Source organism: Pseudomonas sp. AC247 (assembly GCF_979258015.1).
This window is the reverse complement of record NZ_OZ409829.1, coordinates 5,086,637-5,201,979: the sequence shown is the minus strand read 5'-3', so window position 1 is coordinate 5,201,979 and position 115,343 is coordinate 5,086,637. Positions and strand designations below refer to the sequence as shown.

General features: G+C 60.0%; 101 protein-coding genes, 2 tRNA genes and 1 riboswitch (2 of these 104 running past the window's edge). Of the genes, 60 read left to right on the top strand and 43 right to left on the bottom strand.

The features are described from left to right. On the bottom strand, positions 1–608 hold the 5' end (the start) of the coding sequence (locus ACZZ0B_RS23625) for a TolC family outer membrane protein (RefSeq protein ID WP_463546359.1). 826 nt of this gene lie to the left of the window's left edge; the window shows 608 of its 1,434 coding nt (coding positions 1–608); its start codon is at positions 606–608; the stop codon falls past the left edge of the window. 206 nt (positions 609–814) lie between these two features. Next, positions 815–920, top strand: a riboswitch (TPP riboswitch). Positions 921–1,066: 146 nt separating this feature from the next. On the opposite strand from ACZZ0B_RS23625, the gene thiC reads away from it, so the two are divergent. Together thiC and cytX are read left to right on the top strand one after the other, a co-directional pair. Continuing rightward, on the top strand, positions 1,067–2,956 hold the full coding sequence (gene thiC / locus ACZZ0B_RS23620; RefSeq protein ID WP_158829981.1) for a phosphomethylpyrimidine synthase ThiC: 1,890 nt from the start codon (positions 1,067–1,069) through the stop codon (positions 2,954–2,956). A 145-nt stretch (positions 2,957–3,101) separates the two neighbouring features. Continuing rightward, entirely contained in the window at positions 3,102–4,394 is a 1,293-nt protein-coding gene (gene cytX / locus ACZZ0B_RS23615) for a putative hydroxymethylpyrimidine transporter CytX (RefSeq protein ID WP_064117169.1), read from the top strand. Here the strand turns inward: cytX and ACZZ0B_RS23610 are convergent. Beyond that, a complete protein-coding gene (locus ACZZ0B_RS23610; RefSeq protein ID WP_440094893.1) occupies positions 4,363–5,109 on the bottom strand; it encodes an RsiV family protein in 747 nt (248 codons plus the stop codon). The genes cytX and ACZZ0B_RS23610 overlap by 32 nt on opposite strands. A gap of 226 nt (positions 5,110–5,335) precedes the next feature. Here ACZZ0B_RS23610 and ACZZ0B_RS23605 point away from each other — a divergent pair, with 226 nt between their 5' ends. From ACZZ0B_RS23605 to ACZZ0B_RS23560, 10 genes are all read left to right on the top strand, one after another. Beyond that, on the top strand, positions 5,336–5,953 hold the full coding sequence (locus ACZZ0B_RS23605) for an NUDIX domain-containing protein (RefSeq protein ID WP_463546358.1): 618 nt from the start codon (positions 5,336–5,338) through the stop codon (positions 5,951–5,953). Then, positions 5,944–6,396, top strand: coding sequence for a DUF1249 domain-containing protein (locus tag ACZZ0B_RS23600; protein WP_440094895.1), 453 nt, complete (start codon positions 5,944–5,946; stop codon positions 6,394–6,396). The genes ACZZ0B_RS23605 and ACZZ0B_RS23600 overlap by 10 nt, the downstream gene beginning before the upstream one ends. Positions 6,397–6,495: 99 nt before the next feature. After that, entirely contained in the window at positions 6,496–7,311 is an 816-nt protein-coding gene (gene cpdA / locus ACZZ0B_RS23595) for a 3',5'-cyclic-AMP phosphodiesterase (protein WP_008079244.1), read from the top strand. A 172-nt stretch (positions 7,312–7,483) separates the two neighbouring features. Further along, positions 7,484–8,092: a YqiA/YcfP family alpha/beta fold hydrolase gene (locus ACZZ0B_RS23590; RefSeq protein ID WP_463546357.1), complete on the top strand. Its 609-nt coding sequence runs from the start codon at positions 7,484–7,486 to the stop codon at positions 8,090–8,092. 41 nt (positions 8,093–8,133) lie between these two features. Continuing rightward, positions 8,134–10,041: a DNA topoisomerase IV subunit B gene (gene parE, locus ACZZ0B_RS23585; RefSeq protein WP_463546356.1), complete on the top strand. Its 1,908-nt coding sequence runs from the start codon at positions 8,134–8,136 to the stop codon at positions 10,039–10,041. After that, on the top strand, positions 10,041–11,030 hold the full coding sequence (locus ACZZ0B_RS23580; RefSeq protein WP_463546355.1) for an esterase-like activity of phytase family protein: 990 nt from the start codon (positions 10,041–10,043) through the stop codon (positions 11,028–11,030). Before parE ends, ACZZ0B_RS23580 begins: the two co-directional genes overlap by 1 nt. Before the next feature lie 96 nt (positions 11,031–11,126). Continuing rightward, positions 11,127–12,101 (top strand): esterase-like activity of phytase family protein, encoded by a 975-nt coding sequence (locus tag ACZZ0B_RS23575; RefSeq protein ID WP_463546960.1) that lies wholly within the window; start codon positions 11,127–11,129, stop codon positions 12,099–12,101. Between the two features lie 2 nt (positions 12,102–12,103). Further along, positions 12,104–12,628 carry a retropepsin-like aspartic protease family protein gene (locus tag ACZZ0B_RS23570; protein WP_008079235.1) on the top strand — a complete coding sequence of 175 codons (525 nt, stop codon included), beginning with the start codon at positions 12,104–12,106 and terminating at the stop codon, positions 12,626–12,628. 7 nt (positions 12,629–12,635) lie between these two features. Beyond that, on the top strand, positions 12,636–14,900 hold the full coding sequence (gene parC / locus ACZZ0B_RS23565) for a DNA topoisomerase IV subunit A (protein ID WP_463546354.1): 2,265 nt from the start codon (positions 12,636–12,638) through the stop codon (positions 14,898–14,900). 177 nt (positions 14,901–15,077) lie between these two features. After that, on the top strand, positions 15,078–15,791 hold the full coding sequence (locus ACZZ0B_RS23560) for a PqiC family protein (RefSeq protein WP_008079231.1): 714 nt from the start codon (positions 15,078–15,080) through the stop codon (positions 15,789–15,791). 229 nt (positions 15,792–16,020) lie between these two features. On the opposite strand, the gene ACZZ0B_RS23555 is transcribed toward ACZZ0B_RS23560, so the two are convergent. Then, positions 16,021–17,535, bottom strand: coding sequence for an AhpA/YtjB family protein (locus tag ACZZ0B_RS23555; RefSeq protein WP_463546353.1), 1,515 nt, complete (start codon positions 17,533–17,535; stop codon positions 16,021–16,023). A 134-nt stretch (positions 17,536–17,669) separates the two neighbouring features. Here ACZZ0B_RS23555 and serB point away from each other — a divergent pair, with 134 nt between their 5' ends. Then, entirely contained in the window at positions 17,670–18,884 is a 1,215-nt protein-coding gene (gene serB / locus ACZZ0B_RS23550) for a phosphoserine phosphatase SerB (protein WP_008079219.1), read from the top strand. 81 nt (positions 18,885–18,965) lie between these two features. Here the strand turns inward: serB and ACZZ0B_RS23545 are convergent, their stop codons facing one another. From ACZZ0B_RS23545 to ACZZ0B_RS23530, 4 genes are all read right to left on the bottom strand, one after another. Further along, the gene (locus ACZZ0B_RS23545; RefSeq protein WP_463546352.1) at positions 18,966–20,717 is read right to left on the bottom strand and encodes a molecular chaperone; all 1,752 of its coding nucleotides are present in this window, start codon (positions 20,715–20,717) and stop codon (positions 18,966–18,968) included. 245 nt (positions 20,718–20,962) lie between these two features. Continuing rightward, complete coding sequence (gene asd / locus ACZZ0B_RS23540) at positions 20,963–21,823, bottom strand: archaetidylserine decarboxylase (protein ID WP_122661074.1); 861 nt, start codon at positions 21,821–21,823, stop codon at positions 20,963–20,965. Positions 21,824–21,841: 18 nt separating this feature from the next. Continuing rightward, positions 21,842–22,657 (bottom strand): thiosulfate sulfurtransferase, encoded by an 816-nt coding sequence (gene rhdA / locus ACZZ0B_RS23535; protein ID WP_463546351.1) that lies wholly within the window; start codon positions 22,655–22,657, stop codon positions 21,842–21,844. 42 nt (positions 22,658–22,699) lie between these two features. Beyond that, a complete protein-coding gene (locus tag ACZZ0B_RS23530) occupies positions 22,700–24,238 on the bottom strand; it encodes an HDOD domain-containing protein (protein ID WP_463546350.1) in 1,539 nt (512 codons plus the stop codon). 166 nt (positions 24,239–24,404) lie between these two features. Here ACZZ0B_RS23530 and motA point away from each other — a divergent pair, with 166 nt between their 5' ends. Together motA and motB are read left to right on the top strand one after the other, a co-directional pair. Beyond that, positions 24,405–25,256, top strand: coding sequence for a flagellar motor stator protein MotA (gene motA, locus ACZZ0B_RS23525; RefSeq protein WP_007952169.1), 852 nt, complete (start codon positions 24,405–24,407; stop codon positions 25,254–25,256). Between the two features lie 3 nt (positions 25,257–25,259). After that, the gene (motB, locus tag ACZZ0B_RS23520) at positions 25,260–26,336 is read left to right on the top strand and encodes a flagellar motor protein MotB (RefSeq protein ID WP_463546349.1); all 1,077 of its coding nucleotides are present in this window, start codon (positions 25,260–25,262) and stop codon (positions 26,334–26,336) included. Between the two features lie 108 nt (positions 26,337–26,444). Here the strand turns inward: motB and ACZZ0B_RS23515 are convergent, their stop codons facing one another. The 4 genes from ACZZ0B_RS23515 to rsgA all read right to left on the bottom strand — a co-directional run bounded on the left by ACZZ0B_RS23515 (position 26,445) and on the right by rsgA (position 29,542). Next, on the bottom strand, positions 26,445–26,930 hold the full coding sequence (locus ACZZ0B_RS23515) for a toll/interleukin-1 receptor domain-containing protein (protein WP_463546348.1): 486 nt from the start codon (positions 26,928–26,930) through the stop codon (positions 26,445–26,447). Beyond that, complete coding sequence (locus ACZZ0B_RS23510; protein WP_463546347.1) at positions 26,930–27,889, bottom strand: caspase family protein; 960 nt, start codon at positions 27,887–27,889, stop codon at positions 26,930–26,932. Before ACZZ0B_RS23510 ends, ACZZ0B_RS23515 begins: the two co-directional genes overlap by 1 nt. 2 nt (positions 27,890–27,891) lie before the next feature. After that, positions 27,892–28,299, bottom strand: a complete 408-nt coding sequence (locus tag ACZZ0B_RS23505) for a TIR domain-containing protein (RefSeq protein WP_008078343.1) — start codon at positions 28,297–28,299, stop codon at positions 27,892–27,894. Between the two features lie 211 nt (positions 28,300–28,510). Beyond that, entirely contained in the window at positions 28,511–29,542 is a 1,032-nt protein-coding gene (rsgA, locus tag ACZZ0B_RS23500) for a small ribosomal subunit biogenesis GTPase RsgA (RefSeq protein ID WP_008078342.1), read from the bottom strand. Positions 29,543–29,649: 107 nt separating this feature from the next. Between rsgA and orn the strand changes: the two genes are divergently transcribed. Beyond that, a complete protein-coding gene (gene orn, locus ACZZ0B_RS23495; protein WP_122593819.1) occupies positions 29,650–30,192 on the top strand; it encodes an oligoribonuclease in 543 nt (180 codons plus the stop codon). Between the two features lie 183 nt (positions 30,193–30,375). Further along, positions 30,376–30,987: a trimeric intracellular cation channel family protein gene (locus ACZZ0B_RS23490; protein ID WP_158833131.1), complete on the top strand. Its 612-nt coding sequence runs from the start codon at positions 30,376–30,378 to the stop codon at positions 30,985–30,987. 90 nt (positions 30,988–31,077) lie between these two features. Here ACZZ0B_RS23490 and queG read toward each other — a convergent pair whose 3' ends face one another. Then, entirely contained in the window at positions 31,078–32,142 is a 1,065-nt protein-coding gene (gene queG / locus ACZZ0B_RS23485; RefSeq protein ID WP_008078338.1) for a tRNA epoxyqueuosine(34) reductase QueG, read from the bottom strand. 63 nt (positions 32,143–32,205) lie between these two features. Between queG and ACZZ0B_RS23480 the strand changes: the two genes are divergently transcribed. From ACZZ0B_RS23480 to ACZZ0B_RS23425, 12 genes are all read left to right on the top strand, one after another. Next, entirely contained in the window at positions 32,206–33,705 is a 1,500-nt protein-coding gene (locus ACZZ0B_RS23480) for an NAD(P)H-hydrate dehydratase (RefSeq protein ID WP_463546346.1), read from the top strand. Next, entirely contained in the window at positions 33,693–34,163 is a 471-nt protein-coding gene (gene tsaE, locus ACZZ0B_RS23475) for a tRNA (adenosine(37)-N6)-threonylcarbamoyltransferase complex ATPase subunit type 1 TsaE (protein ID WP_007967425.1), read from the top strand. Before ACZZ0B_RS23480 ends, tsaE begins: the two co-directional genes overlap by 13 nt. 3 nt (positions 34,164–34,166) lie before the next feature. After that, positions 34,167–35,594, top strand: a complete 1,428-nt coding sequence (locus ACZZ0B_RS23470) for an N-acetylmuramoyl-L-alanine amidase (RefSeq protein ID WP_202949183.1) — start codon at positions 34,167–34,169, stop codon at positions 35,592–35,594. Positions 35,595–35,602: 8 nt separating this feature from the next. After that, positions 35,603–37,504: a DNA mismatch repair endonuclease MutL gene (gene mutL / locus ACZZ0B_RS23465; RefSeq protein WP_463546959.1), complete on the top strand. Its 1,902-nt coding sequence runs from the start codon at positions 35,603–35,605 to the stop codon at positions 37,502–37,504. Continuing rightward, entirely contained in the window at positions 37,504–38,475 is a 972-nt protein-coding gene (miaA, locus tag ACZZ0B_RS23460; RefSeq protein ID WP_158836100.1) for a tRNA (adenosine(37)-N6)-dimethylallyltransferase MiaA, read from the top strand. Before mutL ends, miaA begins: the two co-directional genes overlap by 1 nt. 95 nt (positions 38,476–38,570) lie before the next feature. Beyond that, the gene (hfq, locus tag ACZZ0B_RS23455) at positions 38,571–38,831 is read left to right on the top strand and encodes an RNA chaperone Hfq (RefSeq protein ID WP_007902656.1); all 261 of its coding nucleotides are present in this window, start codon (positions 38,571–38,573) and stop codon (positions 38,829–38,831) included. 12 nt (positions 38,832–38,843) lie between these two features. Continuing rightward, positions 38,844–40,145 carry a ribosome rescue GTPase HflX gene (hflX, locus tag ACZZ0B_RS23450; protein WP_008078331.1) on the top strand — a complete coding sequence of 434 codons (1,302 nt, stop codon included), beginning with the start codon at positions 38,844–38,846 and terminating at the stop codon, positions 40,143–40,145. Between the two features lie 96 nt (positions 40,146–40,241). After that, a complete protein-coding gene (gene hflK / locus ACZZ0B_RS23445; RefSeq protein ID WP_008078330.1) occupies positions 40,242–41,411 on the top strand; it encodes an FtsH protease activity modulator HflK in 1,170 nt (389 codons plus the stop codon). Then, a complete protein-coding gene (gene hflC / locus ACZZ0B_RS23440; protein WP_008078329.1) occupies positions 41,411–42,280 on the top strand; it encodes a protease modulator HflC in 870 nt (289 codons plus the stop codon). The genes hflK and hflC overlap by 1 nt, the downstream gene beginning before the upstream one ends. Before the next feature lie 313 nt (positions 42,281–42,593). Continuing rightward, positions 42,594–43,781 (top strand): ATP phosphoribosyltransferase regulatory subunit, encoded by a 1,188-nt coding sequence (locus ACZZ0B_RS23435; RefSeq protein ID WP_007915833.1) that lies wholly within the window; start codon positions 42,594–42,596, stop codon positions 43,779–43,781. A 54-nt stretch (positions 43,782–43,835) separates the two neighbouring features. Further along, positions 43,836–45,125, top strand: coding sequence for an adenylosuccinate synthase (locus ACZZ0B_RS23430; protein WP_027921980.1), 1,290 nt, complete (start codon positions 43,836–43,838; stop codon positions 45,123–45,125). A 139-nt stretch (positions 45,126–45,264) separates the two neighbouring features. Then, positions 45,265–47,199 carry a methyl-accepting chemotaxis protein gene (locus ACZZ0B_RS23425; RefSeq protein WP_008078326.1) on the top strand — a complete coding sequence of 645 codons (1,935 nt, stop codon included), beginning with the start codon at positions 45,265–45,267 and terminating at the stop codon, positions 47,197–47,199. Positions 47,200–47,270: 71 nt separating this feature from the next. Here ACZZ0B_RS23425 and ACZZ0B_RS23420 read toward each other — a convergent pair whose 3' ends face one another. The 5 genes from ACZZ0B_RS23420 to ACZZ0B_RS23400 all read right to left on the bottom strand — a co-directional run bounded on the left by ACZZ0B_RS23420 (position 47,271) and on the right by ACZZ0B_RS23400 (position 50,476). Further along, entirely contained in the window at positions 47,271–48,836 is a 1,566-nt protein-coding gene (locus ACZZ0B_RS23420; protein ID WP_463546345.1) for an ABC transporter permease, read from the bottom strand. After that, on the bottom strand, positions 48,836–49,846 hold the full coding sequence (locus ACZZ0B_RS23415; protein ID WP_134175845.1) for an extracellular solute-binding protein: 1,011 nt from the start codon (positions 49,844–49,846) through the stop codon (positions 48,836–48,838). The genes ACZZ0B_RS23420 and ACZZ0B_RS23415 overlap by 1 nt, the downstream gene beginning before the upstream one ends. A gap of 61 nt (positions 49,847–49,907) precedes the next feature. Then, on the bottom strand, positions 49,908–50,099 hold the full coding sequence (locus ACZZ0B_RS23410; RefSeq protein ID WP_008078319.1) for a hypothetical protein: 192 nt from the start codon (positions 50,097–50,099) through the stop codon (positions 49,908–49,910). Positions 50,100–50,121: 22 nt separating this feature from the next. Continuing rightward, positions 50,122–50,208 (bottom strand) — tRNA-Leu (locus ACZZ0B_RS23405). 181 nt (positions 50,209–50,389) lie between these two features. Next, a tRNA-Leu gene (locus ACZZ0B_RS23400) sits at positions 50,390–50,476 on the bottom strand. A gap of 226 nt (positions 50,477–50,702) precedes the next feature. Between ACZZ0B_RS23400 and rnr the strand changes: the two genes are divergently transcribed. The 11 genes from rnr to ACZZ0B_RS23345 all read left to right on the top strand — a co-directional run bounded on the left by rnr (position 50,703) and on the right by ACZZ0B_RS23345 (position 67,500). Next, positions 50,703–53,333: a ribonuclease R gene (rnr, locus tag ACZZ0B_RS23395; RefSeq protein WP_401244615.1), complete on the top strand. Its 2,631-nt coding sequence runs from the start codon at positions 50,703–50,705 to the stop codon at positions 53,331–53,333. Further along, positions 53,330–54,094, top strand: coding sequence for a 23S rRNA (guanosine(2251)-2'-O)-methyltransferase RlmB (gene rlmB / locus ACZZ0B_RS23390; RefSeq protein ID WP_440094909.1), 765 nt, complete (start codon positions 53,330–53,332; stop codon positions 54,092–54,094). Before rnr ends, rlmB begins: the two co-directional genes overlap by 4 nt. 276 nt (positions 54,095–54,370) lie before the next feature. After that, positions 54,371–54,793, top strand: a complete 423-nt coding sequence (gene rpsF, locus ACZZ0B_RS23385) for a 30S ribosomal protein S6 (RefSeq protein ID WP_003236224.1) — start codon at positions 54,371–54,373, stop codon at positions 54,791–54,793. A 28-nt stretch (positions 54,794–54,821) separates the two neighbouring features. After that, a complete protein-coding gene (gene rpsR / locus ACZZ0B_RS23380) occupies positions 54,822–55,052 on the top strand; it encodes a 30S ribosomal protein S18 (protein ID WP_002551829.1) in 231 nt (76 codons plus the stop codon). Positions 55,053–55,088: 36 nt separating this feature from the next. Next, positions 55,089–55,982: a hypothetical protein gene (locus tag ACZZ0B_RS23375; protein ID WP_008078309.1), complete on the top strand. Its 894-nt coding sequence runs from the start codon at positions 55,089–55,091 to the stop codon at positions 55,980–55,982. Positions 55,983–56,000: 18 nt separating this feature from the next. After that, positions 56,001–56,447, top strand: coding sequence for a 50S ribosomal protein L9 (gene rplI / locus ACZZ0B_RS23370; RefSeq protein WP_008078307.1), 447 nt, complete (start codon positions 56,001–56,003; stop codon positions 56,445–56,447). Positions 56,448–56,567: 120 nt separating this feature from the next. After that, positions 56,568–57,965 carry a replicative DNA helicase gene (dnaB, locus tag ACZZ0B_RS23365; RefSeq protein ID WP_008078305.1) on the top strand — a complete coding sequence of 466 codons (1,398 nt, stop codon included), beginning with the start codon at positions 56,568–56,570 and terminating at the stop codon, positions 57,963–57,965. 187 nt (positions 57,966–58,152) lie between these two features. Continuing rightward, positions 58,153–60,465 (top strand): YgiQ family radical SAM protein, encoded by a 2,313-nt coding sequence (locus tag ACZZ0B_RS23360; RefSeq protein ID WP_045122956.1) that lies wholly within the window; start codon positions 58,153–58,155, stop codon positions 60,463–60,465. Between the two features lie 294 nt (positions 60,466–60,759). After that, complete coding sequence (locus ACZZ0B_RS23355; protein ID WP_463546344.1) at positions 60,760–64,035, top strand: transglutaminase family protein; 3,276 nt, start codon at positions 60,760–60,762, stop codon at positions 64,033–64,035. Positions 64,036–64,123: 88 nt separating this feature from the next. Beyond that, positions 64,124–66,610, top strand: a complete 2,487-nt coding sequence (locus ACZZ0B_RS23350; RefSeq protein WP_463546343.1) for a circularly permuted type 2 ATP-grasp protein — start codon at positions 64,124–64,126, stop codon at positions 66,608–66,610. After that, a complete protein-coding gene (locus ACZZ0B_RS23345) occupies positions 66,610–67,500 on the top strand; it encodes a transglutaminase family protein (protein WP_463546342.1) in 891 nt (296 codons plus the stop codon). The genes ACZZ0B_RS23350 and ACZZ0B_RS23345 overlap by 1 nt, the downstream gene beginning before the upstream one ends. A gap of 206 nt (positions 67,501–67,706) precedes the next feature. Here ACZZ0B_RS23345 and ACZZ0B_RS23340 read toward each other — a convergent pair whose 3' ends face one another. Continuing rightward, entirely contained in the window at positions 67,707–67,895 is a 189-nt protein-coding gene (locus ACZZ0B_RS23340; RefSeq protein WP_463546341.1) for a hypothetical protein, read from the bottom strand. A 67-nt stretch (positions 67,896–67,962) separates the two neighbouring features. Continuing rightward, positions 67,963–68,550: an LOG family protein gene (locus ACZZ0B_RS23335; protein ID WP_463546340.1), complete on the bottom strand. Its 588-nt coding sequence runs from the start codon at positions 68,548–68,550 to the stop codon at positions 67,963–67,965. Between the two features lie 340 nt (positions 68,551–68,890). Here ACZZ0B_RS23335 and azu point away from each other — a divergent pair, with 340 nt between their 5' ends. Then, a complete protein-coding gene (gene azu, locus ACZZ0B_RS23330) occupies positions 68,891–69,334 on the top strand; it encodes an azurin (RefSeq protein WP_008078296.1) in 444 nt (147 codons plus the stop codon). Between the two features lie 154 nt (positions 69,335–69,488). Here azu and nadE read toward each other — a convergent pair whose 3' ends face one another. From nadE to ACZZ0B_RS23315, 3 genes are all read right to left on the bottom strand, one after another. After that, complete coding sequence (nadE, locus tag ACZZ0B_RS23325; RefSeq protein ID WP_008078295.1) at positions 69,489–70,316, bottom strand: ammonia-dependent NAD(+) synthetase; 828 nt, start codon at positions 70,314–70,316, stop codon at positions 69,489–69,491. Positions 70,317–70,320: 4 nt separating this feature from the next. After that, positions 70,321–71,544, bottom strand: a complete 1,224-nt coding sequence (gene pncB / locus ACZZ0B_RS23320) for a nicotinate phosphoribosyltransferase (RefSeq protein WP_008078294.1) — start codon at positions 71,542–71,544, stop codon at positions 70,321–70,323. A gap of 198 nt (positions 71,545–71,742) precedes the next feature. Next, positions 71,743–72,639: a LysR family transcriptional regulator gene (locus ACZZ0B_RS23315; RefSeq protein WP_463546339.1), complete on the bottom strand. Its 897-nt coding sequence runs from the start codon at positions 72,637–72,639 to the stop codon at positions 71,743–71,745. A 164-nt stretch (positions 72,640–72,803) separates the two neighbouring features. Between ACZZ0B_RS23315 and amaB the strand changes: the two genes are divergently transcribed. The 9 genes from amaB to ACZZ0B_RS23270 all read left to right on the top strand — a co-directional run bounded on the left by amaB (position 72,804) and on the right by ACZZ0B_RS23270 (position 84,082). Then, positions 72,804–74,294, top strand: a complete 1,491-nt coding sequence (gene amaB, locus ACZZ0B_RS23310) for an L-piperidine-6-carboxylate dehydrogenase (RefSeq protein ID WP_008078287.1) — start codon at positions 72,804–72,806, stop codon at positions 74,292–74,294. A 211-nt stretch (positions 74,295–74,505) separates the two neighbouring features. Continuing rightward, complete coding sequence (amaA, locus tag ACZZ0B_RS23305; RefSeq protein WP_463546338.1) at positions 74,506–75,789, top strand: L-pipecolate oxidase; 1,284 nt, start codon at positions 74,506–74,508, stop codon at positions 75,787–75,789. Positions 75,790–76,157: 368 nt separating this feature from the next. Next, on the top strand, positions 76,158–77,291 hold the full coding sequence (locus ACZZ0B_RS23300; RefSeq protein WP_008078283.1) for an ABC transporter substrate-binding protein: 1,134 nt from the start codon (positions 76,158–76,160) through the stop codon (positions 77,289–77,291). Between the two features lie 241 nt (positions 77,292–77,532). After that, positions 77,533–78,447, top strand: a complete 915-nt coding sequence (locus ACZZ0B_RS23295) for an ABC transporter permease subunit (protein ID WP_008078282.1) — start codon at positions 77,533–77,535, stop codon at positions 78,445–78,447. A gap of 3 nt (positions 78,448–78,450) precedes the next feature. Next, positions 78,451–79,752: a high-affinity branched-chain amino acid ABC transporter permease LivM gene (gene livM, locus ACZZ0B_RS23290; protein ID WP_008078279.1), complete on the top strand. Its 1,302-nt coding sequence runs from the start codon at positions 78,451–78,453 to the stop codon at positions 79,750–79,752. Then, positions 79,749–80,621 carry an ABC transporter ATP-binding protein gene (locus tag ACZZ0B_RS23285; protein ID WP_008078277.1) on the top strand — a complete coding sequence of 291 codons (873 nt, stop codon included), beginning with the start codon at positions 79,749–79,751 and terminating at the stop codon, positions 80,619–80,621. Before livM ends, ACZZ0B_RS23285 begins: the two co-directional genes overlap by 4 nt. Continuing rightward, positions 80,618–81,334: an ABC transporter ATP-binding protein gene (locus ACZZ0B_RS23280; RefSeq protein WP_008078275.1), complete on the top strand. Its 717-nt coding sequence runs from the start codon at positions 80,618–80,620 to the stop codon at positions 81,332–81,334. The genes ACZZ0B_RS23285 and ACZZ0B_RS23280 overlap by 4 nt, the downstream gene beginning before the upstream one ends. Positions 81,335–82,236: 902 nt before the next feature. Beyond that, the gene (locus ACZZ0B_RS23275; protein WP_463546337.1) at positions 82,237–83,001 is read left to right on the top strand and encodes an SDR family oxidoreductase; all 765 of its coding nucleotides are present in this window, start codon (positions 82,237–82,239) and stop codon (positions 82,999–83,001) included. Between the two features lie 175 nt (positions 83,002–83,176). Continuing rightward, on the top strand, positions 83,177–84,082 hold the full coding sequence (locus ACZZ0B_RS23270) for a cation diffusion facilitator family transporter (RefSeq protein WP_463546336.1): 906 nt from the start codon (positions 83,177–83,179) through the stop codon (positions 84,080–84,082). A 183-nt stretch (positions 84,083–84,265) separates the two neighbouring features. Here the strand turns inward: ACZZ0B_RS23270 and ACZZ0B_RS23265 are convergent, their stop codons facing one another. The 7 genes from ACZZ0B_RS23265 to ACZZ0B_RS23235 all read right to left on the bottom strand — a co-directional run bounded on the left by ACZZ0B_RS23265 (position 84,266) and on the right by ACZZ0B_RS23235 (position 89,477). Beyond that, positions 84,266–85,399 (bottom strand): AGE family epimerase/isomerase, encoded by a 1,134-nt coding sequence (locus tag ACZZ0B_RS23265; protein WP_463546335.1) that lies wholly within the window; start codon positions 85,397–85,399, stop codon positions 84,266–84,268. A gap of 164 nt (positions 85,400–85,563) precedes the next feature. Next, a complete protein-coding gene (locus tag ACZZ0B_RS23260) occupies positions 85,564–86,136 on the bottom strand; it encodes a HupE/UreJ family protein (protein ID WP_463546334.1) in 573 nt (190 codons plus the stop codon). 27 nt (positions 86,137–86,163) lie between these two features. Further along, on the bottom strand, positions 86,164–86,778 hold the full coding sequence (gene ureG, locus ACZZ0B_RS23255; RefSeq protein WP_007939066.1) for an urease accessory protein UreG: 615 nt from the start codon (positions 86,776–86,778) through the stop codon (positions 86,164–86,166). An 11-nt stretch (positions 86,779–86,789) separates the two neighbouring features. Further along, complete coding sequence (locus tag ACZZ0B_RS23250; RefSeq protein WP_008087161.1) at positions 86,790–87,464, bottom strand: urease accessory protein UreF; 675 nt, start codon at positions 87,462–87,464, stop codon at positions 86,790–86,792. After that, positions 87,461–87,961, bottom strand: coding sequence for an urease accessory protein UreE (ureE, locus tag ACZZ0B_RS23245; protein ID WP_463546333.1), 501 nt, complete (start codon positions 87,959–87,961; stop codon positions 87,461–87,463). Before ureE ends, ACZZ0B_RS23250 begins: the two co-directional genes overlap by 4 nt. A gap of 298 nt (positions 87,962–88,259) precedes the next feature. After that, the gene (locus tag ACZZ0B_RS23240; RefSeq protein WP_008086186.1) at positions 88,260–88,892 is read right to left on the bottom strand and encodes a TetR family transcriptional regulator; all 633 of its coding nucleotides are present in this window, start codon (positions 88,890–88,892) and stop codon (positions 88,260–88,262) included. A gap of 168 nt (positions 88,893–89,060) precedes the next feature. After that, entirely contained in the window at positions 89,061–89,477 is a 417-nt protein-coding gene (locus ACZZ0B_RS23235) for a hypothetical protein (RefSeq protein ID WP_008086187.1), read from the bottom strand. Positions 89,478–89,866: 389 nt separating this feature from the next. Between ACZZ0B_RS23235 and ACZZ0B_RS23230 the strand changes: the two genes are divergently transcribed. Further along, complete coding sequence (locus ACZZ0B_RS23230; protein ID WP_463546332.1) at positions 89,867–91,942, top strand: AsmA family protein; 2,076 nt, start codon at positions 89,867–89,869, stop codon at positions 91,940–91,942. Positions 91,943–92,108: 166 nt separating this feature from the next. Here ACZZ0B_RS23230 and ACZZ0B_RS23225 read toward each other — a convergent pair whose 3' ends face one another. Together ACZZ0B_RS23225 and ACZZ0B_RS23220 are read right to left on the bottom strand one after the other, a co-directional pair. Continuing rightward, positions 92,109–92,642: a ferritin-like domain-containing protein gene (locus ACZZ0B_RS23225; RefSeq protein WP_008086191.1), complete on the bottom strand. Its 534-nt coding sequence runs from the start codon at positions 92,640–92,642 to the stop codon at positions 92,109–92,111. A 99-nt stretch (positions 92,643–92,741) separates the two neighbouring features. Continuing rightward, the gene (locus tag ACZZ0B_RS23220; protein ID WP_463546331.1) at positions 92,742–93,677 is read right to left on the bottom strand and encodes a LysR substrate-binding domain-containing protein; all 936 of its coding nucleotides are present in this window, start codon (positions 93,675–93,677) and stop codon (positions 92,742–92,744) included. Between the two features lie 121 nt (positions 93,678–93,798). Here ACZZ0B_RS23220 and ACZZ0B_RS23215 point away from each other — a divergent pair, with 121 nt between their 5' ends. The 3 genes from ACZZ0B_RS23215 to ACZZ0B_RS23205 all read left to right on the top strand — a co-directional run bounded on the left by ACZZ0B_RS23215 (position 93,799) and on the right by ACZZ0B_RS23205 (position 95,713). After that, complete coding sequence (locus tag ACZZ0B_RS23215) at positions 93,799–94,437, top strand: FMN-dependent NADH-azoreductase (protein ID WP_463546330.1); 639 nt, start codon at positions 93,799–93,801, stop codon at positions 94,435–94,437. Continuing rightward, a complete protein-coding gene (locus ACZZ0B_RS23210) occupies positions 94,438–94,743 on the top strand; it encodes a DMT family transporter (RefSeq protein ID WP_008086196.1) in 306 nt (101 codons plus the stop codon). Between the two features lie 91 nt (positions 94,744–94,834). Beyond that, entirely contained in the window at positions 94,835–95,713 is an 879-nt protein-coding gene (locus ACZZ0B_RS23205) for an alpha/beta fold hydrolase (protein ID WP_463546329.1), read from the top strand. Positions 95,714–95,847: 134 nt separating this feature from the next. On the opposite strand, the gene ACZZ0B_RS23200 is transcribed toward ACZZ0B_RS23205, so the two are convergent. Continuing rightward, positions 95,848–96,735, bottom strand: coding sequence for a DMT family transporter (locus tag ACZZ0B_RS23200; RefSeq protein ID WP_463546328.1), 888 nt, complete (start codon positions 96,733–96,735; stop codon positions 95,848–95,850). A 96-nt stretch (positions 96,736–96,831) separates the two neighbouring features. On the opposite strand from ACZZ0B_RS23200, the gene ACZZ0B_RS23195 reads away from it, so the two are divergent. The 3 genes from ACZZ0B_RS23195 to ACZZ0B_RS23185 all read left to right on the top strand — a co-directional run bounded on the left by ACZZ0B_RS23195 (position 96,832) and on the right by ACZZ0B_RS23185 (position 99,173). Further along, positions 96,832–97,626 (top strand): AraC family transcriptional regulator, encoded by a 795-nt coding sequence (locus ACZZ0B_RS23195; protein WP_440094935.1) that lies wholly within the window; start codon positions 96,832–96,834, stop codon positions 97,624–97,626. 63 nt (positions 97,627–97,689) lie between these two features. Then, on the top strand, positions 97,690–97,995 hold the full coding sequence (locus ACZZ0B_RS23190; protein WP_008086206.1) for a PsiF family protein: 306 nt from the start codon (positions 97,690–97,692) through the stop codon (positions 97,993–97,995). A gap of 164 nt (positions 97,996–98,159) precedes the next feature. Continuing rightward, on the top strand, positions 98,160–99,173 hold the full coding sequence (locus ACZZ0B_RS23185) for an AI-2E family transporter (RefSeq protein ID WP_008084262.1): 1,014 nt from the start codon (positions 98,160–98,162) through the stop codon (positions 99,171–99,173). A gap of 123 nt (positions 99,174–99,296) precedes the next feature. On the opposite strand, the gene ACZZ0B_RS23180 is transcribed toward ACZZ0B_RS23185, so the two are convergent. Then, on the bottom strand, positions 99,297–100,571 hold the full coding sequence (locus tag ACZZ0B_RS23180; RefSeq protein WP_463546327.1) for an Hsp70 family protein: 1,275 nt from the start codon (positions 100,569–100,571) through the stop codon (positions 99,297–99,299). Between the two features lie 291 nt (positions 100,572–100,862). On the opposite strand from ACZZ0B_RS23180, the gene ACZZ0B_RS23175 reads away from it, so the two are divergent. Both ACZZ0B_RS23175 and ACZZ0B_RS23170 read left to right on the top strand, forming a co-directional pair. Then, a complete protein-coding gene (locus ACZZ0B_RS23175) occupies positions 100,863–101,813 on the top strand; it encodes a DnaJ C-terminal domain-containing protein (RefSeq protein ID WP_463546326.1) in 951 nt (316 codons plus the stop codon). A 23-nt stretch (positions 101,814–101,836) separates the two neighbouring features. Then, positions 101,837–102,142 carry a chaperone modulator CbpM gene (locus ACZZ0B_RS23170; protein WP_008085443.1) on the top strand — a complete coding sequence of 102 codons (306 nt, stop codon included), beginning with the start codon at positions 101,837–101,839 and terminating at the stop codon, positions 102,140–102,142. An 83-nt stretch (positions 102,143–102,225) separates the two neighbouring features. On the opposite strand, the gene ACZZ0B_RS23165 is transcribed toward ACZZ0B_RS23170, so the two are convergent. Beyond that, entirely contained in the window at positions 102,226–103,353 is a 1,128-nt protein-coding gene (locus ACZZ0B_RS23165; RefSeq protein ID WP_158830428.1) for a sensor histidine kinase, read from the bottom strand. Positions 103,354–103,768: 415 nt separating this feature from the next. Here ACZZ0B_RS23165 and ACZZ0B_RS23160 point away from each other — a divergent pair, with 415 nt between their 5' ends. After that, on the top strand, positions 103,769–108,670 hold the full coding sequence (locus ACZZ0B_RS23160; protein WP_463546325.1) for an NEL-type E3 ubiquitin ligase domain-containing protein: 4,902 nt from the start codon (positions 103,769–103,771) through the stop codon (positions 108,668–108,670). A 48-nt stretch (positions 108,671–108,718) separates the two neighbouring features. Here ACZZ0B_RS23160 and ureC read toward each other — a convergent pair whose 3' ends face one another. The 9 genes from ureC to urtC all read right to left on the bottom strand — a co-directional run. After that, positions 108,719–110,419 (bottom strand): urease subunit alpha, encoded by a 1,701-nt coding sequence (gene ureC / locus ACZZ0B_RS23155; RefSeq protein ID WP_008085435.1) that lies wholly within the window; start codon positions 110,417–110,419, stop codon positions 108,719–108,721. Positions 110,420–110,551: 132 nt separating this feature from the next. Beyond that, positions 110,552–110,860 (bottom strand): urease subunit beta, encoded by a 309-nt coding sequence (locus ACZZ0B_RS23150; RefSeq protein ID WP_008085434.1) that lies wholly within the window; start codon positions 110,858–110,860, stop codon positions 110,552–110,554. After that, positions 110,857–111,393, bottom strand: coding sequence for a GNAT family N-acetyltransferase (locus ACZZ0B_RS23145; protein WP_008085433.1), 537 nt, complete (start codon positions 111,391–111,393; stop codon positions 110,857–110,859). The genes ACZZ0B_RS23150 and ACZZ0B_RS23145 overlap by 4 nt, the downstream gene beginning before the upstream one ends. A 5-nt stretch (positions 111,394–111,398) precedes the next feature. Further along, entirely contained in the window at positions 111,399–111,932 is a 534-nt protein-coding gene (locus ACZZ0B_RS23140; protein WP_463546324.1) for an N-acetyltransferase family protein, read from the bottom strand. Positions 111,933–111,941: 9 nt separating this feature from the next. Further along, entirely contained in the window at positions 111,942–112,244 is a 303-nt protein-coding gene (gene ureA / locus ACZZ0B_RS23135) for an urease subunit gamma (RefSeq protein ID WP_008085431.1), read from the bottom strand. Positions 112,245–112,387: 143 nt separating this feature from the next. Next, positions 112,388–113,227 (bottom strand): urease accessory protein UreD, encoded by an 840-nt coding sequence (locus ACZZ0B_RS23130; RefSeq protein WP_463546323.1) that lies wholly within the window; start codon positions 113,225–113,227, stop codon positions 112,388–112,390. 43 nt (positions 113,228–113,270) lie between these two features. Then, entirely contained in the window at positions 113,271–113,969 is a 699-nt protein-coding gene (gene urtE / locus ACZZ0B_RS23125) for an urea ABC transporter ATP-binding subunit UrtE (RefSeq protein WP_463546322.1), read from the bottom strand. Between the two features lie 135 nt (positions 113,970–114,104). Beyond that, positions 114,105–114,974 (bottom strand): urea ABC transporter ATP-binding protein UrtD, encoded by an 870-nt coding sequence (gene urtD / locus ACZZ0B_RS23120; RefSeq protein ID WP_008078129.1) that lies wholly within the window; start codon positions 114,972–114,974, stop codon positions 114,105–114,107. After that, a protein-coding gene (gene urtC / locus ACZZ0B_RS23115) for an urea ABC transporter permease subunit UrtC (RefSeq protein ID WP_008078130.1) crosses the window boundary here: on the bottom strand, positions 114,971–115,343 show its final stretch. Its footprint extends 707 nt past the window's final position; the window shows 373 of its 1,080 coding nt (coding positions 708–1,080); its start codon lies off the right edge, out of view — the gene reads right to left on this strand; its stop codon occupies positions 114,971–114,973. The genes urtD and urtC overlap by 4 nt, the downstream gene beginning before the upstream one ends.

Sequence of the window (115,343 nt, the reverse complement as noted above, 5' to 3'; positions counted from 1 at the left end):
TGCGCCACAATGCGGTTGGCCCGTGCGGTGTCGTAGCTGGCTTGCGATTGCAGGACGTCGGTCTTGTCCGACAGGCCGACATCGAAGCGTTCGTTGGACTGGTCGAGCTGGCGCTTGAACGCGGCTTCTTCAGCCTTGGTCGAGGCCAGATTGTCCTGACTGCGCAGCACGTTGAAATAGCTTTCTGCCGATTGCAGGATCAGGTTCTGCTCGGTTGCCGACAGTTGCAGCGCGGCTTGCTCGTTGACGTCCTTGGCGGCCTGGTACTGGAACCAGCGATCGGCGCGGAACAGCGGCTGGGCGAGGGTCGCCTGATACGAGTGAGCGCTGCGGTTGGCGATGGCCGAAGGCTGATCGATCGAGGTGCGCACATTGGCGGTTTCGGCGCCGCCGGACAGGTTCGGCAGCAAGCCGGCGCGGGCCTGTGGCAGCACTTCTTTCTGTGCGCCGTACTGGGCGCGGGCGGCGGCCAGATCGGCGTTGTTGTCGACCGCTTCCTGATAGACGCTGACCAGATCGGTTTTGGTCGACAAGGGCGCTTCTGCTGCCCAGGCCATTGCGTTGGACGCACAAGACACGGCAACAGCCAGTGAGAGTTTGCGCAGCATGAGGCGATCCCTAGCATTAATATTATGGAAGTAATCCGGGCGCCAAAGGTAAGGCGCAGGCCCCACAGCGTCAAGGCGTGGCGGGGCAAAGCGAGTGTAGTTGCGCAAACCGATCACAACAATCGGCCCAACCTGTGTATTTGCGCCATTCATCATGGTGTTTGCTGCGGTGTTGGCGTTCTTTGCCGGTTGTGTCTAGACTGGCCGGGTTCTTGTCGGGGTGCCTTGCTATGAGGCTGAGATCGAATAATTTCGGATCCCGTTGAACCTGATCAGGTTAGCGCCTGCGTAGGGAACAAGATTTCTCGTCACCCGGCGAGTCCTCTTGTGCTTCGTCCGGGAAATTGTTCGACAATCGAACGCTCGACGACGATGCACAGCACCAGTCCTGGTGCGTCCGTGCCTTTCAGGTTCTGCTCCGACAATCCACTGCCTGGATGCTGTCTGGAGAGCCCGTGATGACTACAAAATCAAAAAACGCGATCAACCTGAGTGACTCGGCCAAGGTCGACGAGCAATCGGTCAAGCCGTTCACCCGTTCGCAAAAAGTCTACGTTCAGGGCTCCCGCCCGGACATCCGCGTGCCGATGCGCGAAATCAGCCTCGACGTGACGCCGACCGACTTCGGCGGTGAAATCAACGCGCCGGTCACCGTTTACGACACCTCAGGCCCGTACACCGATCCGAACGTGGTGATCGATGTGCGCAAAGGTCTGGGCGATGTGCGTTCGGCGTGGATCGATGACCGTGGCGACACCGAGCGCCTGCCAGGCCTGAGCTCGAACTTCGGCCAACAACGTCTCGCCGATGCCGAGTTGACCAAGCTGCGTTTCGCCCACGTCAACAACCCGCGCCGCGCGAAGGCCGGGGCCAACGTCAGCCAGATGCACTACGCCCGTAAAGGCATCATCACCGCCGAGATGGAATACGTCGCCATCCGCGAAAACATGAAGCTGCAAGAGGCCCGCGCTGCCGGCCTGTTGACGCAACAACACGCCGGGCACAGCTTCGGCGCGAGCATCCCGAAAGAAATCACTGCCGAATTCGTCCGCGAAGAAATCGCCCGTGGCCGCGCAATCATTCCGGCCAACATCAACCACGTCGAACTGGAACCGATGATCATCGGCCGTAACTTCCTGGTGAAGATCAACGGCAACATCGGCAACAGCGCGCTGGGTTCTTCGATCGAAGAAGAAGTGGCGAAACTGACTTGGGGCATTCGCTGGGGTTCGGACACCGTGATGGACTTGTCCACCGGTAAACACATTCACGAAACCCGCGAGTGGATCATCCGCAACTCGCCAGTGCCGATCGGCACCGTGCCGATTTATCAGGCGCTGGAAAAAGTCAATGGCGTCGCCGAAGACCTGACCTGGGAGCTGTTCCGCGACACGCTGATCGAGCAGGCCGAGCAGGGCGTCGACTATTTCACCATCCACGCCGGCGTACTGCTGCGCTACGTGCCGCTGACCGCCAAGCGCGTGACCGGCATCGTCTCCCGTGGCGGTTCGATCATGGCCAAGTGGTGCCTGGCGCACCATAAAGAGAACTTCCTCTACACCCACTTCGACGAAATCTGCGAAATCATGAAGGCCTACGACGTCAGCTTCTCGCTGGGCGACGGCCTGCGTCCGGGCTCGATTGCCGACGCCAACGACGAAGCGCAATTCGGTGAACTGGAGACCTTGGGCGAGCTGACCAAGATCGCCTGGAAGCATGACGTGCAATGCATGATCGAAGGCCCGGGCCACGTGCCGATGCAGTTGATCAAAGAGAACATGGACAAGCAGCTGGAGTGCTGCGACGAGGCGCCGTTCTACACCCTCGGCCCGCTGACCACCGACATCGCGCCGGGCTATGACCACATCACCTCGGGTATCGGTGCGGCGATGATCGGCTGGTTCGGTTGCGCGATGCTTTGCTACGTGACGCCGAAGGAACACTTGGGCCTGCCGAACAAGGATGACGTGAAGACCGGGATCATCACTTACAAGATTGCGGCGCATGCGGCGGACTTGGCCAAAGGGCATCCGGGCGCACAGATTCGCGACAACGCCTTGAGCAAGGCGCGTTTCGAATTCCGTTGGGAAGACCAGTTCAACCTCGGTCTGGATCCGGACACCGCGCGTTCGTATCACGATGAAACCCTGCCGAAGGACTCGGCCAAGGTCGCGCACTTTTGTTCGATGTGCGGGCCGAAATTCTGCTCGATGAAGATCACTCAGGAAGTCCGCGAATACGCGGCCAACCAGCGGATCGACGCGGTTGACGTGGACGTCGCCCAAGGCCTGGCGGAACAGGCCGAGCGGTTCAAGAAGGAAGGCAGTCAGCTGTACAAAAAGGTTTGACCCCGTACTGATCGTTCCCACGCTCCGCGTGGGAATGCAGCCCGTGACGCTCCGCGTCACTGGACGCGGAGCGTCCCTAGAGGCATTCCCACGCAGAGCGTGGGAACGATCACACAACAACAAATGTCCCTCTGAGATAACACCCTTGAGCATTCAACCCAGCACTTATTCCCCCGACCTCGCCGTGCCCGCCGACAAGCGTGTATTCGGCGGTCGCGATCTGTTTTCCCTGTGGTTCTCCCTCGGCATCGGCCTGATGGTCTTGCAGACCGGCGCCTTGCTCGCGCCAGGGCTGGGCCTGTCCGGATCGCTGCTGGCGATTTTCCTTGGCACGCTGGTCGGCGTTCTGCTGCTGGCCGCTGTCGGCGTGATCGGCAGCGACACCGGCCTGTCGTCGATGGCTGCCCTCAAACTCAGCCTAGGCAGCAAAGGCGCAAGCCTGCCGGCGCTGCTCAATTTGCTGCAACTGATCGGTTGGGGCTCGTTCGAAATCATCGTCATGCGTGACGCCGCCAGCCTGCTCGGCACTCGGGCGTTCAGCGAAGGTTCGCTGTGGTCGAACCCGGTGTTGTGGACGCTGTTTTTCGGCGCATTGGCGACCTTGCTAGCGGTCAGCGGCCCGCTGACCTTCGTGCGGCAGATCCTGCGCAAGTGGGGCATCTGGCTGCTGCTGGCAGCGTGCATCTGGCTGACCTGGAACCTGTTCGCCAAAGCCGATCTGGCGGATCTCTGGTCGCGTGCCGGTGACGGTTCGATGCCATTCGCCGTGGGTTTCGACATTGCCATCGCGATGCCGCTGTCGTGGCTGCCGCTGATCGCCGATTACTCGCGTTTCGGCAAGCGTGCGAAAAATGTCTTCGGTGGCACTGCGGTCGGTTTCTTCATCGGCAACTTCTGGCTGATGAGCCTTGGCGTCGCCTACACCCTGGCCTTCGCACCGAGCGGTGAGGTCAATGCGTTGCTGTTGGCCTTGGCTGGCGCCGGTCTGGGCATTCCGCTGTTGTTGATTCTGTTGGATGAGTCGGAAAACGCCTTCGCCGACATTCACTCGGCAGCGGTTTCGAGCGGGATTCTGTTGCGCCTGAAAGTCGAGCATCTGGCCTTGGCCATCGGCGTGATCTGCACGCTGATCGCCCTGCTGGCGCCGTTGGCGCAGTACCAGAATTTCCTGCTGTTGATCGGTTCGGTGTTTGCGCCGCTGTTCGGCGTGGTGCTGGTGGATCACTTCATTCTGCGCAAGCGCAGTGCTCAGGTCGCGTCAGCCGCATTGCGCTGGCCGGCATTGTTGGCGTGGCTGGGTGGCGTGAGCACCTACCACTTGCTGGCGAATCTGTATCCGGATGTCGGCGCAACCCTGCCGGCGCTGGTGCTGGCAGGGCTGTTGCAGCTAGTGCTCGGTCGGGCCTTCAGTTACGGCCGGGAAACAGCTCAGGCTTGAGAATGCCGTTCAGACGCGGATAAGGAATCTTCAGTTCGACGTGGCCCAGCGCATAAGGCGCAATAGTGGTCACGTCGTACTTGAGGATCACGCCGCCATAGGTCAGCGCCACGTTCGGGGTTTTCACGAACGGCCAGTTCTTCACGAACTCCGCTTCCTGATCGAGCTTGGTGCTGATCAACCAGCTGTTGTGCGCGACCTGCGCCGCCTTCCAGAACGCCTCTTCCTGACCCGGCATCAGCATGTCGGACAGGTTCAGTACCTTGTGCTGCTGGCGCGAATAGTTGATGAAACCACGGCCCGGTGTGCCATGCGCGCCGCCGGTGTCGAGGTAGCTCGACAACTCGATGATCACCAAGCCGTCATGCTGCTCGCGTACTTTCGCTTGCAGGTAGCTGCTGTTGCGCGGGCCGGCACTGGCCAGAAACTGCTCGCGATAGGCCGCCAGGGTTGGCGCTACCGGTGCATTTTTCTCGGTGCGGGTCATTTGCAGCAGACGTTTTTCGATGATGCCGTCCAGCGCAGGTTCTGCCGGGAAGCGCAGGGTGTCGATGTTCACCAGCGGGCAATCAGGGTTGGAACAGCCGGGTTTCAGTTGTTCCGAGGCGTCGCGGGTGGTCTCCAGCGGCGTGCGGTAGTTGGGCTGGAACAGGCTGGCGCAGGCGCCCAGAGTCAGGGCGATGGCGGCCACGGAGGCAATTTTGAAAAGCGACATGGGCGTCCTTTCGAAAGCAAGGGAAGGCAAAAAGATATCCGCTTCGACTCTCGCAGAAGCAGTCAGTTCGCCACTAAGCTAATTAGAGTGGGTTTCGCCTCCACCGTCCATCCCGCTGACGGTAAAGGGGCTGCATCAAACGGTGCGGGCGCGTTAGGATGGCGCGAAGTCGAGGTTGCCAATCACACAGCAACCTCGTAATGGATCTGCAGTAAAGAGGATGCTCATGACTGATTTTGCCAACGCCATTCCGACCGCCGTCGATATCGTGCGGCGCGAAAAATGCTACGAGGGCTTTTACAAGCTCGACCGTGTGCACCTGCGCCATGAATTGTTTGCCGGTGGCATGAGCCGCGAGATCAACCGTGAAGTGTTCGTGCGCCACGATGCCGTGTGCGTGCTGCCCTACGATCCGCAGCGCGACGAAGTGGTGCTGATCGAGCAGTTTCGCATCGGCGCCATGGGCAAGACCGACAACCCGTGGCTGGTCGAACTGGTCGCTGGTCTGATCGACAAGGATGAACAACCGGAAGAAGTTGCTCACCGCGAGGCGCAGGAGGAAGCTGGGCTGGACATCAAGGCCCTGTGGCCGATGACCAAATATTTCCCGTCGCCGGGCGGCAGCAACGAGTTCGTGCATTTGTACTTGGGGCGTTGCAGCACCGAAGGCGCAGGCGGCCTGCATGGCCTGGAAGAAGAGGCAGAAGATATCCGCGTCACGGTCTGGGCCTTTGAAGATGCCTTGCAGGCCGTCCGTGATGGACGCATTGCCAATGCGGCGAGCATCATCGCCTTGCAGTGGCTGGCGCTGAACCGCGCCGAAGTGAGGGGGCTATGGTTGTAAACAAGTTGCGCGATCGTTATCGAGTCGACCTCGCGGGGCTGCAAGCCGCCTGCGAGGCCAACTACGCGCGCCTGATGCGACTGCTGCCGGACATGCGCAACGAACCCGAGGCGCGGCGCATCGCCGTGACCCAGGGCGAGCAGATGCTCGGCGTGCTGGCCCTCGAAGTGTTGCAGGCCTGTCCTTACACCACCACGTTGCAGGTACGTCAGGAACACAGCCTGCCGTGGCTGCCGGTGCCGCAACTGGAAGTTCAGGTCTATCACGACGCGCGCATGGCCGAAGTGGTCAGCGCCGAACATGCACGGCGCTTTCGCGGCATCTATCCTTACCCTAACGCGGCGATGCACCAGCCGGATGAAAAGGCTCAGCTCAATCTGTTCCTGGGGGAATGGCTGAGCCATTGCCTGGCATTGGGGCATGAGTACGAAGTCGTACGCTAGTTGTGAACTGTGTCCGGTTAGGCGGTTTCCTCTTTCACTGATCCCCCAGCATAATTGCGGCACTTGATCGATTCCGTGCTCTTGCCTTGGGAGAACGCCTTGCCGAGCGTATCCACGTTGACCCCCGCCGATTCGGCGCTGCTGGTGCAGTTGTCCGACAGCCATCTGTTCGCGGAAGCGGACGGTACGCTGCTGGGCATGAACACCCGCGAGAGCCTGCAAAAGGTCATCGAGCTGGTGTTGGGCCAGCAGCCGCAGATCGACCTGATTCTGGCCACCGGGGATATTTCCCAGGACGGCACGCTGGAGTCGTACCAGCAGTTTCGCCAGATCAGCGCGCAGATCGATGCGCCCGCGCGCTGGATTCCCGGTAATCACGATGAACCGCTTATCATGGCGCAGGCCGCCGTGCAGAGCTCGCTGCTGGAACCGGTGGTGGATATCGGCAACTGGCGCGTGACGATGCTTGATTCGGCTGTACCCGGCTCAGTGCCAGGGTATTTGCAGGATGATCAGCTGCAACTGCTGGCCCGCTCGCTGAGCGAAGCGCCGCAGCGGCATCATCTGGTGTGCTTCCACCATCATCCGGTGTCGATCGGTTGCGCGTGGATGGAGCCGATCGGTTTACGCAATCCTGAAGCGTTTTTCGAGGTGCTGGATCGTTTTCCACAAGCGCGCGCGGTGCTGTGGGGGCACGTGCATCAGGAGATTGATCGCGAGCGTAACGGCGTGCGCTTGATGGCTTCACCTTCGACGTGCATTCAGTTCGAGCCGGGCAGTGAAGACTTCAAGGTCGGTGAGCAGGCGCCGGGGTATCGCTGGTTGCGGTTGTTACCGGATGGTCGCCTGGAAACCGGCGTCGAACGCGTCATCAATTTCGCCTTCACCGTCGACTACGGCTCCAACGGATATTGATAATCCCTGTAGGAGCTGCCGCAGGCTGCGATCTTTTGATCTTCAAAAACAATCAAAAGATCGCAGCCTGCGGCAGCTCCTACAGGATGCAGGCAGGGGGCATTTGTATGGCCCATCCTGCCCTGACTCCCTGTAAACTCCGCTATCTTTTGCCGACACTCAGGGAGCTCAAATGTCCGGTTCGATCCTCTATATCCACGGTTTCAACAGCGCTCCGGCCTCGAAAAAGGCCTGTCAGCTGGTGACGGTGATGGAGCAACTGGGTTTGAGCGATCAACTGCGTGTGCCGGCCCTGCATCATCATCCGCGCGAAGCCATCGGTCAGTTGGAGCAGGCAATCGCCGAGCTGGGCAGCCCATTGCTGGTGGGAAGCTCCCTCGGCGGCTACTATGCGACTCACCTGGCCGAGCGCCATGGCCTGAAAGCCCTGCTGGTCAACCCGGCGGTCAGCCCGCACCGGATGTTCGACGGCTATCTGGGCACGCAGAAAAACCTGTATACCGATGAAACCTGGGAATTGACCCTCGACCATGTAACGGCCCTGGCCGAGCTGGAAGTGCCAGCACCTGTGGACGCCCAGCGCTATCAGGTATGGTTGCAGACCGGCGATGAAACACTGGATTATTGCCTCGCCCAGCAGTATTACCGCGCCTGTGCCTTGCGCATTCAGGCCGGCGGCGACCACAGTTTCCAAGGCTTTGCCGGTCAATTGCCGGCGTTGCTGAGTTTTGCCGGCATTGGTGCCGATGTGTATCAGGCAATCGATTTCACCGCACTGTGAAGTCTTGCCCCTATTTCATGAATGACTGACGACGAGACCCTATGGCCACTCCCAGCGCTAGCTCTTATAACGCCGACGCCATCGAAGTCCTCTCGGGCCTCGACCCGGTGCGCAAACGCCCCGGCATGTACACCGACACCAGTCGGCCGAACCACCTCGCCCAGGAAGTCATCGACAACAGCGTCGACGAAGCCCTGGCCGGCCACGCCAAATCGGTGCAGGTCATCCTGCACGCCGACCACTCGCTGGAAGTCAGTGACGACGGCCGTGGCATGCCGGTCGACATCCACCCGGAAGAGGGCGTGTCGGGCGTCGAACTGATCCTCACCAAACTCCACGCGGGCGGCAAGTTTTCCAACAAGAACTACCAGTTCTCCGGCGGTCTGCACGGCGTGGGTATTTCCGTGGTCAACGCCTTGTCGACCGAAGTCCGGGTGCGCGTGAAGCGTGATGGCAACGAATACCAGATGACGTTCGCCGATGGCTACAAGGCCACCGAGCTGGAAACCGTCGGCGCCGTCGGCAAGCGCAACACCGGCACTAGCGTGTACTTCGCGCCGGACCCGAAATACTTCGACTCACCGAAATTCTCCATCAGCCGCCTCAAGCACGTGCTCAAGGCCAAGGCTGTGTTGTGCCCTGGCCTGTTGGTCAGCTTCGAAGACAAAGGCACTGGCGAGAAAGTCGAGTGGCATTACGAAGACGGTTTGCGCTCCTATCTGGTCGACGCCGTCAGCGAATTCGAACGCCTGCCGAACGAGCCGTTCTGCGGCGCTTTCGCCGGTAATAAAGAAGCCGTCGACTGGGCGCTGCTGTGGCTGCCGGAAGGTGGCGACGCGGTGCAGGAAAGCTACGTCAACCTGATCCCGACGGCGCAGGGCGGCACCCACGTCAACGGTTTGCGTCAGGGCCTGCTCGATGCGATGCGCGAATTCTGCGAATTCCGCAGTCTGCTGCCACGCGGCGTGAAGCTGGCGCCGGAAGACGTCTGGGAGCGCATCGCTTTCGTCCTGTCGATGAAAATGCAGGAGCCGCAATTCTCCGGCCAGACCAAAGAGCGTCTGTCGTCCCGTGAAGCGGCGGCGTTCGTTTCCGGTGTGGTCAAGGATGCGTTCAGCCTGTGGCTCAACGCCAACCCGGAAACCGGTCTGGCCCTGGCTGAACTGGCGATCAACAACGCCGGCCGTCGTCTCAAGGCAAGCAAGAAAGTCGAGCGCAAACGCGTCACCGCAGGTCCAGCATTGCCGGGCAAACTGGCGGATTGCGCCGGGCAGGATCCGATGCGTTCCGAGCTGTTCCTCGTCGAAGGTGATTCCGCCGGTGGTTCCGCCAAGCAAGCGCGGGACAAGGAGTTCCAGGCGATCCTGCCGTTGCGCGGCAAGATCCTCAACACTTGGGAAGTCGACGGCAGCGAAGTTCTGGCCAGTCAGGAAGTGCACAACATCGCCGTGGCCATCGGTGTCGATCCGGGCGCGGCGGACATGAGTCAGCTGCGCTACGGCAAGATCTGCATCCTCGCCGACGCCGACTCCGACGGTCTGCACATTGCGACCTTGCTGTGCGCGTTGTTCGTCCAGCATTTCCGCCCGCTGGTGGATGCCGGTCACGTCTACGTCGCCATGCCGCCGCTGTACCGCATCGACTTGGGCAAAGAAATTTACTACGCCCTCGACGAAGCCGAGCGCGACGGTATTCTCGACCGTCTGGTTGCCGAGAAGAAACGCGGCAAACCGCAGGTCACCCGATTCAAAGGTCTGGGTGAAATGAACCCGCCACAGCTGCGCGAAACCACCATGGACCCGAACACTCGGCGTCTGGTGCAACTGACGCTGGGCGAAGACTACGCCGAGACCTCGGAAATGATGGACATGCTGCTGGCGAAGAAACGCGCCGGCGACCGCAAAACCTGGCTCGAATCCAAAGGCAACCTCGCCGAGGTGCTGACCTGATGCAGTTTGGCTGGGCCTTGGCGGGTGCGTTGCTGCTGAGTTCAATGACCGTGTCGGCCGAGCCGATACAAGAACTGCGCCTGCTCGCCGAGCATCCGGTCGACGGCATGCGCGGCGGCAACCTCTCTGGGCTGGCGCTGTGCGGCAACGAACTGTGGACAGTGTCCGATCGCGATGACGATCAGATCTACCGTCTGAAGACGGCCGATCAGGTCTGGCAAGCCGAAACGGTGCGCATCGATGTCCCGCCCGTGCCGGACAGTGGTCTGCCGTGGGGTATCAGCTCGCGCACCTGGGCCGCCTCGTTCATCCGTGGCGGTGATCTGGATTTCGAAGGCATCACCTGCGACAACGCTGGCAATCGTTTCATCGTCAGCGAGGCCCATGCCGCCGTGCTGCAAGTGCCGCCACAAGGCCCGGCGTCATGGTTGAAAATCTCGCCGATGCTGGTGAAAGAAGCCCGCGCCAGTGGCATGTTGTTGCACTTCAATGCGCTGTTCGAAGGCTTGGCGATCAACCCTGCAGGCGATCAGTTATGGCTCGCTGCCGAGCGCGAGCGCCGGGGGCTGCTGAAGATCAAGCGTCAGCAAACGGTCTGGGATTGTGACGGTGCTTGTGTGTTGCTCAGCGAAGCCGGCGTCGAAATGCAGCCACCGCAGTTCCCCAAGGCCCGCGCCGTCACCCGCGACTTCGCTGATCTGTCACTGTTCAACGGCAGGCTGTTCACCCTTGAGCGCAATGCGTTTCAGATTTGCCGCCGTGATGCGGTGACCGCCAAAGTCGAACAATGCTGGTCGTACGCTGAAGATGCCCTGCAGCCACAGCGCCTGTATTCACAAGCCTATGGCCTGGCGGAAGCGCTGGTGGTGGATGCGCAGGGTGCGTGGATCGGTATCGACAACAATGACGGCGCGCGCGCCGACGGCGAAAAGCGCCCGATCATCTGGCGCTTCGCCGCACCTGACGGTGGCTGGAGCGCCAAGCCGTGAAGGGGCGCTGCGGCAAAGTAATCCGGTGCCAAGGGCAATCCCTGCAATACTTCCGTGAGGAACATCACGAAAGACATTGGAGTGTCAGGGATGAACATCAGGCAAGGTATTGCTGCTACTTGTGTAATTTGGTCGTCGTTCGCGTTGGCCGGGGATCCTGAATTGCATCTGCTTTCAGAACACCCTGTCGACGGCATGCGCGGCGGTAATCTGTCGGGGCTGGCCCTGTGCGGCGAGCATCTGTGGACAATATCGGACCGCGACGACGATCGGATCTATCGGCTCGATTCCCGGGCAGATGTCTGGAAGGCTGAAGCGGTGGCGATCAATGTCCCGCCGGTACCGGCCGATGCCGGGCGTACGCTGGCGATGAAGATTCATACGCTGTACCGCTCGCTGGTGCGCAACGCCGCCCTCGACTTTGAAGGCATCAGTTGCGATGACGCGGGAAATCGTTACATTCTCAGCGAAACCTATTCAGCGTTGCTGCAAGTCACCCCGCAGGGCCAGACGTCGTGGCTCAACATTGCGCCGCAGATGGTAGAAGAGGCGCGCAAGGCGGGCATGTTGCTGCATGCCAATGCCCTGTTTGAGGGGCTGGCGATATCAGGTGCCGGCAACGACATCTGGCTGGCTGGCGAGCGGCAGAAAAGGGGCTTGGTGCACATTGCAAAACCCAAGGGCAAATGGGCCTGCGCGCCAGTCTGCGTGACCCTGAGTGAAGGGGGGCTCGCGCCGCAGCCGCCACAGTTTCCTGGCTCGACGCCGGTAGAGATGGATTTTTCCGATATTTCACTGTTCAACGGCAAACTGTTTTTGCTTGATCGCAATGCCTTCAAGGTCTGTCGGCATGCGTTGAGTGGTGCTCAGGAGCGGTGCTGGTCATTTGCTGCCGATGCACTGGTTGCACATCGGCAATACCCCGGCCGGCATGGATTGACCGAAGCGCTGATTGTCGACGACAAGGGCGCCTGGATCGGCACCGACAACAATGGCGTTGTGCGCAACGATGGCGAGGCACGCCCGACTGTCTGGCGGTTTGCCGTCCCTGCAGGTGGCTGGAATGGCTGAACATGAGTGAGCAACCCCCGGGCAAGCGCGCCGGTCGGGTGCTGATGATTATGGCCTGGTGCGCGGCGCTGTTTCTGGCGACGCGCTTTTTTGGCCAGTGGGAGCAACGCCAGCAGAACCCGAACGTGGTAGTCAGTTCGGAACAGGGCGAAGGTTTTATCGAAGTGAAGCTGGCCGGCAACGCCCAAGGGCACTTTGTCGCCAGCGGCCAGATCAACGGCGAGCCGGTGGAGTTCATGCTCGACACCGGCGCAACCGATGTGGCGATCCCGGCGGATCTGGCCAAACGCTTGAAGCTGGAAGAAGGTTTCGGTGTGACCCTGAGCACGGCCAACGGCCTGAGCCAGGGCTATCGGACCAAAATTGCCCGTCTGCAACTGGGCGACATCGTGCTGCGGGACGTCCGCGCACTGGTGGCGCCTGGGCTGCATGGCGATCAGGTGCTGCTCGGCATGAGCGCCTTGAACAAACTTGAATTTACTCAGCGCGGTGGCACCATGTTGCTGCGCCAGACAACGAACCGATGAGGCCTGCATGAGCAATCCCCTTGATCTCAGCCTGGACGGTGTAGAACGCCGGTCGCTGGCTGACTTCACCGAAAGTGCCTACCTCAATTACTCCATGTACGTGATCATGGACCGTGCCCTGCCGCATATCGGCGATGGTCTGAAACCGGTACAGCGTCGCATCATTTATGCGATGAGCGAGTTGGGGCTGGACGCCGATTCCAAGCACAAGAAATCCGCGCGTACCGTCGGTGACGTGCTCGGTAAATTCCACCCGCACGGCGACTCGGCGTGCTACGAAGCGATGGTGCTGATGGCCCAGCCGTTCAGCTATCGCTACACGCTGGTCGACGGCCAGGGTAACTGGGGGGCGCCGGACGATCCGAAGTCCTTCGCCGCCATGCGTTACACCGAAGCGCGTTTGTCGCGTTATTCCGAAGTCTTGCTCAGCGAGCTGGGCCAAGGCACTGCCGACTGGGGCCCGAACTTCGACGGCACCCTGCAGGAACCGCTGGTGCTGCCGGCGCGTCTGCCGAACATCCTGCTCAACGGCACCACTGGTATTGCCGTGGGCATGGCCACCGACGTGCCGCCGCACAACCTGCGCGAAGTCGCCACTGCGTGCGTGCGTCTGCTCGATGAGCCGAAAGCCACGGTCGAGCAGCTGTGCGAGCATATTCAGGGGCCGGACTACCCGACCGAAGCGGAAATCATCACGCAGCGCGCCGACCTGCTGAAAATGTACGAAACCGGCAAGGGCTCGGTACGCATGCGCGCCGTGTACCACGTCGAGGACGGCGACATCATCGTCACCGCGCTGCCGCACCAGGTCTCCGGCGCGAAAGTGCTGGAGCAGATCGCCGCGTTGATGCAGGCGAAACCGTCGAAAGCCCCGCAGATCGCTGACCTGCGTGACGAATCGGACCACGAAAATCCGTGCCGCATCGTCATCATTCCGGTCAACAGCCGCGTCGATCACGAAGCGCTGATGCAGCACCTGTTCGCCAGCACCGAGCTGGAGTCGACCTATCGGGTCAACGTCAACATCATCGGTCTGGACGGTAAGCCGCAGCTGAAAAACCTCCGCGCCTTGCTGGTCGAGTGGCTGGAATTCCGCGTGCTGACCGTGCGTCGCCGCCTGCAATTCCGCCTCGACAAGGTCGAGCGTCGTCTGCACCTGTTGGACGGTTTGTTGATTGCCTACCTCAACCTGGATGAAGTGATCCACATCATCCGTACCGAGGAACACCCGAAAGCCAAGCTGATCGAGCGTTTCGCTCTCAGCGAGATTCAGGCTGACTACATCCTCGATACCCGTCTGCGTCAGTTGGCGCGACTGGAAGAGATGAAGCTGCGCGACGAGCAGGACGAACTGCTCAAGGAACAAGCCAAACTGCAAGCGCTGCTGGGCAGCGAAGCCAAGTTGAAAAAACTGGTGCGCACCGAGCTGATCAAGGACGCCGAAACCTATGGCGACGACCGCCGTTCGCCAATCGTCGAGCGTACCGAAGCCAAAGCGTTGACCGAGCACGACCTGCTGCCGAACGAGAAAGTCACCGTGGTGTTGTCGGAAAAGGGCTGGATCCGTTCGGCCAAGGGCCACGAGATCGACGCCACCGGCCTGTCGTACAAGGCTGGCGACGGCTTCAAGACCTCGGCGGCGGGGCGTTCCAACCAGTCAGCCGTGGTGATTGACTCCACCGGCCGTAGCTATTCGGTCGCCGCGCATACGCTGCCGTCGGCGCGTGGCCAGGGCGAGCCGTTGACCGGTCGTCTGACGCCGCCACCGGGTGCGACTTTCGAATGCGTGTTGATGCCGGAAGACGATGCGTTGTACGTGATCGCTTCCGACGCCGGTTATGGTTTCGTCGTCAAAGGCGAAGACCTGCAAGCCAAGAACAAGGCCGGTAAAGCCCTGTTGAGCCTGCCGAACAACGCCAAGGTGATCGCGCCGCGCCCGGTGGCCGATCGTGAGCACAACTGGCTGGCTTCGGTCACGACCGAAGGTCGCCTGCTGATCTTCAAAATCAGCGATCTGCCACAATTAGGCAAGGGCAAAGGCAACAAGATCATCGGTATTTCCGGTGAACGTGTGGCCAGTCGCGAAGAATATGTCACGGACATCGCCGTTATTCCGGAAGGCGCCACGTTGGTGTTGCAGGCCGGAAAACGAACCTTGTCGCTGAAGGCCGATGACCTCGAACACTACAAAGGTGAGCGTGGACGTCGCGGCAACAAGCTTCCAAGGGGCTTCCAGAGAGTGGATGCGCTGCTCGTCGAAAACCTCAATTAGGCGCCCTAGAGCGTTCGATCTACGATTTAACGCGTAGATCGACGCTTTGGCGCTGGAGTCGGAACGCATATTCACGGATGATATGGCCTTTCCAAGCGCCGGCGTGGCCGAGCGTTCTTCATATTTATTGAGTATTTTCACTGTGGTCAGCCTTGTGGCGGCCACCTGGACGGGATGATGACTGCTCTGCGCCTTCCACTTATTTTGTTACTCGCCGGCGTTCTTGGCCTGGCGGGTTGCAGCGTTCACCAGCCGGTGTCGCTGTATCAACTGGACAGCGGAAGTCCGGTTCAGCCTGCGCAAAGCGCAGGCATGGCGGTTTTGTTGGGCCCGGTGGTCGTCGCTGACTACTTGCAACGTGAAACACTGCTGCAACGTCAACCGGATGGCAGCCTGCAAGCGGCGACCGATGGTCGTTGGGCTGGCAGCCTTTCGTCGGATATCGATCAATTGCTGATGCGTCAGGTCGCCGGTCATCTGGACAGCCAACGTGTGGTGCTGGCACCGGCCACCAGCGGGTTTACCCCGGATGTGCAGGTGTTGTTGACCATCACGCGTCTGGATTCCGGCGTGAAACAGCCGGCGATTCTTGATGCGCAGTGGCGCTTGATCGACCGCCGTGGTCAGGTGCGTGATAACCGCATTGTTCATCTGCAAGAGTTGCACGCTGGCAGCACGGCTTCGCAGGTTCAGGCGCAGGGGATTTTGTTGCAGCGTCTGGCCGAGCAATTGTCGGTAGCGCTGAAACCATTGGCCAACCAGCCTCCGGTCGCTGAAGCACCGCGTAAATCGGCACCGAAGCCAGCAGCACCGGCGGCGGAAGCCGAGAAGCAGCCCAAGATCCCGATGGCATCGCCGATTCGTACGGACATGGAAGTGTTTCGCTTCTAAGCCTGGATCGAGTCAGAACAGAGCCCGCCTTGTGCGGGCTTTGTTGTGTCTGGAGGGCGGAGATCTTTTTCGTCAGTGCTGGCCCTATCGCGAGCAGGCTCACTCCTACAGGGGATTGTGAGCGAAACATTACCCCTGTAGGAGCTGCCGCAGGCTGCGATCTTTTCGGCCACAAAAAAGCCCGCAGACAATCGATTGTCTGCGGGCTTCTGTGTTTCAGGCCTGTGGCTTACGCCCGGCGTTCATGCATCCGCGCCAATTGCCGCTCCAGCATCGACGGATAAGGCTCCATCAACCGCTCCACGCAGCACGCGCCTTCAGGGCTGGCGATCGGGCGGATCCGCGCACGCTGGCGGATCAGCGCGTCGTCACCGATCTTGCGTTCAACCAGCAACAGGTTGCGGCTGTGTTGCGACAGGGCCAGAGCATCCTGCGCCGAATCGGTCAGCAGCAGATCGATCTGGCTCAAACCGAACAACTCATCGCCCAACGTCAGGCCCAACTGCAATTGCAGGGTGATGCCGCTGTCCGCGACTTCAATCTGCAACTGATGACCCAGCGCCCGCAGCAGCTCGCCGCAGCAGATTGCATTGGTCAGGTAATCGTCGCCGCTGTCTTCGGTGTGGAACAGCATCAGCGTGCTGCCGTCGTTCAAGGTTTCGATTTCGCCCTGATACAGCGAAGCGGCCTGATCGAGGCAGTCGCGATAACGCTCCAGCAGCTCTTCCAGGCGTGCGCGCGGCAGGCGTCGCAGTTGCTCTTGCGAACCCAGTTGCACAGCGAGCACGGCGCTGTGTTGCGGCACGCTCGGGGTGGCTTTGCGCAGAGTCGGGTGCGGGGCCTGATCGAGCGATTCGTCGCGCAGGTCGGCAAACGCGTCGTCGTCATCGTCGTCTTCAACGGTGCTGACTACATGACGAGGCGTCGGTTTTTGCGCGGCCATCGGACGGCTTTCATCGAAGCTCGGATCGCGCAGGTTGCGCACTTCGAACTCAGGCTCGTCGTCCTCCTCTTCTTCGAATTCGGGTTCCGGCTCAGGTATTGGCGCAGGCTCCGGCGCAAAGTCGGCGTGCAGCTGACGGGCAAGATCGCCGATCTCGTCCTGACGGTCGGTGCCCGGCGTATGTTCGTCGATGCGGCGCAGCCAGACGCGCAATTGCAGCAGCGGTGTCGTCAGGTAGCGGCCCATGCGCAGGCTCAAGGCCAGCGACAGTGCCAACAGAATCGCACTGAGGATGCCCATGCTTTGCAGGCTGATGGTCATCGGCTGCTGGAACTGATCCATGTCCAGGCTGATGCGCAGTTGCCCGGCGGTCACGTCCTGGAAAGTGATCTTGCTCTCGTACATGCCTTCGGCTTCGCCCAGCAGGCTGTGCTTGGGCCGCTGACCGGATTCGGCGAGGATGCGGTTATCCACGCTATAGATTGCCGCGTGGGCCACCAGTTTGTTTTTGGTCAGGTTGTTGAGCAGCACGTTGAGGCTGAGGATGTCGTTGGACACCAACAGCTCGGTGGCGGAGGTGGCGGTCTGCGTGGTCAGGCTTTCGCCCAGCGCATCGGCCTGCTCGTGCATGGCCTGCTTGAATTGCAAACCCATCACGCCGGCATAGATCACCAGGGCCAGAGCGACCAGGATCACGTTATGGCTGGCAATGCGCAATGCAATCGGTACACGGCGGTGGCGCAGTGCACGGAAGATCAGCAGGAAGAAGTTATCGGTTTTAACTGGCGTGGGCCGGTTCACTGAGCTCGGCTCTTTTGTCCGTGAAGTTGACGCGCAGTATAGCGACAGGCCCTAGACCGGCAAAGCGCTCGCGGTGCCCGATGGTCACTGAAAGTGGGTAGAATGCGGTTTTTTTCCAGTTGCGGGGGTGCGCGTTGCGCGAAATCGTCCTGATTAACATCACGGGAGTCGACCGTCCGGGTCTGACGGCAGCCATAACCGGTGTTCTGGCACAGGGTGGTGTGAACATTCTCGACATCGGTCAGGCGGTGATCCACGACACGCTGTCGTTCGGCATCCTCGTGGAAATTCCCGATTCCGAGCAGGGCAAGTCCGTGCTCAAGGACATCCTGTTCAAGGGCTACGAGCTCGACCAGCAGGTGCGCTTCACCCCGGTGTCCGAAGAGGATTACCAGCAATGGGTGGGCAATCAGGGCAAAAAGCGCCACATCGTCACCCTGTTGACCCGCAAAGTGACCGCCGGCCAATTGCAGGCCGTAAGCTCGATCACCGCCAAATACGGTTTGAACATCGACCATATCGACCGTCTGTCGGGTCGCATGCCGCTGGACACTCCAGCCGACAAGGGCAAGGGCTGTATCGAGTTTTCCGTGCGTGGCGAAGCGGCTGATCCGCAGGCCTTGCGCGCCGAATTCCTCAGCGTCGCCCAAGAGCTGAATGTCGACATCGCCTTCCAGGAAGATTCGCTGTTTCGCCGCAACCGGCGTCTGGCGGTGTTCGACATGGACTCGACGCTGATCGAAGCGGAAGTCATCGACGAACTGGCCAAGGCTGCCGGCGTGGGTGAGCAAGTGTCGGAAATCACCGAACGGGCGATGGCTGGCGAGCTGGATTTCCGTGCCAGTTTCAAAGAGCGTCTGGCCTTGCTCAAGGGCCTGGATGTCAGCGTGCTGGATTCGATCGGCGCATCGTTGCGCCTGACCGAGGGCGCCGAAACGCTGTTCGCCGAGCTCAAGCGTCTGGGCTACAAGACCGCGATTCTGTCCGGCGGCTTCACCTATTTCGCCAAGCAATTGCAGGCCAAGCTTGGCATCGACTACGTGTTCGCCAACGAACTGGAAGTGGTGGATGGCAAGTGCACGGGCGTGGCGATCGAGCCGATTGTCGATGCGCAGCGTAAGGCTGATTTGCTCAAAGAGTTGGCGCACAAGGAAGGTTTGCGTCTGGAGCAGACCATTGCCGTGGGCGATGGCGCGAACGATCTGCCGATGCTGGCGATTGCCGGGTTGGGCGTGGCATTCCGCGCCAAGCCGTTGGTGAAGCAGTCGGCGAAGCAGGCGATCTCGACGTTGGGTCTGGATGGTGTGCTGTATCTGCTGGGCTTTCGCGATCGTGACGGGCAGTTGTAAATAAAGAGCAAAAGATCGCAGCCTTCGGCAGCTCCTACATAGTTTTCCTGTAGGAGCTGCCGCAGGCTGCGATCTTTTGCTTTAGAGTGATTTCCACAACGAATCAAAATCCTCCTCGCTCGCGCCATTCTGCGCGGCCTCCAGCGAGCGATAAGCAAACTGATTGAAACTGTGCGTACTCGCCACCCGCCGATCCAGGCCGGCGCGGTGTTCTTCGCCCTGGGTGTTGATCAGTACTTTATTGCCTTCCTGAAACGGCAATCGCGGTGCCAGCAAGGTTGCCGGTAAGTCGATCGCGCTGATTTCCGGCAGTAACAACCCGCGCAAATACTGGCTGTGATCGTCGCGCGAGCGCACCAACTGCAAGCCGCACGGCTGCGCATGCGGTGCCACCAACTCGATGCCCATGTGCGTGCCGCCACCGCGCACCTGACGAATCCAGCGAATCACCGCAATGCTCCAGCCCAGACTGACGCTGTCCTGAATGCCGAGCATTTCCCCGGCCTGCAATTCGGCGGGCACCTCTTTTGGCCACGCCAGGCAATAGCCGCCCGGGCTGTGATTGATCACGGGCAAGGCATAAGTCGGATAGTGCGGTGCAGCGTCGGCGCTGCTTTCGTCTTCGACGAGGTGGTCGTACTGGATTTCTTCGTAGGGCAGAAACTGCTCATTGTTTTGCGGTGCCGCGTCGAACGCCTGACTCCAGCTGTCCTTTTCACCCTTGGCCACGGCGTTGCTGAAATTCGCTGCGCGGGCGGCGGGATGTTTGAGCATGTCGCTGAAACTGCGCTCGCCGCCGAGGTGGAAGTGCAGGGCGCTCATGCCCACGCACACGGTCAGGCTGCCCTGGCCAACGGTGCGCTGGAAACTGCGTTCGGCGGTCTGGCCCCACGCGGCATGCAGGTGTTGCAGAGTGTCGAAGCTGAGCCCGGTCGGGATCGGCAAGGGTGTCGACGTGTCCTGATGCAGCAAATGCGCTTCGAGGGTGCTCACCAGCGGCTGGGGATCGAAACCGAGCAATCCAGCCTTTTGTTCGCTGCGGAACATGTTGCGGTAACGCGGCCCGGCGTCGATTTGCGCGCTGATTGCAAACAAGCCATCGTCCGCGCGGCCGGGATGCAGTTTGAGCAGGGCGCTCCATGGTTCGAGCACTTCCGCCAGGCGGGCGATCTGGTTCTGCCGCAACTGATTGCAGCGTGCGCTACCCAGCAGCAGGGCGGCGATGTAGGTCTGTTCGAGGCTCAGCTCGGCGGTGAGGCTGGCCAGAGCATCCGGTACGCGCCGATGTTGCAGCTGTAAATCACAGGCGCAACGATACAGCTGATGCAGCTCGAACCACAGCTGTTCCGGCGCCGGGCTGTACAGTTGCGTCGCGCGCACCAGTTGGCCTTTCAGCGCATGAGCCGCCCGTTGCAGGGCAGTGCTGAGCAACGTCGCACGATCCTTGCTGTACTTGGGCGCGATACGCAGGACGATCTGTTTGTAACCCGTCGCCAGATGACTTTGCAGCGCCTGGCACAGGTTGCTGACCTTGCGCGAGCGTTCGTCGAGCATGATCGCCTGATGCAGAAAGTGCCGCTCCAGATGCTGGCAGACGTAATACACCTCGGGACGCAGCAGCTCGAGCAGTTGCAGGCGATTGTCGCTGGGGGTGAGCAACTGGTTGAGTTCGCCCAGGCCTTGATACAACTGGCGGGCGGTTTCGCCGATATTGGCCTTGGGCAGGCCGGCAATCCAGCGCTTGAGGTCGCGCGGGGTGGCTTCGCAAAACGACAGGCGCGGCTGACTCGGGGTCGGCGCACGTAGCTGTGGGGAGGATATGGTTTGGCTCATGCCAAAAACCATAGCAGCAAATAAGCGAACTGGTGTTCTGCCTCAACGCTTCGTCATTGACGATGCACACATAACAACGTGTAGGAGCTGCCGCAGGCTGCGATCTTTTGATCTTGATCGTTCCCACGCTCTGCGTAGGAATGCAGCCGTGGACGCTCCGCGTCCAAAGATCAAAAGATCGCAGCCTTCGGCAGCTCCTACAGAGGTATCGAACGTCAGGGGAATCCATGACGGTCGAAGCGTACTCAGGCTTTTGGCAGTGCCAGACCTTGGCCCATCTGTACTGGCGAACCGGCAACCAGTTCTTCAGCCCATTTCACTTGATCCGGGCCGAACAGCACGATCGCGGTCGAACCCAGTTTGAAGCGGCCCAGTTCAGCACCTTTCTCCAAGTGGATCGGAGCACGGGCGGCTTCGTCGTAGCGGAAGGTTTTCAGTTCACGCTTCGGGGGGGTGACCAGACCGGCCCACACGGTTTCGATCGAAGCGACGATCATCGCGCCCACCAGCACCACGGCCATCGGCCCGCGCTCGGTGTCGAAGATGCACGCCACGCGCTCGTTGCGGGCGAACAGTTCTGGCACGTTTTCAGCGGTGGTCTGGTTGACCGAGAAGATCCGGCCCGGGATGTAGACCATTTCGCGCAGTGTGCCGGCCAGCGGCATGTGCACGCGGTGGTAGTCCTTTGGCGACAGGTAAATGGTGGCAAAGTCGCCGCCCATGAACGGTGCCGCGTTGGCCGCATCACCGCCGAGCAGTTCCAGCACGCTGAAGCTGTGGCCCTTGGCCTGGAACACGCGACCGTGTTCGATCGGGCCGAGCTGGCTCACCGCACCGTCGGCCGGGCTGAGGATCGCGCCCGGAGTCTGGTCCAGAGGACGTGCGCCGTCTTTCAGGGCGCGGGTGAAGAAGGCGTTGAAGTGTTCGTAAGCGGTCAGGTCTTCAACCAGCGCTTGCGACATGTCCACCTGATAACGCTTGGCGAACCACTGGGTGAACGCATTCTTGAACCAGCGCACGCGGCACTCGGCAACGCAGCCGGCCAGGCGCGACAGCAGGTGATGAGGCAGCAGGTACTGGCTGAGGATAAACAGACGCTCTTTCATTAGTTGTCCTTAAAAACCTTAAATCTCGACTGGCGTGTCAGGGTGGTTGCCCCATTCGCCCCAGGAACCGGCGTAGCCTTTGACCCGCGGATAACCGAGGGATTTGGCCACCAGATAAGTGAAGCCCGACCGGTGATGGGTCTGGCAATGGGTAATGATTTCTTTGTCCTTGGTGATCCCGAGGTCTTCGAGGATCTGCGGCATGTCCGTGCGAATGCGCAGCTGGCGCGCCTTGTCCATGCCGGCCGTCCATTCGAAGTTGACCGCGCCGGGGATGTGTCCGGCCTTGGCGGCCAGGACTTTCTCGCCGGAGTATTCCAGCGGCCCGCGCGCGTCCCAGATCGCCAGATCGGCGGCGCCGAGACGGCTTTGCAGGTATTCACGGGTCGCGGTCGGCTCGTCGTGCAGGGTCAACGGCAGTGGGCCGCCGGCTGCCGGTGGAATCTGAATCGACATCGGCATGCCATCCGCCAGCCATGCCGGCAGACCACCGTCTATATAGTGGTACTTGTCGTGACCGATCACGTCGAGCAGCCAGATGAAGCGTCCGGCCCAGCCGCCGCCCTCATCGTCGTAAACCACGTAGACCGCGTCCTTGCGATGGCCCAGCTCACCGAACAACGCTTCCAGATCGGCTTTGGCCGGCAGCAGCCCCGGCGCCGGCGGCTGGCCGAGCTGGGTGCGCTTGGGGTCGACAAAGCGCGCGCCGGGGAGATGTCCCTCGCTGTAGCGCGCGGCACTGGTCAGATCCACCAGAATCAGCTCTTCAGACTCAAGCCGAGGCAGCAGGTCGCTCGGTTCGATGACGAGCGGCAAGCCAGAGAAGTCAGACATGCGAGGTCTCCAGAGCACAAAGGGGGGAATTGTAGCGCAGCCTCATCGGCCGCGGCTGCTAAAGCTGTGCAGGGCTTTTTCGATGCACTGCGCGGTTTTGCCAAAGGCTTGCACGGTGATGTCGGCGAACGGCCCGCCGCCCTGATCGGCGACGACGATCATGATCACCCGGCCATTGTTGACCAATGAACGCAGGAACAGATGCTCACCGCGAAACAACGTGCGCAGGCCAGGCGGCAGCAACGCGGAAAACTGTGCGTTGTTGTCCGGGTTGATCCGCACCTGCGCTTGTTGCGCGAGCAGCCGTTGCAGGACGCTGCTCTGGCTGACGACAAAATTCAGCGCCGCCGCTTCTTTCGGCAGGCCAGCGGTTTGATTCACGCGCAGATTGGACTGCGTGCGGTCGGCCATCAGGATCATCACTCGACGCATGCCGCTGGCAATCAGCGCATCGCGGGCGGCGACGGTCAGGCTCATGGCATTGGTGAAGCGGCTCGGTTCGGCGAGCAGTTCGGCGCATTGGCGGCGCCATTGGCCGAGGTCTTCAGCGCTCGGCGCCGCTGCGGGCAACATGCCCGCCGGCAAACGGTGCGTGCCCCACGGCCACAGCAGCGAAACCGCCGGGTGCCAGAGATCCGGCATCGTATGCTGACGCGCACTGTTGGCCGCCTGCTGGTGCAGTTGTTGCTGCACGTCATCCATCGAGATTTGCAGATAAAGGCTGGTCAGGTACTGCCAGCGTTCACTGTGCGGACTGTCCCAGGCCTGTTGCGCCGAGAGCGCCAGACCGTTGGCCAGCAGCACAGTGTTGGCCGGCTGGTTGAGCCAGCGGCGCAAGGTCGGATCGTCATCCAGGCGATTCTGCTGGCGCAGCGGATGTTCGCTGTCGCGGGCGATGCGTAGCACTTTCACCAGTTCACGCTGTTCGCTGAGCAGCAATTTATAGCCTTGCTGCACCCAGATCGGTAGATGCCAGACCGCCACCAGCGCTTCAGCGATCCGCAGCAGGCGCACGCCGAATAATTGCTTCTCGACCACGCGTGCCGATTCACCCTTGTGGATAACCCGCAGCTCCCATTCTTCGAGCAACTGTGGATAAGTGAGCGCCAGTGGCCACAGCGGCGACAGAAACAGCAGGCTGCCCCAATGGATGTCCTGCCACAGCCGCGCCAGGCGACTGGCGAAAAAACCGTTGGCCTGTTGCGTCGCGTGCTGGCTGATCATCTGTAACTGGCGCAGAGCCTTGGGGATCTGCATTTGCGGTTCAGCGGGCAGGCGCGCGAGCAATTCTTCGGTGCGGGCAAGGCCCAGGCGATTGATCGCCACCTCAAGATTTTCCGCTGGCGTGGCCATGGTGCCGTGGGTGTGACGATTGGCCTCACGGATGATGCTCAAGGCCAGCGCCGGGCTGTCTTGCATCAGGTCGGCGATGTCGCGCAGCGAGCTGCGATTGTCGCGGATCGCCCGGCAGACTTTATCGTGAGCCTCTTGCGGCACGGGCAGGCGGACGCTGTCGAGCAGTTTGACCCAGCCTTCGAGGGTGGTCGGTTTTGCGTGTGGGACGTTCGTTTCATTAGCCATGTCTGGACGGGATCTTCACTGACTGTAGACGCGCCCGGCATGGGCTAAATTGGCTTTTCGCCTGAACTGGCTATAGTCTGGCGCAGTTTTGCCGATAAGTAGAAGAAGAGATTTTTTAACTTCCGAATATGACCTTGAACCCGACTCAGTAAGTACTTTCCTACCTATGGCTAAAATTATCGGCATCATCGTCGTATTCGCGAGCGTGCTCGGCGGATACGTGCTTTCCCACGGCAAGATTGCCGCCCTGATCCAGCCTTTCGAGGTGATGATCATTGGTGGTGCTGCACTCGGTGCATTCCTGCAGGCCAACCCTGGCTACATGACGATGCACGTGCTCAAGAAATCCCTGAGCATGTTCAGTTCGCGCTTTAGCCACACTTTCTATCTGGAAGTGCTCGGTCTGATCTACGAGATCCTCAACAAGAGCCGCCGCGAAGGCATGATGGCCATTGAAGGCGACATCGAAGATGCCGCCGCGAGCCCGATCTTCGCCAAGTACCCGGCCGTGCTCAAAGACGAACGCATGACCGCGTTCATCTGTGATTACCTGCGCATCATGTCGTCCGGCAACATGGCCCCGCACGAGCTGGAAGGCTTGTTCGACATGGAACTGTACAGCCTCAAAGAAGACCTCGAACACCCGTCCCACGCGGTAAACGGCATTGCCGACGCCATGCCCGGTTTCGGTATCGTCGCGGCGGTACTCGGTATCGTGGTGACCATGGCCTCGCTGGGTGAAGGCGACCAGAAGTCCATCGGCCTGCACGTGGGTGCGGCACTGGTGGGTACCTTCTTCGGTATTCTCGCGGCGTACGGTTTCTTCGGCCCGCTGGCGCACTCCCTGGCCCACGATGCCAAGGAAGAGCTGAACGTCTACGAAGCCATCAAGGCCTCGCTGGTGGCTTCGGCTTCCGGCATGCCGCCGTCGCTGGCGGTCGAGTTCGGTCGCAAGGTGCTGTACCCGGCCCACCGTCCAAGCTTTGCCGAGCTGGAACAAGCCGTTCGCGGTCGCTAAGCCATGGAAAATAATCAGCCGATTATCATCAAGCGCGTCAAGCGCATAGCCGGCGGGCATCACGGCGGAGCGTGGAAAATCGCCTTCGCCGACTTCGCCACGGCGATGATGGCGTTCTTCCTGGTGCTGTGGCTGCTGTCCACCGCGACGCCTGAGCAGAAGATCGCCATCGCCGGTTACTTCAAGGACCCGGTCGGCTTCTCCGAAAGCGGCACGCCGTACATTATCGATCTGGGCGGCACGCCGACGCTGGCGCCGGAAAACACCCTCAACCCTGAGGTGAAGTCCCAGCCGCAACCGGACAAGGTCACGGTCGACGCCGAGCAAGTCGAAGGCATGGCCGAAATGGTCGAGAAAGAGCGCCTCGAACTGCTCCTGCAAGAACTGCAGAACAAGGTCGACGAAAACCCGCAGCTGCAGAAATTCAAGGATCAGATCCTCTTCGAGATCACGCCGAACGGCTTGCGCATCCAGATCATGGACGCCGAGAACCGGCCGATGTTCGATTCCGGTTCTGCACGCCTGAAGCCCTACTTCGAAGACATTTTGCTGGCCATGGCCGACACCATCAAAGCGGTGCCGAACAAGATCAGCATCAGCGGTCACACCGACGCCAAGCCGTACATCGGCACCGGCGATTTCGGTAACTGGGAACTGTCGGCCAACCGTGCCAACGCCGCTCGTCGTGCCTTGGTTGCCGGTAGCTATCCGGATGCGCAAGTGGCGCGGGTGGTCGGTTATGCCTCGTCGGCGTTGTTCGACCGGGAAAACCCGTTCAACCCGGTCAATCGCCGCATCGACATCGTCGTCCTGACCAAAAAGGCTCAAGCCGCGATCGAAGGTGCGCAAGGTGCCGATCCAGCGAAACCGGCAGAACAAGGTCAAAACGGCGCTGCTCCGGCAACCCCGGTTGATCCAAATGCGCTGCCGGCGGATCAGCAACCGGTGCCTGCGCATGAGTTGCGCGAACGGTTGAACCTGTTTGATGACGCCGCGCCGAAACCGGCGGAACCGGGGAGTGCGGCGCCAGCGCCGGCCACTCCGCCAGCCACTGCCCCGGCCCCCGCGCCGAAGCAGTGACGCACAAAAAAGCCGACAGCGATGTCGGCTTTTTTGTGGCTGGAATTTCACCTCGCCGATCAATTGCGTAACGTTACGAAATTGATCGGGAGCCAGACAAGTGAGGTCTTAGAACCCCCGCCGAATCCTGCTCTTCAACTGATCATGAAACTGCTCGGCATTCCTCTTGTAAGTCCCCTTCATCGACTCACTCATCGAATCCAGCATCACCGACCGCTTGTTCGTCACTTCCTCGCGATAAGCATCGATAAAGAAATCCAGATCTCTGTCCGTACTCAACTTCGGCCATTTATCCAGATACAACGGCAACTGCGCCGGCCCGGTCTTGAATGAGCAGATCCGCCGGTTGCTGATCGTCGCCTCACCAATCTCGAACGGCACCCACCACGACAAAGCGGTCCTCTCCGACACCACCGCGAGCAAGTGCGTGCACTCGGTGATGTTGCGGGTGATGACGCTGGTGATGTCGTCGGTGGTCTGCGATTCCGGATCGAGCACATCCAGGTAGGTCTTGATGTTCGCCTGTTTCAGGCGACTGTTGATCGCCATGGCCTGCATACGATCCATGTGGCGGTAGCTGATGAAGACAGGCATCAGAAGTGTCCTTTAATCGCGAGTTCGCGGTAGTAGGCGCCGAGCGCGGTGAGGCGGCAGCCGGTGGAGTGGAGGGAGGCGTAGTACATGTGCTCGGCGTCGACCGGTTCGATCAGGCTGTGGCGATTGCACTTTTGCAGCTGGGCGAAGACCTCGCCGTGCTCGGGGTTGAACGTCGCTTCGGTCGGCTCGTAGCTGGGGTCGAGTGAATAGGTCGATTCGGCCTCGGCAAACCATTCGGGCAGTTTGCGCAGGATCTCTTTGGGGATCAGCGGCGAGACTTCGCGCAGGGAAATGAACTGCGACACGTTGGTCTTGAACACCGGGCGTTGTTCCCAGGCGTCGAGGGCGTTGTCGACGAAGGAATAGAGGCTGCCGGGGGGGATCTTGCCGAGGATATTCGCCGCGCCGCCGTGCAGAGCCTGCAGCAGTAAACCGGTAAACACGCCGTGTTGCGCACCTTCCATGGCCGGTTCTTCCTTTTTGCACGCGGTCAGAATGGTCATGCCTTCGCCGACCACACTGCTTTCGCTGCGTAAGGCGCGTACCTCACCGGCGGCGCCGCTTTGGCAGCAATCGAGGATGATCACTTTGTTCTTGATGCGCGTGGCTTTGCTCGCCCAGTTGAGGATGTCGCTGATGCGGATGCCGTCCTTGGCGTTGCGATAATCCTGGGGCAGCAACATGCCTTCGTCATTGTCGGTATCGAAACCGCCATGCCCGGCGAAATACAGCAGGGCGACATTGCAGTCGCCGGAAAACAGCTCGCGGATCTGGTCTTCGAGCATCTCCCGGCCCAGGTAATCCTCCGCCGAGGTCAGCACGACGTTTTTGAAATTGGGGTCGCCGTCGGCGTCGGTTTTCAGCACCGAGGCCATGGCCATGGCGTCATTGCTGCAACCGCTCAGGCGCGAAATATGGGTGTAGTCGTTGATGCCGATAAACAGTCCCTTGCGCATGATCAGGCCGCCGTGTGCAGACGGATCGCGCCGACGATGCTGTTAGTGTTCCACGCGCATTCGGCGTCTGCGGCGTTACGCACCACCGTGGAAATTCGCTCGGCGCCGAACGGTTTAACCGCGATGATCACCTTGCCCATGCGCTTGGCGATCTCGATTTCCTTGTTGATCCACTTGCTGTAGGTCGAATACATGCCGGCCATGATCAGAACGGCGGAACAGGGGCGAATCTTGTTTTCGATGGCTTCTTCGAGCTGCTGGTCGGTCTGTGCGCCCATGATCGGGTTGTGCGTCGGCACCGAGAAATTCTTGTAGGTGAAGTCGGGGTGGGCACTGAGCAGGCGCACCAGGTTGTCGTGGGCGTGGGAGTAGTTCCACGAGTGGCTGATGAACAAATGGTAGGTTTGCATGGGGGTTCCTCTTTGGCGCGAACGTGCGACGAGGAACTCAATGTAGGCCCATGAAATGAGCCTACAAGGCTTGGGCGGATAAAGAGAAATGTCCTGCAAACAGGCGTGCAGAAGTCCTACAGAAAAGCCTGATGTTTAAAAGCGGTAGGGAGGTGTCAGGTGAAAACCGACATCCGGCAGCCCTCGGGGAAAGGGCCGCCGGTGCAACTGTTTAATAGCCGTTTTCAGGCAGGCTGGCGATGATCGAGCGGTAGCTGTTCATGCGTTGTTGCTGCACGCGGCCATCTTCCAGCGCCTTGAGCAGCGCACAGCCCGGTTCACGGTCGTGTTTGCAGTCGCGGAAACGGCAAGTGCCGAGCAAATCATTGAACTCGATAAAACCGGCTTCAACGTCGGCGCGGCTGACGTGGCCGAGGCCGAATTCGCGAATACCCGGGGAGTCGATCAGTTCGCCGCCGCCTGGGAAGTGGAACAACCGCGCGGTGGTCGTCGTGTGCGTGCCCTGACCGGACAGCTCGGACAACGGCCCGACACGGGTTTCCACTTCAGGCAGCAAGCTGTTGACCAGCGACGACTTGCCGACACCGGACTGACCGACGAACACGCTGATGCGCCCGTCGAGCTGCTTTTGCAGTTGTTCCATGCCGTCACCGTGGTGCGCCGACACTTCCAGCACCGGATAACCGAGCGTGCGGTACACCGCCAGCAGCGCGTTGAGCGCCGGTGCGTTCTGCTCGTCGATCAGGTCGAACTTGTTCAGCAGCAACAACGGGCGGATGCCGGCGTGTTCGGCGGCTACGAGATAACGGTCGATCAGGTTGGCATGCGGCTCGGGCAGCGGCGCGAAGACGATGACGATCATGTCGACGTTGGCGGCGACCGGCTTCAACTGGCCACGGCTGTCCGGACGGCACAGCTCGGTGGTACGCGGCAATTGCGCGACGATCACACCGATGCCCTGATTGCCGGCGCGCCAGACGACGGTGTCGCCGGTCACCAGCGCCGGCAGGTTGGCGCGCAAGTGACAGCGGAAAACCTGGCCAGCCTGTTCGCCGTCAATGGCCTCGACCTCGACCTGCACACCGAAGTGAGCGATCACCAGACCGGTTTGTTCCGGGCCCAGGTCGCCGCCCTCAAGGGCTTCGACAGCCGAGGACTCGCGTTTGGCGGCGCGTGCGGCGCGTTCGCCCTGAATCTTTTCGATGCGCCAGTTTTGACGACGATTGAGTTGGCGTTTGGCCATGGGTGTTCCGTCTGAAGAATGCAGCGATTAGGTAAAACGGCCGCGAGTTTAGCACGCCCGGCAAGCTGCCTAGGCTAAACTGCGCAGCATTGCCTAGGAGCCCCATTATGCAAAACCCGCAGAACCTGATCTGGATCGACCTGGAAATGACCGGTCTGGATCCGGACAACGACGTCATCATCGAAATGGCCACCATCGTCACCGACAGTGACCTCAATACCCTGGCCGAAGGTCCGGTGATCGCCATCCACCACAGCGACGAAGTGCTCGCTCGCATGGACGAGTGGAACACCCGCACCCACGGCAACTCCGGCCTGACCCAGCGCGTGCGCGACAGCCGTATCAGCATGGCCGAAGCCGAAGCCGAGACCATCGCCTTCCTCGAGAAATGGGTACCGAAAGGCAAGTCGCCGATCTGCGGCAACAGCATCTGCCAGGATCGCCGCTTCCTGTATACCCACATGAAAGGGCTGGAAAGCTACTTCCACTACCGCAACCTCGACGTCTCGACGCTCAAGGAACTGGCGGCACGCTGGGCACCGGACGTGCGCGACAGCTTCAAAAAGGGCAGCACGCATTTGGCGCTGGACGACATCCGCGAATCGATCGCCGAACTGCAGCACTACCGCAAGCACTTCATCAAATTCTGATGCGATCCCGGTAGGAGCTGCCGAAGGCTGCGATCTTTTGATCTTGATTTTCAGGTTCAAAACAAAGATCAAAAGATCGCAGCCTTCGGCAGCTCCTACAGGGTTTTGTGTTTGCTGTGGCGCCCTCTTTTGGTGCCGCGCCGAAATGGCTAGACTGCGCGCCTTCCTGACTGGATCGCCACCATGTTGCTGATGCTCTATCTGATTGCCATCACCGCTGAAGCCATGACTGGCGCGCTGTCTGCCGGGCGTCGTGGCATGGACTGGTTTGGCGTGGTGCTGATCGCCTGCGTCACGGCGTTGGGCGGCGGTTCGGTGCGTGACGTGCTGCTCGGGCACTACCCGCTGACGTGGGTCAAACACCCGGAATACCTGGTGCTGACCTCGGTCGCAGCGATGTTCACCGTATTTACCGCGCGCTGGATGCGTCACCTGCGCTCACTGTTTCTGGTGCTCGACGCCGTCGGCCTGGTGGCGTTCACACTGATTGGCTGCATGACCGCACTGGAAATGGGCCACGGCATGCTGGTTGCCTCGGTCAGCGGTGTGATCACCGGAGTCTTCGGTGGCATCCTGCGTGACATCTTCTGCAACGACATCCCGCTGATCTTCCGCCGAGAACTGTACGCCAGCGTCTCGTTCGCGGCAGCGTGGTGCTACATGCTTTGCCTGTATCTGAACGTGCCGGGCGAGCAGGCGATCCTCATCACCCTGTTCGGCGGCTTCCTGCTGCGGTTGCTGGCGATCCGCTTCCACTGGGAAATGCCCAAGTTCGTTTACAACGATCAACCGTAACGCGATATTCCATGTAGGAGCTGCCGAAGGCTGCGATCTTTTGACGTTCAAGATCAAAAGATCGCAGCCTGCGGCAGCTCCTACAGGGGATTATGCGATTCCGTGTTGTTTCAGAGCCCATTCGACGTGTTCTTGTACCAGCTCTGACGGATAGTCCCGCCGCGCCTTCAACGCTTCCAGCACCGGAATGCTCGACGGGGCGTTACCGAGTCCCACTGCCAGATTACGCAACCAGCGCTCATACCCGGCGCGGCGCAGCGGTGAGCCTTCGGTGCTGCTGAGGAATTTATCCTCGTCCCACATAAACAACTCAGCCAGTTCCGCGTTGTCGAGATTGTGCCGTGGCTTGAAGTCGCTTTCGCCGGAAGGTTTGGCGAAGCGGTTCCACGGGCAGACGATCTGGCAGTCGTCGCAGCCGAACACGCGGTTGCCGATCAGCGGGCGCAGGTCTTCAGGAATTGCGTTTTTCAGTTCGATGGTCAGGTACGAAATGCAGCGTCGCGCGTCCAGCACATACGGGCCGACGAACGCGTTGGTCGGGCAGATGTCGAGGCACGCGGTGCAGCGGCCGCAATGTTCAGTGCTGTGCGGCTCATCCACCGGTAACGGCAGATCGACGAACAATTCGCTGAGGAAAAAATAACTGCCAGCCTTGCGATTCAATACCAAGGTGTTTTTACCGATCCAGCCCAGTCCAGCCTGTTCGGCGATGGCTTTTTCCAGCACCGGCGCGCTGTCGACAAAGGCACGGAAACCGAACGGACCGATTTCGGATTGAATCTTGTCGGCCAATTGTTGAACACGTTTACGGATCAATTTGTGGTAATCGCGGCCCAAGGCATAACGCGAGACGTAGGCTTTTTCCGGTTGGGCCAGGCGTTTGGCCATTTCGGTGTCGCCGGGCAGGTAGTCCATGCGCAGCGAAACCACGCGCAACGTGCCCGGCACCAGTTCTTCCGGGTGCGAGCGTTTGCTGCCGTGGGCGCCCATGTAGTCCATTTCGCCGTGGTAGCCCGCTTCGAGCCAGCGCTGCAGATGCTGTTCATGCTCGGCGAGATCCAGACCGCTGATGCCGACTTGCTGAAAGCCCAGCTCGCGGCCCCAATTCTTGATCGATTGGGCGAGGGCGGGCAGGTCTGTGGTAATGGCGGACATGAGGCGAGAGAAACCGGAGCTGAGGTGCGTATAATTCTGCCAGACATCGGAGCCCGAAGACGCATGCCGCACACGAAAGATCAATTACCCGACGCGCTGTATGGCGCCGCACAGGTGCGCGAACTCGATGCACGGCTGATTGCCGCCGGTACACCGGGCTTCGAACTGATGCAGCGCGCTGCGCATGCGACCTGGCGAGCGCTGGTGCGGCAATGGCCGTCGGCGACTGAACTGACGGTGCTGGCCGGGCATGGCAACAACGCTGGCGACGGTTATCTGGTTGCCGCCATGGCGCAGCGAGCCGGGTGGCAGGTGCGGGTGCTGGCGGTCGGCGATCCGCAGCGATTGCAGGGCGATGCCGCGCTGGCCCATGCCGAGGCGCTGGCTGAAGGCGTCGCGGTTCAAGGCTGGCAGGCTCACAGCGAACTGCGCGGGATCATTCTCGATGCATTGCTCGGCACGGGTCTGAGCGGGGATGTGCGCGAGCCTTACGTGTCGGCGATCAAGGCCATCAACGCCAGTGGCCTGCCGGTGACGGCCGTCGATATTCCTTCCGGACTGAGTGCTGACACCGGGCACCTGCTGGGTGTCGCCGTACGAGCTGATCTGACGGTTACCTTCATCGGCCTGAAACTCGGCCTGTTCACCGGGGACGCGGCGGATCACATCGGTGAATTGCTGTTTAACGATTTACAGGCCAGTGCCGACATCTATCGTGACCTAACGCTCATCGCTCAGCGGCTTAACGCGGCTAACCTTCCAAGGTTGGCACCGCGAGCACCGGCTGCGCACAAGGGCCGTTTCGGCCACGTGCTGTTGATCGGTGGCGATCACGGTTTTGGCGGGGCGATTTTACTCAGCACCGAAACGGCCCTGCGCAGCGGCGCGGGCATGGTTTCGCTGGCGACCCGTCCTGAACATGTCCCGGCAGCGTTGACGCGAGTGCCAGAAGCGATGGCGCTCGGGACTTCGTCGGCCAATCAGTTGATGGCGTTGCTGGAGAAAGTCTCGGTGCTGGTGGTGGGGCCGGGGTTGGGGCAGGCCAGTTGGGGGCGCGCGTTGTTGTCGGCGGCAGCCAATGCGGCATTGCCGCAAGTGTGGGACGCCGACGCGCTCAACTTGCTTGCGAGTGGTTTCGTTGATCTGCCCAAGGACTGTGTGATCACCCCGCATCCGGGTGAAGCGGCGCGCTTGCTGGGAATCAGCACAGCGCAGGTGCAGGCGGATCGTCCGGCGGCGGCGCTGGCGCTGAGCAAAAAATACTCAGCGGTGGTCGTGCTCAAAGGCGCGGGCAGCCTGATTGCTCATCCCGATGGCCGTCTGGCGTTGTGTCACCAAGGCCATCCCGCTATGGCCACTGCGGGACTCGGTGATGTGTTGGCCGGTTTGACCGGTGCGCTGCTGGCGCAAGGCATGGACGGTTTTGATGCCGCTTGCCTGGCGGTCTGGCTGCACGCCAATGCGGGGATGCAACAAGGCAAATTGGGCCGTGGGCTGGCGGCCAGTGATCTGATTCCAGCCATTCGTCAGTTGTTGGAGGAGCATGCACCGTGTCTGAAGTAACCCTGTACCTGGCCGATGAACAAGCCATGAGCGACTTTGGCGCACGGATCGCCCGCGTGACCCAGGGCCATGGCCTGATCTTCCTTGAAGGCAACCTCGGAATGGGCAAAACCACGCTGTCGCGGGGCATCATTCGTGGGCTCGGTCATGTCGGCGCAGTAAAAAGTCCGACCTTCACCCTGGTTGAGCCCTACGAGATCGGCGACGTCCGCGCCTTCCACTTCGACCTGTATCGACTGGTCGATCCGGAAGAGCTGGAGTTTCTCGGCATTCGCGACTATTTCGAAGACGATGCCCTGTGCCTGATCGAGTGGCCCGATAAAGGTGCAGGCTTTTTGCCAAAGCCTGACCTGACCATTACCATTAGCCCGCAAGACAGCGGGCGTTCGCTGAAAATTTTATCCCAGGGCTCGCGTGGCGAGGCCTGGTGTGCCGCTTTGGCATTGGAATCCAATTAAATGATGGGGTTAGGTATGCGCTTTCGCGCGTTGGTGGCTGCCGTTGGACTGTTGTTGATGGCAGTAACCGTCAACGCTGTGGCCGATTCAAAGGTCAACAGCGTGCGCTTGTGGCGAGCGCCGGATAACACGCGACTGGTCTTCGACCTCAGCGGACCGGTGCAGCACAGCGTCTTCACCCTGACCGCGCCTGACCGGCTGGTGATCGACATCAATGGTGCCACCCTCGGTGCACCATTGAATGTGCAGACCGCGAACACGCCGATCACCGCGATGCGTTCGGCTCAGCGCACGCCGACCGATCTGCGGGTGGTCATTGACCTGAAGAAAGCCGTCACCCCTAAAAGCTTCTCGCTGGCGCCGAATGGCCAATACGGCAACCGTCTGGTGGTCGATCTGTTCGATAACGCAGCCGATGCCGAACCTGCACCTGCGCCGACACCTTCGGTCGCAACCGTACCAGCCGTGCCGGTGACCCCGACAGAACCGGCGATCAAGTTGCCGCCAGCCCCGGCCGGCAAGCGCGACATTATTGTGGTGATCGACGCCGGCCACGGTGGCGAAGACCCGGGTGCATCCGGCTCGCGCGGTCAGCGTGAGAAAGATGTGGTGTTGCAGATCGCTCGCGAATTGCAGCGTCAAGTCAACGGCATGAAAGGCTTCCGCGCCGAACTGACCCGTACTGGCGACTACTTCATTCCGTTGCGTGGCCGTACCGAAATCGCCCGCAAGAAGGGCGCTGACCTGTTCGTATCGATTCACGCCGACGCCGCGCCTTCGGCGGCCGCTTTTGGCGCATCGGTATTTGCCCTGTCTGATCGCGGCGCAACCTCGGAGACCGCGCGTTGGCTGGCCGACAGCGAAAACCGTTCCGACTTGATCGGTGGTGCCGGCAACGTCAGCCTCGACGACAAGGACCGCATGCTCGCGGGCGTGCTGCTCGATCTGTCGATGACTGCCTCGCTGACCTCCAGCCTTAACGTCGGCCAGAAAGTCCTGACCAACATCGGTCGCGTCACGCCGCTGCACAAACAGCGTGTGGAGCAGGCCGGGTTCATGGTGCTGAAGTCGCCGGACATCCCGTCGATCCTGGTCGAAACCGGCTTTATCTCCAACGCCAACGAAGCCAACAAGCTCTCGGCCTCGGGCCACCAGCAAGCGCTGGCGCGCTCGATCAGCAGCGGCGTGCGGCAGTTCTTCCAGCAGAATCCGCCACCGGGCACCTACATTGCCTGGCTGCGTGACTCCGGCAAGATCGCCCAAGGCCCGCGTGATCACCGCGTCGGCCCGGGTGAAACGCTGGCGATGATCGGTGTGCGCTATCAGGTGTCGCCGGCCACATTGCGCAGTGCGAACAACCTGAAAAGCGATGAGCTGAAAGTCGGCCAGCACCTGACCATTCCTGGCACCGAACTGGCGTCCAAAGAATGAACGAAGTGCTGAACGCTGCCGCGCGCATCGAACTGCTCAGCCCACGGCTGGCGAACCAGATTGCCGCCGGTGAGGTGGTTGAACGTCCGGCTTCGGTCATCAAGGAGTTGCTGGAAAACAGCCTCGACTCCGGCGCCAAGCGCATCGATGTCGACGTCGAGCAGGGCGGCGTCAAGCTGCTGCGCGTCCGTGATGACGGCAGCGGCATTTCCGCCGATGACCTGCCGTTGGCGCTGGCCCGTCACGCCACCAGCAAGATCCGCAACCTCGAAGACCTCGAACAAGTGATGAGCCTCGGTTTCCGGGGTGAGGCACTGGCGTCGATCAGCTCCGTGGCGCGGCTGACGCTGACCTCGCGTACCCGCGATGCCGAGCAAGCCTGGCAGGTCGAAACCGAAGGCCGTGACATGGCGCCGCGGGTGCAACCGGCGGCGCATCCGGTCGGTACTTCGGTGGAAGTCCGTGACCTGTTCTTCAACACTCCGGCGCGGCGCAAATTCCTCAAGACCGAAAAAACCGAATTCGATCACCTGCAAGAAGTGATCAAGCGTCTGGCGCTGGCGCGTTTTGACGTTGCGTTCCATCTGCGTCACAACGGCAAAACCATCCTCAGCCTGCACGAGGCCCACGATGATGCGGCCCGCGCCCGGCGTGTGGCGGCGATCTGTGGCTCGGGGTTCCTTGAGCAGGCGCTGCCCATCGAGATCGAGCGCAACGGCTTGCATCTGTGGGGCTGGGTCGGTTTGCCGACCTTCAACCGCAGTCAGGCGGATTTGCAGTATTTCTTTGTGAATGGCCGGGCAGTGCGCGACAAACTGGTCGCCCACGCCGTGCGCCAGGCCTATCGCGACGTGCTGTTCAATGGTCGCCACCCGACGTTTGCGCTGTTTTTCGAGGTCGATCCGGCAGCCGTCGACGTCAACGTGCACCCGACCAAACATGAAGTGCGCTTCCGTGACGGGCGCATGGTGCATGACTTCCTGTATGGCACGCTGCATCGCGCGTTGGGCGATGTGCGTCCGGAAGATCAACTGGCCGGTTCAGTAACCACCGCCATCGTTCGTCCAAGCGGCCTCGATGCCGGGGAATTCGGCCCGCAAGGTGAAATGCGTCTGGCGGCCAATGCGCTGCTGGAACAACCGCAGGCACAACCGGCGTTTAGCACCTCGTCCGGTGCCAGCGCTGGCGGCGCTTATCAGTATCAGTACACGCCGCGGCCGCAGTCAGGCATGCCGCCGGCCGCCGAGGCGCAGGCGGCATATCGCGAGTTTTTCGCGCCGTTGCCTGAAGCCAACGCCAACGCGCTGCCCGCCGGTCAGGAAGACATTCCACCGCTTGGTTACGCATTGGCGCAACTCAAGGGCATCTACATTCTGTCTGAGAACGCTCAAGGCCTGGTTTTGGTGGACATGCACGCTGCCCACGAGCGAATCATGTATGAACGCTTGAAGATCGCCATGGCCAGCGAAGGCTTGAGCGGCCAGCCATTGCTGGTGCCGGAGTCGCTGGCCGTCAGTCAGCGCGAAGCCGATTGTGCTGAAGAGCACGCGGCATGGTTCCAGCGTCTGGGCTTTGAATTACAGCGTCTGGGCCCGGAAACCCTGGCGATCCGTCAGATTCCGGCCTTGTTGAAGCAGGCTGAAGCCAACCGCCTGGTCGGTGACGTGCTGTCGGACTTGATGGAATACGGCACCAGCGACCGGATTCAGGCACACCTCAACGAATTGCTCGGCACCATGGCCTGCCACGGCGCGATCCGCGCCAACCGGCGCCTGGCCTTGCCGGAAATGAACGGCCTGCTGCGCGACATGGAAAACACCGAGCGCAGCGGTCAATGCAACCATGGCCGACCGACCTGGACCCAACTGGGCCTGGACGATCTGGACAAACTGTTCCTGCGCGGTCGTTGATGAATCAGCTCCCTCCAGCGATTTTTCTGATGGGCCCGACCGCTGCGGGCAAGACCGATCTGGCCATCGAGCTGACCAAGGTGCTGCCGTGCGAGCTGATCAGTGTCGATTCGGCGTTGGTCTATCGCGGCATGGACATCGGCACCGCCAAGCCTTCGAAAGAACTGCTGGCCGAATATCCGCACCGTTTGATCGACATCCTCGACCCGGCCGAAGCCTATTCGGCTGCGGATTTCCGTCGCGATGCCCTGCAAGCCATGGCTGAAATCACCGCACGCGGAAAAATTCCGCTGCTGGTCGGCGGCACGATGCTCTATTACAAGGCTTTGGTTGAAGGTCTGGCGGATATGCCAGCGGCCGATGCGGAGATCCGCGCGCAGATCGAAGAAGAAGCTGCACGCCTTGGCTGGCAAGCCTTGCACGATCAATTGGCGATCATCGACCCGGTGTCCGCGGCGCGGATTCACCCGAACGATCCGCAGCGCTTGAGTCGGGCGCTGGAAGTTTATCGGGTCAGCGGTCAGAGCATGACTGCCCTGCGTCAGCAACAATCTGCGCAAAGTACTGAAGCAGCCGCTTCGGGACTGCAACAATTGCCCTATACTGTCGCGAACTTGGCCATTGCCCCGGCAAATCGTCAGGTATTGCACGAGCGCATTAAACAAAGATTCACAAATATGTTGGAACAGGGATTCATCGACGAGGTCGTAGCCCTGCGTAAAAGAAGTGACCTGCATGCCGGGTTGCCGTCTATACGTGCAGTAGGTTACCGCCAAGTCTGGGATTACCTGGATGGCAAGCTGACGTTGGCCGAAATGCAAGAGCGCGGCATCATCGCCACGCGCCAATTGGCCAAACGCCAGTTCACCTGGCTGCGCAGCTGGGAAGATTTACACTGGCTGGACAGTCTTGATTGCGACAATCTGCCACGCGCCTTGAAATACCTTGGGACCATCTCCATATTGAGCTGAGTCCTTGCAATTGCCGTCTATCCTTGGGGGTGTGGCGGCCAAAGCCATCTGAATTACCTATTTTTTATTATTGAATCCTTAAAGGAGTGCGGCACATGTCAAAAGGGCATTCGCTACAAGACCCTTACTTGAATACTTTACGTAAAGAGAAAGTTGGGGTTTCCATCTACCTGGTCAACGGTATCAAACTGCAAGGCACGATCGAGTCGTTCGACCAGTTCGTGATCCTGCTGAAAAACACCGTGAGCCAGATGGTTTACAAACACGCTATCTCGACAGTCGTGCCGGTTCGTCCAATTCGTCTGCCTAGCGCAACCGAATCCGAAGCAGGTGACGCTGAGCCAGGTAACGCCTGATAGGAGTCTCCTTTGTTCTTTGAGCGCCACGGTGGTGGTGAACGAGTGATCCTCGTTCACTTGGATGGACAGGACCCTGAGGCGCGCGAAGATCCGCAGGAGTTTCAGGAATTGGCTAATTCGGCGGGCGCCGAGACCGTTGCGTTTTTTAACGTGCCGCGTCATCGGCCAACCGCCAAATTCCTGATCGGCAGCGGCAAGGTCGAGGAGCTGCGCGACCTGGTCAAGGCTGAAGAAGCCGATCTGGTGATTTTCAATCACATCCTCACGCCCAGCCAGGAACGTAACCTCGAACGTGTTTTCGAGTGTCGCGTGATCGACCGTACCGGTCTGATTCTCGATATCTTCGCCCAACGCGCCCGTACCCATGAAGGCAAGCTCCAGGTCGAACTGGCCCAGCTTGACCACATGAGCACGCGCCTGGTTCGTGGCTGGACTCACCTTGAGCGTCAAGGTGGCGGTATCGGCATGCGCGGCCCGGGTGAAACCCAACTCGAAACCGACCGTCGTCTGCTGCGGGTGCGCCTGCGTCAGATCAAGGGCCGGCTGGAGAAAGTGCGCAGCCAGCGCGAGCAATCGCGTCGCGGCCGCTCCCGTGCGGACATTCCTACCGTGTCTCTGGTGGGCTACACCAACGCCGGCAAATCCACGCTCTTCAACAACGTGACGAAGTCCGACGTGTACGCGGCCGACCAGTTGTTCGCCACGCTCGATCCGACCCTGCGCCGTCTGGAACTGGACGACCTGGGGCCGATTGTCCTGGCGGACACGGTGGGGTTCATTCGTCACTTGCCGCACAAGCTGGTCGAGGCATTTCGGTCTACGCTCGAAGAGTCGAGCAATTCCGACCTGCTGTTGCACGTGATCGATGCGGCCGAACCGGATCGCATGTTGCAGATCGAGCAGGTGATGCTGGTGCTGGGCGAGATCGGAGCCCAGGACTTGCCGATCCTCGAGGTCTATAACAAACTCGATTTGCTTGAAGGCGTTGAGCCACAAATCCAGCGCGACGAAAACGGCAAGCCCCAGCGGGTCTGGCTGTCGGCGCGTGATGGCAGTGGTCTGGAATTGCTTGAGCAAGCCATCGCCGAGTTACTTGGCAGTGATTTGTTTATCGGTACCTTGCGCTTGCCGCAACGATTCGCGCGACTGCGTGCGCAGTTTTTCGAACTCGGTGCGGTGCAGAAAGAAGAACACGACGAAGAAGGCATCAGTTTGCTGGCCGTTCGTTTGCCCCGTGTCGAGTTGAATCGACTGGTAAGCCGCGAAGGATTGCAGCCGATGGAATTCATCGAGCAACACACTTTGCAATAAAAGCCTGAAGAAGCGGTTGTGCCGTAACGGCAGGCATTCTGTAGCATTGGTCGGCGCGCCGTGGGTGCGTCTTTGCTTTATCAGATGGAGAGCGCTATGGCTTGGAATGAGCCGGGTGGCAACTCGAATAATCAGGATCCTTGGGGTGGCAAGCGCCGCAATAACGGCGACCGCAAGGGGCCACCGGATCTCGACGAGGCCTTCCGAAAGCTGCAGGAAAGCCTGAACGGGTTGTTCGGTGGTGGTAAGAAACGCGGTGATGACGGCGGTGGTTCGGGTCGCAGTGGGGGTGGCTTCGGCGCCCTGCTCGGCATCGGTCTGGTCGTGCTCGCGGCTGTCTGGCTGTACAGCGCGGTGTACGTGGTCGACGAGCAGGAGCAAGCCGTGGTGCTGCGCTTCGGCAAGTACTACGAGACCGTCGGCCCGGGCCTGAACATCTACTTCCCGCCGATCGACAAGAAGTACATGGAAAACGTCACGCGTGAGCGGGCGTACACCAAGCAGGGCCAGATGCTGACCGAAGACGAGAACATCGTCGAAGTACCGCTGACCGTGCAGTACAAGATCAGCAACCTGCAGGATTTCGTGCTGAACGTTGATCAGCCGGAAATCAGCCTGCAGCACGCGACCGACAGCGCCCTGCGCCACGTGGTGGGTTCCACCGCCATGGACCAGGTGCTGACCGAAGGTCGTGAGCTGATGGCCAGCGAAATCAAGGAGCGTCTGCAACGCTTCCTCGATACCTATCGCACCGGTATCACCGTCACTCAGGTCAACGTACAGAGCGCAGCGGCACCGCGTGAAGTGCAAGAAGCCTTCGATGACGTGATCCGCGCCCGTGAAGACGAGCAGCGTTCGCGCAACCAGGCTGAAACCTACGCCAACGGCGTCGTGCCGGAAGCCCGTGGTCAGGCCCAGCGTATCCTTGAGGATGCCAACGGTTACCGCGACGAAACGGTCTCGCGCGCCAAGGGTGAGGCTGATCGCTTCACTAAACTGGTCGCCGAGTATCGCAAGGCCCCTGAAGTGACCCGTCAGCGTCTGTACCTGGACACCATGCAGGAAGTCTTCAGCAACACCAGCAAGGTACTCGTGACCGGTAACAAGAACGGCCAGAGCAACCTGCTTTACCTGCCGTTGGACAAAATGATTCAGAACAGCTCGGGCAGCAATGCGCCGGTCACCGGTTCGGCTGCCGCCAGCAACACGGATGTCACGCCGCACGTCACTGACCTGCCGCAGTCGCGCACAAGGGAGACCCGCTGATGAGCAATAAATCGCTGATCGCCCTTATTGTTGGCGTCGTCGTGCTACTGGTTGGCTGGAACTGCTTCTACATCGTCGCTCAGACCGAGCGTGCGGTGCTGCTGCAATTCGGTCGTGTGGTTCAGGCCGATGTTCAGCCGGGCCTGCATGTGAAAGTGCCTTACGTTAACCAGGTGCGTAAATTCGACGCGCGGCTGATGACGCTGGATGCACCGACACAGCGCTTCCTGACGCTGGAAAAGAAAGCCGTCATGGTCGATGCCTACGCCAAGTGGCGCGTGAAAGATGCCGAGCGCTTCTACACCGCAACTTCGGGCCTCAAGCAAATCGCCGACGAGCGTCTGTCGCGTCGTCTGGAATCCGGTCTGCGTGACCAGTTCGGCAAGCGCACTCTGCACGAAGTGGTGTCGGGTGAACGTGACGCGCTGATGGCTGACATTACGGCCTCGCTGAACAAGATGGCGGAAAAAGAGCTGGGTATCGAAGTCGTCGATGTCCGGGTCAAGGCCATTGATCTGCCGAAAGAAGTCAACCGCAGCGTGTTCGAACGTATGAGCACCGAGCGTGAGCGTGAAGCTCGCGAGCACCGCGCCAAGGGTAACGAACTGGCTGAAGGCATCCGTGCCGACGCCGATCGTCAACGCCGCGTGCTGCTGGCTGAAGCCTATCGTGAATCCGAAGAGATTCGCGGTGACGGTGATGCCCAGGCCGCTGCGATCTACTCCAAGGCCTATGGTCAGGATCAGGAGTTCTACGGTTTCTACCGTAGCCTGCGCGCCTACCGTGAAAGCTTCGCGAACAAATCCGACGTCCTGGTCCTCGACCCAAGCAGCGACTTCTTCCGTTACCTGGAAAAGTCCAAGCCTTGATACGACGTTGACCTGAATCATTCCGCCCGGCGGCTAAAACCTCGGGCGGGGTGATCCTTTGGGAAAACGTGTGTATGATGCGGCAGCCGGGAAATTCCCGGCTTTTTTGCGTCTGCACGTTTGATTGCTGTTTTTTGTTGCAGGCATCGGGTTGAATGGCCCGAGAGTATTTCGAGGAAAGTGATGGGCGAAGCCGGTAACAGGCCTTTCGCCGCGTCGTTCATGCGCGTGCGTTTTGAACGGATCGGTCATTTTCTGCTTCACTCAAGGCTCGCCCGCAGGCTGGCCGCCCGGATCAAAGGGGAATGGCGTAATGGCAACGGTAGACCGCTGGCTGCTGCCAGATGGCATCGAAGAAGTACTGCCACCGGAAGCGGCGCGCATTGAAGTCGCGCGTCGTCAGGTGTTGGATCTGTTCCAGAGCTGGGGTTACGAGTTTGTCGTGACTCCCCATATCGAGTACCTGGAATCCCTGCTGACCGGCGCGGGCCAGGACCTGGATCTGCGTACCTTCAAGGTCATCGACCCGCAATCGGGCCGGCAGATGGGTTTCCGTGCCGACATCACGCCGCAAGTGGCGCGCATTGATGCGCACACCCTGCGTCGCGAAGGCCCGAGCCGTCTGTGCTACGCCGGCAGCGTGCTGCATGCGCAGCCGCGGGCATTGTCGTCCTCGCGCAGCCCGATCCAGTTGGGCGCCGAGCTTTACGGCGACGCCAGCCCGAGCAGCGACGTTGAAGTTATCAGCCTGATGCTGGCCATGTTGCAACTGGCCGATGTGCCGGATGTACACATGGACCTCGGTCATGTCGGTATCTACCGTGGTCTGGCGCGTGCTGCCGGTCTGTCCGGTGAAGTCGAGCAGCAGTTGTTCGATGCGTTGCAACGCAAGGCCATCGACGAGGTCATTACCTTGACCGAAGGCCTGCCGGCCGACCTGTCCGGCATGTTGCGTGCGCTGGTTGATCTGTGCGGCGGCCGTGAAGTGTTGAGCGCTGCGCGCGAGCGTCTGGCCAATGCGCCGGCGCCGGTGCTGGCGGCACTGGAAGATTTGCTGGCCATCGCCGAGCGTCTGTCGGCGCGTTTCCCGGAGCTGCCGCTGTACTTTGATCTGGGCGAATTGCGTGGCTACCACTACCACACCGGTGTGGTGTTCGCGGTGTTCGTGCCGGGCGTGGGCCAGTCCATCGCTCAGGGCGGTCGCTACGACGACATCGGCGCGGATTTTGGTCGCGCCCGTCCGGCGACAGGCTTCTCCACCGATTTGAAAACCCTGGTGACCCTGGGGCGTGCTGAGATCGAGCTACCGTCTGGCGGTATCTGGATGCCTGACAGTACGGATGCGGCACTCTGGCAGCAGGTTTGCCAGTTGCGCAGTGAGGGTCAGCGTGTCGTTCAGGCTTTGCCTGGGCAACCTTTGGCCGCCGCCCGTGATGCGGACTGCGACCGGCAATTGATTCAGCAGAACGGGCTTTGGCAAGTATCGCCACTGGCTTCTTGAGTTTTCCTGCCGGCCATCGCCGGCACCAAGTTTGCGCGAATGAGGACAAGTGTTATGGGTAAGAATGTCGTAGTCCTGGGCACCCAATGGGGTGATGAGGGCAAAGGCAAGATCGTTGATCTGCTGACCGAACATGCTGCCGCCGTAGTGCGCTACCAAGGTGGCCACAACGCTGGTCACACATTGGTGATCGACGGCGAAAAAACCGTCCTGCACCTGATCCCGTCGGGCGTGCTGCGCGAAGGCGTGCAGTGCCTGATCGGCAACGGCGTGGTGGTTGCACCTGACGCCCTGCTGCGCGAGATCACCAAGCTGGAAGAGAAAGGCGTACCGGTGCGCGAGCGTCTGCGTATCAGCCCGTCCTGCCCGCTGATCCTGTCCTTCCACGTGGCGCTGGACCAGGCCCGTGAAAAGGCCCGTGGCGAGCTGAAGATCGGTACCACCGGTCGCGGCATCGGCCCGGCATACGAAGACAAGGTCGCTCGTCGTGGCCTGCGTGTCGGCGACCTGCTGAACATGCCGCGCTTTGAAGACAAGTTGCGTGAACTGGTGGATTACCACAACTTCATGCTGGTCGGTTACTACAAAGAGCCGGCCATCGAGTTCGAAAAGACCCTGGCCGAGTGCAAGGAATACGCTGAGCTGCTCAAGCCGCTGATGCTCGACGTCACTGCCGAGCTGCACGACCTGCGTCGCGCCGGCAAGGACATCATGTTCGAAGGCGCCCAGGGTTCGTTGCTCGACATCGACCACGGTACCTACCCGTACGTGACCAGCTCCAACACCACCGCCGGTGGCGTGGCGACTGGTTCGGGCGTTGGCCCGATGTTCCTGGACTACATCCTGGGCATCACCAAGGCTTACACCACTCGCGTCGGTTCTGGCCCGTTCCCGACTGAGCTGTTCGACGAAGTCGGCGCACACTTGGCCAAGCAAGGTCACGAGTTCGGTGCTACCACCGGCCGTGCCCGTCGTTGCGGCTGGTTCGACGCCGTTATCCTGCGTCGCGCGATCGATGTAAACAGCATCTCGGGCATCTGCCTGACCAAGCTGGACGTACTCGACGGCCTGGAAACCATCAACATCTGCGTCGGCTACAAAGACGCGCAAGGCAACGCCGTTGCTCCGACCGACGCTGACAGCTACGTAGGCCTGCAGCCTGTGTACGAAGAAGTGCCGGGCTGGACCGAATCGACCGTGGGCGCCAAGACCCTGGAAGAGCTGCCAGCTAACGCTCGTGCCTACATCAAACGCGTCGAAGAGTTGATCGGCGCACCGATCGACATTATTTCGACGGGCCCGGACCGCAACGAAACCATCGTTCTGCGCCATCCGTTCGCTTGATAAGTCGTTGATGTAAAAAACAAAGGCCCCTTAATCGGGGCCTTTGTCGTTTATGCCTGTTGGACGGCATGACCTTTGCTGTGAATCTTCCTACAAGAGTGCCATCAAATTAATGGCGTCAGAAGTAGAGGTATTCACAGTGTCGGCCGTTCTCTCACTGTTACAAAGCCGTTTGTTGCGCCCGGTATTCGTTACCCTTGGTATCGCTCTTTTGGTGCAAGTGTTGGTGGCCGTCGCCCTGACACGGAGCACCGTCACGGCGCTGGAAGCGGATTTGGCTGTGCGCCTCGGCGCCGACAGCCAGAAACTCTCGGGCGAGTTGGAGCAGGCGGGGCGTGAAGTCACGTCGAGTCTCGACGCCCTGTCCGCCAGCACCCGTCAGCGCCTGACCGCTGGTCTGTCTTCGCGGCTGAAGGACGAGCAGGCGCAACTGCGTACGACATTGGAAAAGGATCTGAAGGATTCGGCCAATGACATGGCGCAGTTGCTGGCCTCTGTCGCACCGCGCGCCATGTGGGACAGCGACGTGCCGACCTTGTCTGAATTCGCCCGCCGGGCCCAGCGTAATCCCAATGTGCTGTTCGTGGTCTACGACGACGCCACCGGCCAGCACTTGACCCGTTATCTCAATCGCGAAAACCCGATCAACAAGGCCTTGCTGGAAAAAGGCCAGGGCGAGCGTGCGCTGGATAAAGTGCTGGATGCGGCGAAAAACGATCCGTCGGTCTACTACCTCGAAGCCTCGATCAACCCCAATGGCGTGGAAATCGGCAAGGTGCTGATGGGCGTTTCCACGGCCTCGGTGGAAACTGATCTGGCAGCGCTGGACAAACGTTTCTCGGCGCTGATCGCCAGCAGCGATCAACTGGTCGGCGACAGCCTCAAAGGCGCTGCAGCGGACAGCGCCACGGCGATGCAAGCGCGTCTGCAATCGGCGCAATCCACCGCCGCCGAGATGAAGGCCAATACCGCGAGCACGGTGCAAGAAGCAGCGGCGACCCTGCGCTGGAGAATCGGCTTGGGCCTGGCGCTGGTTGGCTGCGGTGTGCTGCTGTTGTTGGCTGTGGTGTTGGGCCATCGCGTGGTCAATCGCCTGAAGATGCTCAATGCCGCGATGGATGACCTGGCGGCGGGCGAGGGTGATCTGACCAAGCGTGTGCAGATCAACAGCAAGGACGAAATCGGCGACATGGCCGCGGCGGTCAATCGCTTTGTGGATAAGTTGCAGCCGATCGTGCGCGAGGCGGGCGATGTCGCGCAGCGCACCGGCGTCGAAATTGGCGCAATGACTCTGCGCAATGCCGGTGCCGATGCGGCGGCCGGGATGCAGCGTGACGAAGTGGCGGAAAGCCTGCGCGCGCTGTCGCAAATGGCTGATGAGGCGCAATCGGAAAGCCATGCCATGCAAGCGGCGCTGAAGCAGGTGGTGGATATTCGTCAGGCCACGGATGAGAACACGCGCACGTCGGCCAAGGTCGGCGGCTTGATTGAGGCGTTGGCTGGGCAGGTCGACACTGGAGCGAAAGTCATCCAGCGACTGGCGCAGCAGAGTGAACAGATTGAAGTGGTGCTGACGGTGATCCACGGGATCGCCGAGCAGACCAATTTGCTGGCACTGAACGCGGCAATTGAAGCAGCGCGCGCGGGTGAAACCGGGCGTGGGTTCGCGGTAGTGGCGGATGAGGTGCGTGCGTTGGCGAGCAAGACGCAAAGTTCTACCGGCGATATTCAGGCGCACATCGTCGCTTTGCAGCAGGGTGCGCGTGAGGCGGTCGAGGCGATCGGTCAGGCCGGGCGTCAGGCCAGCGAAGGTTTGCTGGTGTTGCGTGACAGCGCGCGGTTGCAGCAATCGGTGCAGACGTCGGTCGAGCAGGTGCACGCGGCGATTGGCCTGGCGACGCAGGCTGCAGCGCATCAGGCGCAGGGTGCGCAGGCGGTGCGCGGGCGAGTCGAGACGATTCATGCGCAGGCCGAGAAGGCGGCGCAGGCGGTCGTGGAAACCACGGCGAGTGGCAAGGTGTTGGATGGTTTGGCTGCACAGCTGAAAGCCAGTCTGGGGCAGTTCAGGGCTTAAGATCAAAAGATCGCAGCCTGCGGCAGCTCCTACATTAATCCCATGTAGGAGCTGCCGCAGGCTGCGATCTTTTAGCGGCTCAGATACATCCGCGTCGTCAACAGATAAACCGGTAACCCGGACACCAAAATCAACAACGCCGCATAAGGCGCCGCCGCCGCAAACTCGACATTCGCAGTATGCGCCCACACCTCGGTCGCCAGCGTATTAAGCCCGGTCGGACTCAACAGCAACGTCGCCGTCAATTCCTTCATTGCATCGAGAAACACTAGCGCAAACGCCGCGCCCAATGCCGGGAAAATAATCGGCAACGTCACCCGACAAAACGCCGTAAACGACGAAGCGCCCAGCGTCCGTGCAGCCTCTTCAAGCTGCGGCGCAGCCTTGTTCAGTGCAGTACGAATCGGTGCCTGCGCCAGCGGCAGAAACAGCAGCGCATAAGCGATCAGCAACAACCCCGAAGTCTGATACAACGCCGGCACGTAATGCAGGGCGAAATACACCAGCGTCAGCGCAATCACCAAGCCCGGCAGCGCATGCAACAGGTACGGCAGACGCTCAGCCCAAATCGCTAATTGGCCTTTGTAACGTACCACCAGCAAACCCACCGGCACTGCCAGCACCAGACACAGCGCCGCGCCGCCCAGCGACAACGCCAGCGACGACAGCAATGCTTCGGTGATCGCCGCTACCGGAAAGGCTGCCGACGAACCCACCGCCAGCCAGTACGCCAGCATCCCCAGCGGAATCCCGCTGCCGACAATCGCCAGCGCCAGACAATACAACTGACCCAGCGAAGCCCAGCGCCCCAATCGAACCTGTTCAGCCTGACGCGCCGCGCCTTGGCCGGTGCGCACGTGCCGGCCTTTGCCGCGCACACGCAGCTCCAGCCACAACAACACCAGGCACAGCGCCAGCAGCACCGCAGAAAGCATCGCCGCGTTGGCGTTACTGAATTCCAGTTCGAACTGTTGATAGATCGCGGTAGTGAACGTTTGCAGGCCGATGATCGACAGCGCGCCGAACTCCACCAGCATGTGCAAGGCAATCAACAGCGAACCGGCCAACAACGACGGCCAAAGCAGCGGCAGGGTGACGCGGAAAAACACCCCCCAGCGATTCTGCCCCAGCGTGCGGGCAGACTCTTCAAGCGACGGATCAAGATTGCGCAGGGTTGCCGCTACCGGCAGAAAGATCAGCGGGTATTTCGACAGGCTCATGACCAGAATCGCCCCGCCCAGCCCTTCGAACTGCGCGCTCAGCGAAACCCAGGTGAAACTGCTGACAAATGCCGGCACTGCGAACGGAAGGCACAGAATCACGCCCCATAGACGCCGGCCCGGCAAATTGCTGCGTTCCAGCAGCCAGGCGAGCGACAGACCAATCACGCCGCAGGTGAGGGTTACGCCAACCATCAATGCCAAGGTATTGCTTAGCAGGCCGAACACATACGGGCGCCACAACAAATGCAGAGCCTCGGCCCAGCCGGCCTGCCAGGCTTTCAGTCCGACGTAGGCGAGCGGCAACAAGCTCAGTACCACCAGCAGCAACACCGGCAGTACCAGCCAGATCGACGGCCGCTTGCGCTTTGGTACGTAACCCCCGCGCGCGGCGGGGGCGGATAACGATGCGGCCATCAGTTCAAGCCAACTTCACGTTCCAGTTCCAGCGCTTCTTCGGCATTGCCCAGGTCGGCCGGCGTTACGTTCGGTGCTTCCAGTTCGCTGAACGGCTTGAGCCCGCGATCCGATTCCATGCCTTTGTGCAGCGGGTATTCGGCGGTGGTCTGAGTGATCACGCGCTGACCTTCTTCGCTGGCCATGTAGGCAAGAAATTGCTGGGCTTCTTTTGGATGTTTGCTGGATTTCAGCACGGCAGCACTGGATACGGTGATCAAACCACCGACGTCGCCGCCAGTGAAGTAATGCAGTTTCGAGTCGAGTTTGCCTTTCTCGCGTTGCAGGGCGAACCAGTAGTAGTTGTTCACCAGCACGGTAGCGACTTCGCCGTTTTCCACGGCTTTGAGGGCGACCATGTTGTTGCTGTAGGTCTTGCCGAACGCGCGCAGGCCCGTCAGCCATTCTTCGGCGGCGTCGCGACCGTGCATCTTTATGATGGCTACGGCCTGTTCCTGGAATGCGCCGCTGGTCGGTACGAAGCCGACTTTGCCTTGCCACTGCGGATCAGAGAATTCCATCACCGATTTCGGCAAGTCTTTTTCATCGACCAGTTTCGGGTTGTAGGCAACCACGCGAACGCGCGCCGTCACGCCGATCCAGGTGCCGTTGCCGGCGACGTATTTTTCCGGAAGCACAGCCAAAGTGGCGTCATCGGTTTTTGCCAGCAGGCCGAGTTCGCCGAGATTGTTCAGTGGCGGCGATTCTTCGGTGTAGATCACGTCGGCGGGGGAGCGGTCGCCCTCTTCGATGACCTGGCTGGCGAGCTGGTTGCTGCTGCCTTTGCGGACATTGACGTGAATGCCGGTCTTGGCTTCGAAGGCTTTGGCGATCGCGTCGCCGACTTCCTTGTGCTGGCCGTTATAGAGAGTCAGGGAAACCGCATCGGCAGCCTGGGTGAGGGGAGTGGCGAGCGCCAGGCCGAGGAGGGTGAAGGTCAGGCCTCGGCGCAGGGTATTTCGAAACGTCATTCGCAGGGTTCCTCACTGTCGCATTGCAAAAACTTGCAACAATGATAAACGATATTGTTTCTCAAGTGCGCCTTGCGAGAGGCTCTGCGTTCATGTAGGAGCTGCCGAAGGCTGCGATCTTTTGATCTTGTTTTTGGGCAATCACAAGCAAGATCAAGAGATCGCAGCCTTCGGCAGCTCCTACAGTGGGATTCTGGTTTTCTGGAAGGCAGAAACGCAAAAACCCGCTTTCGCGGGTTTTTGTGAAATCCATGGTCGTAACCTTGGATTTGAATTGGTGCCCAGAAGAAGACTCGAACTTCCACGACCTTGCGGTCACCAGCACCTGAAGCTGGCGTGTCTACCAATTTCACCATCTGGGCAATCATCGCTAGCGTTGCCGCTGTTGATGTGGCGCACTATACGGAGCGTCTTTTGATCTGTAAACCCCTGATTTAATTTTAATAAATCAGTTTTAAGAAAACCTGGGCTTAGAATGCAAAAAACCCGCTTTCGCGGGTTTTTGTGTGAGCCTTGAAACTGATCTAGTCTCAATCTCGAAATTGGTGCCCAGAAGAAGACTCGAACTTCCACGACCGTAAGGTCACCAGCACCTGAAGCTGGCGTGTCTACCAATTTCACCATCTGGGCAGTATCGGCAACGCTTGTGCGTCGTCGATGGCGCGCACTATACGGAGCGTCTTTTTAACTGTAAACCCCTCTCAGCAAAAAACATGATTTTTTTTACCGGCGGTGTTCAAAACGGCTTCCAAGTGACGCTGCAGGCCCTGATATGGGCCTTATAGAGTCGGAAATTTCCCGTTTCATGGCGCCTATGCCAAACTAACCCGCATATAGACAAGGTGAAAACTCTCTAATGGCCGATTGGCAGTCCCTCGATCCCGAGGCCGCTCGTGAAGCGGAAAAATATGAAAACCCTATTCCTAGCCGCGAACTGATCCTGGCGCACCTCGCCGATCGGGGTTCGCCTGCTGCCCGCGAGCAACTGGTCGAAGAGTTCGGTCTGACCACCGAAGACCAGATCGAAGCCCTGCGCCGCCGTCTGCGCGCCATGGAGCGCGACGCACAACTGATCTACACCCGTCGTGGTACCTACGCGCCGGTCGACAAGCTTGACCTGATCCTCGGTCGCATCAGCGGTCACCGTGACGGTTTCGGCTTCCTGGTGCCGGACGACGGCAGCGATGACCTGTTCATGAGCCCGGCGCAAATGCGTCTGGTGTTCGACGGTGATCGTGCGCTGGCCCGTGTTTCCGGTCTTGACCGTCGTGGTCGCCGCGAAGGCGTGATCGTCGAAGTCGTGTCGCGTGCTCACGAAACCATCGTCGGTCGCTACTTTGAAGAAGGCGGCATTGGTTTCGTCGTTGCCGACAACCCGAAGATCCAGCAAGAAGTGCTGGTCACGCCGGGCCGCAACGCCAACGCGCAGATCGGTCAGTTCGTCGAGGTGAAAATCACCCACTGGCCGACGCCGCGCTTCCAGCCGCAAGGCGACGTGGTCGAAGTGGTCGGCAACTACATGGCGCCGGGCATGGAAATCGATGTCGCCCTGCGCACCTACGACATTCCGCACGTCTGGCCTGAAGCCGTACTGAAAGAAGCGGCCAAGCTCAAGCCGGAAGTCGAAGAAAAAGACAAAGAGAAGCGCGTCGACCTACGCCATCTGCCGTTCGTCACCATTGACGGCGAAGATGCCCGCGACTTCGACGATGCTGTTTATTGCGAAGCCAAACCGGGCAAGCTGCGCCTGTTCTCCGGCGGCTGGAAGTTGTACGTGGCGATTGCCGACGTTTCCAGCTACGTGAAAATCGGTTCGGCGCTGGACAACGAAGCGCAAGTGCGCGGCAACTCGGTGTATTTCCCCGAGCGCGTGGTGCCGATGCTGCCTGAGCAGTTGTCCAACGGCCTGTGCTCGCTGAACCCACACGTCGATCGTCTGGCCATGGTTTGCGAGATGACCATCTCCAAATCCGGCGAAATGACCGACTACTGCTTCTATGAAGCGGTGATCCACTCCCACGCTCGCCTGACGTACAACAAAGTCAGCGCGATGCTGGAAACGCCGAAAATCACCGAGGCGCGTCAGCTTCGCGGTGAGTACAACGACGTTCTGCCGCACCTCAAGCAGCTGTATGCGCTGTACAAGGTTCTGTTGGCTGCTCGTCACGTACGTGGCGCGATCGATTTCGAAACGCAGGAAACCCGGATCATCTTCGGTACCGAGCGCAAGATTGCCGAAATCCGTCCGACCACCCGTAACGATGCGCACAAGCTGATCGAAGAATGCATGCTGGCGGCCAACGTGGCCACCGCCGAATTCCTCAAGAAGCACGAAATTCCGGCGCTGTACCGCGTCCACGATGGCCCGCCACCGGAGCGTCTGGAAAAACTCCGTGCCTTCCTTGGTGAGCTCGGTCTGTCCCTGCATAAAGGCAAGGACGGCCCGTCGCCGAAGGACTACCAGGCATTGCTGGCGAGCATCAAGGATCGTCCGGATTTCCACCTGATCCAGACTGTAATGCTGCGTTCGCTGAGCCAAGCGGTGTACAGCGCTGACAATCAGGGCCACTTCGGCCTGAATTACGAAGCCTATACCCACTTCACCTCGCCGATCCGTCGTTACCCGGATTTGCTCACGCACCGCGCGATCCGCAGCGTGATCCATTCGAAACAGGACACCCCGCACGTTCGCCGTGCCGGTGCGATGACCATTCCGAAAGCGCGTATCTATCCGTACGACGAAGCGGCGCTGGAGCAGCTCGGCGAGCAGTGCTCGATGAGCGAGCGCCGTGCCGATGAAGCGACCCGCGACGTGGTGAACTGGCTCAAGTGCGAGTTCATGAAGGATCGCGTGGGCGAGTCGTTCCCTGGCGTGATCACGGCGGTGACCGGTTTTGGTCTGTTCGTCGAACTGACTGATATCTACGTCGAAGGCCTGGTGCACGTCACCGCGCTGCCGGGCGATTACTACCACTTCGATCCTGTGCATCACCGCTTGGCGGGCGAGCGCACCGGTCGTAGCTTCCGTCTCGGCGATACCGTTGAAGTGCGCGTCATGCGCGTTGACCTCGACGAGCGCAAGATCGACTTCGAGATGGCCGAAAAAACCATCAGCGCGCCGATCGGTCGCAAAAAGCGTGGTGCTGAAACTGCTGCGCCAGCCGCGAAGGAAAAAGCCGAAGCGGCTCCTGCAAAAACCGCAGGTCGCCGTCCAGCGAAAGAGAAAGCTCCTGAAGCCTATCGTCCAAGCGACGCTGTGGCGAAAAACGCCGAGCTGCGTAAAAGCCGTGAAATGAAGAAGGCTCTGCTTTCCGACGCCAAAAACGGTGGTAAAGCGGCGCCTGGGGGAAAGACCGGGCGGTCGGCGCCTGAAAAGGCCTCCGGCGGCAAGCCAGCAAAACCGAGCAAACATCGTAAAGGCCCGCCAAAAGCGGGTTCTGCTCCAGCCAAAAGTGGCGGGGCACGTAAACCGAAGGCGAAGTCATGAGTCAGTTGGAAAAAATCTACGGCGTTCACGCGGTAGAAGCGTTGCTGCGTCACCACCCGAAGCGCGTCAAGCAGATCTGGCTGGCGGAAAGCCGCAACGATCCGCGCGTGCAGACGCTGGTTGAGCTGGCCAACGAAAACCGTGTCCAGGTCGGTCAGGCCGAGCGCCGCGAGATGGACGCCTGGGTTGAAGGCGTTCACCAGGGCGTGGTCGCGGAGGTCAGTCCGAGCCAGGTCTGGGGCGAAGCGATGCTCGATGAGTTGCTCGATCGCACCGACGGCGCACCGTTGCTGCTGGTGCTCGACGGCGTGACCGATCCGCACAACCTCGGTGCCTGCCTGCGCTCGGCCGATGCGGCCGGTGCGCTGGCGGTGATCGTGCCGAAAGACAAGTCGGCAACCTTGACTCCGGTGGTGCGTAAAGTCGCTTGCGGCGCGGCGGAAGTGATTCCGTTGGTCGCTGTAACCAACCTGGCGCGTACGCTGGAAAAACTTCAGCAGCGCGGTCTGTGGGTTGTCGGCACGGCAGGCGAAGCTGAAGTCAGCATTTACGACCAGGATCTGACGGGCCCGACCATTCTGATCATGGGCGCCGAAGGCAAAGGCATGCGTCGCCTGACTCGCGAGCACTGTGACTATCTGGTGAAACTGCCGATGGCCGGTAGCGTCAGCAGCCTCAACGTCTCGGTCGCCACCGGCGTGTGCCTGTTCGAAGCCCAGCGCCAACGCGGCGCCAAGGCCAAGACCGCCACCAAGAAATAACCCCCCTGTAGGAGCTGCCGAAGGCTGCGATCTGTTGATCTTGTCTTTAAAAGCAAAATCAAAAGATCGCAGCCTTCGGCAGCTCCTACAGCTGTTCTTTGGTGATTGTTCAAATAATCACCAATTGCCTTGCACCTCTCCTGTCCCTTCTCTACAATTGCGCCCCTTGCTGTGACGGCAGGCACGCATGTGCCCCGCGCCAGCAAGTCCATAAGTGTCATTCACTCCTTGTCTGACCGTTTTTGAGCGGCAGGCTACAACCCGTAAGGAGCATTCATGCGTCATTACGAAATCATCTTTTTGGTCCACCCGGATCAAAGCGAGCAAGTCGGCGGCATGGTTGAGCGTTACACCAAGCTGATCGAAGAAGACGGCGGCAAAATCCACCGTCTGGAAGATTGGGGCCGTCGTCAACTGGCCTACGCAATCAACAATGTTCACAAGGCTCACTACGTGATGCTGAACGTTGAGTGCACTGGCAAGGCCCTGGCCGAGCTGGAAGACAACTTCCGCTACAACGATGCAGTGATCCGTAACCTGGTCATCCGTCGCGAAGAAGCCGTTACCGGCCAATCCGAGATGCTCAAGGCTGAAGAAAACCGCAGTGAGCGCCGTGAGCGTCGCGACCGTCCTGAGCACGAAGGCGCTGATAGCGCTGATAGTGATGACAGCGACAACAGCGATAACGCTGACGAGTAATCCACGGACCTTTTAAGGAGCCTATCAAATGGCACGTTTCTTCCGTCGTCGTAAATTCTGCCGCTTCACCGCTGAAGACGTGAAGGAGATCGATTACAAAGATCTCAACACTCTGAAAGCCTACGTATCCGAGACCGGCAAAATCGTTCCAAGCCGCATCACCGGTACCAAAGCTCGTTATCAGCGTCAGCTGGCCACCGCTATCAAGCGCGCCCGCTTCCTGGCCCTGCTGGCCTACACCGACAGCCACGGCCGCTGAGACCGGGCAGTCGACAAGTAGCAAAGGATTGAATGCATGCGTGCCTTAGCTGAGTTCATCATGCGCGGCCGCATGCAGGCCACTCTTGTAGTGGCCGGATGTGCAACATTGCCGTTGTTGTATTGGTTGGGCGCTGCCGCCGGGAGCCTTGTGCTGCTGCGGCGCGGATTGACGGACGCTCTTGGCGTTCTGTCCCTGGGACTGCTGCCGGCCTTGGTCTGGTGGTTGTACGCCGATGATCCACGGGCACTTCTGGTGCTGCTGGGGTCTTCGGGACTTGCGTTGGTTTTGCGCGCAAGTGAATCCTGGGTTCGCACGCTGCTGGTCAGCGTGGCGGTAGGGGTGGTGTTTTCGGTGGTGCTCGGGGCAGCGTTTGCAGCCCAGATCGAGATGCTCGCGCAAGCCTTGATAAAGGTCATGCCTGCGCTTCTCGGTGAGACCTACAAGCAATTGTCGGTTGAAGAGCAAGCGCGTTTCGCGTCCCTGATTGCGCCAGTCCTGACCGGACTGATTGCGGCTTTGTTGCAGATCGTCAGCGTGCTGAGCCTGATTGTCGGGCGTCATTGGCAGGCGTTGTTGTACAACCCGGGTGGTTTTGGTCGCGAGTTTCGCGCCATCCGGATCCCGCTGGGGCCGGCGATGTTACTGCTGGCGTTGATGCTTCTGGGCCCGAATCTCGGTGCACAGATGGCCATGTTGACGCCGTTGTGCAGTGTACCGCTGGTGTTCGCCGGACTGGCCCTGATTCACGGGCTGGTCGGGCAGAAGCGACTGGCCGGGTTCTGGCTGGTGGGGTTGTACGTCACGCTGTTGCTGTTCATGCAGCTGATCTATCCGTTGCTCGTGGTCTTGGCCATTGTCGACAGCCTGATTGATTTTCGCGGTCGTCACGTGTCGAAAGACACCGACAGCGCGAACGGTGAAGGTTAAAAGTTAGAGGATTTTCACATGCAACTGATCCTTCTGGAAAAAGTCACCAACCTGGGCAACCTGGGTGACAAAGTAAACGTTAAGGCCGGTTACGGTCGTAACTACCTGCTGCCTTACGGCAAAGCTACCGCCGCGACCCCAGCGAACATCGCTGCGTTCGAAGAGCGTCGTGCCGAGCTGGAAAAAGCTGCTGCAGACCGTAAAGCATCGGCTGAAAGCCGTGCTGCCCAACTGGCCGAGCTGGAAGTGACCATCACTGCCACCGCTGGCGACGAAGGCAAGCTGTTCGGTTCGATCGGTACTCACGACATCGCTGACGCACTGACCGCCTCCGGCGTTGAAGTTGCGAAAAGCGAAGTTCGTCTGCCGAACGGCACCATCCGCAACGTAGGTGAATTCGACGTGGCTGTGCACCTGCACGCCGAAGTTGAAGCCACCGTACGCGTTGTCGTGGTAGCAGCTTAAGCAACACCTGATCGGCTGGCGGCTTGTCCGTCAGACGGTTAACATCGGGCACGATCCTGTTTACAGGTCGTGCCCTTTGTCTTTCTGAACTCCCTGTTTTTCCAAACAACACAAGTGGCCATGAACGATATCTCCGCTCCCGAGCAATACGATCTGCAAACCGCTGCCCTGAAGGTGCCGCCGCATTCCATCGAGGCCGAACAGGCCGTACTCGGTGGTCTGATGCTGGACAACAACGCCTGGGAACGCGTGCTCGATCAAGTCTCCGACGGCGATTTCTATCGACATGACCACCGCCTGATCTTCCGTGCGATCGCCAAGCTGGCCGATCAGAACTCGCCGATCGACGTCGTGACCCTTGCCGAACAATTGGACAAGGAAGGTCAGACCTCGCAAGTCGGCGGTCTCGGTTACCTCGGCGAACTGGCGAAAAACACGCCGTCCGTCGCCAACATCAAGGCCTATGCGCAGATCGTCCGCCAGCGTGCGACGTTGCGCCAACTGATCGGTATCAGCACCGAGATCGCCGACAGCGCCTTCAACCCGGAAGGGCGCACCGCCGAGGAAATCCTCGACGAAGCCGAACGGCAGATCTTCGCAATTGCCGAGGCCCGGCCGAAAACCGGTGGCCCGGTAGGCGTGAACGATTTGCTGACCAAGGCCATCGATCGCATCGACACGCTGTTCAACACTGACAACGCGATTACCGGCCTGTCCACTGGCTACACCGATCTCGACGAGAAAACCAGTGGCCTGCAGCCGGCTGACTTGATCATCGTCGCCGGTCGTCCATCGATGGGTAAAACCACCTTCGCGATGAACCTGGTGGAAAACGCCGTACTGCGCAGCGACAAGGCCGTTCTGGTGTATTCCCTCGAGATGCCAGGCGAATCGCTGGTCATGCGTATGCTCTCCTCGCTGGGCCGCATCGACCAGACCAAGGTGCGTTCCGGCCAACTGGAAGACGACGACTGGCCGCGGCTGACCTCGGCGGTCAACCTGCTCAATGACCGCAAACTGTTCATCGACGACACGGCTGGTATCAGCCCGTCGGAAATGCGTGCGCGGACCCGGCGTCTGGCGCGTGAACACGGCGAGATCGGCCTGATCATGATCGACTACCTGCAGTTGATGCAGATTCCGGGCTCCGGTGGCGACAACCGGACCAACGAGATTTCGGAAATCTCGCGTTCCTTGAAAGCCCTGGCCAAGGAATTCAACTGCCCGGTGGTGGCGCTGTCCCAGCTCAACCGTTCCTTGGAGCAGCGGCCGAACAAACGTCCAATCAACTCCGACCTCCGGGAATCCGGAGCGATCGAGCAGGATGCTGACGTGATCATGTTCGTGTACCGGGACGAGGTTTATCACCCGGAGACCGAGCATAAAGGTATTGCCGAAATCATCATCGGCAAGCAGCGGAACGGGCCGATCGGCTTTATCCGCCTGGCGTTTATCGGTAAGTACACCCGTTTCGAAAACCTTGCGCCGGGCAGCTATAACTTCGACGACGACGAGTAATTTAGCGTCCTGAAGGGCCCCATCGCTGGCAAGCCAGCTCCCACAGGGATCGCATCGGTCCTGTGGGAGCTGGCTTGCCAGCGATAGGGTCGCCACCAATTTCCGACTACAGCCGTCGGAATTGGTCAAAATTTGTGCTATATTCCGCGCCCGCGAAATTCAATGAAAGCCAACACCGGTTATCGACATGCAAGCAGCCAAGCCGTTATTTGACTATCCAAAGTACTGGGCCGAATGTTTCGGGCCAGCGCCATTCCTGCCGATGAGCAGGGAGGAGATGGATCAGCTTGGCTGGGATTCCTGCGACATCATCATCGTCACCGGTGATGCCTACGTCGATCACCCGTCGTTCGGCATGGCGATCATCGGCCGGCTGCTGGAGTCGCAAGGCTTCCGCGTCGGGATCATTGCCCAGCCAAACTGGCAGTCCAAAGACGACTTCATGAAGCTCGGCGAGCCGAACCTGTTCTTCGGCGTCGCGGCCGGTAATATGGACTCGATGATCAACCGCTACACCGCCGACAAGAAAATCCGTTCCGACGACGCCTATACCCCAGGCGGTATGGCCGGCAAACGTCCGGATCGCGCGAGCCTGGTCTACAGCCAGCGCTGCAAAGAGGCCTACAAAAACGTGCCGATCGTCCTCGGCGGCATTGAAGCTTCCCTGCGTCGTATCGCCCACTACGACTATTGGCAGGATCGTGTGCGTAACTCGATCCTGATCGACGCCTGCGCCGACATTCTGCTGTACGGCAACGCCGAGCGCGCGATTGTCGAAGTCGCCCAGCGTCTGTCCTACGGACACAAAATCGAAGACATCACCGACGTGCGCGGCACCGCGTTCATTCGTCGCGATACGCCGAAAGACTGGTACGAAGTCGACTCGACGCGCATCGATCGTCCGGGCAAGGTCGACAAGATCATCAACCCGTACGTGAACACCCAGGACACCCAGGCCTGCGCCATCGAGCAGGAAAAAGGTCCGGTTGAAGATCCGCAGGAAGCCAAGGTCGTACAGATCCTGGCCAGCCCGCGCATGACCCGCGACAAGACCGTGATTCGTCTGCCGTCGGTTGAAAAAGTGCGTGGCGACGCCGTTCTGTATGCCCACGCCAACCGCGTGTTGCACCTGGAAACCAACCCGGGCAACGCCCGTGCGCTGGTGCAGAAGCACGGCGAAGTCGACGTCTGGTTCAATCCGCCGCCGATTCCGATGACCACCGAAGAAATGGACTACGTGTTCGGCATGCCTTACGCCCGTGTTCCGCACCCGGCGTACGGCAAGGAGAAGATCCCGGCCTACGACATGATCCGTTTCTCGGTGAACATCATGCGTGGCTGTTTCGGTGGCTGCACCTTCTGCTCGATCACCGAGCACGAGGGCCGGATCATCCAGAACCGTTCCGAAGAATCGATCATTCGCGAGATCGAAGAGATTCGCGACAAGGTCCCGGGCTTCACCGGCGTCATCTCCGACCTCGGCGGCCCGACCGCGAACATGTACCGCATCGCCTGCAAGACGCCGGAAATCGAATCGGCGTGCCGCAAGCCATCCTGCGTGTTCCCGGGCATCTGCCCGAACCTGAACACCGACCACTCGTCGCTGATTCAGCTGTACCGCAGCGCCCGTGCGTTGCCGGGTGTGAAGAAGATTCTGATTGCCTCCGGCCTGCGTTACGACCTCGCGGTCGAGTCGCCGGAGTACGTCAAAGAGCTGGTGACCCACCACGTCGGCGGTTACCTGAAGATCGCCCCGGAACACACCGAGGAAGGTCCGCTCAACCAGATGATGAAACCGGGCATTGGCAGCTATGACAAGTTCAAGCGCATGTTCGAGAAGTACACCAAGGAAGCGGGCAAAGAGCAGTACCTGATTCCGTACTTCATCGCCGCCCACCCGGGCACCACCGACGAAGACATGATGAACCTCGCTCTGTGGCTCAAGGGCAACGGCTTCCGCGCCGACCAGGTGCAGGCGTTCTACCCGTCGCCGATGGCCACCGCCACCGCGATGTACCACTCGGGCAAGAACCCGCTGCGCAAAGTCACTTACAAGAGTGACGCGGTGACCATCGTCAAGAGCGAAGAGCAGCGTCGTCTGCACAAGGCGTTCTTGCGTTATCACGACCCGAAAGGCTGGCCGATGCTGCGTGAAGCGCTGATCCGCATGGGTCGCGCCGACTTGATCGGTTCGGGCAAGGATCAGTTGATCCCGACGCACCAGCCGACCACCGACAGCTACCAGAGCGCCCGTCGCAAGAACTCGACGCCGGCCGGCAGCCATAAAGTGGCGAAGGAAGGCAAAGAGAAGACCACCAAGATCCTCACCCAGCACACCGGCTTGCCGCCACGTGCCAGTGATGGTGGTAATCCTTGGGACAAGCGTGAACAGGCCAAGGCCGCGGCGTTTGCCCGCAACCAGCAGGCGGCCAAGGAACGTAAGGACGCCGCGAAAGGCAAAGGGCCGAAGCCGACCCGCAAGCCGGTCGTACCGCGCTAAGTTGCTTTTTAGCTGAACAGAACGCCAACCTTCGGGTTGGCGTTTTTTTTTGAGTCAAAAGATCGCAGCCTGCGGCAGTTCCTACAGTGGGATTCGCGTTTCCCTGTAGGAGCTGCCGCAGGCTGCGATCTTTTGATCTTCGCCACATTTAGGCGCAACTTCGCCCAACCATTTCCCCGCATCGCCCGATTTTGGTGCTGTACTGCCCTGAGCATTCCGGGAAAGCGCCCAAGCCTCTGCATGGCATAAGTCTTGCGCGCTTTCGAATACGCTTAGGCTCGCAGGAGGCACGCCGTGTCGATTCATGTCGCATTGCATCACGTCACGCATTACCGCTACGACCGCGCTGTCGAACTCGGCCCGCAGATCGTTCGCCTGCGCCCGGCCGCCCACAGCCGCACGCGGATTTTGTCGTATGCGCTGAAAGTCTCGCCCGAGCAGCATTTCATCAACTGGCAGCAAGACCCGCAGGGCAACTACCTCGCGCGGCTGGTGTTCCCGGAGAAAACCGATGAATTGCGCATCGAAGTCGATCTGCTGGCCGAAATGGCCGTGTTCAATCCCTTCGACTTCTTCCTCGAACCCTACGCCGAGAAAATCCCCTTTGCCTACGCCGCCGATGAACGCAAGGAACTGGCGCCGTACCTCGAAACCCTGCCGCTGACACCAAAATTCAAAGCCTATCTGGACGCCATCGACCGCACGCCGCTGCCGGCAGTGGACTTCCTTGTGGCGCTCAATCAGCGCCTGAGCGAAGACATTGGCTACCTGATTCGTATGGAGCCCGGCGTGCAAACCCCGGAGCACACTCTCGAACATGCGTCCGGCTCGTGCCGCGACTCGGCGTGGTTGCTGGTGCAATTGCTGCGCAACCTCGGCTTGGCTGCGCGATTTGTCTCCGGCTATCTGATTCAACTGACGGCCGACGTGAAAAGTCTCGACGGGCCGTCCGGCACCGACGTGGATTTCACCGACCTGCACGCCTGGTGTGAGGTGTACTTGCCGGGTGCTGGCTGGATTGGTCTGGACGCCACGTCCGGGTTGTTCGCCGGTGAAGGGCATATCCCGTTGGCCTGTAGTCCCGATCCGTCCTCGGCGGCGCCAATCAGTGGCTTGGTCGAACCGTGCGAATGCGTGTTCAGCCACGAAATGTCGGTGGAACGAATATGGGAGGCGCCGCGCGTCACCAAGCCTTACACCGATGAGCAATGGCTGGCGATTCAGGCACTGGGCCGGCAGATCGATGCCGATCTACTGGCAGACGACGTACGCCTGACCATGGGCGGCGAGCCGACTTTCGTCTCTATCGATGACCCCGATGGCGCCGAGTGGAACACCGCTGCATTGGGTGACGATAAACGCCGGCTCTCCGCCGAACTGTTCCAGCGCATGCGCAAGCACTACGCGCCGGAGGGCCTGGTGCATTTCGGTCAGGGCAAGTGGTATCCCGGCGAGCAACTGCCGCGCTGGTCGCTCAATTGCTATTGGCGCCGCGACGGCATACCGATCTGGCACAACGACGCGCTGATTGCTGACGAACAACAGGATTACGGTGCCACGGGTGAGTTGGCCGGGCGTTTTCTCGCCAGTGTCGCCGAACGCCTGAAACTGCCTACACGCTTTGTGTTTCCGGCCTACGAAGACAACTTCTATTACCTCTGGCGCGAGGGCACGTTGCCGAGCAACGTCAGTGCCGAAGATTCACGTCTGGAGGAACCGCTGGAGCGTGCACGCCTGCGCAAAGTCTTCAGTCAGGGCCTGAACAAGGTGATCGGCCAAGTGCTGCCGTTAGCGCGCACAGCCAAGGGCGATCAATGGCAAAGCGGCCGCTGGTATCTGCGCGATGAGCACTGCCGTTTAGTGCCAGGGGATTCGCCACTGGGCTATCGCCTGCCGCTCGGTTCGCAGCCGTGGGTAAAGGCCGCCGAATACCCGTTTATTCACCCTCAAGATCCGAATCAGGACTTTCCCGAACTGCCGCAAACCGCGCAGCTCAACCGTCACGGCGAACCGGCGCTGGTTGACGAGCGGGCCCCGAAGATCGACGAATCCGCCGACTGGCTGACCCGCACCGCGTTCTGTGCCGAAGCCCGCGAGGGGCGGTTGTACCTGTTCATGCCGCCGCTGGAGCGGGTCGAAGACTATCTGGAACTGGTGGCGGCCATCGAGGCCACCGCCGAAGAACTGCATTGTCCGGTACTGCTGGAAGGCTACGAGCCGACGAGCGACCCGCGCCTGAGCAACTTCCGCATCACCCCGGACCCTGGCGTGATCGAGGTCAACGTGCAGCCGTCGGCGACCTGGGACGAGTTGGTCGAGCGCACCGAATTCCTCTATGAAGAAGCGCGGCAGACGCGGCTCACCACCGAGAAGTTCATGATCGACGGCCGCCACACCGGTACCGGCGGCGGTAACCACTTTGTGCTCGGTGGCGCGACGCCGGCGGATTCACCGTTTCTGCGCCGCCCTGATCTGCTGCGCAGCCTGATCAGTTACTGGCACAACCATCCATCGCTGTCGTATCTGTTTTCAGGCCTGTTCATCGGTCCGACATCGCAGGCACCGCGCGTTGACGAGGCGCGCAATGACGCGCTGTATGAACTGGAAATCGCTTTCGCGCAGATGCCCGAACCGGGCGAGGAGTGCGCGCCGTGGCTGGTCGATCGACTGCTGCGCAATTTGCTGATCGACGTCACTGGCAACACTCATCGCGCCGAGTTCTGCATCGACAAACTGTATTCGCCGGACGGCGCCACCGGGCGTCTCGGCTTGCTGGAGTTGCGCGCATTCGAAATGCCGCCGCATGCGCGCATGAGCCTGGCTCAACAGTTATTGCTGCGGGCGTTGGTCGCACGGTTCTGGCGTGAACCTTATGCGCCGCCGAAACTGGCGCGCTGGGGCACCGAGCTGCACGATCGCTTCTTGTTGCCGCACTTTATCGAGCAGGATTTCGCTGACGTTATCGTCGAACTGAACAATGCCGGTTATCCGCTGCGGGCGGAATGGTTCGCCGCGCACCTGGAGTTTCGGTTCCCCAAGGTTGGCGATTACGCCGTAAACGGCATTGAACTGGAACTGCGTCAGGCGCTGGAGCCCTGGCATGTATTGGGTGAGGAGGGCGCGGCAGGTGGCACGGTGCGTTATGTCGATTCATCGCTGGAGCGCTTGCAGGTCAAGGTCAAAGGGCTGCCGCCGCAGCGTTATCTGCTGACCTGTAATGGCGTCGCGGTGCCGTTGCACCCGAGCGGGCGCGTCGGTGAATTCGTCGCCGGTGTGCGTTACCGCGCCTGGCAACCAGCCAACTGTCTGCAACCGACGATACCTGTCCACGCACCGCTGGTGTTCGACCTGCTCGATACCTGGATGGGACGCTCGCTGGGCGGCTGTCAGTACCATGTCGCTCATCCCGGCGGGCGTAATTACGAGACGTTGCCGGTCAATGCCAACGAAGCGGAGAGCCGGCGCATGGCGCGATTCTTCCGTGTCGGACACACGCCAGGGAAACTTCCTATACCGAACGTGGAAATCAGTGACGAACTGCCGATGACAATCGATTTACGACGTTTCTAAGGCCTACACGACATGCGGATTTTTCGTCTATCCGCACGTCATGTGCCTGCGTTAGTCTGACCGTTCCCTGCTGTCTGCCGAGCTTTCCATGCCTGACCTGCTAGACCGCTACCCGCTGACGGCGGGCACTTATCATGAACTGCTCGACGGCAGTGGCGCGGTGCGCCCGCACTGGCAGCGTCTGTTCGATCAGTTGCAGCGCAGCACCCCGACGCAGTTGATGCAGCGGCAGGCGTTGTTGGCGCGGCAGATTCAGGAAAACGGCGTCACCTATAACGTTTATGCCGATCCCAAAGGCGCAGATCGGCCGTGGGAACTGGATTTGCTGCCGCATGTGATTGCGGCGGATGAGTGGCAGCAGCTGTCGGCCGGCATCGCCCAGCGTGCGCGTCTTCTGAATGCCGTGTTGGCCGATCTCTACGGCCCGCAAAAGCTGATCAGCGAAGGGTTGCTGCCGGCGGAACTGGTCTTCGGCCACAACAATTTTCTCTGGCCGTGTCAGGGCATTGCGCCGCCCGAAGGGGCTTTCCTGCATCTTTACGCGGTGGATCTGGCGCGCACGCCGGACGGCCGCTGGTGGGTTACGGCTGATCGTACTCAGGCACCTTCGGGTGCCGGATATGCGCTGGAAAATCGCACCATTGTCTCTCGCGCCTTTCCCGAGCTGTACCGCGACCTGAAGGTGCAGCACCTGGCCGGTTTCTTCCGCACCTTGCAGGAAACCCTCGTGCGTCAGGCGCCGAGCGGCGATGACGCGCCGCTGGTGGTCTTGCTCACGCCGGGGCGCTTCAACGAAAGCTACTTCGAACATTTGTATCTCGCCCGTCAACTCGGTTATCCCTTGGTCGAGGGCGGCGACCTGACCGTGCGCGACGCCACGGTCTACCTGAAAACCCTCAGCGGATTGCGCCGCGTACACGCGATCATGCGCCGGCTCGACGACGACTTCTGCGACCCGCTGGAGTTGCGCACGGACTCGGCACTCGGCGTGCCCGGATTGCTTGAAGCCGTGCGTCAGGGGCGTGTGCTGGTGACTAACGCGTTGGGTAGCGGCGTGCTGGAGTCGCCGGGGTTGCTGGGGTTTCTGCCGAAGATCAATCAATACCTGTTCGGCGAAGAACTGATCCTGCCGTCGATTGCCACGTGGTGGTGCGGCGAGGCGCCGGTGCTGGCGCAGGCGCTGGAAAAACTGCCGGAGCTGTTGATCAAACCGGCGTTTCCCTCACAGACTTTTGCGCCCGTATTTGGCCGGGATCTGAGCGAAAAACAGCGCCAGGATCTCGCTTTGCGCATGCAAGCGCGGCCTTATGCCTACGTGGCGCAAGAATTAGCGCAATTGTCCCACGCGCCGATCTGGCAAGCCGAGAACGGTCAACTGCAACCCCGGGCGATCGGCATGCGCATGTACGCCGTCGCCAGTCGCGACGGTTATCGTGTGCTGCCCGGTGGCCTGACCCGGGTGGCCGCCGAGGCTGATGCCGAAGTGGTGTCGATGCAGCGCGGCGGCGCAAGCAAGGACACCTGGGTGCTCGGCGAGCGGGCGCCGAGCGGCGAACAATGGAAAACCCAGCGCAATGTTGGCGTGCATGATCTTGTCAGGCGCGATCCCTATCTGCCGTCGCGGGTGGTGGAAAACCTGTTCTGGTTCGGCCGTTATTGCGAGCGCTGTGACGACAGTGCGCGACTGCTGCGGATCATGCTCGCGCGATATGTCGACGGCGATGACCCGCAAGCCTTGCAGGCAGCCGTCGACCTCGGCGAGCGACTGACGCTGTTACCGGACGAAGGTGAGTTGCCTGAACGTTTGCTGGCCGCACTGCTCGGCGATGACTGGTCGTTCAGCCTGCGCTCCAACCTGCAACGCTTGCAGTGGGCCGCCTCGCAGGTGCGCGGCAAGCTTTCGCGGGAGAACTGGCAGGCACTGGTCGAATTGCAGCGCGAAGCCACTGAGCTGGACACCGACGAGCCGGATTTCGGCGAGTTGCTGGATTTTCTCAACCGCCTGGTGATGTCGCTGGCGGCGTTGTCCGGTTTTGCCCTCGACGACATGACCCGCGACGAAGGCTGGCGCTTTCTGATGATTGGTCGACGCATTGAGCGTCTGCAATTTCTCAGCAGCAGTCTGGCGGCATTTCTACGCGGCGCCGGCGCGTTCGATCAGTCGGGGCTGGAATGGCTGCTGGAACTGGGCAACAGCAGCATCACCTATCGCTCGCGTTATCTGGCGGTGGCGCAATTGATTCCAGTGCTTGATCTGTTGCTGCTTGATGAGCAAAACCCGCACGCGGTGTTGTTCCAGTTGAAATTGGTGACGCGTACCTTGAAACGTTTGAACGATGATTTCGGTGCGCCACGGGAGGCGGGATTGCCGCAGTTGGTCGAACGTCTGGCGCGGTTCGATCTGGGCTGCCTGGAAAACCCGTTGTTCGGCGAGAACAGTGTGCGTGCGGCCCTCGATGGCCTGGCGGATCTACTGCAAGCCATCGCCGAGGCCAGTGGTCAGGTCTCGGATCGTCTGGCGTTGCGCCATTTCGCCCATGTCGATGATGTCAGCCAGCGAACGGTGTCCGTCTGATGAGCGCGCATTACCAGATCTTCCACGACACCTGTTATCACTACGACAGCCCGGTGTCGCTGGCACAGCAACTGGCGCATCTTTGGCCACGCGAATGCGCCTGGCAGCGCTGCACTGAACAAGCGTTGTTGATCAGCCCGGAGCCGACGGCGCGCCGCGATGAACTGGATGTGTTTGGCAACCCGCTGACCCGATTGGCCTTCGAACGGCCGCACGATGAATTGCAGGTCAATGCACGGCTGACCGTGGAAGTGCTGGCGCGGCCTGCACTGGATTTCACGCAGTCGCCGGCGTGGGAACAGACCCGCGATGCGTTGACCTACAGCAGTCAGCCGTTGTCCGCCGAAATACTTGAGGCGTGTCGCTATCGGTTCCAGTCACCGTATGTACATTTGAAGCGCAGCTTCGTCGAGTTCTCGCAAAGCTGCTTTTCACCTGGGCAGCCATTGATGCTCGGCGTGCAAGCCTTGATGCAGAAGATTTTCAGCGAATTCACTTTTGATGCCGAAGCGACCCAGGTGGCGACGCCGCTGGTGGAAGTGCTGGAGCGGCGTCGCGGGGTCTGTCAGGACTTTGCTCATTTGATGCTGGCGTGTGTGCGCTCGCGAGGCCTGGCGGCGCGTTATGTCAGTGGCTATCTGCTGACTCAGCCACCACCGGGGCAGCCACGCTTGATCGGCGCCGATGCGTCGCATGCCTGGGTGTCGGTGTTTTGTCCGGTGCTGGGCTGGGTGGATTTCGATCCGACCAACAATGTGCAACCGGCGCTGGAACACATCACATTGGCGTGGGGGCGGGATTTTTCCGATGTATCGCCGTTGCGCGGAGTGATCCTTGGCGGCGGCAATCACGACCCGGAAGTGCGCGTCACCGTAATGCCCCTGGATTAACGCAGATCAAACTGTAGGAGTGAGCCTGCTCGCGATAGCGGTGTGTCAGCAGCAAATATTTCATATGACACACTGCTATCGCGAGCAGGCTCACTCCTACAAGGGATTCGGGTGTATTTGGGGAAGGGCTGTGAGGGCCGGCGGTGGAACCGCCAGCCCCGTCACAAATCCGCAGGGTCTGATTCGATCATCAAACCCGGTGGGGCTCAGGCGTTGGGCGCCTGATCTTTCGGTGCTTCAGTTGCATCAACATCATCTTCTGTTGCCACTTCACCCTCAGGGTTCAGTGCTGCTTCTTCAGCTGTTTGTTTCTTGCGCTGAAGCTTTTCCTCTTTCTTCTGTTCCTTTGCCAGGTCTCGTTGACGTTTGGCGAAGGAGTAATTGGGTTTGGCCATGGGCGTTCCTCTTGGTCGAAGGTGAGGTTGAGCGGCGCGTATTCTGCCCTGTATCGGTGCCTTGCGGTTAGCCGGGTTTTTGGTCGACCCATTTTGGCGTGCCGGTCGGCTTCCAGTTATCCAGGGCATCGAGCAGCGTTTGTGGCGATTCGCTCACTTGCAGCATGTCACGGTGTGGCGCGCGAACGAAGCCTTCGCCGACGATGTGGTCAAGAAAAGCAGTGAGTTTGCTGTAAAAACCGTTCACTTCCAGCAGCCCCAGCGGTTTGCCGTGGTAACCGAGCTGGCCCCAGGTCCAGACTTCGAACAGCTCTTCCAGCGTGCCGAGGCCGCCGGGCAGGGCGATGAACGCATCGCTGAGTTCAGCCATGCGCGCCTTGCGCGCGTGCATGCCGTCGACCACTTCCAGGCGTGTCAGGCTTTTATGGCCAATCTCTTTGTCCATCAGGCTCTGCGGAATGATGCCGATCACTTCGCCGCCGGCGGCCAGGGCAGCGTCGGCGACAATTCCCATCAAACCCACGGCGCCACCGCCGTAAACCAGCGTCAGCTTACGCTCGGCGAGGGCTTGGCCAAGGGCGATGGCGGCTTCGGTGTAAGCCGGGACGGTGCCGGCGTTGGCACCACAAAATACACACACGGATTTCACAGACATGCCTTCCTCCTGGGTCAATCCGTCACAGGGTAATGGCTGGCAGGCCTCGATCCAAGGACTAAACTTCGCGCTCCGGTGATTCAAAGGTACCGCTGGCGCCACAGGCGTAGGCGGCGAGCAAACTGCACAACAGACCGTTAAAGAACATGACAGGCACTCCGTCTCAGTAGATGCGCCGATCATAGGGCGGGCCGGGGAATCTGGCCGTTAGATTGTCTCGATGAGTGTCATAGCCTGAAAGTTGTATACAATTTTTGACTCAAGTCATAGGAACTTGCGAAGATTTCAGGCAGTCTTTCCACCATTAGTGTTTTTGTTAACCCTGCCTTGGAGATTCACCATGTTTTCCAAAGTTGTTGCGGTATCCCTGCTGGCCCTGGCCAGCAGCCAATTGATGGCTGCCGAGTGCAAAACCACCGTTGACTCCACCGATCAGATGTCCTTCAACACCAAGGAAATCGTGATCGACAAGAGCTGCAAGACCTTCACCGTCGAACTGACCCACTCCGGCAGCCTGCCGAAAAACGTCATGGGCCATAACCTGGTGATCAGCAAAGAAGCTGACATGCAGCCAATCGCTACCGCTGGCCTGGCCGCCGGTATCGACAAGAACTACCTGCCGGAAGGTGACGCGCGCATCATCGCCCACACCAAGATCATCGGCGCCAAGGAAACCGACTCGCTGACCTTCGACGTTGCGAAGATTGCAGACGGTGGCTACGGCTTCTTCTGCTCGTTCCCTGGCCACATCTCGATGATGAAAGGCACGATTACCGTCAAGTAATTGAGTCAGGCATAAAAAAAGCGTCCCTCGGGACGCTTTTTTGTTTTCTGTAGGAGCTGCCGCAGGCTGCGATCTTTTGATCTGGTTTTGAAGATCAGGATCAAAAGATCGCAGCCTCGTTTCACTCGACAGCTCCTACAGGCTCCGCCGCGACTTACGGGGCGAATGGCATCACGCGTTTGTGATGGGTCTTGTTGTAAGTCGCGACGATGATGTCGAACGCTTCCTGGCGCACCGGCTCGCCATGCAGGAAGGCGTCGATTTCGGCATAGGTCACGCCGTGGGACGCTTCGTCGGGTTTGCCCGGCGACAGGTCTTCCAGATCCGCCGTCGGCACTTTCTCGACCAGCGACTCCGGCGCGCCAAAGCTGCGGGCAATCGCGCGCACCTGATTTTTCACCAGGCCGCTTAGCGGCGCCAGATCGCAGGCACCGTCGCCGAACTTGGTGAAGAAACCCATCACCGCTTCCGCCGCGTGGTCGGTGCCGATCACCAGCCCGTGCGCTGCGCCGGCGATGGTGTACTGAGCAACCATGCGCATCCGCGCCTTGGTGTTGCCGAGGACGAAATCCACCGAGACCGCGTGCTTGCCTTCGAAGGCTGCGACTTCACTGGCCAGCGACTTCACGGCCGGGCCGATGTTGACGGTGTGGCGTTCATCCGGGGCGATGAAATCCACCGAGGCCTGGGCGTCGTGCTCGTCGAACTGGGTTTCGTACGGCAGGCGCACGGCGATGAATTTGTAGTCGTTGTCGCCGGTCTGGTCACGCAGTTCGCGCATCGCGCGCTGGGCCAGCAGGCCTGCGGTCAGCGAATCGACGCCGCCGCTGATGCCCAGCACCAGCGTCTTGAGCCCGGAATTGACCAGGCAATCCTGAATAAAGGCGATGCGCCGGGCGACTTCGGCCTGCAGGGCCTGGTAGTCGGCGAACGGCGGTTGCACTTTGAGCTGCTGCGCAATCTCACGCTGTACGGCTTGCATGAATTCACTCCTTGCTAGATAGACGGGAATCGGCAGGAACCTGGAACACGTGTCGCAAATAGGCGACGAAATTCGGGTCTTTGCAGTGGGACTTGCCTGGCTCGTCGGAGATCTTCGCCACCGGTTGGCCGTTGCAGGCGGTCATTTTAAGCACGATGCTCATCGGTTCGACACCCGGAATGTCGCAGGTGAGGTTGGTGCCGATGCCGAAGCTGACGTTGATCCGACCGTGCAGCGCGCGGAAGATCTCCAGCGACTTGGGCAGGGTCAGGCTGTCGGAGAACACCAGCGTCTTGCTCATCGGGTCGATGCCGAGCTTGTGGTAATGCGCGATGCATTTTTCGCCCCACACCACAGGATCCCCGGAGTCGTGGCGCAGGCCATCGAACAGCTTGGCGAAAAACAGATCGAAATCGCCGAGGAAGGCATCGGTGGTGATGCAGTCGGTGAGGGCGATCCCCAACAAACCTCGGTACTCGCGCACCCAGCAATCAAGCGCAGCGATCTGGCTGTCGATCAACCGTGGGCCGAGTTGCTGGTGGGCCATGATCCATTCATGGGCCATGGTGCCCAGTGGTTTCATGTCGAGTTCGCGCGACAGGTGCACGTTGCTGGTGCCGACAAAACGCCCGGGGAAATCGTGCTTGAGCACGTTCACTACTTCTTCCTGCACGCGGTAGGAAAACCGGCGGCGGGTGCCGAAATCGGCGACCTGCAGTTGCGACAATTCGTCGGCCGAGGCGTTGGCGGTCAGCCAGTCGAACTTGCGATAGAGCTGCTCGCGCGCCTGTTCGAGCACGGTTTCGCGGTAGCGATAGCGGTTGCGCACTTCGCTGACGATCGCCAGCAACGGCACTTCGTAAAGGATTACATGCAGCCATGGCCCGCGCAGACGGATGAACAGCTCGCCGTTCTCGATGCCGGTGTGCACGTAGCGCAGGTTGAAGCGGAACAGACCGAGGAAACGCAGGAAGTCCGGTTTCAGGAAGCTGATGCGTTCAAGGAAATTCAACTGGTCGGCGCTCAGGCTCAGCTCGGCCAGGCGCTCGATCTGATAGCGGATCTCGGCCAGATACGGGCGCAGATCCTCGCTGTTACGGCAACGAAACTCCCATTCGACTTCGACGTTGGGGTAGTTGTGCAGCACCGCCTGCATCATCGTCAATTTGTAGAAGTCGGTGTCGAGCAGGTTCTGCACGATGCGATCGGCAAACACGCTCTCGCTCATAACGGGGTCTCCAGGTGCGCCGCGCTGTGGCGCGGTCTCAATCAATGGCGCTAGTGGCGCATATCAGCGGTGGGGATTGCCAGCAATTTCTGCTGGGCTTCTGTAGGAGCTGCCGCAGGCTGCGATCTTTTGATGTTGGTTTTCAAGATCAAAAGATCGCAGCCTCGTTGCACTCGACAGCTCCTACGGAGAGGTCGGTCAGGGATTGTCGATCTGTTCGAGCATCCATTTGACGAAGTCGCGCACCTTCGGTACTTCCGCCGCGTGCTCCGGGTACGCCAGGTAGTACGCGTCAGTGCTCGGCATTGCATGCTGCCAGGGAATGACCAGTTTGCCGTCGGCCAATTCCTCTTCCACCAGAAACCGTGGCAGCAGTGCCACACCACATCCCACTTGCGCGGCACGAATGCACATATAAAAGGTTTCAAAACGTGGGCCGTGATAGCTGTGTTCGGTCTGGTAGCCCTGACTGTCGAACCAGTCGTGCCACGCCTGTGGGCGCGAGGCGTTTTGCAGCAAGACCAGATCGGTGAGTTGCGTCGGATCAGTGAACGGCGTATCCGGCAGGCTGCCCGGCGCGCAGACCGGCACCAGCTCTTCACCGAACAGCTTCAGGCATTCCGTGCCGGGCCGCGAACCCTGGCCGAAATAAAACGCCAGATCGCTGCGCCCCTGCAGCAGATCATCCGCTTCCTGCTCGTTGCACAGGTCCAGATGAATCGACGGATGACGTAGCCGCCAGCCTTTCAAGCGCGGCACCAGCCAGCGCGCGCCGAAGGTCGACGGTGTCGATACGCGTAAGACTTCGGTCTCGCCACCGTAGGAACGCAGGTAATGAGTCGACATCTCCACTTGCGTGAGAATTTTTCGTACTTCGACCAAGTACAAATCCCCGGCCGGGGTCATCTGCAAACGTCGGCGCACCCGGAGGAACAATAAGTGTTGTAACAATTCCTCAAGCTGCGCGACCTGCTTGCTCACCGCACTCTGGGTCAGGTTCAGTTCCTCGGCGGCGCGGGTGAAGCTCAGGTGCCGGGTCACGGCCTCAAAGCACTGCAGGGCAGTGATCGAGGGCAAGTGGCGTTTGTTCAGCATGGCCGATCCTTTTCTTGTCTTTCTATGCTCAGCATGAATAAACGGAATGATATCTCGCGTAAAGGTCGTTTGTTGCCTTGCCAATGTGACGCTACAACTAAAGGCCTGCCCGGTCGTGCAAACAGCGGCCGCACACATTCAGTTTTTTGCTTGAGGAGTGACCCATGGTTGCCGCATTGCTTGATCGTCTAGGTGTGAACCCGGCCCTGTATCAGAACGGCAAAGTGCCGGTGCATTCGCCGATCGACGGCAGCCGCATCGCCGCTGTGAACTGGGAAGGCCCGGCCGAAGTCGAGCAGCACATCAGTCGCGCAGATCATGCGTTCGAGCAATGGCGCAAGATTCCGGCCCCGCGTCGCGGCGAATTGGTGCGTCAGTTCGGTGAAGTGTTGCGTGAATACAAAGCCGACCTCGGCGAACTGGTTTCGTGGGAGGCGGGCAAGATCACCCAGGAAGGTCTGGGTGAAGTGCAGGAGATGATCGACATCTGCGATTTCGCCGTCGGTCTTTCTCGCCAGCTGTACGGCTTGACCATCGCCTCCGAGCGTCCTGGCCACCACATGCGTGAAACCTGGCATCCGCTGGGCGTGGTCGGCGTCATCAGTGCGTTCAACTTCCCGGTCGCGGTGTGGGCGTGGAACACCACGCTGGCACTGGTCTGCGGCAACCCGGTGGTGTGGAAGCCGTCGGAGAAAACCCCGCTGACCGCGCTGGCCTGTCAGGCGCTGTTCGACCGTGTGGTGAAGAATTTTACCGATGCACCGGCGAATCTTTGCCAAGTGATCATCGGTGGTCGCGACGCGGGTGAAGCGCTGGTCGATGATCCGCGTGTCGCCCTGATCAGCGCCACCGGCAGCACGCGCATGGGCCGCGAAGTGGCGCCGAAAGTCGCCGCACGTTTTGCTCGCAGCATTCTGGAGTTGGGCGGCAACAACGCGATGATCCTCGGCCCGAGCGCCGATCTCGACATGGCCGTGCGCGCGATTCTGTTCAGCGCCGTCGGTACCGCAGGCCAGCGCTGCACCACGTTGCGTCGTCTGATCGCCCATGAATCGGTAAAGGAAGAAATCGTCACTCGCCTCAAGGCTGCTTATTCGAAAGTACGCATCGGCAACCCGCTGGAAGGCAATCTGGTCGGCCCGCTGATCGACAAGCACAGCTTCGAAAACATGCAGGATGCGCTGGAGCAGGCGTTGAGTGAGGGCGGTCGGGTGTTTGGCGGCAAGCGCCAACTGGAAGATCAGTTCCCCAACGCCTACTACGTGTCGCCAGCGATTGTTGAAATGCCCGAACAGAGTGATGTGGTCTGCAGCGAAACCTTCGCGCCGATTCTGTATGTGGTTGGCTATAACGATTTCGAGGAAGCGCTGCGCCTGAACAACGCGGTGCCGCAAGGCTTGTCGTCGTGCATCTTCACCACGGACGTGCGCGAGGCTGAGCAGTTCATGTCGGCGGTCGGCAGTGACTGCGGCATCGCCAACGTCAACATCGGCCCGAGCGGTGCGGAGATTGGTGGTGCGTTTGGCGGCGAGAAAGAAACCGGTGGTGGCCGTGAGTCGGGCTCCGACGCCTGGCGCGGGTACATGCGCCGCCAGACCAACACCGTGAATTATTCGCTGGAGTTGCCGCTGGCGCAGGGCATTACGTTCGACTGAGTTTGGAATGACACCGATCCCCTGTGGGAGCGGGCTTTTGTGGTGAGGGGATTTATCCCCGACGGGCTGCGCAGCGGCCCTGAAAATTTAAGAGCGACGACTGCTTCGCAGCCGATCGGGGATAAATCCCCTCGCCACAGGGTTTACATCACAAATGGTTTCTTTCCTACATTGAATTGTGTGTTTGGCAGGTTTCTGTTGGAGTCTGGCAATGCCGTTACGCGAAGAATGTCTGTGGGAAAAACTCACACCGCAAAGGCCCGATAATTCGGCGCTCAAGGGTGAAGTCAAAGTCGATGTCTGCGTGATCGGCGCCGGGTTCACCGGGTTGTCGGCGGCGCTGCATCTGTTGGAAAAAGGCAAAAGCGTCTGCGTGCTGGAAGCGCATCGCGCCGGTCACGGCGGCTCCGGGCGCAACGTCGGGTTGGTCAACGCCGGCATGTGGATTCCGCCGGACGAGATCGAGGCCGGTTTCGGCGAAGCGGTCGGCAGTCAACTCAACCGCATGCTCGGTGCGGCGCCAGCGCTGGTCTTCAGCCTTGTGGACAAGTACAACATCGATTGCCAGTTACGCCGCGAAGGTACGCTGCACATGGCGCACAACGCCAAGGGCGAGGCCGATCTGCGCAGTCGCGAGCAACAATGGAAACGTCGCGGCGCACCGGTCGAGCTACTCACCGGCAAGGCTTGCGAACAAGCCACCGGGACGCAAAAAATCGCCGCCGCACTGCTTGATCGTCGCGCCGGCACGCTCAATCCGATGGCCTATGTCACCGGGCTGGCGAATGCCGTGATCGGTCTCGGCGGGCAGATGTTCGACCATTCACCGGTCACCCGACTCGAACGTCAGGGCGCGAAATGGTCGGTGCAAACCGAGCACGGTTCGGTGCTCGCCGAACAAGTGGTCATCGCTTCCAACGCCTACACCGAGGGCGACTGGACCGAACTCAAGCGCAACTTCTTCCCCGGTTATTACTATCAGGTCGCCTCGGTGCCGCTCACCGAAGACGCTGCGCAGGAGATTCTTCCCGGCGGGCAAGGTTCGTGGGACACCCGCCAAGTCTTGAGCAGCATTCGCCGCGACAAAGAAGGGCGGTTATTGCTTGGTAGCCTGGGCAACGGTAATCAGAAACCGACATGGTTCCTGAAAGCCTGGGCCGACCGCGTGCAACAGCATTACTTCCCCAATTTGAAACCGGTCGAATGGGAATGCACCTGGACCGGGCGCATCGCGTTTACGCCCGATCACCTGATGCGTCTGTTCGAGCCAGCGCCGGGACTGGTGGCCGTCACTGGCTATAACGGCCGTGGCGTCACGACGGGCACGGTGGTTGGCAAGGCCTTCGCCGACTATCTGTGTAACGGCAATCCACAAGCACTGCCAATCCCCTTCGCACCGATGCAGCCCTTGGCGGGCGCAGGATTGCGCAGTTGCCTGTACGAGGCCGGGTTCTCGCTGTATCACGCGGGCCAGTGCCTGCGCATCGTCATTTGAGTGTTGAAATATGTTGCCGGAAGCGGCGCTTTCCGATGCAGCGACTAGCCTGTAATGGTGCGGGTTGTAGCAGTCCCGCACCAGCAGTGTGCAGTTCGGTGACGCGGGCTGTTACAGGCTGGTTGCACGTCGTTTGGTGCCGCGGTTGCAATGATGGCGCAAGCGGGTTGCGCCTTTAGAAATAAATGGTTTCACCTTCCGCGGTTTAGACGGTTGCACGCCCAATGAAAATGGGAACGAAACAGTCGAAATAACAAGAAAGCAGCGACTTTTTGAAGAATAAAAAACCGATGGCACGGCCCTTGCTCTGAGCATTCAGTGAAGTGAAGTCGCAGTGCCAACTAAAAAAAACCTTGGAGCACCACCTCATGTCCCAGACGTTTTACAAGAAAGGCTTTCTGGCCCTCGCAGTGGCTACTGCGTTGGGTGTTTCTGCGTTTGCTCAGGCTGATATCAAAATCGGCGTAGCGGGTCCAATGACGGGCGCCAACGCGGCATTTGGCGAGCAGTACATGAAGGGTGCACAGGCAGCGGCTGACGCAGTCAACGCGGCAGGTGGCGTCAACGGGGAAAAAATCGTTCTGGTCAAAGGCGATGACGCCTGCGAACCGAAGCAGGCGGTGACGGTCGCCAAGGACCTGGTCAACCAGAAAGTCGCTGGCGTCGTCGGTCACTTCTGCTCTTCTTCGACCATTCCAGCGTCGGAAATCTATGACGAAGCCGGTGTGATCGCGATCACTCCAGGTTCCACCAACCCGCAAGTGACCGAACGCGGCCTCAGCGCCATGTTCCGTATGTGCGGCCGTGATGATCAGCAGGGCATCGTCGCCGGCGACTACATCGTCGACGTGCTCAAAGGCAAAAAGGTTGCCGTGCTGCACGACAAGGACACCTACGGCCAAGGCCTGGCGGATGCCACCAAGGCTCAACTTGAGAAGCGCGGCGTGAAACCGGTGCTGTACGAAGGCCTGACCCGTGGCGAGAAAGACTTCAGCGCCGTGGTCACCAAAATCCGCGCCGCCGGCGCCGATGTCGTCTACTTCGGCGGCCTGCACCCGGAAGCCGGCCCGTTGGTCAAACAACTGCGCACTGAAGGCCTGAAAGACGTGAAGTTCATGTCTGACGACGGCATCGTCACCGACGAACTGGTGACCACCGCTGGTGGCCCGCAATACGTCGACGGCGTGCTGATGACCTTTGGCGCCGACCCGCGCATGCTGCCGGAAAGTAAAACCGTGGTGGATGCCTTCCGCAAGGCCGGCACCGAGCCTGAAGGCTACACCCTGTACGCTTACGCTTCGGTTCAGACCTTGGCGGCCGCCTTCAATGGCGCCAAGTCCAACAGTGGCGAAAAAGCCGCCGAGTGGCTGAAAGCCAATCCGGTGAAAACCGTCATGGGTGAGAAGGCCTGGGACAAGAAGGGTGACCTGAAAGTCTCCGACTACGTGGTGTACCAGTGGGATGCGACTGGCAAATATCACCAGCTGGAAAAACAGAAGTAAGGGCTGACGCGATCAGTTGATCCCCTCCCATAACTGTGGGAGCGGGCTTGCCCGCGATGGCGTCAGGTCAGTCGACACACAGGTTGACTGATCCACCACTATCGCTGGCAAGCCAGCTCCCACAGGGTTTGGAGTGATTGGGTCAATCGCGCTCTGACATTGCTCCGACGTAAATCTGTATTTTCCCTAGAAGAGCCGCCCGCCCACAGGTGTGCAGGTTCTCACTGCGTGAGATTGCGTTATGGATGGTATTTTCCTGCAGCAACTGGTCAACGGCCTGACCCTCGGGTCGGTCTATGGCCTGATCGCCATCGGCTACACAATGGTCTACGGCATCATCGGCATGATCAACTTCGCCCACGGCGAGGTTTACATGATTTCCGCTTACCTGGCGGCAATCAGTCTGGCTCTGCTGGCTTACTTCGGTATCGAATCTTTCCCGCTGCTGATGCTCGGCACGCTGATCTTCACCATCGTCGTCACGGCGGTATATGGCTGGGTGATTGAGCGAGTCGCTTACAAACCCCTGCGCAACTCCACTCGACTGGCACCGCTGATCAGCGCCATCGGCATCTCCCTGATCCTGCAAAACTATGCCCAGATCAGCCAGGGCGCCCGTCAACAGGGTGTTCCAACGCTGCTCACTGGCGCCTGGCGCGTCGACATCGGCACCGGTTTCGTTCAGCTCACCTACACCAAGATCTTCATCCTGGTGGCCGCGTTCGTCGGCATGGGTCTGCTGACCTATGTGATCAAATACACCAAGCTCGGCCGTATGTGCCGCGCCACTCAGCAAGACCGCAAGATGGCCTCGATTCTGGGGATCAACACCGACCGCGTTATCTCCTACGTGTTCATCATCGGTGCAGCCATGGCGGCATTGGCCGGCGTGCTGATCACCATGAACTACGGCACGTTCGACTTCTACGCAGGCTTCGTCATCGGCATTAAAGCCTTCACCGCTGCGGTACTCGGCGGGATCGGTTCGCTGCCGGGTGCGATGCTGGGCGGGATCATCCTCGGCATCTCCGAGTCGCTGTTCTCCGGCCTGGTCAACTCCGACTACAAAGACGTGTTCAGCTTCTCGCTGCTCGTACTTGTTCTGGTCTTCCGGCCGCAGGGCCTGTTGGGCCGTCCTCTTGTGTCGAAGGTGTAAGCGATGTCTTCAACCACCAAAAAAAGCATTGATATCAAAAAAAGCCTGGTTGAGGCGATTCTGGCCGGCCTGATTGCCCTGATCGTATTCGGGCCGATTGTCGGTGTCGTCCTTGAGGGGTACAGCTTCAATCTCGAACCGACCCGCGTGGCGTGGATCATCGGCATCGTCATGATTGGCCGCTTCGCCCTCAGTCTGTTCCTGCAAACGCCCAAGGGCCTGAAGATTCTCGACGGATTCGAGAGCACCGGTTCCGGTGTGCACGTACTGCCCAGCGATCACAAATCGAGCCTGCGCTGGATCATCCCGCTGCTGATTGTGCTGGCGGTCATCGTGCCGTTTGTTTCCAACTCCTATCTGCTGGGCGTGGTCATCCTCGGGTTGATCTACGTGCTGCTGGGGTTGGGGCTGAACATCGTGGTCGGTCTGGCCGGTCTGCTCGACCTCGGTTACGTGGCGTTCTACGCCATCGGTGCCTACGGTCTGGCGCTCGGTTACCAGTATCTCGGTCTGGGTTTCTGGACGGTGCTGCCGTTGGCGGCGATTACGGCGGGCCTGGCCGGTTGCATCCTCGGTTTCCCGGTGTTGCGTCTGCATGGCGACTATCTGGCGATCGTGACGTTGGGCTTCGGTGAAATCATTCGCCTGATCCTCAATAACTGGTTGTCGCTGACTGGCGGCCCGAACGGCATGCCGGCGCCACTGCCGACCTTCTTCGGTCTGGAGTTCGGCAAACGCGCGAAGGATGGCGGGGTGCCGTTCCACGAGTTCTTCGGCATCGCCTACAACCCGGACGTGAAGTACTACTTCATCTACGCGGTGTTGTTCCTCGTGGTATTGGCCGTGCTGTACATCAAGCATCGTCTGGTGAAGATGCCGGTCGGTCGCGCGTGGGAAGCCTTGCGTGAAGACGAAATCGCCTGCCGTTCGATGGGCCTCAACCACGTGCTGGTCAAGCTTTCGGCGTTCACCATTGGCGCGTCGACGGCGGGTCTGGCCGGTGTTTTTTTCGCCACCTATCAAGGTTTCGTCAACCCGACCTCGTTCACCTTCTTCGAATCGGCGCTGATTCTGGCCATCGTCGTGCTCGGCGGCATGGGCTCGACCATCGGCGTGGTGATCGCCGCGTTCGTGCTCACCGTCGCTCCGGAACTGCTGCGCGGTTTCGCTGAATATCGCGTGCTGCTGTTTGGCATCCTGATGGTGTTGATGATGATCTGGCGACCTCGCGGGCTGATCCGCATCAGCCGCACCGGGGTCACTCCACGCAAAGGTGCCATTCACTATGAGAGGACTGCGCCATGAGTGAAGTCGTACTCTCTGTTGAAAAACTGATGATGCATTTCGGTGGCATCAAGGCCTTGAGCGATGTCAGCCTGAAGGTCAAACGCAACTCGATCTTCGCCCTGATCGGCCCCAACGGCGCTGGCAAAACCACAGTGTTCAACTGCCTGACCGGTTTCTACAAAGCCTCCGGCGGCAAGATCGAACTCAATGTGCGCGGCCAGCAGACCAACGTGATCCAGTTGTTGGGCGAGTCGTTTAAAGCGACCGACTTCGTTTCGCCGAAATCCTTCCTCAGCCGTCTGTATTACAAGATGTTCGGTGGTACGCACCTGGTGAACCGTGCGGGGCTGGCGCGGACATTCCAGAACATTCGCCTGTTCAAGGAAATGTCGGTGCTGGAAAACCTGCTGGTGGCCCAACACATGTGGGTCAACCGCAACATGCTCGCCGGCATCCTCAATACCAAGGGCTACCGCAAGGCTGAAAGCGACGCGCTGGACGTTGCGTTCTACTGGCTGGAAGTGGTCGATCTGGTCGACTGCGCCAACCGTCTCGCCGGTGAACTCTCCTACGGCCAGCAACGCCGTCTGGAGATCGCTCGGGCCATGTGCACGCGCCCGCAGATCATCTGCCTCGACGAACCGGCCGCCGGCCTCAACCCTCAGGAAACCGAAGCGCTGAGCGCGATGATCAGGCTGCTGCGTGACGAGCACGATCTGACCGTGGTGCTGATCGAACACGACATGGGCATGGTTATGAGCATTTCCGACCACATCGTGGTGCTGGACCACGGCATCGTCATCGCCGAAGGCGGGCCTGAAGCGATTCGTAACGACCCGAAAGTGATTGCCGCCTATCTCGGCGCCGACGAAGAGGAGCTGGTATGACGCAACCGATCCTCGAACTCAAAGACCTCGACGTGTTCTACGGACCGATCCAGGCGCTTAAAGGTGTTTCGCTGCAGATCAACGAGGGGGAAACCGTCAGCCTGATCGGCTCCAACGGTGCCGGCAAATCGACGTTGCTGATGTCGATCTTCGGCCAGCCACGGGCGGCCGGCGGGCAGATCATTTATCAGGGCGTCGACATCACCCAGAAGTCCTCGCACTACATCGCCTCCCACGGCATCGCGCAGTCGCCGGAAGGCCGGCGGGTGTTCCCCGACATGACCGTCGAGGAAAACCTGCTGATGGGCACCATCCCGATTGGCGACAAGTACGCCAAAGAGGACATGCAGCGCATGTTCACGCTGTTTCCTCGGCTGGAAGAGCGGCGCACCCAGCGGGCGATGACCATGTCCGGTGGGGAGCAGCAGATGCTGGCGATTGCCCGCGCGTTGATGAGTCGGCCGAAGCTGTTGCTGCTTGATGAGCCGAGCCTGGGCCTGGCGCCGATCGTGGTGAAGCAGATTTTTGCGACCCTGCGGGAGTTGGCGAAAACCGGCATGACGATTTTCCTCGTCGAGCAGAACGCCAACCATGCGCTGAAGCTGTCGGATCGCGCGTATGTGATGGTCAACGGCGAGATTCGCCTGACCGGCACCGGCAAGGAGTTGCTGGTGAATGAGGAGGTGCGTAACGCCTATCTGGGCGGGCACTGATTCTTTCATGGTTATACACAGCCCCGGCGACGCAAGTCCCGGGGCTTTTTAATACCCACAATCCCCTGTAGGAGCTGCCGCAGGCTGCGATCTTTTGATGTTGTTTTTCAAGATCAAAAGATCGCAGCCTGCGGCAGCTCCTACAGGGAAAACGGCTGTTCCGTCAAATTGTGGAAAACAAATTCCCCAAGCTGCCAAAGCGCGACATATAGACGCTGCAAATGGCTGTTTTTCCACAGTTTTGACTTGTCCCCGGTTACTGTGGAACTGGCTGTGAATAACGTGGGTGTATCTGGCTGAACGCCTTGTAATCCGTGGCTTGCAAGAGTGTGGTTGTTTTTTGATCAGGCGTTTTTCCGCGAGCTGAAGGCGTCGTTGTCAACCTTTTTTTGGACATCGCCTCAGAGGCAATTCAGTGGCAGTGATCCTGTGGATAAGTCTGTGATTAAACTCTGGAAAGACCGCGCTGAGGGCCGTAATTACTGGCCTCGCGCAATCACTGTGCTGACCGGCCAGTCGTGCAGAATGCCATGTGCCGCACATCTGCCGCTTCAGGGTCAAGCAAAAAACTTTCTATTTCCCCCGCAAAGCCTTGTGTGGCGCGGCTTTGCGCGTTTGCACTTGCCCCCGGAAACTGTGGAAGGGACTGTGGATAACATGCGTGCATATGGCTACAGGCCACGCCCTGTATAGCGTTGCGAAGGTTGATCATTTTTTGTTCGATCATGTAGGAGCTGCCGAAGGCTGCGATCTTTTGATGTTGTTTTTCGAGATCAAAAGATCGCAGCCTTCGGCAGCTCCTACATGGAGGCGGTGGTTGCCCGATATTCGCGGGCCGGGCATGCTGCTGGCTGATTTTCTATTCCAAGGGCTGCCTCGGTGGCCGAAGCAAGGAGAACACGATGTCCAACACCCTGTTTATCACCGGCGCGACGTCCGGATTTGGTGAAGCCTGCGCCCGTCGTTTCGCCGAGGCTGGCTGGAAACTGGTGCTGACCGGTCGTCGTGAAGAACGCCTTAACGCGCTGTGCGCAGAATTGTCGAAGCAGACCGAAGTGCATGGTCTGGTGCTCGACGTGCGTGATCGCAAGGCGATGGAAGAGGCGATTGCCAACCTGCCGCCGTCCTTCGTCAAGCTGCGTGGCCTGATCAACAACGCAGGTCTGGCGTTGGGCGTTGATCCTGCACCGAAGTGCGATCTGGACGATTGGGACACCATGGTCGACACCAACGTCAAAGGCCTGATGTACGCCACGCGTTTGCTGCTGCCGCGTTTGATCGCCCATGGCCGTGGCGCCGGCATCGTCAACCTCGGCTCCATCGCCGGCAACTACCCGTATCCGGGCAGTCACATCTATGGCGCGACCAAGGCGTTCGTTAAACAGTTCTCGCTGAACCTGCGCTGCGACTTGCAGGGCACTGGCGTACGGGTCAGCAACATCGAGCCAGGTTTGTGCGAGAGCGAGTTTTCGCTGGTGCGTTTTGCCGGCGATCAGGAGCGATACAACGCGACTTACGCCGGTGCCGAGCCGATCCAGCCGCAAGACATTGCCGAGACGATTTTCTGGGTGATGAATGCGCCGGCGCACATCAACATCAACAGCCTGGAGTTGATGCCGGTGAGCCAGACCTGGGCTGGCTTTGCGATTGAGCGTAACAAGGTTTAACACCGCGTTATCGTTCTTCGCGAGCAAGCTTTGCTCCTACGGATTTGTACGATGGTGTAGGAGCAAGTCTTGCCCGCGATGAGGCCAAATCGGCCAAAACAGGGCGATAAGGTAAACTCCCCTCGCAACAACCCAACCGCACCCCGCGGTTTTCAAGGTTTTTCGAGGAGTTAAAGTGAGTAACCGAGGTGAGCAGGCACTGCTCAAACAATCGACCATTCTGATGTTCGCCGTGGCGATTGCCGGGATCGTCACCGGTTTTGTTTCAGGTTCGCAATCCATCCTGTTCGATGGTTTTTTCTCGCTGATCGCAACGTTCATCAAAGTCCTGATGCTGATCACCGCCAAGTTGATCGCCAAAAAAAGTAACCACCGTTTCCAGTTTGGTTTCTGGCATCTGGAGCCCATGGTGTTGGTGATCGAAGGCAGTTTCCTGCTGCTGATCGCGATCTACGCGTTTCTCAACGGTGTGTTTGGCATCATCAACGGTGGTCGGGAGATCGAACTGGGGCTGGTGATCATCTATGCCGCGGTGTTTACCGTTGTCGAGTTCGCCTACTTCTTCTACGTGCGCCGGCGTAACCGCAAACTCAAATCCAGTCTGATCCAGTTCGACAACATCAGTTGGCTGGTGGACGCGATGTTGTCCGTGGGCCTGTTGATCAGTTTCCTTGCGGCGCTGCTGCTCAAGTCCCAGGGCTATGGCCAGTGGGCGGTGTATGTCGACCCGCTGATTCTGATCGTGCTGGCCCTGACCATGCTGCCACCGGCGTTCAAGATTCTTGGCCCGGCGTTGCGCGATGTACTGGGGATTGCCCCGGACACGCTGGATGATCAAGTGCGTCAGGTGATGGAAGAGGCGAAGATCGAGCATGGTTTCGACGACTACGTGTCATACGTGCAGAAGCACGGGCGGGCGCGGTTTATCGAGATCCATGTGGTGTTGCCGGCGGACTATGCGCTGAGCAATGTCGGGCAGCTGGATGCGTTGCGCGAGGCGATTTCGGCGAGGCTGGGCAAACCGGATGCGGCGCGCTGGCTGACCATCAGCTTCACCGGGGACAAGAAGTGGATTGCCTGATGTAACCCGGATCTCTGTTGAGAACACTGTTGTGGAGAAGGGGATTTATTGTGGCGAGGGGATTTATCCCCGTTGGGGCGCGAAGCGGCCCTAAAAGAGCGGGGCCGCTGCGCAGCCCAACGGGGATAAATCCCCTCGCCACAGTAGATCTCCTCAGCACACTGGATCTCATGTGCCATGAGATCAGCGTAAATATTCAGCCAGGCCGCTATAGCAAGTCGCAAGGTGATACGGCGTGGTCGAAGGCATGTCCTTGCGACTAACCTCACCCAATTCATCCCGGCACTCATACCAGCCACCCGCATGCAGAAACCGTTGCTGCAGCGCCTGCAATTGGCGCAGCACCACCGCTTCACTGCCCTGACGCAAGGTCAGCGCACGCAAATATTCCGCCTGAGCCCAGATCCGTTGGGTCGAATCTCGTGGACGTCCGTTTGATTCCAGATCGAGCATCGCCCGCACCGCGCCGGATGGCTGCACCACGCCGTATTGCTCGGTGAACGCAAACGCCCGATCCAGCGCTGCATGCAGTTTCGAACCACGCAACAACGCTGACGATTCGAGCAGGAAATACCATTCGAATTGATGGCCGGGTTCGTACCAGTTATCCACAGCCCCGAGCGGCTTCTCCATCAACACACCATGTTGCGGATCGACGAAGCGCTTGTGCATGGCTGTGCATAACTCCAGCAACGCGGTCTGGGTCTGGGCATCTTCGCGAGCGGCGAGCGTGGCGAGGAAGGCTTCGGCCAAGTGCATCAAAGGGTTCTGCAAAGGGCCGGTTTCCAGGGTGATCCAGTCACGATCAAGGCAGGCCTCGTACAAACCATCACCCGTGGCAAAGCGTCGCCCAATGATTTCCAGCGCCGCATTCAGGGTCGACTCGACCAGCGGATCGCCGGACTTTGCCCAGTAATGTGCGCAGGCGAACAGGATGAAGGCGTGGGTGTAGAGATCCTTGCGCTGATCCAGCGGCTTGCCCTGCGCGTCGATGCTGTAGAACCAGCCCCCGTGCTCGGCATCATGGAAATGCCGTTGCAGCGAACGAAACAGCGCCGCGGCGCGTACGTCAGCGTTATCCACAACCCCGATCAGACTGGAAAACAGATACAACTGGCGCGCGCAGGCCATCGCTCGATAGCGTTGCGGTGGCAGCGGTTGATGCGCGGCGTCCAGCGCCTCAAAGGGCAACGCCATGTCGGCATTCCAGCCCGGACCTTGCCAGAGGGGCACGATCACGTTGACGAAGTGCTGTTGCACAGCGCCGAACAGGGCGGTCAATTCAGGCAGGGAAGTGGAGCGGGAAGCGTGGGGCATGGGCGGACGTCGTCACGGGCTGGGGCGATTGCGCGACATGGTAGCAGAGAGCATCAGTCGGGTGACGAACCCTGTAGGAGCTGCCGCAGGCTGCGATCTGTTGATCTGGCTTTATAAAGTCAAAAGATCGCAGCCTGCGGCAGCTCCTACAGGAGATCAGGCGTTTAGCCGGCCAGCAGCCAGGCGCCGGTGATTGCCGAAGCCGCACCTGCAAGACGCACCAACGGTGCAGCAGCTTGAGGCAGGAAACGCACTACGGCATAACCAGCGGCATGCAGTGCAGCTGTCGCGGCGACGAAACCGGCGGCATACGCCCAAGGGCTGCTCATCTCCGGCAACTCCAGCCCATGCGCCACACCGTGGAACAAGGCAAACACCGCCGTCGCCACCACCGCCATCACCAGCGGCGGACGCACCGCCAGTGCCACCGCCAGGCCCAGCGCTAGCACCGACGCCGCAATCCCGCTTTCCAGCGCCGGCAATTGCAGCCCCTCAAAACCGAGCATGCCGCCCATCAGCATGGTGCCGACAAACGTGCACGGCAGCGCCCAACGCGCCGCGCCTTGCTGCTGCGCTGCCCAAAGTCCGACCGCAACCATCGCCAGCAGATGGTCGAGACCACCGATCGGGTGACTGATACCCGCGATCAAGCCACTGTCGCCATGCCCCGGGTGGGCAAAGGCCAAGGCCGGAGTCAGCAGCAGCGCAACCGCGCCAAGAATACGTTTGAGTGTCATGGATAAGCTTCCTTGTTGAGCAGTGAATCAGGCTGCGGTCAGCAGGCCCTGGCGTTCGATGAAGGCGATGATGGCTTCAAGGCCCTGACCGGTTTTCTGGTTGCTGAAGACGAACGGCTTGCCGTTGCGCATGCGTTGGGTGTCGCTGTCCATCATTTCCAGCGAGGCGCCCACCAGCGGCGCCAAGTCGATCTTGTTGATCACCAGCAGGTCGGACTTGCAGATCCCCGGCCCGCCCTTGCGCGGCAGCTTGTCGCCGGCCGAGACGTCGATCACATAGATAGTCAGGTCGGACAATTCCGGGCTGAAGGTCGCCGACAGGTTGTCGCCGCCGGACTCCACCAGAATCAGATCCAGCCCCGGAAAACGCCGATTGAGTTGATCGACCGCTTCCAGGTTGATCGAGGCGTCTTCACGAATCGCCGTGTGCGGGCAGCCGCCGGTTTCCACGCCGATGATCCGCTCGGGGGCGAGGGCTTCATTGCGCACGAGGAAATCGGCGTCTTCGCGGGTATAGATATCGTTGGTCACCACGGCGAGGTTGTAGCGTTCGCGCAGGGCCAGACACAGGGCCAGGGTCAATGCGGTTTTGCCGGAACCGACCGGGCCGCCGATGCCGACGCGCAGAGGTTGTGTGTTCATTAATGTTTCTCCTAGGAGCGAAAGAGGCGGCTGTACTGGCGCTCGTGGGCCATGCACGCCAAAGACAGGCCAAACGCGGCGCTGCCAATGTGTTCGGGGTTGATTCGGCTCGCGTCCTGCTGCGCCTGTTGCAGCAGCGGCAGCAATTCGCTGGTCAGGCGCTGAGCTGCTTGCTGGCCCAGCGGCAGGGTTTTCATCAGCACGGCGAGCTGGTTTTCCAGCCAGCTCCACAGCCACGCGGCGAGCGCGTCCTGCGGACTGATGCCCCACGCGCGTGCGGCGAGCGCCCAGCACAAGGCCAGATGCGGTTCGGTGCATTGATCGAGAAAGTCACGAGCGCAGGCGTCGAGTTCCGGCAAACCGTTGAGCAGTTGCTGCAACGAATAGCCCATCTGCCGACTTTCCAGATGCAACTCGCGAGTCTCGCGGCTGGCGCGATGGCTTTCGCAGAGGATCAGCAACTCGCTCCAGTTTTCATCCGCCGCCGCTTGGCAATGCGCAAGCAACAATGGCGCCTCAAAGCGCGACAGATTCAGCAGCAACTGGTCACTGATCCAGCGGCGGGCGTCGTCCGGGTTTTTCACCCGGCCGTTATCCACCGCCATTTCCAGGCCTTGCGAATAGCTGTAGCCGCCAATCGGCAATTGCGGACTGGCCAGGCGCAGCAGCGCCCAGGCCGGATTCACAGGCGGACGCCGAACTGATGGAGTTTCGGCGCGTAGTTGAAGTCTTCGTCGCCGTGGCGTGAATGGTGGTGGCCGCCGCCATAAGCACCGTGTTCCGGCTGGAACGGTGCTTCGATCGCCTCAACCTGTGCGCCGAGCTGTTCGAGCATGGCCTTGAGCACGTAATCATCGAGCAGGCGCAGCCAGCCATCGCCGACTTGCAGAGCGACATGCCGATTGCCCAAGTGATAAGCGGCGCGAGTCAATTCAAAAGCGTTGGCGCAAGTGACATGCAGCAGTTGCTCGGGGCGGGCACAGACGCGAACGATGCGACCGTCTTCAGCCTGTAGGCATTCGCCGTCATACAGCGGCTGCTGGCCACGCTCCAAAAACAACCCGACGTCTTCACCCTCGGCACTGAAACAGCGCAGACGGCTTTTGCTCCGCGCTTCGAAGGTCAGGTGCAACTCGGCGGCCCAGACGGGTTGAGGGTCGATTCTGCGGTGAATCACCAGCATCGGGAAACTTCCAGCTATGGACAATGATTGGGTTAGAGCAAGGGGCTTGCCAATCGGACGAGATGTAGGAAATCCCTGTCGGAGCGTAGTGGATGTTTCAAGATGTTGCGGAGATTTGGAAGGTTTTGGTGCATGAAGGTTTTTACATGCACCAAATGGAGGCCATGATGCTGCACCCCTGTAGGAGTGAGCCTGCTCGCGATAGCGGTGTGTCATTCAACATATATTTGACTGATCAACCGCTATCGCGAGCAGGCTCACTCCTACAGGGGATTTATGTTTTTGAGAGAAGGGGGAATTACTCGGTACTGCCCAGGCCCTGCCAATGCTTCAGGCCAATAAAGATAAAACGCAACTGCTGGGTGATCTTCGCCTGCGGCGTCAGATGCTCTGGCAGTGCTTCAGCGGGCGGGTCGATGATGTCGGGGAGGGTAGCGAACACCGATTTGACGATCAGATCAGCCATCACACTCAGGCCCTCGGCATCCAGATGCTGAAGTTTGGGCATCATCGTCAGGTCCGATGCAAGGTCGGAGCTGATGTTTTCGCGCAATCGACCAATCGCCTGACGCACCGGCAGCGAGCCACCGTACTGTTCGCGGGCGAGAAACAGAAATTGTGAGCGGTTGGCACTGACCACATCGAGAAAGATCCGCACCGAGGCATCGATAATGCCGCCCATGACGAATTCGTTGTGGCGTACCAGGCGGATGGTTTCGCGAAAGGTCTGGCCGACTTCACTGACCAGCACCAAACCCAATTCGTCCATATCGGCAAAATGCCGGTAGAAACCGGTGGGCACGATCCCGGCGGTCTTGGTGACTTCGCGCAGGCTCAGGCTGCCGAATCCTCGGCCGCTTTCCATTAAATGGCGGGCAGCGTCCATCAGGGCGTTGCGGGTCTGTTGCTTCTGTTCGGCGCGGGGCAGCATCGCAGGGTGTGTTCTTCGGCAGGACAAGCGCCGCACTCTAGCAAATCGGCTTTATCGGCGTCGAACGGCGGGGCAGTAAAGCGAGGGTTTTTACGGGGCGTTTACCAGAACCTGAAAAGTCAAAAGCCCAATCCGTCGATTGGGCTTTTTTTCCGGGCCACCATGGGCTCAGCTCACAGCGCTGTTGCGTTCGATCACACGATCACCACCGCCTTCGGCAACAGCCTGGCCTTGTGGGGTTTTGTCGTAGCCGTCTTCAACCAGACCTTTTTCTTCGAGGCGGTTGCGACCGTTTTCGGCGACAGCCTGGCCTTGAGGGGTTTTGTCGTAGCCGTCTTCGACCAGACCTTTTTCTTCCAGACGGTTGCGACCGTTTTCCGCTACCGACTGACCTTGTGGCGTTTTGTCGTAGCCATCTTCAGCAAGGGTGCCTTTGGTGTGGTCGGAACCATCAGCGGCCACGGTCTGGCTGAACACCGAGTAGCTGGTTTTGACTTGTGGCGTGGCTTGATCGGCAGCAGGCAGGGCGAAAGCAGTGCTGGCCAGCATCGAGAGGGTAAGACTAAGCAGTAATTGGCGTTTCATGATGGGTTGCTCCTTGGGAGGGCGATAAAGTGGGTACGAGGGCAATGCTACTCTCGATAAGTCGATATAAAAGTTCATAAACGCAATGGTAATAATCAACAGAATTGATTGTTCTGGCGCGAGGCTCTAGATCGGGCCTTTCAGGGCGACGGTTTTGCACCGAGGTGGGTATTTTCGACTCACTCGTGCCTCGCAAACGTGCGGGTCGCGGTAACGCGGTTCGACTGACCGGTCAGAATTCACCCGGGTTTTTCCGTCTTAATCGACTTTTCGGTTAAACCTGCGGGCCTTTTGCCAGTCACAGTTTTCATAGGGGCCGCTTTGGCCCGCCGTTTCAGCCGTTCGCCGCTTTCTTCAAGGGTGAGTGGTCGTGATCAGGAGCTTTGTGCATGACGCGCACTGGAAAAATCTTCAGCTGGACCTTCGCCACCCTCGTGCTGCTACTGGCCGTGCTGGTACTGATCATCGTGTTCTTCGACTGGAACCGGATCAAACCGCCGCTCAACGCCAAAGTCTCGGAAGAACTGCATCGACCGTTTGCCATCAATGGCAACCTCGCAGTGATCTGGCAGCGCGAGCCCGACGAGGGCGGTTGGCGCGCCTGGTTGCCGTGGCCGCACGTGGTTGCTGAAGATTTGAGCCTGGGCAATCCGGACTGGTCGAAGAAACCGCAGATGGTCACCCTCAAGCGCGTCGAACTGCGCATCTCGCCATTGGCGCTGCTGGCGCAACGCGTGGTGATTCCGCGTATCGACCTGACCGAGCCCAACGCCGATCTGCAACGGCTGGCGGATGGTCGCGCCAACTGGGTATTCAAGTTCGATCCCAAAGACCCGAACGCCGAGCCGTCGAGCTGGGTGGTCGACATCGGCGCCATCGGTTTCGACAAGGGCCACGTCACCCTCGATGACCAGACCCTGAAAACCAATCTGGATGTGCTGATCGATCCACTGGGCAAGCCGATTCCGTACAGCGACATCGTCGGTGACAAAGCGGCGAAAACCGCGCAGGACAAGGGCGGCGCACCGCAAGACTATGCATTTGCGCTGAAGGTCAAAGGCCAATACCACGGCCAGAGCCTCAGCGGCCAAGGCAAGATCGGCGGGCTGCTGGCCTTGCAGGACGCGAGCAAGCCGTTCCCGCTGCAAGCCCAGGCGAAGATCGGCGACACCCGCATCGAACTGGCCGGCACCCTGACCGATCCGATGAATCTCGGCGCGCTCGACCTGCGCCTGAAACTGGCCGGTGACAGCCTCGGCAATCTCTACCCGCTGACTGGCGTCACGCTGCCCGATACGCCACCGTATTCCACCGACGGTCATTTGATCGCCAAACTGCATGACCCTGCCGGCGCGAAATTCACCTACGAGAAATTCAACGGCAAGATCGGTAACAGCGACATCCACGGCGACCTGACTTACGCCGCAACCCAGCCGCGACCAAAACTCAGCGGTGCGCTGGTTTCCAATCAACTGTTATTTGCCGACCTCGCGCCGCTGATCGGCGCCGATTCGAATGACAAGCAGAAGGCCCGTGGCGGCGACAGCAAGCAACCGGCGGACAAAGTGCTGCCGGTTGAGGAATTCAAGACTGACCGCTGGCGCGCGATGGATGCCGACGTTGAATTCACCGGCAAGCGCATCGTCCACAGCGAGAAGCTGCCGTTCAATGATCTCTATACCCATCTGATATTGAACGACGGCGAACTGAGTTTGCAGCCGCTGCGCTTTGGCGTCGCCGGCGGCAATCTTGATGCGCAGATTCGTCTCAACGGTCGCACCGAGCCCATGGAAGGCCGGGCCAAACTGACCGCACGCCGCTTCAAGCTCAAAGAACTGTTCCCGACGTTTGAACCGATGAAGACCAGTTTCGGCGAACTCAATGGCGATGCCGATATCAGCGGGCGTGGCAATTCGGTGGCGGCGCTGTTGGGTGGCGCCAACGGCAAGTTGAAGATGTTGATCAACGACGGCGCGATCAGCCGTGAACTGATGGAGCTGGCCGGACTCAACGTTGGCAACTACGTGGTCGGCAAGATCTTTGGCGACAAGGAAGTGAAGATCAACTGCGCGGCGGCGGATTTCGATATCAAGACCGGTTTGGCTACCACGCAGCTGTTTGTCTTCGATACCGAGAACGCGATCATCTATATCGATGGCACGGCGAACATGGCTACCGAGCAACTCGACCTGACAGTGACGCCGGAATCGAAGGGCTGGCGTTTGATCTCCCTGCGTTCGCCGCTGTACGTGCGCGGCAAGTTCATCAAGCCGGACGCCGGGGTGAAGGCCGTGCCGCTGATGTTGCGTGGGGCGGGGATGGTTGCCTTGGGTGTGATTGCAGCGCCGGCGGCGGGGCTGTTGGCGCTGGTGGCACCAAGTGGCGGCGAGCCGAATCAGTGTGCGCCGCTGCTGGAGCAGATGAAGGAAGGGAAAGCCCCGGTAACGGTTAAACCCACTAAATAAGGGCAAGATCAAAAGATCGCAGCCTTCGGCAGCTCCTACACCGATCGTTCCCACGCTCTGCGTGGGAATGCCTCTACGGACGCTCTGCGTTCGGCATTAAAAAGGCACGCAGAGCGTGCCGGGCTGCGTTCCCACGCGGAGCGTGGGAACGATCAGTTATCGGGGGTTAGAGGTCGTTCAGGATGTCAGCCATGTCATCGGCATGTTCTTCTTCCTGCGCGAGAATGTCTTCGAAGATCCGGCGGGTCGTCGGGTCTTTCTCGCCGATGTACTGAATGATCTCGCGGTAGCTGTCGATGGCGATCCGCTCGGCTACGAGGTCTTCGTAGACCATCTCCTTGAGGGTGTTCCCGGCCACGTATTGCGCGTGGGACATTTTCGACAGCAGGTCGGGGTTGAACTCGGGCTCACCGCCCAATTGCACGATCCGCTCGGCGAGACGGTCGGCGTGCTCGGCTTCCTGATTCGCGTGTTCGAGGAATTCTTCGGCGGCCACGTGGGCTTTCACGCCATTGGCCATGAAGTAGTGGCGCTTGTAGCGCAACACGCAGACCAGTTCGGTGGCCAGCGATTCGTTGAGCAAGCGCAGCACCTCTTCACGGTCGGCGCTGTAGCCCTCGGTGACCGCGCCGTTCTCGACGTGTTGGCGCGCACGATCGCGCAGGGTTTGGACATCTGACAGATGCAGGTCGTCGCTCATTTCAATCTCCTGGAGGCTAATCCGATGGGCGCCACGTTCTGCGGCCGTGGTCGCTACCCAAGTTGTGAGTCATGAGCGAAGGAAAAAGTTTTATCGGTTTTACACCACCCCAGCAGGAGCTGCCGAAGGCTGCGATCTTGGCGTCAGCCCGGACAACACAGCCTCTTCTCGCAACCAGGCAAAAAACGCCCGCACCGGCGGATGTCGCTCGCGGCCCGGCACACACAACGCGCTGTACCCGGCGCCATCCACCACAACCTCTGACTTGTACGGCACCAGCAAACCGCTGGCGACGCTCTCCGAGACCAGAATATTGCTCGCCAGCACCAACCCTTGCCCGGCAATGGCCGCTTGCAAGGCGTAATGCTCTTCGTCGTATTCACGGATCGCCGGCTGCGGCTTCAACCAGTTTTCGCCGGACTTTGCACACCACGCTTCCCAGCCATGAGCGTAGAGCTTCGAGTTGTGCCAATGCACGCTGATCAATGTCGGCGTACGCCGTGCGGCCAGCGCCACTTGCTCGGGCGAGCCGTAAACGCCGAATGATTCATCGAACAGGCACAGGCCATACAGGTTGGGGTAATCGTCGAGGCTGTAACGCAACACCAGATCGACGCTGGCGTCCTGGTGCAAGTCGATGACTTCGCAATGGGTATCAAGGCGCACATTGATGTTCGGGTGCTGCGCATAAAACCGCCCCAGACGCGGCACCAGCCACAGCGCCGCGAAGGCGGCGGTGGTCGACAGCGTCAGGCTGCTGCCGCTGCGTTGCGGGCGTAGGGTGTCGACGCTTTGCGCCACTTCCAGCAGCGCGCCGTGCAGGCTGCGAAACAGCCGCTCGCCACCCTCGGTCAGGCGCACCTGGCGTGGCAGGCGTTCGAACAGCGCGACCCCCAGCCAGTCTTCCAGCGCGCGAATCTGATGGGAAATGGCAGTCGGCGTCACCGACAGTTCTTCGGCCGCCGCCTTGAAACTCAACAGCCGCGAAGCGGATTCGAAGGCGCGCAGGGCGGTCAGTGGCAGCGAGGCGAACATTCAATACTCCATGGGTGAAATAAATTCATCCCGACTGATTTTTACTCATTTGAAGGCACGCAGTGACGCGCTTCAAGCTGCGAGCTACAAGCCGTTTGATTCTAGTCCTGAGGATATACAGATGAGTAAGATTCTTGCGATTCATGCCAGTCCGCGTGGTGACCGTTCAACGTCGCGCCGTCTGGCGGAAAGTTTTTTGAGCGCCTGGCAGGCGCGCCATCCGCAGGCTCACATCACCCGTCGTGAAGTTGGCCGGGCACTGATTCCAGCTGTAAACGAGGCGTTCGTGGCGGCAGCGTTTTACCCGGAACCCGAGGCGCGACCACTGTCGATGCAGGCCGACCTGGCACTCAGCGACCAGTTGGTTGGCGAGTTGCTCGATCATGATCTGCTGCTGATTTCCACGCCGATGTACAACTTCAGTGTGCCCAGCGGCCTCAAGGCCTGGGTCGATCAGATCGTGCGGCTGGGCCTGACCTTCGATCACACCCTGGACAACGGCGTTGCTCAATACACGCCGCTATTACAGGGCAAGAAAGCCTTGATCGTCACCAGTCGCGGCGGTTTCGGCTTCGGCCCGGGTGGCGAGCTGGAGGCGCTGAATCACGCTGATCCATGGCTGCGCACAGCGCTGGGCTTCGTCGGCATCAACGACATCAGCGTGGTCGCCGCCGAGGGCGAAGAATCTGCCGAGCGCACCTTCGCGGTGTCGGTGGCCGATGCCGAGCAGCGTCTGCTCGACCTCGCCCGGGCGTTCTAGGTGGCCTGGCTGTGCTTGCTGATCGCCGCCGGGTTTGAAGTCACCTTCGCCATGGGCATGAAATACGCCGAAGGTTTCACCCGGCCATGGCCGTCGGTGATCACGGTGATTGCGGCGGTAGGCGGCATCTACTTTCTCACGCTGGCCATGCGTGAATTGCCGGTCAGCATTGCTTATCCGATCTGGACGGCCATCGGCTCGCTGGGCACGGTGTTCCTCGGTTTTGCCCTGCTGGGCGAGAGCCTGACGCTGGTCAAACTGCTGTCGGTCGGGCTGATTGTGGCGGGGGTGGTGGGGCTGAAGTAGGCTGGTGGTTGAGTTGTCATGATCACGGAGGATGCTTGGCGAGCGTTTTGCAGGCCTTGCATCCACTCACCGACCACAAGGATGTCTGCCCATGTCCACGCGTTATCCGCTGGTGCTGGTCCCGGGCATGCTCGGGTTTATCCGGCTGGTGCTTTATCCGTATTGGTATGGAATCGTCAAAGCGTTGCGCCGTGGTGGTGCAACGGTGATTGCCGTGCAGGTGTCGCCGCTCAATTCGACTGAGGTGCGCGGCGAACAGTTGCTGGCGCGCATCGACGAGATCCTGCGCGACACCGGCGCGCAGAAGGTCAACCTGTTCGGCCACAGTCAGGGCTCGTTGACGGCGCGGTATGCGGCGGCGAAACGCCCGGATCTGGTCGCCTCGGTGACGTCGGTGGCCGGGCCCAATCATGGTTCGGAACTGGCCGATTATCTGCAACGACACTACCCGGCCAACAGCGCCAAGGGGCGCTTGCTGGAGGTGCTGCTGCGTTTTATCGGGTGGCTGATGGCGTTATTGGACACCGGCTATCGCGGGCCGAAACTGCCGGTGGATATCCGCGCCTCGCACCAGTCGCTGACCACTGACGGCGTGGCGCTGTTCAACCAGCGTTATCCACAGGGCCTGCCCGAAACCTGGGGCGGGCACGGGCCGGAAGAGGTCAACGGTGTGCGGTACTACTCGTGGTCGGGGACGTTGCAGCCGGGCAAGACCGATCGCGGCGGCAATCTGTTCGATGGGACCCACCGCAGCTGTCGATTGTTTGCCAGGACATTCGTGCGTGAGTCGGGGCAGTGCGACGGGATGGTCGGGCGCTACAGCTCGCATCTGGGCACGGTGATTGGCGATGACTATCCACTGGATCATTTCGACATCGTCAACCAGTCGCTGGGGCTGGTGGGGAAAGGCGCGGAGCCGGTGCGGCTGTTTGTCGAGCATGCGGCGCGACTAGAAGCTGCCGGCCTTTAACTATCATTGAGATAGATGAGCTTTTGTGGCGAGGGGATTTATCCCCGATCGGCTGCGAAGCAGTCGTCGATCTTGAGATTTTGGGGCCGCTGCGCGACCCATCGGGGATAAATCCCCTCACCACAAAGGCCAAATCAGGCAACGCTTAACTTTCGGCCTAACGCCGTCGTCCAACGCTCGGACAGAATCACCCCAGCCAACGTCAGCAATCCGCCGACCAGGTGATACATCGCCAACTGCTCCTTCAGTACCACTGCCGCAATCAGCGCAGTAATCAACGGCAGCAGATTGAAAAACAACGTCGTCCGGCTCGGCCCCAGGCGTTGCACAGCCTGCATCCACGCCAACGGCGCAAGCATCGAAGCCAACAGACACGCATACAACACCAGCGGAATGTTCTGCAGGGTCAAACCGGTTTTCGGTGAAGCCGCATACAACGGAAACAATACGACAATCGCCACCAGCACCTGCAAGTACAGCAACACCAGCGGCGGCAGGCGCAGCTGCCATTTCTTCAATAACGTGCTGTAAATCGCGTAAGCCAAAGTCGCGATCAACATCATCGCATCGCCCATGTTCACGCCGTGCTGCAGCAATGCGCCGAGGCTGCCGGACGACACCACCACCAATACGCCGGCAAACGACAGCACCGCGCCCACCAATGCGCCGGCAGTCAGGCGCTGACCGAGACTGATGATCGCCATGGCCAGCGACATCAACGGCATCAGCGACAGAATGATGCCCATGTTGGTCGCGGTGGTCAGGGTTGCGGCGAAGTAAGCGAGGCTCTGATACACCGCCATGCCAAGCACGCCGAGGACGAAGATCTTGCTCAGATTCGGGCGAATCTGCGGCCAGTGCGCGATCACCGCTTTGAGCATGAACGGGGTGAACAACAACCCGGCGAGCAGCCAGCGATAGAAACCGATCTCGGCGGGGAAAATCGCCCCGACCGCCAGTTTGTTGATCACGGTATTGCCGGCCCAGATAAAAATCGCCAGCAGCGGAAACGCGTATTGCATGAGTTGAAACCAGTACGTTGATGAGTCGCAATTATCCCTTGTCTGGATGCAGGCCTATACTTCAAACCGGACAACCTGCCTCTGAAACCGGACAGCATGAACAGTAAACACATCGATCTGCTGGATTTTAGCGAGCTGCCTTCGGCGGTGTACTTCCGTTACGCCGATTTCAACGCCCATGAATTCGCCGCACCGCACCGTCATCCGTGGGGCACGCTGGAATACGCGGCGCACGGCGTGCTGCACATGGACGTCGACGGCAGCCGCTTCATGTCACCGCCGCAATACGCGGTGTGGGTGCCGCCGCAGGTCGAGCACAGTTTCTACAGTCATCAACCGGTCAACTATCGTGCGGTGTGCCTTGATCCCAAGGTCTGCGCCGATTTGCCCCGGCGTGCCTGCACGTTGGCGATCAGCGACATCCTCAAGGCGATTCTCAAGGACTTCGCCGCCCGTGACGTGAAGATTCCCGTACTCGACGCCGACCAGCGACTGGCGCAGGTGTTGGTCGATCAATTGCAGCAGGCGCCGGTGCATGAGTGCTATCTGCCCTATGCGAGCAGTCCGGGATTGCTGGCGATCCTCGAAACCCTGCAAGCCGAGCCGGGCAACAACCAGCCGCTGGCACACTGGGCGCTGCAGGTGCATGTCAGCGAGCGCACGCTGGCGCGGCAATTTGTGCGCGAGTTGGGCATGAGTTTTGGCGAATGGCGCCAGCGGCTGCGCTATCTCGCGGCAATCGAAGCGCTGGAGTCTTCGCGCAGCGTGCAGGAAATTGCCTTCGACCTCGGCTACAGCAGCGGCTCGGCGTTTATCGCCATGTTCGCCCGCCAGGCCGGTTGCACGCCGGAGCAGTATCGACGCAGCCACCGTGAAGGCAGGAAGGTGTAACAAGCTTTGACTACACTTCGGCAGAGGCCGCCCCCCTCGGTGCGGCGACAAGGAGAAAACTCCATGAAGATGTTGCGTGTGCCTTTGTTGATGATTGGTTTGCTCCTGTGTTCTCAGGGTTTCGCCGCCACGGCGCAACAGAACAAGATGACCACCTGCAATGCCGATGCGACCGCCAAGAGCCTCAAAGGCGATGAACGCAAAACCTTTATGAGCACTTGCCTGAAGGCAGCGCCTGCGGCCAACGATGGCAAGGCCCTGACCCCGCAGCAGGAAAAAATGAAAACCTGCAACGCCGATGCGAAAACCAAAGCGCTGACCGGCGATGCGCGCAAGACCTTCATGAGTGATTGCCTGAAGAAAAAATAAGATCAAAAGATCGCAGCCTGCGGCAGCGCCTACAGGAGATGAATGTAGGAGCTGCCGCAGGCTGCGATCTTTTCGGCGCGACGGGCACCCCGGGCCTGTGCTCGCTTCGGCGCCGGAACGCTGGCAGACTGCCAATCCTTTTACGCCGTTCGTTTTGAGGCTGTATGCCAACGTTTTCTGAGCGTCATGTTGTGTTCTGGGTCAGTTGCATCATCATTTTCGGCGGATTGCTGTTGGTGTTGCCGTTGCGCTTGTTGCCGAGCCTGTTGGCCGGGTTGCTGGTGTTCGAACTGGTCAACATGCTCACCCCGCAATTGCAGCGGTTGATTGAAGGTCGACGTGCGCGCTGGCTGGCGGTGGCGCTACTGGGTACGTTGGTGGTCAGTGTGCTGGCGCTGCTCTTTGCCGGCGCGATCAGTTTCCTGCTGCACGAAGCGGAAAACCCTGGCGCTTCGCTCGACAAATTCATGGGCGTGGTCGACCGTGCGCGCGGGCAATTGCCGCCGTTTATCGACGCTTATCTGCCGGCCAGCGCCGGTGAGTTTCGCGTGGCGATCGGCGAATGGCTGAGCAAGCATCTCTCCGAACTGCAACTGGTCGGCAAAGACGCGGCGCACATGTTTGTGACGCTGCTGATCGGCATGGTGCTCGGCGCGATCATCGCCCTGCAGCGCGTGCCCGACGTCACCAAGCGCAAACCGCTGGCGGCGGCGCTGTTCGACCGTCTGCACCTGCTGGTTCAGGCGTTTCGCAATATTGTCTTCGCGCAGATCAAGATCGCCTTGCTCAACACTTTCTTCACCGGGATCTTCCTCGCGGTGATCCTGCCGATGTTCGGCGTGAAGCTGCCGTTGACCAAAACCCTGATCGTGCTGACCTTCCTGCTTGGCTTGCTGCCGGTGATCGGCAATCTGATTTCCAACACACTGATCACCATCGTCGGCCTGTCACTGTCGATCTGGGTGGCGGTGGCGGCGTTGGGTTATCTGATCGTTATCCACAAGCTCGAATACTTCCTCAACGCGCGGATTGTCGGCGGGCAGATCAGTGCCAAGTCGTGGGAGTTGTTGCTGGCGATGCTGGTGTTCGAGGCCGCGTTCGGCCTGCCGGGGGTGGTGGCGGGGCCGATTTATTACGCGTATTTGAAGAGTGAGTTGAAGCTGGGCGGGATGGTGTAACCACCCCGTGATCGTTCCCACGCTCTGCGTGGGAAAGCATCCCGTGACGCTCCGCGTCACAGCCTCAACAGCGGACGCAGAGCGTCCATGGCGGCGTTCCCACGCGGAGCGTGAGAACGATCATCAGTTCATGGCGCCGTAGCGTTTCATCGCTTCAATCGCCAAGCCGCTACCAATGCTGCCGAAGATGTTCCCTTCAACATGCCGCGTATTCGGCAGCATCGCCGAGACGCTGTTGCGCAGCGCCGGAATCCCGCTCGAGCCACCAGTGAAGAACACCGTGTCGACCTGATCGACCGCCACACCGGCATCGCTCAACAGCTGCGTAACACTGCCGCGTACCCGCTCCAGCAGCGCATCGATCGCCGATTCAAACAGCGCTCGGCTCAGCTCAACGCTCAACCCGGCCTCGATGCGATCCAGCGGCACATGGCGGCTGTCGGTGTGGGTCAGCTGGATCTTGGTTTCTTCGACTTCCATCGCCAGCCAGTGGCCGGCGCGTTGTTCGATCAACTTGAACAGGCGATCGATACCGCCGGTGTCTTCGATGTCGTAACGCATGCTGCCCAGCGCCAGGCTGGATTTCTGCGAATACACCGAGTTGATGGTGTGCCAGGTCGCCAGGTTCATGTGGTGGCTGGTCGGCATGTAGGCGCCGCTCTTCATGCGGCTGCCGTAGCCGAACAGCGGCATCAGGCCTTGCAGGCTCAGCTGTTTGTCGAAGTCGGTCCCGCCGATGTGCACACCGCCAGTGGCGAGGATGTCGTCGTGACGGTTATCCAGACCACGACGCTCGGGCGACAGGCGCACCAGCGAGAAGTCGGAGGTACCACCGCCGATGTCGACGATCAGCACCAGCTCTTCTTTTTCGATGGTCGACTCGTAGTCGAAGGCCGCGGCGATCGGTTCGTACTGGAAGGACACTTCCTTGAAGCCAATCTTCTTCGCCACGTCGACCAAGGTGTCTTCAGCTTCCTGGTCCGCCAGCGGATCGTCATCGACAAAGAACACCGGGCGACCGAGCACCACTTGCTCGAATTCCCGACCGGCGGCAGTTTCGGCACGGCTCTTCAGTTGGCCAATGAACAGACCGAGCAAGTCCTTGAACGGCATTGCGGTGCCGAGAACGCTGGTGTCGTGCTTGATCAGCTTGGAACCGAGCAAACTTTTCAACGAGCGCATCAGCCGGCCTTCGTAGCCTTCCAGGTACTCGTGCAGCGCCAGACGACCGTAAACCGGGCGGCGTTCCTCGATGTTGAAGAAGACCACCGACGGCAGAGTGATCTTGTCGTCTTCCAGCGCGATCATCGTTTCCATGCCGGGGCGCAGCCAGCCGACGGTGGAGTTGGACGTGCCGAAGTCGATGCCGCAGGCACGGGCTGGAGAGGCGTCTTTCATGTCTTTCGGTTCCGGTCAAAAAAACGGCCGCGCAGTGTATGTCAGTGCGCGCCAGAATCGAAGGCCGGTCATCTGCTATTTCGCGACTAAACTGGTTGAAAATCGCAGCTTCGCCCCAAACTTGCTGGCATGGGCCGGCAGAACCACCGGCGGTCACAAGAACCGCCGTCCACTGCCGATAAACTTCTGCTGCGCCACCCGGTCACAACCTTGAGATCGGTCAACCTGGCACGCGCGAATCGGCGCATGCTGGCATCGGCGCGAAATCGATAACGGACGGTGACTCCTTCGATGGACTTCAAAGACTATTACAAGATACTCGGCGTGGAGCCGACAGCAGACGACAAGGCAATCAAGGCTGCCTATCGCAAGCTGGCGCGCAAATACCACCCCGATGTCAGCAAGGAAAAAGACGCCGAGGAGAAATTCAAGGACGCCTCGGAAGCCTATGAAGCGCTGAAAAGCGCCGACAAACGTGCCGAATACGACGAGCTGCGCCGTTATGGCCAGCACGGTCAGCCGTTCCAGGGGCCACCGGGCTGGCAGAGCCGTGGCGGCTTTGGTGGCGGCAGTGCTGACACCGGCGACTTCTCGGACTTCTTCAGTTCGATCTTCGGCAATCGCGGCCCCGGTTTCGGTGGCGGTGAAGGTCGGCAACAACGCAGTGCAGGGCGCCGAGGGCAAGACGTGGAAATGGAACTGCCGATCTTCCTCGAGGAGACGCTCGCCAACGAATCGAAGAAAGTCACCTTCCAGGTGCCGCAATACAACGCCAACGGCCAGCACGTCAGCAACACCAGCAAGAGCCTGAACGTGAAGATCCCGGCGGGCGTGACCGACGGCGAGCGTATTCGCCTCAAGGGCCAGGGCGCACCGGGCGTCGGTGGCGGGGCGAATGGCGACCTGTACCTGACCATTCGTTTTGCGCCGCACCCCAAATTTGATGTCGAAGGTGAAAACCTGATCATCACCTTGCCGTTGGCGCCGTGGGAACTGGCGCTGGGCACTGAGGTGGCCGTGCCGACCCTGACCGGCAAGATCAACCTCAAAGTCCCGGCCGGCAGCCAGAACGGCCAGCGCATGCGCGCCAAAGGCCATGGCCTGAAAAACAAGGCGGGTGAGCGCGGTTATCTGTTCGTGCAGCTCAAAGCCGTGATGCCGAAAACGTCCGACGATGAGGTCAAGGCACTGTGGCAGGAACTGGCGAAGAAAGCCGCTTTCAATCCGCGAGAGAACTTCTGAATTCGACGACGGAGTAGCCCATCATGAGCAGCCCCCTGATCGTTCAACTGGACTTGGCAGAATTCTGTGAGGCGGCCGATTTGTCGGACGTCTACGTGATCGAAATCGTCGAACACGGCATCCTCGAACCTCAGGGTGCGCAGCCCCGGGAATGGCGCTTCACCGACTACGAACTGGCCCTGGCCAAACGCGCCGCGAAGCTGCGGCGCGATCTGGAGCTGGAGTGGGAAGGTGTGGCGCTGGCGCTCGATCTGCTCGAAGAAGTCCATGAGTTGCGAGCCGAAAACCGCATGCTCAAACAACGCCTGGCACGCCTGGTCATCGAATAACCCCCTGTAGGAGCTGCCGAAGGCTGCGATCTGTTGATTTTGTTTTTAAAGACAAGTCAAAAGATCGCAGCCTTCGGCAGCTCCTACAGGGTTCGCGGTAACACCACGCTGAACCGTGTGCCGTCAGCCTCATTCGAGCTGACTTCAATCGTCCCGCCATGGGCATTGACCACTTCCCTGACGATAAACAAGCCTAACCCCAGACTGGTCGAAGGCTGCCCGAGTGCTTCATCGGCGCTGCGCACCAACGGATCAAAAATCGTCGCCAGCGCGTCTTCCGGAATCGGTGTGCCGAAGTTGTGAACCGACAGGCATACCGCGTCCGCCTCATCCTGCAACGTCAGCGTCACCTGTTGCGTGTTCGAGCCATGCTGCAGCGCATTGCCGATCAGGTTCTGCAGCAATTGATCGATGCGCCCCGCGTCCCACATACCTTGCGTATCACCGTGAATGTGCAGCACTGGCGAGCAATTCGGGTTGCCGGCGCACGCCTCGGCGATCGCCGCTCGCGCCGCTTCGGCCAGATCCATCGGGGCGGGTTCGATCGGCAGACTTTTGCCGAGGCGACTGCGCACCCACTCCAGCAAATCACTGACCATCGCGGCCATGTGCCGAGCGCCGCGCTTGATGTTGTGGGCGCAGGTCAGCGCCTCGCCTTCCAGCGCCGCTTTGCGTAATAGCAACTCGGTGGACATGCTCACCGCTTGCAGCGGCGCGCGCAGGTCATGGCCAAGGATCGCCAGAAAGATGTCCCGCGAACGGTTGACCTGTTCTGCGTACGCCGCCGTCGACTCGGCCAGCGCTTCATCAATGGCTTCATTGAAACGAATCATGTCCTGAAAGTAAGTCATGTCCGGTGATTTGAGGCTGTCGACCCAGCGGCGGATCACACAGGCGCGCAAATGACGAAACTCCGAGGTCATCTGTACCAGATCAAAGCCCGCGATGTGGCGCAACTCACCATGACTGGCGCCGGCCTGATCCAGGCTTGGGGTTTTCTCCGGGCCTTCGCCCTTGGCTTTGGCGGCTTGTTCGTCGGCACTCTGCGGTTTGTTCATGTCACGGGCGGCGGCCAACAGAATGGCTTTGGCGTGATCACGCAGGCCTTCTGCGTCCATGTAATCGGCAGCGGGAGTGATAGAGGCGGCGAACTGCTCCCACTCCGCGACGATGGGATCCACGTTGCATACGATGAATTCGGAAAGGCGCATAAGCGGTTACCTGCGTATGAATCGATGGACGGCGATTCGCATATTAGCCTCTCTGGCGAGAAATACACGACCGCTGGTGCCCGGCTCCCGGGGAATTTTTTTTAGTGCGGTACATATGTATTTTCGGCTCTTTAATAACTGCGCGGTTATGGCTTTTTCAGCGTGTTCTTGAGCAGGATTTTGGTTTTTTGTTTTTTCTCGTCATCCGTAATCTGAGCGCCAGTTATTGGATGACGAGGTTCTCAATATGGATATTGTGACAAACACAGTTTCGACAGATAACGGCCCGCATCACGATGTATTAATCGGGCTTATTCCAGAGGCTATCAAACAGGCTCCGGCCCATCGGCTTCAATCGCTGGAAGCGAACCTCAACGTTGCAAAACACTATTCGTCATGGCCAGCAGCAGGCCGCGTGCGTTTGCAGCAACTGGTACACACCCATTGGCAGCTTCAGGGGGGCGTCGATGCCTCCCTGAAGCACCTTGAACAGAACATCGAAGACTTTGCCCGGCCCTTGCTGACCGAGGCCCTGAAAAGCCAATTGAAGGTCGATCTGGACGTCGACGCGACGATGCTCAGGCTTTACGTCCCGGACAAAATCATTTTCGGCATCGACCGAGGGGCCACGCGCTCGCAGCACTCCACATTGCTGGCCGCGGCGTTGCACAATTTCGAACAGGCGGAAACCGAGGACGGCTACTTTCGCAGCGGCTCCGGTGTGTACGTCGCCGACGCTGACGGCGCGCCTGTGCAGCACGCTATCACGGTCGGTGAGGTTGCCAGCGTCTGCCGCTCGCTGGATATTGGCGCGCAATATCAGCAACACCTCAAGGCGTTGTTGCTGCCCGACGATGTGACGAAGCAAGCGACATTGAGAACGCAATCGGTGGCGGTCGAAAAGTCCGCGCTGCAAGTCGCCGCGGCCATTGCTGGAATGAACGCCGATCTGGGCATGCACGCTCAGGCCGTCATCAGCGACGTGATCAGCGGACAACGATCGATCAGCTTTCACGGGCGTGCGTTGAAGGCGCATCGTTTGCGGATCATGGGGTTGGAGTTGTCCGGTATCGTGCTGTTCAGTGCCGTTGCAGAAAAAAACGAGATCGAGAAATTCCTGCTGGGGCTAGTATCGCCAGAACTTCAGTTCCTGTTTGACTGGTCGCGGCGTATCCCCGGCCTCAACGATAATCTGTATGAAAAATACAAAGTGCTCAGTGATGTGTTCGCCAATGGACCCAGTGCTGTCACTGACGAAATGTCCCGGCGTAACGACTTCTACGATCAAAGTATTCTGAATGGGCCGTTGGTTGCCTATATCCCGGATGATCCGCTGCATCCATTGAAAGAATACCCGTCGCTGACCGCGTTCATGAAAGCCTTGGCCACGCAGTTGCTGGAAAAATCCTATCAACAGTTTTTCAGTCGGTTTGTGGCGCAGAAGGACAAGCCGAAATTTTTCAGACGGGTCAATGAGCGTCTCAAGGAAATCACCTGGCATCAGCGCGAGCCTCTCGACATGGGACCGTGGTGGCGGGAGACACCGATTGAAACCCCCCATGCGGAACCGATCACCGTGCCGATCCAGGGCGGTCTCTGGGAGCACCTGTACCTGCGCAAACGCGACAAGTCGATCAGCGATGCACGACTGATCGCTGTGCCTACGGGGGATGAAGATGCTAAAAGCCGCTGGAACCGACTGATCAGCTATCTGGACTATGGCTGGAACATCTTCAACTTCGTCGTGATGCTGGTACCGGGCGTCGGCGAGGTAATGCTCGGGGTGATGGTCGCCCAGTTGCTGGCCGAATTTGCCGAGGGCATCGAGGACTGGAGTCACGGTGACAAGGAGGAGGCGTGCGCACACATCAACAGCGTGATCCTCAACTTTACGCAACTGGCATTGATGAGCGCCGGGCATATTCTGCCCAAAGGCGCTGTAGCCATTAAACCTTCGTCTTTTGTCGACAACCTCAAGGCGGTGCCCCTGGCCGATGGCCGCACGAAAATGTGGAACCCCGATCTGGCCCCCTATGCGCACAATCTGGCGCTTCCTGCCGGTACTTGGGCTGACGAGTCCGGGCTGTATCCGCATCAAGGAAAAAAAGTGTTGCACCTGCAGGGCAGGCAGTACGTGGTGAAGGAGGATCCACTCAACGGCCAGTTCCGCATGCAACACCCGACGCGAGCCGACGCCTATGCGCCTCGGGTCGAGCACAACCGGGCGGGCGCCTGGAAGAGCGAAGTCGAACGTCCGCTTGAGTGGGAACAGATTCAGTTGTTGCGCCGTCTCAATCCGCTGGCCGCCACCTTCAGTGAATCAACGCTGGCACAAGTGCTCAAGGTCAGCGGTATCGATGACGGTGTGCTGCGCCGCCTGCATGTCGAACATGAGCTGCCGCCGCCCTTGTTGACCGATACCCTTAATCGCTTCGATCTCTACGCCTCGATCAGCCAGTTCGGTGAACAGATCCGCAACGGCCACATCAGCGATCACCTGAGCGGTTATCTGCCGGGGCTGCTGACTGAGTTGCCGCGCTGGCCCGAGTCAAAAGCCATCACCCTGAAAGATCCGCTGCCGACCGGTCGAGACTCGATCACCTACGGCAACTCCAACGCCGCTGCGGTCGACACGCTTATCGTCAGCCAGGAAGACATTCAGACGGGCAATCTTGAAGGCCGGGTACTGGCGTTTCTGGATGAGACGGAAATCGAAGCGCTGCTCGGCCGCGCCATCTCCACCGACAAAACCGTGCGTGTCCAGGCATTGCGTGAAGCGCTGGCGCAGCGTGCCACCAAGCGTGCTTCACGGGTGTTCGAGTCGCAATACAAAACCTCGGATGTTTCCGCCGACATGCGTGTGCGCAGATTGCACAGCGATTACCCCGAGTTACCCTGCAGTGTGATCGAACAAGTGCTCAAGGACGCCGACCCGCAGAGTGTGCGGGTGTTCGAGGAGAGCGGGCAGGTCGTCCTCAAGCTGCGTCAGCAACTGCGCACGGCGGGTGAAAAGGTTCGTCTGAATCGCGCCTACGAAGGTTTGTACCTGGAACAACTGGAGAGTACGGACAGCCATCGCCTGGTACTGCGTTCGATGGAGAGCCTGCCGGGCTGGTCGGCGCAAGTGCGCATCGACATTCGCGAGCTCGCTTTCGACGGCCGGTTGCAGGCCAGCGTTGGCGCGGCGGATGCGCCGATTCGCAAAGTGCTGATCGCTGATGAGGACGGCCTCTACAGTGCACGCGATGAACAAGGATTGCAGCTGCACAGTGCCGAGGATCTTTATAGCGCGGTACTGCACGCCTTGCCCGATGCGCAGCGTCAGGCGCTGGGTTTCGACATTTTTCAGGGGGACTTGCTGAAACAGGCGATTCAGCGTTCGCCTCTGAGTCACGAGCAATTCGAACAGGTGCTGCTGGAAAACCCTGTTCGCAAGCCCGCTTATGATCCCGAAAACATGCGCTTGCGTGGCGGTATGCAAGGTTATCCGCTACGGCCTAAAGACTGGTCAGCGCTCAAGCGCCGAGTCGGGTCGCTGTATCCCGCCTTCACGGACGCACAGGTGGAAAGCCTGCTCGACGGCTTCGGCGCCAACGTGATGGAAATGCGTGTAGCGGCGCTGGAAAAAGAGTTCAGCAGGTTCAACCTGGCGTTCCAGCGCTGGTTGAACGACATGAGCCTGGCCTATCGCTTCAGCCCCGAAGGCGTGGCGGAGTGGACGTCGCGCAACCGGGTCTATCAGCTTCTGCGCCAATGCTGGCAACGCACCGGCCCTGCTGGCCCCCCGGCATCGGGAGTGATCCGCGCGCAGGCGTTGGTACTCAATGGCCTGCCGATGGACCGTCATCTGCTGACGATGCCCCGGCTCACCGCCAGTTTCGATCATGTCACTTCATTGAGCCTGCAGAACGGCCAGATTCTCAGCGACCAACAGCACTTTCTAGGCAGCTTTCGTCAGTTGCGCGACCTCGATCTGTGGAAGAACCGTTTGAGCGATTTTCCAGAGGTGATCAGCAACATGGCGTACCTTCGTGTGCTGACGCTTTCGGACAATCAGATCTCGCTGACCGCTGAAAGCGCCGCAAGGTTGCGCGCGATGAGTCGGTTGCATGTGCTCAAGCTTGATGGCAACCCACTTGGGCAAGTGCCGGACATCAGCCAAATGCCGGCCTTGCTGATACTGACCCTGGACAGTACCGGTATCGACACATGGCCGATCGGTCTGTTTGCCAAGCAACGTCCGCGCAATCTGTATTTGGACTTGCGCTTCAACCAGCTCAGCGAGCTTCCGGACGTTGCGCCAGGTTCGGTATACGCCGAACTGATTGCGCGCACCAACGTCAGCCGTGACGCCTTCCATCTGTCTGCAGAGAATCTCGAGAAGCTCAAGCGGTACATCGAGTCTGTCGGCCTCGACCCGGACCGTCCCTATCCGTCGCGGGGCACCATCGACAGCTCCTACTGGGATGCAGGCATGAGTGAGGCTGAATGGAATGCACGCCAGCCGTTATGGGATGAGGTCGAAGATGAGTTCGGTGCCGAGCCGTTCTTTAACGAGTTGCGCAAGCTGACGGCCTCCGCCGACTTCGGTACCACGGATTCGACTTACCGAACCGACCTCACGGCCAAGGTCTGGCGAATGATTTTCGCCATGAACGAGAACACCGCGCTGCGCGAGAAAATTTTCGCCGAGGCCGTCGCCTCCACAACCTGTGCGGATGCCGGTGCGCAGTTTTTCAATGCAATGGGCGTCGAGGTGCTGGTGCATGAGGCCTACGGGTTGATCAGCACCGATCTGGTGGAGGCCGAACTGGTGGCGCTGGCTCGTGGTAAATCGCGCCTCGACGAGTTGGGGCAAATCGCCCGACAGCGTGTGGCCGATCGCTTGAAAGCTGGCGAGACATTTCGCCGCGAGAATGCTGACGGAGTCACCGGCAGCATTGATGAAGTGGAGGTTCATATGGCCTACATGACCGATCTGGCCGACCGCCTGGACCTGCCGTGGCAGTCGCGCGGCATGTTGTTCCGCAAAGTCGCCGGCGTCACCGAGAAGATGATCGAGGATGCTTATCAGCGAGTGATTGCGCTGGAGGAGGGAGATCTGCTGGCGCCACGAATTCTTGAACAGCCGTTTTGGCAGCAATTTCTCAAGCGTACTTACCGCACAGAGTTCGATGAGTTGCTGACCTCTCTCAAGGATGAGGACGATATGGCGCAGTTCGAAGCCTTGCAGACGCTGGAGAAAAGCCTGACGCAAAAAGCGATTGATCGCGCGAAGCTGCAAACGGTGTATCCGCCGTTTACGGTTCAGCCGTAATAAAATCTGGAGGCGTTGGGGCGCCTCCAGGTGCTTTGCCTCAGTGGTTCAAAACAGAAAGTAGCGCTGCGCCATCGGCAATGTTTCCGCGGGCTCACACCACAGCAATACGCCGTCGGCCTTGACCTGATAAGTCTGCGGGTCGACGTCGATGTTCGGCAGGTAGTCGTTGTGGATCAGGTCGGTTTTCTGCACGTCGCGGCAACCTTTGACCACAGCGATTTTCTTCTTCAGTCCCAATGCTTCAGGCAGTCCGGCTTCCTCTGCCGCCTGACTGATAAAGGTCAGGCTGGTGGCGTGCAACGAGCCACCGTAACTGGCAAACATCGGGCGGTAATGCACCGGTTGCGGCGTCGGGATCGAAGCGTTGGCGTCGCCCATGAGGCTCGCGGCAATCGCTCCGCCCTTGAGAATCAGCGTCGGTTTTACGCCGAAAAACGCCGGACGCCAGAGCACCAGGTCGGCCCATTTGCCGACCTCGATCGAACCGACCTCATGGCTGATACCGTGGGTGATCGCCGGGTTGATCGTGTATTTGGCGATGTAGCGTTTGGCGCGGAAGTTGTCGTTGCCTGCGCCGTCCTGCGGCAGTGGGCCGCGCTGTTTTTTCATCTTGTCGGCGGTCTGCCAGGTGCGCGTGATGACTTCGCCGACGCGGCCCATGGCCTGGCTGTCGGAGCTGATCATCGAGAACGCGCCAAGGTCGTGGAGGATGTCTTCGGCGGCAATCGTCTCGCGACGGATACGGCTTTCGGCGAATGCGACGTCTTCGGCGATGCTTGGGTCGAGGTGATGGCAGACCATCAGCATGTCGAGGTGTTCGTCGATGGTGTTGCGGGTGAACGGGCGGGTGGGGTTGGTCGAACTTGGCAGCACGTTGGGGAAGCCGCAAGCCTTGATGATGTCCGGTGCGTGGCCGCCACCGGCGCCTTCGGTGTGATAGGTGTGGATGGTGCGGCCCTTGAACGCGCCGAGGGTGGTTTCGACGAAGCCGGACTCGTTGAGGGTGTCGGTGTGAATCGCCACCTGCACGTCGTATTGGTCGGCGACAGTCAGGCAGTTGTCGATGCTCGCCGGGGTGGTGCCCCAGTCTTCGTGCAGCTTGAGGCCGATGGCGCCGGCCTTGACCTGCTCGATCAGCGGTTCCGGCAGGCTGGCGTTGCCCTTGCCGGTGAGGCCGATGTTCATCGGAAAGGCGTCGGCGGCCTGAAGCATGCGCGCCAGATGCCACGGGCCCGAGGTGCAAGTGGTGGCGTTGGTGCCGGTGGCAGGTCCTGTGCCACCGCCGATCATGGTGGTAACGCCGCTCATCAGCGCTTCTTCGATTTGCTGTGGACAGATGAAGTGGATGTGCGTGTCGATGCCGCCAGCGGTGAGGATCATGCCCTCGCCGGCGATCACTTCGGTGCCAGCGCCGATGGCGATGGTCACGTTGGGCTGCACGTCCGGGTTACCGGCCTTGCCGATCGCGGCGATGCGCCCGTCCTTGAGGCCGACGTCGGCTTTGACGATGCCCCAGTGGTCGATGATCAGTGCGTTGGTGATCAGTGTGTCGACGACTTCGGCGGCCAGCAATTGGCTTTGGCCCTGGCCGTCACGGATGACTTTGCCGCCACCGAATTTCACTTCTTCGCCGTAGGTGGTGAAGTCTTTTTCGACTTCAATCCACAGTTCGGTGTCGGCCAGGCGCACCTTGTCGCCGACGGTGGGGCCGAACATGTCGGCGTAGGCTTGTTTAGAAATCTTCATGTGCTTGCCTTGGGATTCAATGATCGTTCCCACGCTCTGCGTGGGAATGCCGCCATGGACGCTCTGCGTCCGCCGTTATGTGACGCGGAGCGTCACGGGATGCATTCCCACGCAGAGCGTGGGAACGATCAATCAGTCGAGATCACCCATGATTCTTCCGGCAAACCCGAACACCCGCCGATGCCCGGCGTAATCCACCAGTTCCACCTCGCGACTCTGCCCCGGTTCAAAACGCACCGCTGTCCCTGCCGGAATGTTCAGGCGCATGCCACGACTGGCCGCGCGATCAAACGCCAGCGCGTCGTTGGTTTCAAAAAAGTGATAGTGCGACCCCACCTGAATCGGCCGGTCGCCACTGTTGGCGACTTTCAGGCGGATAGTGCGGCGATCAACGTTGAGTTCGATGTCGCCGGGCTGGATCTGGTACTGGCCAGGAATCATCGCTGGGCTCCTTGCAGAATCTTGTAATAGAGGGCGGTCGGTCGATAAGTACCGTTCGGGTCGCAGGCGTAATCGGGAATCTGACCCGCATGGGTGTAACCCAGTGCCTTGTAGAAATCTTCGGCGGGAGAGCCGGCCTCGGTGTCGAGGTAAAGCATGCCGCGCTTGTGCTTGGGCGCCTCGAGTTCCAGCGCGCTCATCAATTGTTGACCGAGACCGCGACGCCGCGCGCCTTCGCGCACCAGCAGTTTTTGCACCTCGGCACGATTGAGTCCGTTGGACTTTTGGCAGAGCCCCAATTGCACGCTGGCCAGTACTTCTTCGTCCTTGACCACGACCCAGAGCAGCACGCTGCCCTTGTTGACGTTGTCCTGAACTTCATCGAAATACGCGCGCGCCTGTACCGCATCGAGATCGGCCATGAAACCGACGCTGGCGCCATAACCCACCGCGTCCAACAGCAGATCGATCAGGCCCTGACGATAATGGGCAAAGCTTTCAGCGTTGACGCGGCGCAGTTGGGCGGCGTTCATCGGTGTCACTCCTTGATGGTTTCAGGCGGCTCCGCGCCAGGATTGAGGGTCAGTTGCATAAAGGTCAGGTCGAGCCAGCGGCCGAACTTGGTGCCGACTTGCGGCATCTGTCCGGTGGTGATGAAACCGGCTCGCTCGTGCAAGCGAATCGAAGCGGCGTTGCCACTTTCGATGGCGGCGACCATCACGTGCTTGCCGCAGTTCTTCGCCCGTTCGATCAGTGCGGTCATCAGTTGCGGGCCGAGGCCGTTGCCACGCTGGTCGCTGCGCACATAAACCGAGTGCTCGACGGTGTGGCGGAAACCGTCGAACGGCCGCCAGTCACCGAACGAAGCGTAGCCGAGCACAGTGTTGTCGGCGTCGACGATCACCAGAATCGGATAGGCCTGGGCCTGACGCGCGCTAAACCACGCCTGGCGGTTGCCGAGGTCGACGGCCTGTTCATTCCAGATCGCTGTGGTGTTGAGCACGGCATCGTTGTAGATATCGCGGATCGCTGGCAGATCGGCATGCAGGGCATCGCGAATGGAGTAGGTCATGGCGCGGCCTCAGACGATCGGTTGGTGGACGGTGACCAGTTTGGTGCCGTCGGGGAACGTCGCTTCAACCTGGATCTCCGGGATCATTTCCGGGATGCCTTCCATCACTTGTTCGCGGCTGAGCAGGGTAGTGCCGAAGTGCATCAGCTCGGCCACCGTCCGGCCGTCACGCGCGCCTTCAAGCAGGGCGGCGGAGATGTAGGCCATGGCTTCCGGGTAATTGAGTTTCACGCCGCGCGCCAAACGCCGTTCGGCGACGAGGCCGGCGGTGAAGATCAGCAGCTTGTCTTTTTCGCGTGGGGTCAGGTCCATTGTGCAAATCCAGTATCGGCAGTTAAAAATAATGACGTACACCCTGTAGGAGCTGCCGCAGGCTGCGATCTTTTGATCTTGCTGTTGAGGATCAAAAGATCGCAGCCTCGTTTCACTCGGCAGCTCCTACAGGGGAATGCATTTCAGGTGTTCCAGATTCGGGGGGGCTGGGCTTCGCGGTCCAGCAGCACCGGGCGTAGCAAGCGCCATAAATCGATGAGCCAGGCGCGTGCCAACAGCGCCTCGCCTGCCAGGCAACGAGCAACCAACAGGCCGGGCAACTGGGTCAAATCCCCGCGCACGTCATGGCCCAGCGAGCGGCAGCGCTCGAGCAGCTCAGCATCAATCTCACCGGTTACCAACAACGTCGCAAACACCGGATGGCCATCCAGCCCGATCGGCGAATCAAGCAAACCATCACCGCCGACAATGCGCTGGCGCTCATGCCAGAGCAATCGGCCGTCGCGGCGAATATCCAGATGCGCCTGAAAATGTCCGCGATCAAAGCGCTCGCCACTGGCCGGGCGACCCAACGCCACCACGTCCCAGTAAAACAGCCGCGCATCACCTTCAAGATCAATCGACGTGCTCAGCTCAGCCTGGGCGGCGCTGTAGACGATGGTTTCCTGTGGCAGCCATTCGAGCGTCGCCCCGGCAGCCACTTTCAAATCGAGCTTCTGGTAGGCCGGCCCGCCTGCGCGATACCACTTGGCCGCGCCGGGGCTGGTGATCTGTGCCCAGGCGCCTGGTTCGACGCGGGCGCTGATATCGAGACGATCACCGCCGGCAATCCCGCCCGGCGGGTGGACGATGATGTGCTGGCAGACTTCGGGGCCTTCGGCGTACAGGTGCTTTTGCACCCGCAGCGGGCCGAGGTGCCGACGCATGACCGGACGTGTGCAGTCGCCGAAACGGGCGTAGGCGAGTTCCAGCTCGGCGTGCCAGCTCGGGGTAAACAGGGCAGGTGCAACAGTCGAATTCATGGTGTGTAATTATCGTTAGGAAGCTACAGATTAGTTCGTTGTACTAGATCGTTACCAGCCCGCGCACACCCTCGGCTTCCATGTTTTCACCGCGACCCTGCTGCACGATTTCGCCCCGGGACATCACCAGGTACTGATCGGCCAGCTCCGCGGCGAAATCGTAGAACTGCTCGACTAGCAGAATCGCCATGTCGCCGCGTTCCGCGAGTTTCTTGATCACCGCGCCGATCTCTTTGATCACCGACGGTTGAATGCCTTCGGTGGGCTCGTCGAGGATCAGCAAACGCGGACGGCTGGCCAGTGCGCGACCAATCGCCAATTGCTGTTGCTGACCGCCAGAAAGATCACCGCCGCGACGCTGCTTCATTTGTAGCAGCACCGGGAACAATTCATAAATGAAACTTGGCACTTCTTTGGCTTCACTGCCGGGAAAGCGCGACAGGCCCATCAACAGGTTTTCTTCCACGGTCAGGCGCCCGAAGATTTCCCGGCCCTGCGGTACGTAGGCAATTCCGGCGTGAACACGCTGGTGCGGCTTGAAGGTGGTGATCGGTTTGCCTTCCCAGTTCACCGCGCCTTGTTTGGCCGGCAGCAAGCCCATCAGGCATTTGAGCAGGGTGGTCTTGCCGACGCCGTTACGGCCGAGCAGGCAGGTGACTTCGCCGACTTTTGCCTCGAACGAAAGACCGCGCAGGATGTGGCTACCGCCGTAATACTGGTGCAGCTTGTCGACTTGCAGCATGTCCAAAATCTCCCCCGGTGATCGTTCCCACGCTCTGCGTGGGAATGCCGACATGGACGCTCTGCGTCCGCTTTTGTGTGACGCGGAGCGTCACGGGATGCATTCCCACGCAGAGCGTGGGAACGATCTAGGTCTTCAGCGGCCGAGGTAGACCTCGATCACGCGCTCGTTTTCCTGCACTTGCTCAAGCGAGCCTTCGGCCAGCACGCTGCCTTGGTGCAGCACGGTGACATGGTCCGCAATGGAGCCGACAAAGCCCATGTCATGCTCCACCACCATCAGCGAATGCTTGCCCGCCAGGCTCTTGAACAACTCGGCGGTGAACTCGGTTTCTGCATCGGTCATCCCCGCCACCGGCTCATCGAGCAGCAACAGTTGCGGGTCTTGCATCAGCAACATGCCGATCTCGAGAAACTGCTTCTGCCCGTGGGACAACAACCCTGCCGGGCGATTGACCGAGGTGGTCAGGCGAATCGTCTCCAGCACTTCGCTGATGCGATCCTTCTGCTCACCACTCAGTCGCGCACGCAAACTGGCCCAGACCGACTTGTCGGTTTTCTGCGCCAGTTCGAGGTTTTCAAACACGCTCAAAGCCTCGAACACCGTTGGCTTCTGGAACTTGCGACCGATGCCGGCCTGAGCGATTTGCACTTCGCTCATTTGCGTCAGATCCAGCGTTTCGCCGAACCACGCCTTGCCGTGACTCGGGCGAGTCTTGCCGGTGATCACGTCCATCAGCGTGGTTTTGCCCGCACCGTTGGGGCCGATGATGCAGCGCAATTCGCCGACGCCGATGTACAGATTCAGATTATTCAGCGCACGAAAGCCATCGAAGCTGACGCTGATGTCTTCCAGGGTGAGGATGGTGCCGTGACGTGTGTCGAGGCCCGGGCCGACGCGTTGGCCAAGGCCGATCGAGTCGCGGCTGGTGCCGGCGTCCTTGTTCGGCTCGACAGGGAAAAAGGCTGGCTCCAACATGAATTCAGCGCTCGCCGTGACTCTCATTGTTCACCTCGTTTCTTCAGCAGACCGATCACGCCTTTGGGCAGGTACAGCGTCACGACGATGAACAGCGCGCCAAGGAAGAACAGCCAGTATTCCGGGAACGCCACGGTGAACCAGCTCTTCATGCCGTTGACCACACCGGCGCCGAGCAGCGGGCCGATCAACGTGCCGCGCCCGCCAAGGGCAACCCAGACCGCCGCTTCAATCGAGTTGGTCGGCGACATTTCGCTCGGGTTGATGATGCCCACTTGCGGCACATACAAGGCGCCGGCCAGACCGCACAACACCGCACTCAACACCCACACGAACAGCTTGAAACCGCGCGGATCGTAGCCGCAGAACATCAAGCGGTTTTCCGCATCGCGCAAC

What these genes read in the sequence shown, in the direction of transcription:
- ACZZ0B_RS23480 (WP_463546346.1), top strand. Translation starts at nt 32,206, where the DNA reads ATGCCGCACACGAAAGATCAATTACCCGACGCGCTGTATGGCGCCGCA.
- rpsF (WP_003236224.1), top strand. Translation starts at nt 54,371, where the DNA reads ATGCGTCATTACGAAATCATCTTTTTGGTCCACCCGGATCAAAGCGAG.
- ACZZ0B_RS23315 (WP_463546339.1), bottom strand. Translation starts at nt 72,639, where the DNA reads ATGCTGAACAAACGCCACTTGCCCTCGATCACTGCCCTGCAGTGCTTT.
- livM (WP_008078279.1), top strand. Translation starts at nt 78,451, where the DNA reads ATGTCTTCAACCACCAAAAAAAGCATTGATATCAAAAAAAGCCTGGTT.
- orn (WP_122593819.1), top strand. Translation starts at nt 29,650, where the DNA reads ATGCAAAACCCGCAGAACCTGATCTGGATCGACCTGGAAATGACCGGT.
- ACZZ0B_RS23435 (WP_007915833.1), top strand. Translation starts at nt 42,594, where the DNA reads ATGGCAACGGTAGACCGCTGGCTGCTGCCAGATGGCATCGAAGAAGTA.
- thiC (WP_158829981.1), top strand. Translation starts at nt 1,067, where the DNA reads ATGACTACAAAATCAAAAAACGCGATCAACCTGAGTGACTCGGCCAAG.
- ACZZ0B_RS23530 (WP_463546350.1), bottom strand. Translation starts at nt 24,238, where the DNA reads ATGGCTAATGAAACGAACGTCCCACACGCAAAACCGACCACCCTCGAA.
- nadE (WP_008078295.1), bottom strand. Translation starts at nt 70,316, where the DNA reads ATGCAAGCCGTACAGCGTGAGATTGCGCAGCAGCTCAAAGTGCAACCG.
- urtE (WP_463546322.1), bottom strand. Translation starts at nt 113,969, where the DNA reads ATGCTGCAAGTCGACAAGCTGCACCAGTATTACGGCGGTAGCCACATC.
- ACZZ0B_RS23170 (WP_008085443.1), top strand. Translation starts at nt 101,837, where the DNA reads ATGAGCAGCCCCCTGATCGTTCAACTGGACTTGGCAGAATTCTGTGAG.
- ACZZ0B_RS23590 (WP_463546357.1), top strand. Translation starts at nt 7,484, where the DNA reads ATGTCCGGTTCGATCCTCTATATCCACGGTTTCAACAGCGCTCCGGCC.
- ACZZ0B_RS23200 (WP_463546328.1), bottom strand. Translation starts at nt 96,735, where the DNA reads ATGCAATACGCGTTTCCGCTGCTGGCGATTTTTATCTGGGCCGGCAAT.
- ACZZ0B_RS23220 (WP_463546331.1), bottom strand. Translation starts at nt 93,677, where the DNA reads ATGTTCGCCTCGCTGCCACTGACCGCCCTGCGCGCCTTCGAATCCGCT.
- ACZZ0B_RS23295 (WP_008078282.1), top strand. Translation starts at nt 77,533, where the DNA reads ATGGATGGTATTTTCCTGCAGCAACTGGTCAACGGCCTGACCCTCGGG.
- ACZZ0B_RS23285 (WP_008078277.1), top strand. Translation starts at nt 79,749, where the DNA reads ATGAGTGAAGTCGTACTCTCTGTTGAAAAACTGATGATGCATTTCGGT.
- parC (WP_463546354.1), top strand. Translation starts at nt 12,636, where the DNA reads ATGAGCAATCCCCTTGATCTCAGCCTGGACGGTGTAGAACGCCGGTCG.
- rhdA (WP_463546351.1), bottom strand. Translation starts at nt 22,657, where the DNA reads ATGTCTGACTTCTCTGGCTTGCCGCTCGTCATCGAACCGAGCGACCTG.
- ACZZ0B_RS23410 (WP_008078319.1), bottom strand. Translation starts at nt 50,099, where the DNA reads ATGGATTTCACAAAAACCCGCGAAAGCGGGTTTTTGCGTTTCTGCCTT.
- ACZZ0B_RS23345 (WP_463546342.1), top strand. Translation starts at nt 66,610, where the DNA reads ATGAGCGCGCATTACCAGATCTTCCACGACACCTGTTATCACTACGAC.
- ACZZ0B_RS23235 (WP_008086187.1), bottom strand. Translation starts at nt 89,477, where the DNA reads ATGAAACGCCAATTACTGCTTAGTCTTACCCTCTCGATGCTGGCCAGC.
- ACZZ0B_RS23140 (WP_463546324.1), bottom strand. Translation starts at nt 111,932, where the DNA reads ATGACCTACTCCATTCGCGATGCCCTGCATGCCGATCTGCCAGCGATC.
- ACZZ0B_RS23510 (WP_463546347.1), bottom strand. Translation starts at nt 27,889, where the DNA reads ATGCGCAAGGGACTGTTTATCGGCATCAACGACTACACCCATATTTCG.
- ACZZ0B_RS23350 (WP_463546343.1), top strand. Translation starts at nt 64,124, where the DNA reads ATGCCTGACCTGCTAGACCGCTACCCGCTGACGGCGGGCACTTATCAT.
- ACZZ0B_RS23605 (WP_463546358.1), top strand. Translation starts at nt 5,336, where the DNA reads ATGACTGATTTTGCCAACGCCATTCCGACCGCCGTCGATATCGTGCGG.
- ACZZ0B_RS23490 (WP_158833131.1), top strand. Translation starts at nt 30,376, where the DNA reads ATGTTGCTGATGCTCTATCTGATTGCCATCACCGCTGAAGCCATGACT.
- ACZZ0B_RS23240 (WP_008086186.1), bottom strand. Translation starts at nt 88,892, where the DNA reads ATGCTGCCCCGCGCCGAACAGAAGCAACAGACCCGCAACGCCCTGATG.
- azu (WP_008078296.1), top strand. Translation starts at nt 68,891, where the DNA reads ATGTTTTCCAAAGTTGTTGCGGTATCCCTGCTGGCCCTGGCCAGCAGC.
- ACZZ0B_RS23375 (WP_008078309.1), top strand. Translation starts at nt 55,089, where the DNA reads ATGCGTGCCTTAGCTGAGTTCATCATGCGCGGCCGCATGCAGGCCACT.
- ACZZ0B_RS23190 (WP_008086206.1), top strand. Translation starts at nt 97,690, where the DNA reads ATGAAGATGTTGCGTGTGCCTTTGTTGATGATTGGTTTGCTCCTGTGT.
- ACZZ0B_RS23205 (WP_463546329.1), top strand. Translation starts at nt 94,835, where the DNA reads ATGTCCACGCGTTATCCGCTGGTGCTGGTCCCGGGCATGCTCGGGTTT.
- rpsR (WP_002551829.1), top strand. Translation starts at nt 54,822, where the DNA reads ATGGCACGTTTCTTCCGTCGTCGTAAATTCTGCCGCTTCACCGCTGAA.
- ACZZ0B_RS23180 (WP_463546327.1), bottom strand. Translation starts at nt 100,571, where the DNA reads ATGAAAGACGCCTCTCCAGCCCGTGCCTGCGGCATCGACTTCGGCACG.
- ACZZ0B_RS23430 (WP_027921980.1), top strand. Translation starts at nt 43,836, where the DNA reads ATGGGTAAGAATGTCGTAGTCCTGGGCACCCAATGGGGTGATGAGGGC.
- ACZZ0B_RS23165 (WP_158830428.1), bottom strand. Translation starts at nt 103,353, where the DNA reads ATGCGCCTTTCCGAATTCATCGTATGCAACGTGGATCCCATCGTCGCG.
- ureE (WP_463546333.1), bottom strand. Translation starts at nt 87,961, where the DNA reads ATGCTGGTGATTCACCGCAGAATCGACCCTCAACCCGTCTGGGCCGCC.
- ACZZ0B_RS23570 (WP_008079235.1), top strand. Translation starts at nt 12,104, where the DNA reads ATGAGTGAGCAACCCCCGGGCAAGCGCGCCGGTCGGGTGCTGATGATT.
- rsgA (WP_008078342.1), bottom strand. Translation starts at nt 29,542, where the DNA reads ATGGCCAAACGCCAACTCAATCGTCGTCAAAACTGGCGCATCGAAAAG.
- dnaB (WP_008078305.1), top strand. Translation starts at nt 56,568, where the DNA reads ATGAACGATATCTCCGCTCCCGAGCAATACGATCTGCAAACCGCTGCC.
- ACZZ0B_RS23335 (WP_463546340.1), bottom strand. Translation starts at nt 68,550, where the DNA reads ATGTCTGTGAAATCCGTGTGTGTATTTTGTGGTGCCAACGCCGGCACC.
- ACZZ0B_RS23600 (WP_440094895.1), top strand. Translation starts at nt 5,944, where the DNA reads ATGGTTGTAAACAAGTTGCGCGATCGTTATCGAGTCGACCTCGCGGGG.
- pncB (WP_008078294.1), bottom strand. Translation starts at nt 71,544, where the DNA reads ATGAGCGAGAGCGTGTTTGCCGATCGCATCGTGCAGAACCTGCTCGAC.
- miaA (WP_158836100.1), top strand. Translation starts at nt 37,504, where the DNA reads ATGAATCAGCTCCCTCCAGCGATTTTTCTGATGGGCCCGACCGCTGCG.
- hfq (WP_007902656.1), top strand. Translation starts at nt 38,571, where the DNA reads ATGTCAAAAGGGCATTCGCTACAAGACCCTTACTTGAATACTTTACGT.
- rnr (WP_401244615.1), top strand. Translation starts at nt 50,703, where the DNA reads ATGGCCGATTGGCAGTCCCTCGATCCCGAGGCCGCTCGTGAAGCGGAA.
- ACZZ0B_RS23145 (WP_008085433.1), bottom strand. Translation starts at nt 111,393, where the DNA reads ATGAACGCCGCCCAACTGCGCCGCGTCAACGCTGAAAGCTTTGCCCAT.
- rlmB (WP_440094909.1), top strand. Translation starts at nt 53,330, where the DNA reads ATGAGTCAGTTGGAAAAAATCTACGGCGTTCACGCGGTAGAAGCGTTG.
- urtD (WP_008078129.1), bottom strand. Translation starts at nt 114,974, where the DNA reads ATGAGAGTCACGGCGAGCGCTGAATTCATGTTGGAGCCAGCCTTTTTC.
- ACZZ0B_RS23280 (WP_008078275.1), top strand. Translation starts at nt 80,618, where the DNA reads ATGACGCAACCGATCCTCGAACTCAAAGACCTCGACGTGTTCTACGGA.
- amaA (WP_463546338.1), top strand. Translation starts at nt 74,506, where the DNA reads ATGCCGTTACGCGAAGAATGTCTGTGGGAAAAACTCACACCGCAAAGG.
- ACZZ0B_RS23610 (WP_440094893.1), bottom strand. Translation starts at nt 5,109, where the DNA reads ATGTCGCTTTTCAAAATTGCCTCCGTGGCCGCCATCGCCCTGACTCTG.
- ACZZ0B_RS23185 (WP_008084262.1), top strand. Translation starts at nt 98,160, where the DNA reads ATGCCAACGTTTTCTGAGCGTCATGTTGTGTTCTGGGTCAGTTGCATC.
- ureA (WP_008085431.1), bottom strand. Translation starts at nt 112,244, where the DNA reads ATGGACCTGACCCCACGCGAAAAAGACAAGCTGCTGATCTTCACCGCC.
- ACZZ0B_RS23130 (WP_463546323.1), bottom strand. Translation starts at nt 113,227, where the DNA reads ATGAATTCGACTGTTGCACCTGCCCTGTTTACCCCGAGCTGGCACGCC.
- hflK (WP_008078330.1), top strand. Translation starts at nt 40,242, where the DNA reads ATGGCTTGGAATGAGCCGGGTGGCAACTCGAATAATCAGGATCCTTGG.
- motB (WP_463546349.1), top strand. Translation starts at nt 25,260, where the DNA reads ATGGAAAATAATCAGCCGATTATCATCAAGCGCGTCAAGCGCATAGCC.
- ACZZ0B_RS23470 (WP_202949183.1), top strand. Translation starts at nt 34,167, where the DNA reads ATGGGGTTAGGTATGCGCTTTCGCGCGTTGGTGGCTGCCGTTGGACTG.
- ACZZ0B_RS23265 (WP_463546335.1), bottom strand. Translation starts at nt 85,399, where the DNA reads ATGCCCCACGCTTCCCGCTCCACTTCCCTGCCTGAATTGACCGCCCTG.
- ACZZ0B_RS23300 (WP_008078283.1), top strand. Translation starts at nt 76,158, where the DNA reads ATGTCCCAGACGTTTTACAAGAAAGGCTTTCTGGCCCTCGCAGTGGCT.
- ACZZ0B_RS23195 (WP_440094935.1), top strand. Translation starts at nt 96,832, where the DNA reads ATGAACAGTAAACACATCGATCTGCTGGATTTTAGCGAGCTGCCTTCG.
- ACZZ0B_RS23580 (WP_463546355.1), top strand. Translation starts at nt 10,041, where the DNA reads ATGCAGTTTGGCTGGGCCTTGGCGGGTGCGTTGCTGCTGAGTTCAATG.
- ACZZ0B_RS23545 (WP_463546352.1), bottom strand. Translation starts at nt 20,717, where the DNA reads ATGAGCCAAACCATATCCTCCCCACAGCTACGTGCGCCGACCCCGAGT.
- ACZZ0B_RS23215 (WP_463546330.1), top strand. Translation starts at nt 93,799, where the DNA reads ATGAGTAAGATTCTTGCGATTCATGCCAGTCCGCGTGGTGACCGTTCA.
- queG (WP_008078338.1), bottom strand. Translation starts at nt 32,142, where the DNA reads ATGTCCGCCATTACCACAGACCTGCCCGCCCTCGCCCAATCGATCAAG.
- ACZZ0B_RS23415 (WP_134175845.1), bottom strand. Translation starts at nt 49,846, where the DNA reads ATGACGTTTCGAAATACCCTGCGCCGAGGCCTGACCTTCACCCTCCTC.
- amaB (WP_008078287.1), top strand. Translation starts at nt 72,804, where the DNA reads ATGGTTGCCGCATTGCTTGATCGTCTAGGTGTGAACCCGGCCCTGTAT.
- ACZZ0B_RS23260 (WP_463546334.1), bottom strand. Translation starts at nt 86,136, where the DNA reads ATGACACTCAAACGTATTCTTGGCGCGGTTGCGCTGCTGCTGACTCCG.
- ACZZ0B_RS23360 (WP_045122956.1), top strand. Translation starts at nt 58,153, where the DNA reads ATGCAAGCAGCCAAGCCGTTATTTGACTATCCAAAGTACTGGGCCGAA.
- ureC (WP_008085435.1), bottom strand. Translation starts at nt 110,419, where the DNA reads ATGAAGATTTCTAAACAAGCCTACGCCGACATGTTCGGCCCCACCGTC.
- hflC (WP_008078329.1), top strand. Translation starts at nt 41,411, where the DNA reads ATGAGCAATAAATCGCTGATCGCCCTTATTGTTGGCGTCGTCGTGCTA.
- ACZZ0B_RS23515 (WP_463546348.1), bottom strand. Translation starts at nt 26,930, where the DNA reads ATGCCTGTCTTCATCAGCTACCGCCACATGGATCGTATGCAGGCCATG.
- parE (WP_463546356.1), top strand. Translation starts at nt 8,134, where the DNA reads ATGGCCACTCCCAGCGCTAGCTCTTATAACGCCGACGCCATCGAAGTC.
- ACZZ0B_RS23175 (WP_463546326.1), top strand. Translation starts at nt 100,863, where the DNA reads ATGGACTTCAAAGACTATTACAAGATACTCGGCGTGGAGCCGACAGCA.
- ACZZ0B_RS23230 (WP_463546332.1), top strand. Translation starts at nt 89,867, where the DNA reads ATGACGCGCACTGGAAAAATCTTCAGCTGGACCTTCGCCACCCTCGTG.
- ACZZ0B_RS23275 (WP_463546337.1), top strand. Translation starts at nt 82,237, where the DNA reads ATGTCCAACACCCTGTTTATCACCGGCGCGACGTCCGGATTTGGTGAA.
- ACZZ0B_RS23505 (WP_008078343.1), bottom strand. Translation starts at nt 28,299, where the DNA reads ATGCAAACCTACCATTTGTTCATCAGCCACTCGTGGAACTACTCCCAC.
- ACZZ0B_RS23340 (WP_463546341.1), bottom strand. Translation starts at nt 67,895, where the DNA reads ATGGCCAAACCCAATTACTCCTTCGCCAAACGTCAACGAGACCTGGCA.
- ACZZ0B_RS23225 (WP_008086191.1), bottom strand. Translation starts at nt 92,642, where the DNA reads ATGAGCGACGACCTGCATCTGTCAGATGTCCAAACCCTGCGCGATCGT.
- ACZZ0B_RS23420 (WP_463546345.1), bottom strand. Translation starts at nt 48,836, where the DNA reads ATGGCCGCATCGTTATCCGCCCCCGCCGCGCGCGGGGGTTACGTACCA.
- ureG (WP_007939066.1), bottom strand. Translation starts at nt 86,778, where the DNA reads ATGAACACACAACCTCTGCGCGTCGGCATCGGCGGCCCGGTCGGTTCC.
- motA (WP_007952169.1), top strand. Translation starts at nt 24,405, where the DNA reads ATGGCTAAAATTATCGGCATCATCGTCGTATTCGCGAGCGTGCTCGGC.
- rplI (WP_008078307.1), top strand. Translation starts at nt 56,001, where the DNA reads ATGCAACTGATCCTTCTGGAAAAAGTCACCAACCTGGGCAACCTGGGT.
- ACZZ0B_RS23560 (WP_008079231.1), top strand. Translation starts at nt 15,078, where the DNA reads ATGACTGCTCTGCGCCTTCCACTTATTTTGTTACTCGCCGGCGTTCTT.
- ACZZ0B_RS23150 (WP_008085434.1), bottom strand. Translation starts at nt 110,860, where the DNA reads ATGATTCCTGGCCAGTACCAGATCCAGCCCGGCGACATCGAACTCAAC.
- asd (WP_122661074.1), bottom strand. Translation starts at nt 21,823, where the DNA reads ATGAAAGAGCGTCTGTTTATCCTCAGCCAGTACCTGCTGCCTCATCAC.